The following is a 114,403-nucleotide window of genomic DNA, read 5'->3' as shown; positions in this document are numbered from 1 at the left end:
TCAAACTTGTTCACATAGGGGTAATAGAAGGCAAATAGGTTATGCCTGAAAGTATCTATTGCGAGGTTTGTGCCAAGTTTAACTTGTTGTTTATTAGAGTGTTTTCTGTGATATCTTAATTGTTGATGCCGCACTGGCAGCAATGAAGCAGGAAAGTTGCCGCTCTTGGCGCAATATGAGATGAGTTTTAAGACTGAGGTGCTGATTGAGCTGAATTGTTACTGGTTTTCAGGTTTTTGTTGATGCTATCCTTTTCAGGACTTGCGCAGTTTGCCTGTTTAACCGCCGAAACAAGTGGTTTTAAAACCTGTGGGGCGACTTCGCCTACTGTTAATTAATCATCCGTAACGATGGTTACGGGCATCAGCTTAAATCCAGAACAGCCTAACGAATAGGAATTGTGGGACTATAGATCCAGCAGTATGGAAGTTTTAATTTTTTTCAGGTTGCTCATGCCATAGCTGGGTATATCTTGGCCTTTGGGCAAGAATGCGGAGAAGAGATACAAACTTCAAGAAGCCGGAGGGAGTCTCTCGTGCAAGACTCGATCAGCCGGTCTCCTGAGCTGCAGCCTGCGGCTTTTCATGACGGTGCGCCTTTATACCCGATGGCTTTTGAAGATTCGTATAAGATTCTGGAAAACAGAATGCAAAAGCGCGCTGATTTATCTCGGAATGAGCCAAAAGTGCAAATGCGGGTAAAGGTCAAAATCCTTATGAGTTAATGGATTTTAAAAGGCATGGCGCATGCAGAACACAGAACCAAAAATGCGGTTTTAGGGGATGTCATATGGCGCGCCCGAGAGGATTCGAACCTCTGGCCTCAGCCTCCGGAGGGCTGCGCTCTATCCAGCTGAGCTACGGGCGCGTAAGCGCGTATTTTAACCGATTGCGCGCAAAATTACGATAGCATTGTTTTTAAATGTGCAAGACTGGCCTTGCCGCGCTCCTTGATGACTTCCGGCGTCAATTGTTTCTTGTTGGTCCATTCCAGGTCGTCGGGCGGCAGTTCGTTCAGGAAACGACTGGGTTCGCATTCGCTGATCTCGCCGTAGCGCTTCCTGTGTGTGCAATAGCTGAACGTCAGCGTCCGCTGGGCGCGCGTGATGCCGACATAGGCTAGCCGGCGCTCTTCTTCGATGTTATCGGTTTCGATGCTGTTTTGATGCGGCAGCAGGTTTTCTTCCATGCCGATCAGGAACACATGCGGAAACTCCAGGCCCTTGGCGGCATGCAGGGTCATCAGGCTGACCTGGTCGCTGGCTTCTTCTTCCTGATTGCGTTCCATGATGTCCATCAGCATGATTTTGGAAACGATCTCGGACAGCGATTTTCCCTCGCTATCTTTTTCATTGATGCGCTTGAGCCAGTCGATCAGCTCCTGAACGTTCTTCATTTTGCGCTCGGCCGATGCCGGCGTCTTGCTGTTTTCGCGTAGCCAGTGCTCGTAGCCGATCTGATCCAGCATGGCTTCGATGACGGCGAAGGTGTCGCCGCGTTCGATGCGGTCGGCCGTATCGATGACCCAATCGCGGAATTTGGTCAGCCGCTGCATGGCTTTTTCGGGCAGTTTCTGAGTCAGGCCCAATTCGGAACTGGCCGCGAACAGGCTGATATGGCGCTCGTTGGCATAGTCGCCGAGTTTTTCCAGTGTGGTCGGGCCGATTTCGCGACGCGGCGTGTTGATGATGCGCAGGAAGGCCGCATCGTCGTCCTGGTTGACGAACAGGCGCAGGTAGCTGAGCACGTCCTTGATTTCGGAATAGGCAAAAAACGATGTGCTGCCGCTGATGAAATACGGGATGTTGTTCTCGCGCAGGCTGCGCTCGAACAGCCGCGACTGGTGATTGCCGCGGTATAAAATCGCGTAATCCTGATAGCTGCTGCCGGTCCTGAATTTATGGTGGATGATTTCAGATACGATCTGCTGGGCTTCGATCACTTCGTCCTTGTGGCTCAGTACGCGCAACGGATCACCGTAGCCCAGCTCGCTCCAGAGCTTTTTTTCGAACGCGTGTGGATTGTTCGCAATCAGATGGTTGGCTACTTTCAGGATGCGACCGGTCGAGCGGTAATTCTGCTCCAGCTTGATGACTTTCAGGCGCGCATAGTCTTTTTGCAGTTGCGCCAGATTTTCGGGCTGGGCGCCGCGCCAGGCGTAGATGGACTGGTCATCGTCGCCGACCACGGTAAACCGGCCTAGATTGCCGGCAATCAGTTTGACGAGCTGGTACTGCGTGATATTCGTATCCTGATATTCATCGACAAGCAGATAGCGGATCTTGTTCTGCCATTTTTCCAGCACGGCCGGCTGCTCCTGAAACAGCAGCACGGGCAGCAGGATCAGGTCGTCGAAATCGACGGCGTTGTAGGCTTTCAGGCTGCGGATATAGTCGTTGTAAAGCACGGCCGCCGGGTATTGGTCGGCCGTTGCCGTTGATACGGCCAGCTCCGGCGTGACGAAGGCGTTTTTCCATTGCCCGATCTGCCAGGAATAATGGTCGACTTTGTCGATATCGCAGTTTTTGCTGTCATGGCTGATCAGGTTGCGCAGCAGGGTAAGCTTGTCCTGTTCGTCGAACAGCGTCAGGCCGGCCTTGTAGCCCAGCGTTTTATGCTCAGAGCGCAGGATTTCCAGGCCCAGCGAGTGAAACGTCGAAACCCTGAGGCCGCGCAATTGCTTGTCGTCCAGCAGCTTGGAAACGCGGCTTTTCATTTCGCGCGCGGCCTTGTTGGTGAAAGTCACGGCGGCGATATTGCGCGCCGGTATGCCGCCTTGGGTAATCAGATAGGCGATTTTTTCGGTAATCACGCGCGTCTTGCCGCTGCCGGCGCCGGCTAGCACTAATAAAGGATGATCGATGGTTTTAACAGCAGCTTGCTGCTGTGGATTCAGTTTGGCCATCACTACTATATAAACTTAGGCTGAAACCGGCCTATTATACAGCTTGTCGGGCATCAATCACGCGCCGAGATACGCATCTCGCCATTTTCCTGCTTCATGTTGAATTGCTGCAGGACATTCATGCCGAGCAAGGGCTGGCTTAAGTTCGGCACGACCCTGGCTGGCGCATTTTTGACTACGAAATGCCCGAATTTGAGTTCCGAAATGACGGCTGTGCAGGCGTCGGTTTGGCCGTTGGCGGTATCCACAATGACTTTATCCTTGCAAGCCATCCCGGCATTGGAAGCGAGTGAAACCGGCAAGGAGACGACCGATGCGCCGGTATCGATCACGAATGTCAAGGGCTTGCTGTTAATGGAGCCTTCCAGAAAATAATGCCCATTGGCGCCCTGTTTGATAACGAGCTCTCGGTGAAGCTTTTTCTCCGGTTCTTTTTCGGGCGGTTTTTCCTTGATGACGGATGTCCATGAAGACACGGTTTTAACACTCTCCGAGCAGGCCGATTTCTGGTAAATGATGTTGCCTTGCTGATTCCTACATTTGAAGATCGTGTCATTGCTCCAGGTGTTCATGCTGAACGATGCCAGCCCTATGGACAACAACAATAAACTATTTTTTTTCATGATTCCCCTCTGGTGACTATTGCCGCTTATCGCTGGTAGACCGGGTTTGTAAACCCAACATTTTGAAGCCGCTTATGCTGGATTTACCAACCCAGCCTGCAAACTATATTAAAGAATAGCACAGGCGTTTCGGGTCGAATGCCAAAAGCAGGCGCTCTAGGCGAATTCGACCTTACAGAGTGGGTTAAAAGCCATTAAATACTTCTATCCAGTTTGCGATAACTGATTGCTTCACTCAAATGCGCGATTGCTATCTGTTCCGAATGGGCCAGATCGGCAATGGTGCGGGCGAGCTTGAGGATGCGATGATAGGCACGATGCGACAGGCCGAATTTGTCCATGGCCTGCTCCAGCAACTGATGGCCCTGCTCGGATAACAGGCAGAACTGTTTGACTTCCTTGGCCGTCAACGCCGCGTTGGCCTTGCCGCTGCGCGCGATGGCGACATTGCGCGCCGCCTCGACTCGCGCCCGGATTGTCGCGCTGTTTTCCTCGCCGTCCGGCGAGCCCTTGCGCAAGACCTCATGCGGAACCCTCGGCACTTCCAGATGCATGTCGATGCGGTCGAGCAGCGGGCCCGACACCCTGGCCCGGTAACGCATGACCTGCTCCGAAGTGCAGTGGCAGCGGCCCGAGACATCGCCCAGATAGCCGCAAGGGCAGGGATTCATGGCTGCGATCAATTGAAATCGCGCCGGAAAATCGGCTTGCCGGCTGGCGCGTGAAATCGTGATATGGCCGGTCTCCAACGGTTCGCGCAGCACTTCGAGCACCTTCCGGTCAAATTCGGGCAGTTCATCAAGGAACAGGGCGCCGTTGTGCGCGAGTGAAATTTCGCCGGGCCGGGGATTGGAGCCGCCGCCGACCAGCGCCGCTGCCGATGCCGTATGGTGCGGGGCGCGATAGGGCGGCTTCAGCCAGTTGGCCACATAGAGCCCCTGGTCGCTGATCGAGGCGATGGCGGCGCTTTCCTGGGCCTGCTGCTCGGACAGCAGCGGCAGAATGGTCGGCAGGCGCGAAGCCAGCATCGACTTGCCGGTGCCCGGTGGGCCCAGCATCAATAGATTATGCGAGCCGGCCGCGGCGATTTCAAAGGCGCGTTTGACATGATATTGGCCGTGCACATCGGCAAAGTCGATGCCGTCGGTCTGCATATCTGGTACAGGTTGCGGGAATTCCGGCTGTATCAGGTTCTGGCCGCTCAGGTGCGCGCAGACTTCCAGCAGATGGCCGGCCGGCAGGATCTCTATGCCTTTGACCAAGGCGGCTTCGGCGATGTTTTCTCTGGGCAGCAGCAGTTTTCTGCCGTTGTTGCGGGCCTGTATCGCGATCGGCAGCACGCCGCTGATCGGTCGCAGTTCGCCGCCCAGGGACAACTCGCCGATGCATTCGTACTGGTCGAGGCCTGCGGTTGGAATCTGGCTGGATGCCGCCAGAATGCCCAGCGCGATGGCCAGGTCGAAACGGCCGCCTTCCTTGGGTAGATCGGCAGGGGCCAGATTGATCGTGATGCGCTGGGCCGGAAACTCAAAGCGCGAGTTTAGGATCGCGCCGCGAACGCGGTCCTTGCTCTCCTTGACGGCGGCCTCCGGCAAACCGACGATGGATAGTGCCGGCAGGCCGTTGGCCACGTGTACTTCGACCGTGACCAAGGGCGCATTGATGCCGGCGCGGCCCCGGCTGTAGATGACGGCTAAGGCCATGGGTTGAAGTTTATTTCAGGAGGGCGACTAAAGTCGCGCCCACAGCACTGTGATATTTTACAGGTCGGCTTTGTCAAGGATTTGTGCCTCCATGGCCGCGACGCGTTTTTCCAGGTCTTCAAGCTTGGAGCGGGTTTTGGCTAAAACCGCTTTCTGCACTTCAAACTCTTCACGCGTGACCAGGTCCAGTTTGCCTAAGGCACCCTGCAAAATGGCGTGAAAGCTTTTTTCCAGGTCTTCTTTCAGATTGCTCAGACCCGGAGGGAGGGCGCCGGCCAGGCGGTTGGCAAGATCATCAAGGGCTTTGGGATCAAACATAGGATATCTCTCTCTTTACTTAAAGGTAAAAGGCGGCTAACTATGCCGGCCTGTTGTGATTAATCGTTCTCTGTTTCCACCGGCCTGTCAGCGGCTGGCTTATGTTCCCGGCATATTTTTTCGGTGTCCAGACGGCTTAACGGCACCTGGGCCAGATCGCACTGGTAATGATTGTCGATCTCGTCGAAATGGCTGCAGGAGTTGCAGACGCCAAATGTCCGGACATTGTTGGTTATCTGTAACGTCCGCAGCATGGAATTCAATGCATCGCCGAGGGTCGTGTATTGTTTGATCGCCAGGGCGTTCTCGGCCTGCGCGAACACATCGAGCGCTTCCAGTTCGTCCAGCAGGCGCACGCCGGATTTGGACAGGGAAAGATGCACGACGCGCCCGTCTTCGGAGTCGTTGCTGCGCTCGATATAGCCTTTACGCTCAAGGACCTGTATCGTCTGCGAAACAGTGCCCTTGGTTAGGCCCAGATAGTCGGTCACGGCCGCGGGCGTGTCACTGCACCAGTTGCAGCGGGACAGATAGTCCAGCACCTGGATGTGGATCGGCTGCAATCCCACTGCGGCATACTTTTTTCGTTCTTCCGAACGCACCAGGATGCTGATGCGTTCGATCAATTTAAAGGTGTTTTTTAATTCCTGCATTCAACTGACTACTTCAAACCAAGGGCTTTCTTGAAAAACTCAGGCTGGGCCAGTGAAGCCTTATGGATGTCGACATTGTAGTAAGTCGTGTCAAAATTTTTGTTGGCGGAGTCCAGTTCCCTGAATTTTGCCAGGCTGGCTTTGCTGGCGATCGTGGCGCTCCACCAACCGGACGGATAGATGGCTTGCGGGAAGAACAGCGTCTGCAGGTGTTCGAAACCGGCCGAACTCATGGCATCGCGCATCTCGCCGATCAGCTTCATGTGATACAGCGGCGATTCGCTTTGCTGCACGACCATGCCGTGCTCGGACAGGCAGTTGAAGCAGTCGCGGTAGAATGCCTTGCTGAACAGGCCTTCGGCCGGGCCGGCCGGATCGGTGCTGTCGACGATGATGATGTCCACAGAATTAGGCTCGGCATCTTTGACCCACTTGATGCCGTCGATGAATTTCAGATCGGCGCGCGGATCGTTATTGGATTCGCACAATTCGGGGAAGTAGATTTCGGCCAGCCGCGTGACGCGCTCGTCGATGTCGATCTGTACGGCCTGTTCGACGGACGGGTGCTTCAAGATTTCCCTCAAGGTGCCGCAGTCGCCGCCGCCGATGATCCAGACGCGTTTCGGATCGGGGTGCGTGAATAAGACCGGATGACTCATCATCTCATGATAGAGGAAGTTATCGCGCGTTGATACCATCGTGCAGCCGTCGATGACCATCAAATTGCCGAAATCCTCGGTTTCATAAATTTCAATAAATTGATATTCCGATTGCTCCTCGTGCAACTTTTGTTTAAATTTTAACGAAAAGGCGGATTCTGCACCTGGAGCTTGCTCGGTAAACCACTGAGACGGATTCATTATCTGTGTTCCTAAAAACGAATAAACAAATCAATATTATATTAGAATTCTGTCGTATTTAGGCGGAATGGAGTGAAAAAGTTGTATTTAAGTGATTCAAAGACGTGGACTCTCGAGGATTCGGCGCAGACCTACGGCATACAAAACTGGGGCGACGGTTACTTTGCGATCAATGCCGAAGGGCACGTCTGCGTAAGGCCGAGCTCCGACAAAGCCGTCGAAATCGATCTGTATGAAATCGCCGGATCGCTCAAGGACAAGCACCTGTCCCTGCCGGTCCTGGTGCGCTTCACCGACATCCTCAAAGACCGAGTCCGGCGCCTGCAGGCTGCCTTCGAGAAAGCCTGCGTCAACAATGATTACCAGGGCCGCTACACGCCCGTCTACCCGATCAAGGTCAACCAGCAGCGCAAAGTCGTCGAGGGCATTCTGGCTTCCGATAATGTCGGGCTGGAAGCGGGCAGTAAGCCGGAGCTGCTGGCCATCATGGCGCTATCGACGCAATCTGTCGTGATCTGCAACGGCTACAAGGATCGGGCTTATATCCGCCTGGCGCTGATCGGCCTGAAAATGGGGCTGAACCTGTTTCTGGTCATTGAAAAGCCTTCCGAACTGGAACTGATCATCGAGGAAGCCGCGCGGTTGAACGTCAGGCCGCAACTGGGTGTGCGCATCCGGCTGGCCAGCATCAGCGCCGGCAAATGGCAGAACAGCGGCGGCGAGAAATCCAAATTCGGCTTTCATGCCAATGAAGTGCTGGGATTGATCGAGCGCCTCAAACAAGCGGAACTGCTCGATACCCTCAAGCTCATGCATTTTCACATGGGCTCGCAGATCGCCAACATCCACGACATCAAGGTCGCCCTGAAAGAAGCCGGGCAATTCTACGTCGAATTGCACCGCCAGGGGGCTCCCGTAAAAATCATCGATGCCGGCGGCGGCCTCGGCGTCGATTACGACGGCAGCCGGTCGCGGCGCGAGTCATCGATCAATTACAGCATGGATGAATATGCGCAGAACATCGTACGCAGCTTCGCCGAAATCTGCGCCGAGAAGCAGGTGCCGCAGCCCGACATCATCACCGAGTCGGGCCGCGCAATCACGGCCCATCATGCCGTCCTGATCACTAACGTGACCGATATCGAATCGGTCTATACCAATGACTCGGCCAAACAGCCTCTGGCCAACGGGCAGAACATCGTCGAGCGTTACCATGACGCGCAATTCGCGCTGTCGGAAGCCCGCGCGCAGTTCAATCAGGATAAGCTGAGCATCGTAGAATTGGCCCAGGCCGAGAACGACTATGCGGTCATCTGCCAGCAGATTAAAAACAGCCTGAATCCGAAAAGCCAGAGCGAAGCCACGATATTGCAGGAGCTGAGCGAGAAGCTGGCCGACAAGGTGTTCTGCAACTTCTCGCTGTTCCAGTCCATGCCCGACATCTGGGGCATCGAGCAGATCTTCCCGATCATGCCCATACACCGGCTGGACGAGCGCCCTGTACGGCGGGCGGTAATTCAGGATCTGACCTGCGATTCGGACGGCCGCATCGATCAGTACATCGATGGGCAGAACATCGAAACGACACTGGCGCTGCACGAAATCGACTGCAAGGAACCGTACCTGATCGGCTTCTTCATGTTGGGTGCCTACCAGGAAATCCTCGGCGATATGCACAACCTGTTCGGCGACACGCATTCGATCAATATCGAGCTCGACGACAGCGGGTATCATTTTTACGATCTGCTTGAAGGCGAGCATGTCGGCGATCTGCTGGATTACGTTCATATCTGTCCCGAGGAACTGAAAGCCGCCTATCGTGAAAAGCTGGCCAGGAGCCCTGTCAGCGAACAGGAGCGGCAGGACTACGAGAAAGAGCTGGTCGCGGGCCTGACGGCTTATACCTATCTGGAACGCTAACTGAACGTAGGGTACGCATTGCGTACCTTCCCTGGATTTGATGCACTAACAACGTTTTGAAAATGGTACGCGATGCGTACAACTGGAGCGGTAACATGAAAGCAGGCATGATCGGACTCGGCGCGATGGGCGCCGGCATGGCCGGAAATCTCGCCAAGGCGGGCTATCTGACGGCCGTTTACAATCGCACGGCGGCAACGGCGCAAAGTCTGGCCGAAGGTCTGGGCGTAACCGCTTATGCAACGCCCCAGGCACTGGCGGCTGATGTCGATGCCGTGCTGATCTGCGTTTCCGCCGATCAGGATGTGCTGGATGTCGTCAATGCCGTCGCTGCCGCCATCAAGCCCGGATCGATCGTCGTCGACATGTCCACGGTCAGCAGCGAGACGGCCAGGAAAGCCGCCGCGATACTGGCCGAAAAACAGGCTGCCTTCCTCGATGCGCCGGTATCGGGCGGCGTCGAAGGCGCCAACAAAGGCACGCTGGCCATGATGATAGGCGGCGACGCCGATGCCCTGGAAAAAGTCCGCCCAGTGCTGGCGGCCATGGCGAGCCGCATCATGCACATGGGCCCGACCGGCGCGGGCCAGAATACGAAAGCCGTCAATCAGATCATGGCCGCCGGCATCAATCAGGCCGTGACCGAGGCGCTGGCCTTCGGGCAGACGCAGGGCCTGCCGATGGACAAAGTCATCGAAGTCATCTCCGGCGGCGCGGCCGGCAATTGGTTTCTTCAGCATCGCGGTCCGACCATGACGCGCGGCACTTTCGCGCCGGGCTTCAAGCTGGCGCTGCATCACAAGGATCTGAAAATCTGCCAGGCCATGGCCCGGCAGATCGGCGCATCGACCACGATGATCGACATGACGCTGGCCGATTATGAGCAATTGATGGCGGCGGGGCTTGGGGATGAGGATATTTCGGCGCTGTACCGGCTGAAAAACAAGCTATGAGTAGGGTACGCATTGCGTACCATTTTCAACGCATTGTAAGTGCATCAAAGCCAGGGAAGGTACGCGGTGCGTACCCTACGAAATCGGCCGGATCAGTCAGCCCCGCAACAGCGCTTGAATTTCTTGCCGCTGCCGCAGGGGCATGGCGCATTCTTGCCCTGGTTGGTCTGTAGCCCGACCTTGCCTATCGATTTCACGATGCCGTTCAGGTAAAACCAGCGGCCGTTGTTCCGGACAAAGCGGCTGGCTTCGTTCATCACATGCTCCTCGCCGTCCTGCAGAAAATACGCTTTAAATTCCACGATCCCCTTGCTGTCCTTAAGGCCGCCTTTTTTAGTGCCGGTGATCTCCAGTCTTTGCCATTCGGCTTTTTCCCTGGAAAAGTCGACCGCCGCCGGCCGCGTGCTCGCATCCCAGGTTGCCAGCAAATAAGCTTCATCCTGGCGGGCATAAGCGGTAAAACGTGAACGCATCAGCGCTTCGGCGGTGGGCGCGGTTTTTTCTCCGCGGTGATACTGGCCGCAGCATTCGGCATAATCGAGGCCGGAGCCGCAAAGACAATGTTGTTGATCAGTCATTTCAAGTCAATCGATATAGAAAAGAATTATTTGCCCCAGCAATTTGCAGCCGTGTCTGAGCCCGACTCGGTTTTGACGTCTGCTTGATTAATTTGTAGGGTGCCACATTTTGCATCGGTGAATGTAGGTGTGGCCGTAGCGGTATAGCCATTGGCATCGGCAGCGGTAATGCTGATCGTATATTTGCCGTCGGGCGAAGAAGTGCCGAGGTTTAATCCGGCATTGGTCAAATCGGTCGTGTAAGCTGCATGATTGGCCCGCCATTTCTCTTCGGCCAATTGCACTTGCAACAATCCCGCCTTCCCGTCTGAGCGCTTGGCGCGTGTCACGTATTCGGTATAGGAAGGATAAGCAATTGCCGCAAGAATACCGATAATAGCCACCACTATCATCAATTCTATCAGAGTAAATCCGTCAAATCGTTTAAACGTCTTCATTGATTCTCCTTTTAAATTTTTATTTCATTAAGAATAGCATAACCGGCCATATTTGCCCGCGTCATGAAGGCCAGCCGATTAGCGTTCCAATTCAGCCGATAAGCGGCGTCCAGCGCTCCTGCCAAAAACCGATACCCATCTATACTTACCACAAACAAAAAAAGGGGATCAGATATGAAAAAATTAGGGAGTTCAGGCTTCTCGCTGATTGAACTGATGATAGTCATTGCCATCATGGGCATTATTGCGGCGCTGGCTGTGCCTTCTTACCGAGACATGCTGGCACGGAACCGGCTGAAACAAGTGGCTGAAGGGTTGAAATCCGACTTGCAATGGATGCGCGCCGAATCCATAAAACAAAGCTGCAATCTTCGGGCTTCTTTTACCGAAGGCGCCAATTGGTCTTACAAGATCTACATACCGCCTGCTGCTGCCGGCAGCGCATGCGCTCTTCAGCACGTCAGCCATGGGTGCCCCGCCGCAGCCACTGCCAATTGCAATTTAAAAACCGTAAGCAGCGCACAGTATGCCGGAACCAAAATGGATGATCCTGATTTCTTTAGCGCGCCTGAAACCGTAGCAGAATTCGATTTTCGACGCGGTGAAGCGAGAAGAAGCAATAACAGCTTAAGCCATGGAAGTGTGGAAATGATTTCATCCAATTATGAAGTAAAGGTGGTCGTAGCGCCCGTTGGACGCGTAAGAATCTGTAATGAACAAGGTTCGACCGGATACCCGAATTGCTGATCAGGAGAAAGCCGACATGAAAAAACAATCCGGTTTTACGCTCATCGAGATAATGATTGCCTTATTGCTGGGTTTGATCATTGTGGGGGCAACCATTGCCATTTACATCGCCACGGTCAGAAGCAGTACCGATACTGTCAGGTCGGTGCGTCTCAATCATGATCTGGAATCGGTCATGACAATCATGGTCAACGACATCAAGCGCGCGGGCTACTGGCGCGGCGCGGTAATCAACAACTGGCATATAGCGTATGTGGCCAATGGCGGCGCTCCCGTCAATGATCCCAACCCCTTTACCGCCGCTGCAACCCGATTAAACATAATCGGCGGCAATTGCATTTTATATAGTTACGATGCAAACAATAATGGCACGGTCGATGCCAGCGAATTTTATGGATTCAGATTTACCAACAATTCCATTCAAATGCGCTCGGGGGGCGCTAACACTACCAACTGCGCCAATCCCGATGACAATTGGGATGGATTTATAGAAGGCAATCAGCTGAACATCACCAATCTTCAATTCAGTTTCGTTGCCATGGCGGCGCAGGCGGCCGTCGCGAATGTTAACCCCGCTTTGCCCGCATTGGACGGCACTTCGCGCTGCCTGAACATTACCACAGGCGCTGCGCCCAATACCGGCGTAACCTGCACCGTAGCCAATGCAGGCGATTACATTTCCGTAAAACGCGTGGTTGATATTCACTTAACGGGCGCGCTGGATGCTGATCCGACTGTTACCAAGACCCTGAGCAGTACGGTTAAAGTCAGAAACGATCATATCTTCAGACAGCCATAGAGAATCAAGGGAACCTTCATGAAAACGATAACGCACAGATTCAAGAGCCAGCAGGGCGCCGCAAGTTTATTAACGGCCCTCGTGTTGTTGATCAGTATCACCCTTGTCATTTTGCTCACTTCCAAAGAAGTGCTCGTAGAAACAAAAGTCACCGCCGACAATTACCGTACCAGTCAGGCGACGGCGGCGGCCAGTGCGGCCATGAATCAGGCAGAGGCTTATTTTATGACCGGCGGGCTGGATCAAATAGATAACGATACAGGCGACGCCGGGGCTGATGGGTTAGTTGATTACACCAGCGCCTCGCCATTTTCTCTTGATCCTGATGATCTGACCGCCGGCACGCAAACCACCTCCGCACAGTTTTATTTCGACAACAGCGATGACAATGCCTGCGACTGCCAGGCCGATGCTTCCAAGACGATAGACAGTGATGGGGATGGCGACTGCTTTGGAACGTTAGGAAAAAACATGACTCGCGCCCTGGTGACCGCCAAAGGCTGGAGCGACGATGGCACCGCCGTTCGCACGGTAACCCAATGCATGGGCACTTTTGATATTTTTGATAACGGCGACGGCCCCAAACAGCCGTTCGTCAGCAAGGCTTCGGTGGGCGTATTCGGTAATGCGACAATCATTAACCGCTACACCAACAGCAGCATCTGGACAGGAGGACCCAATGACATCAGCGGCGCGGCTTTTGCCACTTATTTAAGGCCGTCAAACACGGAAACCAGCGATTACACCAAGGCCGAGTTAAACAGTGACTGTGAAGTGGGGCCGTGCGGCGACCCCGAAAACCCCGGCCCGAACACACAAATGGTATCCAATAACGCGGCCGGCGCGGGCATCGATATCATCACCGATGACGCGACCTTATCCAGTAAAACCGCAGATCAATTTTTTGATATGTTCTTTGCGCTGACCAGGACCCAGCTCATGAAGGCGGCTGAAAACGTTAATCAAAAACTACCCAATGCGGCGGGAGTAACAAACCCCAATGGCATGACCGGGATTATTTGGATAGACGGGAATCTTACGCTGAATGCCGGCGATATAGTCGGAACCCCCACCAATCCTTCGATCTTGGTTGTAGATGGCGATTTAACTTTAAACGGGGGCGCGGCTGTTTATGGCGTGATTTATATAACAGGGGGCATACAGATAGCCGGCGGCGCGCTTGTAAAAGGTTCCGTGATAGGCGAGAGCAACACAGCCAGCGGCGGTGGCGGTACTTTGAAGCTGGTGTATGTGCCTATAGGGGGAGACGATCAGGCGCCGCCGTTTATAGTGGGTACCGGCATGATTGTTCCGGGTTCATGGAAAGATTGGTAATCAATAAATTAAACAGGATACAGCAATGAAATCAATTAACCCGATAAAAAACAGCATCGGTATCGGCCTGATAGAAGTATTGATTACCACTGTGGTCGTTGCCGTGGGCCTGCTGGCGATCGCGTCCCTGCAAGGCGACCTGATGAATGGCAGCGGTTTGAATAAAACCCGCGCGGAAGCCAAAGCGCTCTGCGACACCAAGATCGAGGAACTCAGGGACAGGATCGAAAAAACAGGCGCATCAGGCTATGATGCGATTGCATCTTCAGCCGCAAACGAGACTATTACAGGCACGAACGAAACCTTCAGCCGAGGTTGGGTCGTGCAGGACCTGACCGGTCCCGCCCGGAAACAAATCAGCGCAACCTGCAGTTGGGCCAAAGGGCAGGTGGTCGTGCAAAGCGTCGTGGCGTTTGAAGATGTGTGGGCATCAGGGATTGGCGCTCAAGGGCAAAACAGCGGTGTTGATACTGACGACCCCAGCACGAATGCCAATTCCTCAGAGGAAATTGATCCGGAGATCATCGATCTTCCTCAAGCGCAAACACCAAACAGCATTTATGACTACAATGGCAAAAAATATCTGGTTGGCGCCAGCGGTACGAAAGCTGCCCGGGTATATAGCTGTGGTATTTTAACGCCTTTTGAACACGACTTATATACTCGCCGTGTCGATAGAGACGGCGCGGTCGGTGACGAAGCGATTGAACTGTTTGAGAAATCTACAGTGGCTACCAGTTACTGCATTCCGAAAATCCGTTTCAATGGCGGCGTTATCATTCCGATCAGAGGCATTGTTCATTCAGCGGCGACCGATGCTAATAACAGTGCGACACTGCTGGATGTCAATTTATTTACTTTTAATGCGACGGAAAGCGGCACCTATTGCGTTTTTGATCCGATAGACGGAGCTAAAAGCGCGCCTTATGTATGTTACGTTGGCGGCAACTGTAAATTTGGCCCAGCCGGCACCGCAGTAAGTGGCACAGTGCCTGTTACGGAATGTCCTAATCCCACTTTTAGTGCAGCCAAGGTCGGCCTCGGCGGCTGGCGCGGCAAAGTGGGGTTGCTGGGCGTTGCTCCTAATGGCAAAAATGTCTGCTTTGCAGAAGAGCTGGCAGGGACTGCTACAACGCTTGATACGGCAAGAAATTACTATACGCGCAATAATGGCCTTAATGAGGGCATAAACAAGCCGTACAGTTGTCATGACTTTTTAATCGTCAATGGCCAGCAAAACGCAAAAGGCATGCACAATGAGTGCACTGCACAAGCAACTGCTATTGGTGGATTTAAGCTGGCATCTAAAAATATTCAGCGCGATATTACGGATAACAATGTCTTTGATCCTGCTAATGATACCAGTTATTGCGTAGGCAGTACTGCCACGAGCTATACGGTGGCCGGCACGGTAGAGAATGCCAACAGCGCGCCGACTGTCACTGTGCTCGGTGGTAATTGCACGGCCACAACGACTGCCTACACCTGCTACGTTACCACGGCTGAGACATCGCTCACCGTCAGTGGCAGCTATAATGGCGAAACGCAGAATTGCAGCTTCTCGCTGGATACGGCAAGCGGCTGTACCTTATCGTTTACACCTTCGAACAACCCGACTTATACCGTTACGGGAATTATTATGGGTGCAGCGGCAGGTTCAGTTTCAATCTCGCTTGATCCGTCAGGCATTCAGTGCCCTACAACGCCTAATGGCGACGGCAATTACACTTATAACTGTACTGTGACTGCAGCAGATCCCACTACTGCCACGCTGACAGCGACGACCTCAGTAATAAGCGCAGCGGTAGAGCCTGCCACGCAAGCAGTGACCCTGACGGGGGCGTCAGGTACGACGATCACAGTTCCGGGGCCTTTTGTTGCGAATGACGTCCCGACCTATACCATCAGCGGATCTATAAGTATTGAGGATAAAGTTGATAATTTAACAACGGTCACGGTAGCTGTTGATACCAACATGGGAGCTTGCACACTGACCGGAGGACACAGTGCGGGCATGGCTCCAACCTATAGCTGCATTGTTCCCAGCGGCGATAACCATCTCACCGTTGCCATCAGCCCTACCTGTTCAGCGGGTAATGGCAACAAGAAGCACCAACTGTCCGATGGCGCAACTACATCGCTAAACGGAAGTTTGCTCATCGATCTGGGCAATGTGAGCGGAAATGCAACTAAGAACATTACAATCACAAAATCAAACACTAATTGTTAATCCCTCAGGCGGGACGGGATTTGCAATCCCGTCCTTTTCGTTTCTGTGATGTTTGAGTTAAGTGGAGCCGTTAATCAACGCCTGACGTTTCGGAAGGGTTAACTATTCTGTAAGGCTGGAGAGTGCTTCGGGTCGAATACCCTCAAGGGGCACAAGTGAATTCGACCCTGCAGGAATTTTTGAGACTTTTGGAAAACCGGAACACGCTATCCTTAACGTATTCCGGTAAGAAGGAAGGAAGACGCATCCTGGCATCTGGAGCTTGCCTAACGCGCCACGCTGAGCGAGTGTGTGGTGATCGTGGTGGATTTTGCGTTGGAAGCCTGGAGCATTGTTCTGGAAGTTCTGATTTTACCCCCTGGATTCGCCAAATAAATTCCGGGCGAAAGCGCAAGCATGTGATTGGCGGATAAGCTCGGACAGCATTTAATTGTTGGGCTTCAGGCCGGCGATCCGGGAGTCGATTCCACCAACGCCGCCGCTATTGCTGTCTGATGCCGGCGTTTTGACGTCGGTTTGCTCGGTGAAGCTGAAGGTCTCGGGTTTTGTGTCTTCTGGTGCGGTATGGGCGTCATGGATGCTTAACGCCACGATCAGGCTCAGTAGATAAGCGAAAAAATAATAGTAGCGCTGCATAAATACTCTCGTGACAGATGGAAAGTCGGCCAAAGCCGGATTGTTGGTGTCGTTGGCGGGCGTCGCAGTTAGTCCGAGATCGGGCAATTGCCGGCCTGCTGCTTCCAAACACAGTCACTGATAAACATGGCAATTAATATGCCAATACATAGCTATTTGAATTGCTTGATTTTTTGTTGCCGGTTCCGGGCTTAATCAATAAAACTGTGTTATATGGCGCAATCGATATGGCATATGACTCAATGCGTTAAGCTGGCTATATAACTGATGCTGCGCAATAACACTAAAACAGCACAGAGATCGATTTGTGCGTAATATCAATTAGACAGGACTCACTCGGCCTGTCAGCCGGGTAGACGGGGTTGATAAACCCTGCATTCGGAGCCGCTTATGCCGGGCTTCCGCTAAAGCTCCAACCCAGCCTACACAGATCCAAGGCGGCCTGCACAGCTTGAATCATGGCCTGATCTGCCCATCGACAATGCGGATCTTCCGGCGCGCCCTGTCTCCTATATGCTGGTCATGCGTGATGATCATCAGCGTCACGCCTTGCCGGTTCAGGCTTTCCAGCAGATCGATGATTTCGCTGCCGGATTTGCTGTCGAGGTTGCCGGTGGGTTCGTCGGCCAGCAGGATTTCAGGACGCATGATCATGGCGCGGGCGATGGCGATGCGCTGGAGCTGTCCGCCCGAGAGCTGGTCCGGCCGGTGGCTGGCTCTATCCTGAAGGTTGACATCGGCCAGCGCTTCGGCTACGCGCCGTTTGCGTTCTTTTGGCGGGACGCCGGCCAGGATCATCGGCATTTCGACATTCTCAGCGGCCGTCAGGCGCGGGATCAGGTGGAAAAACTGAAATACGAAGCCGATGTTCTCGCGCCGGACCTTGGCTAGTTCATCGTCGCTGAGCTGGGTCACGTCGCGGTCATTCAGGCGATAGCGGCCCGATGACGGTTGATCGAGCAGCGCGATGACGTTCAACAGTGTCGACTTGCCGGAGCCCGACGGACCCATGACCGACACGTATTCCCCCTTGTCGATGGTGAGATTGATGTCGTTGAGGGCATGGACGGTCTGCTCGCCGACCTGGAAGTAGCGGTGGATGTTTTTCAGCTCGATCATGGCTGTTCGCGCACATGCGCTCCGGCCTTGACGCCCTCCTGGCCTACCGATAGCACGACTTTGTCGCCGGCCTTGAGACCCGACAGCACTTCGACATAATTCCAGTTGGACAGGCCTGGCTCGAAGGTCCATTCCTCAAGCACGCCGTCATCTCTTAGGACCAGGACGCGGTTTCCGTCCAGCACCGCTTCGGCCGGCACCCGGAGCGCCTGGCGCTTGTCGGACAGCAGCACTTCGATGTCGGCGCTATAGCCGGGCAGCAGATCCTGAAGGTCTCGCGGATCGGTCAGCTTCACTTCGACTTCGACCGTGCGCGCCTGTTTTTCCTTCTCCTGTACATACGGCGCGATGCGGCTGACGGTGCCCGAGCAGCGTTTCTCGCTGCCGAAGGCATCAAGCGACACGCAGGCTTTCATGCCGGTTTTGATTTTCGGCGCATCGACTTCATCGATCGGCGCTGAGACATAAAGACAGCTGACGTCGAGCAGATCGATGGCCGGCAGGGTCGGAATGCCGGGCGGCGAGGGCGTGACGTATTCGCCCAGCTCGACATTGATTTCGGCGACGGTGCCGTCAAAAGGCGCCAGCACGAGCGTGCGGTCAATGGATGCGCGTGTGAAATCAAGATTGGCCCGGCTGACGGTAATGGCTTCATGGGCAGCGGCACAGGCGGCGTGCTTGGCTTTGGCTTCAGTGGACTTGATATCGACCTGCTCTTCGGACACAAACTGATTTTTTTGCTGCAGACGGATCAAACGATCGGCCTCGCGCTGGGCGCTGGCCGCCATCAGGCAGGTTTGCTTGGCCGTGGACTGGTTCTCCTTGATCTGGGCCTGCTGCAATTTCATTTGCTCTTTCAGATCCTTGTTCCAGACTTCCATCAGTAATTGACCTTGCTTGACTTTATCGCCTTCCTTGACATGCAGTTCCGCAACCTGACCGCCGGTCGCAGGCGCCAGATAAGCGCGCCGGCAGGCCTTGATCGTGCCGACGCGGGTATTGGAAACTGTGGCGCTGACTTCGCCCCGCTCGACTACCGCCGTTTTGACCGTAACGGGTTCGGTCTTCCGCAAGGCAAAATAAGCACCGCCAATGGCGATGGCGATCAGAATGAAAATGAGGGTTTTCTTATTCATTAACCAAATAATATGCAGTAAAAATGTAGGGGCGAATTCACTTGTGCCCTTTGGGTATTCGCCATGGGCGACCTGCCAAAAGTAGGCGCTCTAGGCGAAGTCGCCCTACAATGGTCTCCCATTCCGGCATAAAGGCGACTGCCAACAACAGGAGCTCATGGGCGAATGGATTCGCCCCTACAAGTTTCGCCCCACAAGAGTATAGCTGTATTCATTGTTTTAAGCCGCTCTCCAGATTGCGTCGCAAGGTGTCGAGAAAGTCCTCGGTGTTCAGATAATGCGATTCATTAAGCTGATCGCCATGAATGCACAGCGCCAAATCCTTGGTCATCTGTCCCGACTCGACCGTTTCCACGCAGACCTTTTCCAGTGTCCGGCAAAAATCGATCAGGGCCTGGTTGCTGTCAAGCTTGCCTCGGAAAGCCAGGCCGCGCGTCCAGGCGTAAATCGACGCGATGGGATTGGTCGAGGTCGGCAGCCCCTGCTGGTGCAGGCGATAATGGCGCGTGACGGTGCCGTGCGCAGCTTCGGCTTCCATGGTTTTGCCGTCCGGCGTGACCAGCGTCGAGGTCATCAGGCCCAGCGAGCCGAAGCCCTGGGCCACGGTGTCGGACTGCACGTCGCCGTCGTAATTCTTGCAGGCCCAGACGAAAGCGCCGCTCCACTTCAAGGCCGAGGCGACCATGTCGTCGATCAGTTTATGCTCGTAGGTGATGCCTTGCGCGGCGAAGCGGTCCCGGTATTCGGCCTTATAGATGGCCTCGAAAATGTCCTTGAAGCGGCCGTCGTATTTTTTCAGGATCGTGTTCTTGGTCGACAGGTAAAGCGGCCAGCCGCGGTCGAGCGCGACGTTGAAGCAGCTGCGCGCGAAGCCGGCGATCGACTCGTCGGTATTGAACATGGCCAGCGCCACACCGTCCCCTTCAAAATGGTAAACGTCATGCGCCTGCCCGGGGCTGCCGTTATCGGGCGTGAAGGTGATAGTCAATTTGCCGGGGCCGTGCGTGACGAAGTCGGTGGCGCGGTACTGGTCGCCGAAGGCATGGCGGCCGATGCAGATGGGCTGCGTCCAGTTCGGCACCAGGCGCGGCACGTTTTTGCAGATGATCGGCTCACGGAAAACGGTGCCGTCCAGGATGTTGCGGATCGTGCCGTTCGGCGATTTGTACATTTTCTTGAGGCTGAATTCCTTGACGCGCGCTTCGTCGGGCGTGATGGTCGCGCACTTGACGCCGACGCCGTGCTTTTTGATCGCCTGTGCGGCATCGACCGTGATCTGATCATCGGTCTTGTCGCGATTCTCGATGCTGAGATCGTAGTACTCGATCGGCACCTCCAGATAAGGCAAAATCAGCTGCTCTTTGATGAAATGCCAGATGATGCGTGTCATTTCATCGCCGTCCAGTTCTACTATCGCATGGTCTACGGTGATTTTTTTCATCGGACTGTCCTCGCGCAGGGAAGTAATGGCCTGATCAATATAATCCATCCTTGGGAATTTGTATCTATAAGGATGGTAGGGTAGAGCCTGCACATGCTTCACAAACGGGCAGGGCTGCAAACTCTATCCTGCTTGATGAATTTGTATCTATAAGATTATTGCCGTGCAAAAATGTTAAAATCTGAACTTTCCGCTTTCATTATCCTGTCTTTTACTGACCGATGACTTATACCGAAGAATTTTTTGCCAGGGCCAAAGAGCTGATCGACGCCGGACGCTTTATCGACAACAAGGGCTGGGTGCCGGCCACCAGCGGCAACTTTTCCGCGTGCCTGTCCGACGGCACGATCGCTGTGACGGTTTCCGGTAAGCACAAGGGCCATTTGCAGCTCGATGACATCATGCTGGTCGACGCCGAAGGCCAGGCGCTGGACGGCAAGAAACCGTCGGCCGAAACCCTGCTGCATACTTCCATATACCGGCGCTTCCCCGAAGTCCGGGCCGTGCTGCATCCGCATTCGGTCAACGCAACACTGGCATCGCGCATTTTCGGCCAGGAAATCGTGCTGGAAGATTATGAGCTGCTGAAAGCTTTCAGCGGCATCGATACGCATGAGACCCGGATTGTGATCCCGGTGTTCGCCAACGACCAGAATATCGCGCGCCTAGCCGGCAAAGTGGAGCAGTATCTCGATATGCACGGTGCCATCCAGGCCTATGTTATCGCCGGGCATGGCTTTTATACCTGGGGCGGCAGCGTCGCTGAGGCGCTGCGCCATCTCGAAGCCCTGGAATTTTTATTTGAGTGTGAACTACGCATGCAAGGAGTTAGAAAACCATGAGCGCATTAACTATCTATGCCGACAATGCCCCTGAGCAAGGCTGGCTCTATACCGATTTTACCGACATTAAAGACCAGCTCGATGCCATAGGCGTGCAGTTCGAGCGCTGGACCGCCAACGGCGAACTGCCGGCCGATGCCAGCAACGAAGCGATAATTGCCGCCTATCAGGACTCGATCGCGCGCCTGAAGCAGCAGTACGGTTTTCAGTCCGTCGACGTGATCAGCTTAAGGCCGGATCATCCCGAAAAAGGCATACTCCGGCAAAAGTTCCTTGCCGAACACACGCACAGCGATTTCGAAGTGCGCTTCTTTATCGAGGGCAGCGGGCTTTTTTATCTGCATGTCGGCGATAAAGTCTATGCCGTCCTGTGCGAGCAGGGCGATTTGATCAGCGTGCCGGCCAACACAACGCATTGGTTCGACATGGGCGAAAACCCGAATTTCAAATGCATCCGTCTGTTCACGACGCCGGAAGGCTGGGTAGCCGAATTTACCGGCAGCGATATCGCTAAAAACTTTCCAACCTACGACCAGTATGTGGCGGTGCTATGATTAAAGCTATTGTTACCGATATCGAGGGTACGACCTCATCGCTGTCCTTCGTCAAGGACGTGTTGTTTCCGTATGCGCGCGCCCATCTGGCCGAGTTTGTGCGTAGCCATGCCGATGAGACCGACGTTAAGGCGCTGCTGGATGATGCGCGCGCCGAGGCCGGCGCCGACCTCGATACCGAGCAGTTGATCAAGCAGTTTATCCAATGGATAGACGAGGACAGGAAAATCACGCCGTTGAAATCGCTGCAGGGCTTGATCTGGGAAGCCGGCTACCGGCAGGGCGATTTTACCGGCCATGTTTACAGCGATGCAGTCCAAAACCTGACGAAATGGCACGCCGGCGGTATTGCTTTGTATGTTTATTCATCCGGTTCGGTCTATGCGCAGAAGCTGCTGTTCGGCTATAGCGACTTCGGTGATATGACGCCGCTGTTCTCCGGTTATTTCGATACGCATATCGGCGGCAAGCGCGAACAGTCCTCTTACGAGAAGATTGCTGCGCAATTGGGCCTGCCGGCTGACGCTATCTTGTTTCTGTCCGATATCAAGGAAGAGCTCGATGCCGCGCTCGCGGCCGGTTTCAAAACGATTTGGCTGACGCGCGACAGCGCGCCCGATGCGCAGGCCGAGCACCGGCAGGTTGCCAACTTCGACCAGATCGGTTTCTGAGCGAGTCGGACTGATAAACCCGGCATTTCAAAGTTTCTGATGCCGGGTTCGCGCCAAGCTAAAGCTCATCTTATCTGTATGATTTTTATTAAAAAATATATATTTTTTACGGAATGATTGCCGTGCCGTTGTGTCTAATTTGGTATGTTAGCTCATCGTGGCATTTTTATAGACGGTGGGTTTTCTACCAACTGAAGCGAGAAGTGACTCTGACGCTTGTTTATTTTAAACCCAACTAAATCAGGAGGTGAAAAATGCACGCGCGAGATCTGAAGCTGGACAAATTTGCGTTGTATTACGGCATTCTTTTCGTTGTTGTCGGCATACTCGGTTTTATACCCGGCCTTGTGACGGCGCCGCCGATCAATGCGCCTAAGGTTGCCATCGATACCGGGTATGGCTGGCTAATGGGGTTGTTTGCCGTTAACGTGGCGCATAACCTCGTGCACTTGGCTATTGGCGCTTGGGGCATTATGAGTGCAAAGGATAGCCATCAATCACTGATATTTGCGCGCGGCGTGACCATTATTTATGGTCTGCTCACCATTCTCGGCATGATCCCGGCCACCAGCACCCTGTTTGGTCTGGCGCCGATTTTCGGCCATGACGTATGGCTGCACGCCTTATCAGCACTGGTGGCCGCCTATTTTGGCTATGGTCCGCCCGCTCACGTCTATCATCCAACACTTCAACACTGAGTGTAGTACGCAATGCGTACCCTACAACATTGATATAATTAGGCCGCTTCGTTGTCTTCAGCATCGGAGCGGCCTAGTTGCATTCAGGCGTCAGTGAACTGCGCCAGAATTGCCCTTCTTTATCGAACAGGCGACGGCTCTCCGGCGGCCCCCAGGAGCCGGCCGGGTAAGTGGCGATATAGTCACGCTCGATGGCCCAGGTTTGCAGGATCGGGTCGATGATGCGCCAGGCGTATTCGACTTCATCAAAACGCAGGAACAATGACCGGTCGCCGATTAGCACATCCAGCAACAGGTCTTCATAAGCGTCATGGTTTGTTTCATGTTCCTGCCGAAAGCCGGCATCAAGCGAGCTCATGCGCGTGCGCATTTCCAGCCCCGGTTCCTTGATCGCCATCTCGATGCGGATGCGTTCCTCCGGTTGTATCCCCAGCAATATCCAGTTCGGATTCTTGCAGCTTACTTCTGTGCCGCGAAAAAACTGTAATGGCGGATGGCGAAAGCAGATCGAAATGACCGATTGTGCCTTGGCCATGCGCTTGCCGGTGCGCAGATAAAACGGCACGCCGCGCCAGCGCCAGTTGTCGATGTACAGCTTCATTGCGGCATAGGTTTCGGTAACGCTGCTGGGCGGGATATGTTCTTCCTGCAGGTAAGCCGCGACCTTTTCGCCGTTGATGCTGCCCTTGGCGTATTGGGCGCGGAACGCATGCGCGTGCACGGCTTCTTTCGGTATCGGCCGGATCGACTTCAGCACTTTGACTTTCTCATCGCGCAGGGCTTCGGCTTCCATGGATGCGGGCGGCTCCATCGCGACCAGCGTCAGCAATTGCAGCAGATGGCTCTGGATCATGTCGCGCAGGGCGCCGGCCGTATTGTAGTAGTCGCCGCGGCCGTTGATGCCGATGTCTTCGGCGTGCGTGATCTGGACATGGTCGATATAGTTGCGGTTCCACAGCGGCTCCAGCAGCACATTGGCGAACCGGAACACGAGCACGTTCTGCACGGTGCCTTTGCCCAGATAGTGGTCGATGCGGTAAATCTGCTCTTCATGCAGATAATGGCTGATGCGTCTTTGCAGCGATTGGGCGCTGTCCAGGTCGTAACCGAACGGTTTTTCGATGATCGCGCGCCGCCAGCCGTCTTCCTCGTCGAACAGGCGGTGATGGCTCAGTTGTTCCATCACGATGCCGAAGTCGGCCGGGCTGACAGCCAGGTAAAACGCCACATTGCGCGGAAACTGGCCGGAGTCGAGCCGTTCAGCCAGTTCTGCATAACAGGCTTCCTGCCGGATATCGCCTTTATGAAAATAAAGGCGGGCGCTGAAGCGCTGAAAAACGGCTTCGTCGAGGCTCTCGCTAGTCTTGGCCTGAATCATCGCTCTAACTTCGGCTTGCCATCGGGATTGATCCCAATCCCGGCGCCCGATGCCCAGAATGCGCGTGCCTTCGGGCAGGCGTTTTTCGGCATCGAGATGATAGAGGGCCGGCATCAGCTTGATCCGCGACAGATTGCCGGTCGCTCCGAAAATGACGTAGGTGCAGGGTTCGGTGCTCATGATGCCTGTTAAACAGTATAGGTTGACGCCGAGGTCTTGCCGCCGCGCCCGGTCCAGTCGGTATGGAAGAACTGCCCGCGCGGGTGGTCTACGCGTTCATAGGTATGCGCGCCGAAATAATCGCGCTGCGCCTGCAGCAGGTTGGCCGGCAGCCGTTCCGTGCGATAGCCGTCGTAATAGGACAGCGCAGCCGAAAACGCCGGGGTCGGGATGCCCAGTTCGATGCCCAGCATGATGGCCTGGCGCCAGTCCTGGTCGGCTTGTTTGATGGCATCGATGAAGAAGTCATCCAGCAGCAGGCTGACCAGGTCAGGGTCGGTATCGAAGGCGTGCTTGATGTCATTCAGAAAGCGGCTGCGGATGATGCAGCCGCCGCGCCACATTAGGGCGATTTCACCATAGTTCAGCGCCATCTGGTATTCGTGCGAGGCTTCGCGCATCAGGCGAAAGCCTTGCGCGTAGGAAATGATCTTGGAGGCGTACAGCGCCTGGCGGATGGCATTGATCATGGCATGCCGGTCGCCGCTGAAGGTATGGGCGTGCTTGGGCAGCAGCCGTGCGGCCTGGACGCGTTCCTGCTTTTGCGCCGACAGCGAGCGCGCGAATACCGATTCGACGATCAGCGTCAACGGAATGCCGAGCTCCAAGGCATTGATGCCGGTCCATTTGCCGGTGCCTTTCTGGCCGGCCGCATCGAGAATGTTGTTGACCAGCGGCTGGCCGTCTTCGTCTTTGTAGGCAAAAATGTCGGCTGTGATCTCGATCAGATAGGAGCTGAGCTCGCCCTGATTCCATACGGAGAACAGCGTATGCAGTTCGTCGGCTGTCAGTCCCAGCCCTTCGGACAGTAGCTGGTAGGCTTCGCCGATCAACTGCATGTCGCCGTATTCAATGCCGTTATGCACCATTTTGACGTAGTGGCCGGCGCCGCTGTCGCCGACCCACTCGCAGCAGGGCTGGCCTTCCACCTGCGCGCTGATGGCCTGCAGGATCGGCTTGACTCTGGGCCAGGCCGCCTTGTTGCCGCCGGGCATGATGGACGGGCCGTGCCGCGCGCCTTCTTCGCCGCCCGATACACCGGTGCCGATATAGAGGATGCCTTTTTCTTTCAGGGCTTGCGTGCGGCGATGGGTGTCCGTGAACAGCGAATTGCCGCCGTCGATGATGATGTCGCCGTGAGACAATAGCGGCAGCAGGTCGTTGATGTACTGGTCGACTACGCTGCCGGCTTTGACCATCAGCATGATGATGCGCGGCGTCTCGAGGCTGTTGACCAGTTCTTCGAGCGAGCGTGTGCCGATAACGGCGGAATCTTTGGCAGGCCCCTCCAGAAACTCATCCACCTTACTGGTCGTGCGGTTGTACACAGCGACTTTGAAGCCGTGGTCGTTAATGTTGAGGACCAGGTTCTGGCCCATGACCGCCAGGCCGATTAAACCGATATTCGCTTTCATGTCACCTCCGTTAAGTGCCAGTACTTGAGGAGTCGCCTGCGAGCTTAACACTCCGCTTTGTCCTGTGACTTAAGACGGCGGCAAGGGTTCACGGGTTTTAATCGGGAAGGCGGGCGCTAGCCCGTCTGTTCGGAACCGCTCTGCTTGATGCGGGCCCGGGCGCGTATCATGGCCGTAATGACGACAAACAGCAGCGCCGCAAGGGATAATTCCAGCAGCACAAAGGCGCCGATCTTGAAATAGGCGAACAAAGGGTGGCCGAACCGGACCAGCCAGCCGCCGGCCTCATCGGCTATCGCCGATGCATAAACCAAGCCGCTGAGCCAGATTTTCAGCCGTACCGAAAAGTCGGTCATCAGCATCAGGTGCGTCAGCGTTACGGCCAGCATGCCCATCGAAAACAGGTGGAAATGCGACACTTCCAGCATGCCTTCATAGCTTCTCGGCTGGGTGAACTGCTCCTCCGAGCCCAGGTAATAGGCAATGACAGATTCGGGCGTGAGGCTCATGCGGTGAAAGTACATCAGCCCGTTGCTTACCCACAGCAGGGCGATATAGCCCAGAAACATCAGGACCAGCGCATTCAGCAAGGCTTTGCGCTGTTGTTCGCCGGTGACGAAGTATCGCATCAGTCTTTACTCTTGTCTTTGATCATGACCTCATAAACCGCCAGTACGCGGCGGACCTTGTCCAGTGCGGCTCTTGTGCTCAGTGTGGCGCCGGAAATGCCCTGCACGCCTTTATTGAAATCCTGGTCAGGCAGCAGGCGGTTTTTCAATTGCTCATACCAGCGTTCGGGCGGCTGATATTCGGGCGGTTCGTGAAAGGCCAGGGTCACAATATTGCTGACGGCGCCGTCCGGCGTCAGCACGATCATTAAAGTCTCAGGCTTGGTTCTGACCGTGCCCGTTTCAATCGCCGCATAGCCCAGTAGCTTGTCCTGCTCCTTGCCGACATAAAACGTATACAAACCCGATTCCAGTTTGCTGCGTGAAAGCTGCTCGATTTTGGCTACTTCCTGTTCATCAGGAAACAGCGATAACTGCTCCACTTGGGCGTTCTTGCCGAATGCCAGTTCCATGGCTTCGTTCTTGCTGTAGAAAATCTTGGCGAAACTTGGGGCGGCGGCTGCGACCAGCATGAGCAGGAGCATATACCGCACGCCTTTTCTGATTACTTTCATTGAGTTCTCCAGTACCGGGCCGAAAGTCGTTGAATACGTTAAAAGGACGGGTATCTTAACAAAATTCCGGCCGAACAGCATGGCGAGGCGGGCTCAATCGGCCCGCCATTGATCCTTCACTAGAAAATGAAGCCCAATCCCAAGTTGAAGTCATCAGGCAGATTGCCTTTTTTGGCCGTGAAATTGCGGTAATCGGCCTTGATCACGACGTTCGGAATCGGCTTGTAGTTCAGGCCGAACTGGTAGATCTGACGGTCTTTGGTCTCGTCGTCAGCGAAGCCGGTCGGCGTGCCGGCGATCGTATCGAATTGCTCATAACGGAAGAACGGAGCCAGATACTGGGTCGTATCCTTGACCAGCAGCGGCAGGATGTCATAGCCGACTTCGGTGTACCAGCCGTAATTCGATGAGCCGATCGTCTGGCCTTTGGCGGCGCTGAGTACGTCCGCGTCGTCGATATGACCCCATGAGCCGAGTGTGCGGAATTCGAGGCCGCGGTATTTCCATTGCACGTGCGCTTCATACAATTGCGTGAAGGCATCGACCTGTTGGCCGCCAAAATCCTGGTTCTGGCCGGAATTGCCGGCGTAGGCCGAGCCGCCGACTGACAGCCCCGGCAAGGCTTCGGGCGCATAGTCCACGCGTCCGACAAACGCCAGATCCTCGGCCTTGGCCTGGCTGCCTTTCTGCCGGCCGGAACGGATGCCGTCCGAAGTGAAATCAGCCGCATTCAGGCCGTTGACGACATAAGCTGTATAGGTCAGGTTAGGCAGTATTTCACCGAACAGGCCGACGCCGATTTCGCGCCAGGTGCTGGGAATGATCTGTCTTTCCACTTCAGGACGGTTGTTGCCGAAGTAAAAGGGAGGCTCATGTATCGTGTTGATGAAGCCCATCGGCAGGAGCACCATACCGGCGCGTATGTTGGCCATCGGATCGATAAAGAAATCCAGCGCTGCGAATTCAACCGAGACTGAACCGCCATCGTCTGTTGAGCCATGCTCAAACTCGATCTCACTGTTGAACAGGATGCTGTCGGTAAATTTGTAACCGGCATATAACACGAGACGTTCAAAATCGGCGTTGTCTTTCTTGCCTTTTTCATTGCCGACGATGGCCTGGTAATTGGCTTCGCCGTAACCGCCGATCGACAAGCCCTTGCCGACCTGATAGACCTTGGATGCCGCAGGGCCCAGGCCATAGGCGCTCTTATATTTCGGTTCCTCAGGAATCACCAGTTCGGTGCGCAGTTTCTCGACTTCTTTGCTCAGCACATCGGTTTTGCGCTCCAGGCTCTTGACATTGCCGTCCGCAGTCGCGGTCGCGGTCTTGGCCGGCTGCGGCGAGGCAGTCATCTGCGCTTTCATCGAATCGATCTGTTTCTGCTGTTCCTGAATGATCTTCCACATGTCTTCCATGGTTTGCGGTTTTTCCAGCGCGTTGGCCGATGCGCTAAATGCAATCAGCGTGGTTAGGGCGCCGCCTTTAAAAAACGATTTGTTATTCATTGTTATATCCATTCCGTCGCTAAATTATCGATGAGCAAAGTATAGGGTAAATATTTATGTTATTGCAAATCATTCTTATTTAGATAAATAGTTGCTTCTGCCTGGTTTTCTTTGTAAGTATTGAATGACTGCCGATTGGCAACCTTTCGGATTGATTTTGAGCGAGAGATGACAGTGACAATAGAGACGAAAATGCCGGAGACTGATCGAGACATACTGAATGAAGGCGGGGATCAGTGCCTTTAGTTATCAAGAATTTGTCAGGCAACCCTTACATAGCTGTGTTGTAACAAAACTGTAATAAAACCGTCATGAAGCTGTCACGTCGCTGCCCTATTCTTGCGCCTTCAATTTCCTATAACAATGAGAGCAATAATGAAATTCTCTAGACTTACCTTGGCAGTGACGGCCGTTCTGGGGGCGGGCATGTCATCTGCCGCTTTTGCTATTGATCTGTATGTCGATCAAGATACACAACAGATTTTCGCTCAACCTGGTCCTAACCGTGTCAAGTTAGGGACTTTCGAAAAAGTGGAAGAGGCTTCCAAGCAAAAGGCAGAGCTAGAAGAAATTCGCAATGATCTGGCATTAAAAAACAACGAACTCAAGGCTCTGGATGAGCATATGAAGGAAGCTGAGCAAGTTAAAGTCAAAATGGATAAAAAAGGCTTGCAAGTCGAATCGGCTGATAAAAATTTCAAATTTAAACTGGGCGGTCGTATTCACGCGGATGCCTCATTTCATAGCGGCGACGATTTCACCAAGCGAACTGTAGATAGCGACACAGGAGAAGTCACTTTCCCACACGTCGAAGCTAATGACGGCACAGAAATCCGCCGTGCCCGTATGGAATTTCAAGGTACTTTCTTTAAAGACTGGGAATTTAGAACTGTTGCGGATTTCGCTGATGACAACGTCAGAATGAAAGATGTATGGTTGCGATATGCCGGTTTTGACTGGGTACATATCACGGCCGGTCAGCAAAAGCAAAACTTCAGCCGTGAGCTGTATGAAAGCTCTAATGATCTGATGTTTACAGAACGTTCATTAATGAACATTCTGAACAATCCGACCGTTGATCGTGCTATCGGTCTTAATTTGAACTCCAAAGGCGAAAATTGGACAGCGGCATTAGGTGTTTTTGGCGACTCGATCACGCCTAATAGTAATAGCGATAAGGCCGATGAAGGCTGGGGCATTTCATCTCGTGTCACTTATGCACCGATTCAAGAGAAAACCAAACTGGTGCATTTAGGTCTGGCTGGTAACTATCGTGTGCCGGACGATGACGGCACGGTGGCAAAAAATAGAAAAATGCGGCTGGACTATGAAACAACGAATATGTCCAACCTCAACCTGATCGATACAAATATTGATAAGATAAAAAATATCAAAATGCTCGGCTTGGAGGCGGCCGGTATGTATGGGCCTTTCTCTGCCGGCGCGGAATACACGCGTTCCTGGATAGATCGTGAAGATGGGGCTGCTAACGGTAATCTGGAGTTGGATGGCTGGTATGCTGAGGCGGCCTGGACCATAACTGGAGAATCTCGTAAATACAAAGAAGGCGTATTTAAATACCTGGAGCCAAACAAACCATTTAGTTTGAAAAATGGCGGCTTGGGAGCTTGGGAACTGGCGACCCGTTATTCGACAGCTGATCTGAATGACGGTGGTTTCCACGGTGGTGAAATATCCAACGTAACGGTGGCCTTAAATTGGTATATCAACAGCAATTTCCGTATGATGGCTGATTACACTCGTGTACTGGATATAGAAAACTCTCCATTAACTACACCGGCTGGTCTGCCATTGACCGGAGACAATATCGGTCTGGATACCTATATGTTGCGTGGCCAGGTAGCATTTTAAATGATTGTAAAGTCAGTTCCCTTCTAAATTGTTGTAAAATTAGGCTCCTTACGAAGCTGCCCTTTTATGAGGGCAGCTTTTTTTTTATACAAAATTTCATCTGTTTAGGAACAAGTCTGGCTAGCGGTTAAAATACCCGCTATTTAGTCTGGTTTTCCCATGAGGTTGTCGTTGAAAATTTTTAGCATTATTACCCTGGTTTCCACTCTTTTATTGTTTGCTTGTGTATCGGCACCGGTTGTACCGGCCAAGTGGGATCTGGAATCCGTCTCACTTTATTACTCAGGCTACGAAAAAGGCACCGAGATTGTCAGTGTCCAACAGTCTACACTGCGCGCGGTGCTCAGCAATTTTGAGACCGGCGAAGTCGATGTACTCGATATCAGTAAGCCTGAGAAATTGCGCAGGATAGCCCGTTTTTCATTAGGGCTAGGCCAGGGCGAGGAGTTTACTTCCGTAGCTTTTCACCCGTCACTCGATCTGTTCGCGGCGGTCGTTGATGCGGGTATCAAGCGCGGCCGGCTGGAAATCCGTTCTGCTTCAACGGGTGAGTTGATTGATAAGGTTGAGACCGGCTTCGGTTCGGACGCGGTAGTTATGTCATCCGATGGCCGTTTGGTTATGGTCGCCAATGAGGGCGAGGATTTCTGGTTTGATCAGCAGAAGAAACAGTTTTTCAAAGCCCGAGGCAGCGTTTCTATCATCCACCTGGACCAGAACGGCCAGGTCGAAGCCAATAATAATCTGAAGTTGGCTGATGTAACCACTCGTGAAGGTTTTGTCATCGAAGAGCAAGGTCATTATCTGGAGGTGGAAGTCGACTGGAATGGCGATGGAAAAATCAGCAAACAGATGGATTTTGACGGCAATGGCGTGATCAAGGATAAAAAAGTCAGCCTGGGCCGCTTTGAAGAGTCTGAGGTTTTTGGCAACGAGGCCAAAGGCGAGCGCAAAATATTGATCCCGATAGTCGGCCATGCGCCTACTTTGCTGGAGCCCGAATATATCGCTATCTCACCCGATGCAAGCTGGGCTTTTGTAACACTACAGGAAACCAATGAGGTCGCTGTCGTCAATTTGATCAACGAAAAGGTCATGGGTTATTACAATATGGGCGTCACGGCACATAAGGCTGACTTAAAGAATGACGGCTGGGTGCAGTTCGACCAATCCATTATCGCCTTGCGGGAACCCGATGGCATTGCTTTAACTAAGGACGGGCGCTTTTTTGTGACAGCGGATGAAGGCGATACGGAAACATCAGCCAAAGCCGAAGGCCAGACATTGAGCGGCGGCCGGACCATCAGCGTCTTCAATACCAAGACGGGAAAGTTTGTCGGCGATACGGGCAATCAGCTAGACGAGATGGCTTTTGCGCACCATCTCTATCTCGACAGTCAAAGCGGCCGGAAAGGCGCCGAGCCGGAAATGCTGGTTTCCTTTGATATTGAGGGTACGTCCTGGGTTGCGGTCGGAATGGAGAGAGGGGGAGCGGTCATGCTGATTTCCTTAGCCGATCCCGAGCATCCGAAAGTCGAGGCATTAGGCAAGATTCCGGGCGAAGACATCAAGTCGCCCGAAGGCATCGCGCATTTCATGCTCGGTGAGGATCATTATTTACTTACAGCCAATGAAATGAACGGCACCGTTGCCGCTTTTAAAATAGTCAGGACAGCGCCAGACGCCCGCCCTTGATAATCGCGGCCGTTGTCCAGCCATCAGTGCAGGTTGAACAGCGGCTTAAACCGCCGCAGGCCTTGCCAGGCATGGCACTACTTGAAAATTAGCGTTAATGGATTACCACTTAGACCTGCACGTGAATAGTTTTCGCTCACTGGAATTGTTTGTACTGGCTCTGGCCAATTACGGCCTGATGTATCTGGCCAATATGTTGCTGGCGCGATGGCTCAGTGTCGGCGAGTTTGACGGTTACAACGTGGCTGTGTCGGTGGTAACGTTGCTGTCAACCCTGGCGACTTTGGGCTTAGAGAAATATGCCTTGCGCGCAGTCGCTCTGTTGCGTGACCGTGAGGACTGGCAGAGGTTCCACGGTTTCTGGTTGTTTGCTTTGCGCGGCATCAGCGCTTTCAGCCTGCTGTTGGCGGCGATGCTGGGCGTCAGCCTTGAAGCTTTCTGGGCGCTGAACCAGGACGCAACACGCGTCGTTATTGTCACCTTCGCGGCGTTTTTGCCGATCATCGCCGTGACGCTGTTTCTGGTTGAAGTCATTGCCGCGCATGGCGCGCAGCTGCTCAGCGTCGCGGTCTACAGGCTGTTTCTGCCGGCGATTTATCTTGTGCTGCTGATTGGCTTGTCAATCAGCCCTGTCAACGTATCCGCTTTAGCTGCCGTGCTTTGTTTCGGCGGTGCCTGGACGATGACATTGGCTGTTATGTGGACCATAGCCAAGCTGTTGATGCCGGCAGGCATTAAGAAAATAGTGCCGCTCATGCACGGCAGAAAATGGCTTAGGGGCTCTTTGCCGCTGGTTATGAGCAGTCTGATGCTGACCGTTATGACCAGCGGCGGCGTCATCATTCTGGAAATACTCTTTCCTTCCGGCCTGGAGGTTGGCATCTATGCCGTGGCCGCCCAGACCGGCGGTTTTATTTCCCTGATAGGGACTTCAACCAATCGTTACTATCTGCCCATGATGGTCGTGCTGATAGGCCGCGGCGACAAACGGGCGATACAGGCTCTCATGACGCAGAGAACTTTAGCGGTCGGCAGCCTGATTCTCGCCTTGCTGGCCATTTTGATCTTCGCGGGACGATCAATACTGGATTTGTTCGGCGAGCAGTTCAGTGCCGGTTATCATCCTATGCTGCTTATTGCTTCCGGTGCCTGCTTCAGCGCCCTGTTTGCCGATGTGCCTTATTATCTGCAGTTTATGGGCTTGCATCGTATTGTATTAAGCCTGACTCTGGTTGCAATGATAGTAATGGTGATATTGAGTTTCGTGTTGGGAGCTCACCTTGGCTCTCTCGGTGTGGCAGCGGCCTATATGGCTGCGGTCATGCTGTTATTCGCCAGTTTGCGCATCGTGGCAAAGCTGCATTTCCGCCGGCTGAACGGATAAGCTTCTTGCGGCCCGGACAGGTTTACATCATCGTGTGCCAGAAGATCAGGAAGCTGGCGGCGGCCAGGCCAATTGCCACTATTTCGATCTTTTTTAGCAGAGAGGATTCTTGCCAATAAAGCCAGGCATTGGCTTTTTGCTGCGACCAGGTGATCCTGAATGCGTTGTACCAACGTTGTGAGAGACGCCACAGCTTGTAAAGGCCATAACAGATCAGCGAAAACAGCAAATAAAATACGATGATCTGTGTTTCATGGGTGCTGGTATGAAAGATATGCTCGACCAGCAGATCGAACCCCTCTTCAAGCACTTCAAAGAAGGCATGGGAGGCTTCGAGCAGTAAGCCGAATACCGTGTCGGGAATCAGAACCACAAGGCCGAGCGCGATCGAGATCAAGATGATTTTTAGATTATGAGGTGAAATCATCTGTAATCCATGCGCTTGTCACATCAAGTTGCTGTTTTATAGAAAAATAAATGGCCTAATGAAAACTGCTTTAGTTTGGTCTCGATATTATACGTCAAGCCGACTGTTCTGACTTCATCGTTTTGGGTTCGTATTAAAGATTGCCAAATGAAACAGTAACGCGCGTACCCCCTGCGGCGCTGATAAGGCTAAGCTCGAGCCGGGCTTTGTGCAGATCGGCAATTTCCTTAACGATCGCTAGACCCAATCCGCAGCCGTTGCCTGAACTGCCCGGTATACGGTAAAAGCGTTCGAAAATTTTATCCCGCTCAAGGTCGGGAATACCGGGACCATCATCCTCGACAATCAGGCTGGGTGTGGGAAAGCGTTTCAGTTTGACGATAATATTGCCATGCTCTTTGCCATACACAATAGCATTATCGAGCAGATTGCCCAGCAATTCCCGCAGCAATACCTCATCGCCGCGCACGTATACGGGCTGTTTCGGGCCTTCGAAGCTGAGTTCTATCTCTCGCTGCAGCGCTTTGGGCGCCCAGTCCATGCAGGTGTCCTTGACCAGAGCATCCAGATTGACCGGTTTTAATTCATTCATGCCGTCGATGGGGCCCGATTTCGCCAGCACCAGCAATTGCGTAATCGTATGAGATGCGCGGTCGGCGGAATTTTGCATTTGCTGCAGCGCCGGCTTCATGGCCGGCAGATCCTGTTCGCGCAGTGCGCGCTCAGCCTGCAGCTTCAGGCCGGCCAGCGGCGTGCGCAATTGGTGGGCGGCATTGGCGACAAACCGCTGCTGGGCGGCGATAGCTGCCGACAAGCGGGCCAGCAAGTCATTGATGGTATCGGTCAGGGTGCGGACTTCGAGAAAAACGTGCGTTTCAGCGATAGGGCTCAGATCACGCGGCGAGCGTTGGGCGATTTCATCGGCCAGCGTATGCAAAGGCTTCAGGCCTCGCTTTAATCCTCTCAGCAGATAAATGCCGGTAAACAATGTCAGGATAAGCTGCGGAACCAGGTCGGCGAGCAAAATATCGATCATCATGTACCGTCGCTTATTCACCGTTTCGGCGACATGGACAAAAATTTTCTCCGGCGTCTCATCGCGAATGATCAGCATGGATACGACCCGCACCGGCTCTCCGCGAACTTCGTCCTCAAAAAAGACCGGATGCGACCAGTTCGCGCCCGGATCAAATGATTCCGGTACGAAACTGTCTCCGACGATCATGCCTTGCTCGGAGGATATGATCTTGAAAAAGGTTTTATCGAACTCGTCCCATTTGAAAATTTCCAGCGCGGCGGGCGGCAGTTCCACCCGTATCTTGCCGTCTTTGACCTTGATTTCCTGAGTCAATGACCGGGCCGAGTCCAGCAGCCAGCGGTCGTAGGTTTCATTGACATAGTGCAGCGTAACAAAGTAGGAAAGCACGCTCTCGATCGCGACAAAGCAAATGAGCGGGATGATCAGCCGGAATAGAATTTCAGTTTTGAGGCTTCTGACTTTAGTCATCGGCCGTCTCCAGCAAGTAGCCCAGCCCGCGCACTGTCCGGATCACGGCATCGTACGGCTCTATGCGTTTTCTGACGCGATGGACATAGACTTCGATGGCATTGTCGGCGAGCGCCTCCCCGTCAGCCGACAGGCGCTGAGCGATACGGTCTTTACTGACGACTTTGCCGGCCTGTATCAGCAATATTTCCAGGACGCCGTATTCACGAGCCGACAGTTGCATCGATTGGCCATCGGCCAGTACCTGGTGGTTTTGCGTGTCCAGCGCCAGCCTGCCGATAACAATATCGTTGCGAAAGCCGCCATAGCAGCGCCGTATCAGAGCGCGAACGCGCGCTTCAAATTCCCGCAGTTCAAACGGTTTGGTCATGTAGTCGTCAGCGCCCTGTTCGATGCCTTCGATTCTGTCATTGATGCCGTCTCGAGCGGTCAGGATCAAAATCGGTAAAGGTATCTTGCGCAATCTGAATCTGCGCAGCAATTGCAGTCCATCCACATCCGGCAGCCCCAGATCCAGTACGATTAAATCGAAGCCTTGCGACAATAACAGTTGCTCGGCGTAGCCACCTGTAGTGGCGCAGGTGACCGAATAGCCATTGGCGCTTAACGTATGCATTAACCCATCCGCCAAAACTGCATCGTCTTCAATCAATAAAATTTTCATACATTCAAATTCATGTGAAAGGTTCTTGAAAGGTTATGCGCATAAAATAATTTCGAATCGAAATTGTTAAGGCGCTAATCGCCTTTCCTATAAAGTTGAAAGCATAACATTAATTATTGATTACGCTCTCATGGTCAATATTTAAGGGAATCGCTATGAAATCATTTGAAAAATTATTAAGTGAAAATAAAGCCTGGGCCCGGGAAAAGAAAGCGCATGACCCGGAGTTCTTTGCCCAGTTGGCTAAAACGCAGAAACCGGAGTTTCTCTGGATCGGTTGTTCCGATAGTCGGGTGCCGGCGGAAATTATCGTCAATGCGCAGCCTGGCGAGATGTTTATTCATCGCAACATCGCCAACCAGATGATTTCAACCGATTTCAACTGCCTGAGCGTGCTGCAATATGCGGTCACCGTGCTGAAAATCAAACATATCATCGTTTGCGGGCATTATGGCTGCGGCGGCATCAAGGCCGCTTTGGGCAGACAAAGTTCTCAACTGGTCCTTACCAATAAATGGCTCATGCATATCAAGGATGTTTATCGCCTCAACAGGGCTGAAATCGATGCATTACCGACTGAAGAAGCGCGAGTGAACCGGTTGGTTGAGCTGAATATTCAGGAACAGGTGCAGACGCTGGCCCATACCTCGATCATCCAGCAAGCCTGGCATGAAGAAAACCGGCCCACCTTGCACGGATGGGTCTATGGCCTGGACGATGGCTTGCTGAAGCCGCTGGTTACGCTTTATCCCGATACCGAAATTGATCCGATTTTTAAATACGATTATCACGAGGCGGACATAGCGTTACCGGCAATGAAATTTGTTTCCAGCCGAAGATGATTGACGGCTTGGGCTTTGCAAGTCTGAACCTGGATATACTGCCAGCGACCCGCTTAAGCGGTAGCATTATTTGCGCTATGGAAAAATCGTTCTCCTCAATCATTGCCCCTCATGCTGCCAACGGCCGCTTACTCTGCACAAGCGGCCCAGGAATATTAGTCTGGCCGATATGCTGATGAATCATAAGGCGTTGGTAGCACTTTTTTTGCTTGTGGGCGAGTGATGCGAGAGAAAAAATTTATCTGCAGGCGCGGAACTGCTGAAGCCGATTTTTTAATTTTCCAACCATAGTTTTGGAGTTCATACATGAACAAAGGACTAAAAATTCTTGTCCCCATCGATTTTTCAGATTTTAGCCGTAAAGCGCTGCCCGTCGCTCAGGAATTGGCGCGTATCTATAAAGGCCGGATCTCACCATTTCATGCCTATGATCTGTATTCGAACATGGACGGTTTTCACTATGACGTCGACAGTTTTCACGCCGATGGCGATCCGGCTACTATCGAGCAGGCCATAAAGACCAAACTCCGGCAGTTCGCCCTGGAGTCGGTGGACAACGGCATTCTGGATGACAGTGTCGCCGCGCAGGACCGCAAACCGGCCCAGGCTATCGTCGAGGCATCCGGCCGGTTTGACATGATCGTCATGAGCAGCCACGGCAGAACCGGCTTCATGCGCATGTTAATGGGCTCGGTGGCCGAAAAAGTGCTCCGTTTCGGCAATCGACCCATTGTCATCGTAGAGGACGAATCCGGCTTTACGCCCTTCCGTAAAATTCTTGTCCCTACCGATTTTTCTTCGAATTCCCTGGCGGCGCTGCCTTATGCGCAGGATATCGCGCAGGCTTCCGGCGCCGAAGTGCATTTGTTCCATGCCTTGTGCGGCGACTTGCACAATCCTGAACAATTCGAGCAGCAGAAACAGGAGCGGTTGGAAAAATTGCATGAAATCGCCGAACGGCATCTGCCGGATCTTGCCGGCAATTCGAAATGCTTTGTCGCCCATGGCGCCGACTCGGCTCACAACGCGATTCGCGAACATATCATCGGGCAGCATTACAACCTCGTCATTATGGCGGCGATAGGGCGGACCGGTCTTGACCATCAGCCCATCGGCAGCACAACGGCAACCCTGATCCGGGCTGTCCACACGACCTTCATGGTGATAAAGCCTTGATGATTTATAAGATTGACAATTACAGCGGACGGCTGATTTGGATAAGTCCAGCGAGTTCAGACCAGGATTCAATATAAAGTGCAGACCAGGATTCGATATAAAACTAAATACAACTCCAGCATAGGAGCGGGCATATGATTCACAAGCATCTCAGTTACTATTTAAAGCATCTGCATCACGATATACCGGCCGGGCTGGTCGTGTTTCTGGTCGCCTTGCCGCTTTGTCTGGGCGTGGCGCTGGCATCCGGTGCGCCATTGTTTTCCGGGCTGATCGCGGGCATGGTTGGCGGACTGGTCATCGCCTGGGCGAGCGGTTCCCAACTCAGCGTTTCCGGTCCGGCCGCGGGCCTGACCGTGATCGTGCTCAATGCCATCGATCATTTGGGCAGTTTTCAAGGCTTTCTGGTCGCCGTCGTGCTGGCGGGCATGCTTCAGCTCATACTGGGCTTTCTCAGGGCCGGCGCGATCGGCGCTTATTTTCCCTCGGCAGTCATTGAAGGCATGCTGGCCGCAATCGGTTTGATTCTGATCATGAAGCAGATTCCCCACGCCATCGGTTATGACGCCAGTTTTGAAGTCGACGAAGTGTATATCGGCGAAACTGTCCGGGAGACTGTCCAGTCCATGATGGGCGCGTTAAAGGCGATTTCGCCGGGCGCTGCCGTCGTCAGTTTCGTATCGCTGCTGATCTTAGCGATATGGGAGAGCAGTTTTGTCAAGCGGGTGGCCTTATTCCGGCTGATCCCCGGTGCGCTGCTGGTCGTTGCTTGGGGCATCATTTACAATATGGTGGCCTTACGCATGGCGCCGGAATGGGCGATCTCCAGCAAGCATCTGGTCTCGCTACCTGTCACGGAAAAACCGGAAGATTTTCTCAATCTGTTCACCTTCCCCGATTTCAGTTTTTTGGCTAAGCCCGAAGTTTATACGGTGGCTTTGACGATTGCGATCATCGCCAGTCTTGAAACCCTGCTGAGCCTCGAAGCGGCCGATAAAATGGACCCGCTCAAACGCGTGGCGCCGACCAATCGCGAATTGAAGGCTCAGGGCATCGGCAATATGGTCAGCGGCTTGATTGGCGGTATACCTATCACGGCCGTCATCGTGCGCAGCGCCGCCAATATTAATGCCGGCGCCCAGTCCAAGGTGTCAAGTTTTGTGCATGGTTTGTTCCTGTTGCTCAGCGTGATGTTTTTCGCGCGCTTTCTCAACAATATTCCGTTGTCCTGTCTGGCGGCGATATTGCTGCAAACCGGTTATAAACTGGCCAAGCCGAAAATCTTCGTCGAGTTTTTCCATAAGGGCTGGAGCCAATTGGTGCCGTTCGTGGTAACGATTGTGGCGATTCTGGCGACGGACTTGTTAAAAGGCATCGGGGTCGGCATTGCAGTCGGTCTGTACTATGTGGTTCGGGCCAATTACCATGCCGCCATTTCGCTGACTAAAACCGATGATCGTTATGTTCTCAGCCTGAACAAAGACGTCACTTTTTTAAATCGTGCCCGGCTTAGACAATACTTCAATCAGATCGAGGAAAACAGTACGGTGCTGATTGACGGCTCGAAAACGCAGTTTATCGATCACGATATTCTCGAAACCATTCACGATTTTATGCTCAGCGCCCAGGACAATAATATTAAGGTCGAGGCCAGGGCACTGGAAGGCAAGGGGCAAATTCAGGCCGAGCCCGAATTGAATGCGGTCATGACTAAAGGTAAAGGAAAAAACCAAGCCAAGCTTGATTCAAAAACTACCGGTGCTTTGAATAAAGGACAAATGCAGGCAGTGATCGGCTCAAAAGCGACTGGCTGATCGAGTACGCGGCAGGCTTATTTTCAATCCTGTAGCCTATAGAAATTATCAATCGCTGCAAGATTAAATCCTGGCTCAGTTTCTGAAAGGTCTCTGAAAGGTTGCGCAAATACAATCGAACTCATGTTCGAGAGAATTATGCAGGCCTCCGATTAAGAGAGCGGTTCTGGTTGTAGAAGCGTGTGCTATTGCCTGGCTCGAACAGGATTTAATCAGGAACGCTTGTAAGGATAGCGGCGAAGCGACCGTCAATCTGTCTTTGGCCTTGTTTCGTCCTATGCGGCATCGATGCCGGCAGAGAGGGGATTTATCCCGATGTTTACGAAATTCTGAGAATGAGGCATGAAGTTAAGAGCTCATCAAAAAATTATCGTACAGGCGGCTTTGATCGGCATCCTGATAAGCACCTACGATGTATTGCTTCATTCACTGCTTACGTTCGCGCATATTGCATTTGAATGGCTCGAGCTTGGGCTTGAAGAGTTGATTGAACATGTTTTCCACACGACGCGCCATCAGAGCCAGATTATTGTGTTCTATCTGCTCTTGTCCGCTATTTTGTTCGGGCTTTATCGACTGTGGCGCGTGTTGCCTCGGTTCTATAACTATCTGCTGGCTACGAGAATGCATTATGCGACACATATGAGCAGTTACTGGAGGGAGAGTTCTTCCGTTCAGAAAGCAAAATTGATAACGACTTGCTCGGCCGGTGTTGTCGGTCTGTGCTTCTGGATGTTTTTTTGAGAATAAAAGAGAAGGCAATGGGCGTGATTATTTATCTTCGATTCGATAGAAATTATATCGACGCAGAAACTCATTAAGCTTTTGTAATGTAAAGATTTGCAATCACATCTTTATTTTTATTAGTAAGAAGTAAATGGCATCGTGTTTTTGGATATTAAACATATAATGGTCCATTTGCATAGGCATCATTCGAGTATCCGATACTCCAAACAGGATAAGTAAAAACATGGGGATTCTCAGCATACTGCTTTGGACACCGGCCATTGGCGCATTTTTGTTGGCATTAACTCCGGGCCAGAATACTCGGATCATCCGGGGCCTCGGCAATGTGTTCACAACTTTCGTTTTGTTGCTGAGCTGCTGGCTGGCTGCTCAGTATGACGGGCATGACGCCGGTCTACAATTTTACGAATATTTTCCTCTGAATCCCAAGCTGGGCAGCGCTTATGCATTAGGCCTGGACGGACTCTCCATGCCGATGCTGGTACTGGCGACTTTGCTGACGTCCATCGCCCTGCTAGCCTCTTTCAGTATTACAAGCCGAGTCAAAGGCTATTATATCTGCATGCTGCTGCTTGAGTTCGGCATGCTGGGCGTGTTTCTGGCTCAGGACTGGGCGGTTTTCTATATTTTCTGGGAAGTGACCCTGATTCCGCTGTTTTTCCTGATCGATCGCTGGGGCGGCAAGCGACGCCATGCGGCCAGCCTGAATTTTGTCCTGTATACCATGGGCGGTTCGATCTTCATGCTGATCAGCCTGATCGCGGTTTATGAGTATGTGCCGGAACACGCGTCTTTGATGAGCGCGATGGTGCATGTATCGGAAAACATGCCGAAAGATCAGCAGGTATGGGTCTTGCTCGGCTTTTTGATCGGTTTCGGCGTCAAGATGCCGATCTTTCCACTGCATGGCTGGTTGCCGCTGGCGCATGTCGAAGCGCCCAGCCCGGTCAGTATCCTGCTGTCCGGCATCCTGCTGAAAATGGGCGCCTACGGTTTGCTGCGGGCGGTTGTCATGCTGCCGACAGCCGCACAGACACTGCAATCGCTGCTGGTTTTCCTGGCCGTGTTCGGCATGCTGTACGGCGGATTGCTGGCCTGGCGGCAACGCGATCTGAAAGCGATGGTCGCTTATTCCTCGGTCAGTCATATGGGCGTCGTCTTACTGGGCATCGCCACCCTGAATGAAGCGGGATTTCTCGGCGCGATCATGCAAATGACCGCGCATGGCCTGATCGCCGGAGCCCTGTTTCTGCTGGTGGGATTGTTGTATGAGCGCACGCATACCCGCAACATTCAGGATTACAGCTCTCTGGTTCAGGTAATGCCGCGTTTTGCGCTGTTTGCGACCATAACCTTGCTGGCGGCGATGGGGCTGCCCGGTTCGGTCGGCTTTGTGGCCGAATTGCATACCTTGATCGGAGGCTTCCAGCAATGGGGCGCGTTAATGGTATTTTTCAGCCTGAGCATACTGATCAGCGCCGCCTATGCAACACGCACCATCGGCATGCTGTTCACCGGACCGGTAAAGCCGCAGATGCAGCATATCGAGGATTTGCGTCCTTCGGAGTTAGTCGCTGCCGGCATACTGGTAACGAGTATTGTCGTGTTCGGTTTGCTGCCTGAGCCTCTGATCGAACTGTCATCGGCAACCCTCTTTGAAATGAATAGCCAGATCATTCATAGCCACTAGGTTATAAAGCGAGTTTTTAATCATGCAAGCATCACCATTAAAGTCCCGTGATATAGACCAGTTGCGCGCGCAGATTACGACAGCCCTGGATCATTTGGACCATGTGCTGCCCGGACAGGCGCCCATCCTTGATTTCGTGCATCACAATACGTTGCACGGCTTCCAGCACCTGCCGTTTGAAGAGGCGCTGGCCGCCTTCGAGGCCCTGACCGGGACCAGCGGTTATCTGCCTGAAGCGCGCAGCCGGGATTATTACAGAGCAGGGCGCATAGACGACAGCGACATCATGGCGGTACTTGATGCCGATTACTGGCTGCAGTCCGAGCAAATCATCTGTCATACCGATGATAAAACCATCAAGCGCAAGGAGATCTATCGCATTGCGCTATTGTTTGATCTGCCATCCATCACGGTCAGCCAGTTGAACTGGCAGATCGAGGAAATGGCCGCTCTGGAGGCCGTGCAGGCCGATGTGCCCGAGCCGGTGCGCAGCCAATTGTCGGCGAGCGATGTCAGGCCATTGTGGGAAAGCATTCTGGCCAAGCTCGAGATGGAACAGGCCAGCCTGCATCCCGAGGACTTGCTCGAATTATCCATGGAACAGGCCGAGGACTGGCTGGCGCAAGTCCGCTACAGCAGAAAAGGCGGTAATCATGCGTCCTTGCATCAACAAATGCAGTTACTGGGGCGCCAGGCTCTGGATGATCTGCTGGCTCAGTTGGGCGATAGCATGAGCCTGCGCGGCTTCATCATGACATTGACCGGCAAAGACATTCTCGATTTCGTGCGCCCGCAACTGATCCGCATCTGCGCTTCCGGTCTGGATGAAGGTCTGGCGCCATGGCCCATTCCCGAACGCAGCCAGCTGGGCCTCTATGGCGCCTGGCGCGCAACGGCCGCCTATGACGCCAATCCGTTTTTGCACGAATTGCCTGACTGGCAGCAGATTATGGCCGAACTGCCGGAGGATGCCGTCGACGCAATCATTCTGCAGCTGGCGCATCTGGAAATCCCGCAAGCGAAATGGAACGGTTATCTGGGCCGGCTGGCGCTGGAAATACCCGGCTGGTCGGGATTGATCAACTGGCGCCAGCACCACCCGCATTATCAAACGGTGAATGACGCCAAGCCCAAACTTGCCGATTACCTGGCAATTCGGCTGACGCTGGACAGGCTGTGGCTGAATCAGATCTGCCGCGAAACGTGGCTGATCGAGGCCAAGCTGAGCAGTCTCAAGTCCTATTTCAGCAAAAACCTGTCGGAATTCATCGTGCGCAGCCAGGTATACCGGGGCGATTTGCCGGAATATCTGACTGATCAGGCTGAATCACTGATGTTCCTTGCCGGTTCGGAGCGCCATTCGCGCGCCGATTGGCAGCAGCTTGCCGATATGATCGGGATCTGGCGCAGCAGTCCGCTGGCGATGCAGCAGGCGGAGCGCAACCATACCATTTATTGCAGCGGTTGGCGCCTGTTCCGTTTATGCCAGCACCTAGGGCTTAAGGCGGCGCATATAGAAACCTTGAAAAAGAAAGATCTGCGCCTGATGCTGTCCGTGCTGGATGAGTTTAACGAGACGGAGCGAGGCAAGGTCTGGCTTCAGGCTTATGAGCGGCACTATCGGGAAAACTTTTTTCATGCCTTGAATGCGAACCATAACCGCGGCCGCTGGGCCCGGCGCAATAAGCGCCCCGATGCACAAGTGATCTTCTGCATGGACGATCGCGAGGAAGGCATCCGCAGACATCTGGAAGAATTTAATCCCGCCATTGAAACGCTGGGCGCCGCCGGATTTTTCGGCGTGCCGATGAACTATAAAGGCCTGGATGACAGCAAAGTTTCGCCGTTATGCCCGGTCGTGGTAACGCCTGCCCATGAAGTCCGGGAAGTGCCCAGAGCCGGCAGCGAGAAAGCGCTGTCGAAACATAATAAAGGCCGGCGCTGGGTTCAACGGGCAACCAACCTGCTGCATCAGGGGCTGCGCCGCAATCTGTTGGTATCGCAGCCGGTTATTGATGCCATGGCGCCGGTTACTTTTGCAGGCCTGATGGCTAAATCGCTGTTGCCGAAACAGCAGAGAGGTCTGGTGGCAGGAATCGGCCGGCTGTTTTCGCCCAGTGTTGAAACCGAGCTGTTGTTCACGTCAACAGATAATACGACGCCGGCAACGCCAGAACAGCCCAAGCTGGGCTTTACAGATAATGAACAGGCTGACCGGACTGCGGCTTTCTTGCGCAATACCGGCTTGACCTATGGTTTCTCGGAATTGGTCGTATTGATGGGGCACGGTTCCATCAGCCAGAACAACCCGCATTTGGCCGCTTATGATTGCGGCGCCTGCAGCGGCCGTCACGGCGGGCCCAATGCACGCGTGTTCGCGGCCATGGCCAATCGCCTGGAAGTGCGTAAGCTGCTGGCCGAACGCGGCATCAGCATTCCGGACGATACTTGGTTTATCGGCGCCGAGCACAACACCGGCAATGAAGATATTATTTGGTACGATCTCAAGGACGTGCCTGCGGAACGGCAACCGGCACTGAAAAAACTACAGCAGGCGCTCAGTCATGCGCAGCAGCTTTCGGCGCACGAACGCTGTCGTCGACTGGCTTCGGCGCCGCGCAATCCGACGCCGAAACAGGCGTTGGCGCATATGGTTGGGCGCTCGGCCGATTTTTCTCAGGCCAGACCCGAGCTGGGCCACGCCACCAATGCCGCGGCCGTGGTCGGGCGTAGATCACTGACCCAGGGTGCATTCTTCGACCGGCGCGTGTTCCTGATTTCCTACGATCCGACCCAGGATCCGGACGGGAAAGTGCTGGAAGGCATCCTGCTCGCCGTCGGCCCGGTCGGCGCCGGTATTAATCTGGAATACTATTTTTCCACCGTCAATAACGAGCGTTTTGGCTGCGGCTCCAAGGTGCCGCACAATGTCACCGGCTTTTTCGGCGTCATGGAAGGCGCATGCAGCGACTTGCGCACAGGACTGCCCCGGCAGATGATAGAAATTCACGAGCCGATGCGTCTGCAGCTTCTGGTTGAAGCCAAAACCGAGATTCTGGAGCAAATCTACGCCCGGCAGGACAGCCTGCGCGAGTTGATAGCCGGCGGCTGGGTGCATCTGAGCGCGAAAGATCCGGACAGCGGTGATATTTTCATCTTCGAGCGCGGCACCGGGTTTGTGCCGTGGCGGGCTGAAGCCAAAGAATTGCCGGTTTGCGCGAGCTCGCCGGATTGTTACCGGGATCAAACCGAGCCGGTGGCGCCCGTCTTGATCAAACAGCCTGAACTGTGGGGAGTTTAAGCGCGTGGATTTAATCGTTATTTTAATTCCTTTATTGCCGCTCGTTGCCGCGGCAGTGATTGGCATCGGTCATTTGTTCGGCTGGCTGGAAGGCGAAGCCGGCGAAAACACGACGGCCGATATCGCCAATTGGGCCATTATTCTGTCAGGTCTGCTGGCTTTGGCGCTGCTGACCGGCGACTTGATGGGCAAAAATACCGGCTCATTCAGCGTCGGCCAGTGGCTGGGCAGCGACACGCTGAATATCCGCGTGAATTTCATCACTACGGGCTTCAGCGTCGTGGTGGCGGCGCTGTTTAGCATGCTGCTGTTTATCGTCATGCGCTTTTCGGTCAATTACATGCACCGGGAGGCGGGCTTTCACCGGTTCTTCTTTATTCTGAGCCTGTTTTCTGCGGGCATGCTGTTGCTGGTGTTATCGGGCAATGCAGTCGGTACGTTTATCGGTTGGGAAATTGCCGGGCTCTGTTCCTATTTATTGATTGCCTATTTCTATGACCGGCCCGTTGCCGCCCAAAACGCGACGCGCGTCTTTGTGACTAACCGTATCGGCGATGTCGGATTCATATTGGGCATCAGCCTTTGCTATGCCTGGACCGACAGCGTTAACTGGGCCAAGCTGACGGCTTTGCCGACGCCATTATCCACCGGCCAGGCCGTTTCGATCGCTTTTTGTTTCGCCGTAGCGGCTTTTGCGAAATCGGCGCAGCTGCCGTTTGCGCCCTGGCTGGCGCGCGCGATGGAAGGGCCTACGCCGTCCAGCGCCGTGTTTTACGGGGCGGTGATGGTGCATGCCGGCGTCTATCTTATGATTCTGCTGCAGCCGGTTCTCGAACAGGCGCCGCTGATTATGGCGTTGCTCGCGGTTGTGGGCCTGTTGACGGCGGTTTATGGTTTTGTCGTCGGCCTGACGCAAACGGACGTCAAGAGTTCATTGATTTTTGCCACATCGGGTCAATTAGGCTTGATGTTCCTGGAATGCGGCCTGGGCTTTTGGCAGCTGGCCAGCTGGCATCTTTGCGCCCATGCCGTGGTTCGCGGTTATCAGTTCCTGACCTCGCCATCGCTCATGCACAACGTACAGGGCAATCCGATCAGGCCGGTCGCTCCGGCTATTGCCAGGTTACGCTGGGCCTATGTCGTCTCATTGCAACGCTTCTGGCTGGATCAGATTACCGACTGGACACTGGTAAAGCCGATACGGCGCCTGGCGCACGATCTGACTTATTTTGACGATCATATCGTCGACCGTACATTCGGCGTGTCCGCGCCGGCCATTCGGGCAATATCGACGCTGGCGCAAATGGAAGAGCAAAAAATCGGAGCCCGGCTCGATAATGACGGCGACACTTTCGCGCAAGGCAGCGGCCTGGCCGGCAAGATTACCGAGTGGGCTGCGGCCGTCACCCACTGGTTCGAAGACAGCTTCGTGTTGCGCGGCATCGGCAAAAACGCGATCAATTATGGTCGCCAATTGGGCTATATGGCCAATAAGGTTGAGCTGCTGTTATTCAGCCCGCGCTATCTGGTGTTGTTCATCTTTATTACTTTGCTGATTGCATTTTGAGGACCCGATGGATATCAATGTAACTTTCTGGTCGGAATCGGCAGCATTCCCGTTATTAAGCGTACTGACCTTGGCGCCGCTGGCAGCCATGTCCGCGGCCGCGCTTTCGCGTTCAACGGTTGTCGCATTGCGCTTTGGTTTTGCCGGTACAGCGCTGAATTTATTGCTGAGCATCTATCTGCTGATGCTCTATGATGCCGAGAGGGCAGGGATTCAACTGGCTGAGCAGGTGCAACTGTTCGGCCTTAGCTATAGCGTCGGCGTCGATGGCATGAACGTGCTGTTTATTCCGCTGACAGCCGTGTTAACGCTGCTGGCGCTGATCTATTCCATCATTAACCGGCACGTTATCGACCGGCAGTTCATCGCCTGCCTGCTGGGTTATGAAGCTATATTAATAGGCGCTTTTGCGGCACTGAATGCGATGCAGTTCTGGTTATGGAGCTTGCTGGAACTGCTGCCTGTGTCTTTGTTGACCCTGCATGCCGGTACCGGACACAAAAGGTCCTGGATCGTAGCCGGCTTGCTGCAGTATTGGGGCTGCGGTTTGCTGATGACGCTGGCCGGCTTTTTATTGCTGGGCTTTGGCTTGATCGATTCGGAGCATCCGCTGACTTTCGATTGGCTCACCATCAAGCAGAACAATGCCTATTTGCATGATGAGATCCTGATTTTCATTCTGCTGTTCTACGGTTTTGCCATTCGCATGCCGCTGTTTCCGTTTCACGGCTGGCTGCCGGCGCTGGCCGAACAGGGCACCGTGGCGAGCGTTGCCATTTTTGTAGTCGGGTTAAAGCTGGGGATTTATGCCGTCATTCGCTTTATTCTGCCTCTGATTCCAGGCGTCGCCGAAGAATGGGCCGATTTTGTCGTCACGCTGGGATTGATCAGTATATTTTACGGCGCGCTGCTGGCGCTCATGCAAATCAATATACGCAGGTTGCTGGCCTTTGCCGTTATCAGCCATACCGGCATGCTGGTGATCGGCATATTCTGTTTCAATACGCAGGGCCTGGAAGGCAGCATCCTGTTGTCGCTGGCTTACGGCTTGGCAACGGCCGGCATGTTTTTCAGCGTCGGCCTGATTTACGAGCGCACCCGCACCGCCTTTATTCCGCGATTGGGCGGCCTGTTCGACACCAACGCCACGATCGCGCTGCTGTATCTGATTGCCGCTTTGAGCACGATGGTCATGCCCGGCACGCCTGGCTTCGATGCGGCGCATTTGCTCATCGAAGGCACGATTCAGGATCGCGGTTGGCTGGTGGCCGTCGCCATTTTGAGCGGCAACGTGCTGGCTGCGGCTTTCCTGCTCTGGACGTTTCAGCGCATGTTCATGACCAGCACCAAACGTTCCGTACAACCCTATGGCAGCATCCATCACCCGGTCATCAAGGAACGCATTATTACGATCGCGATCAGTGCAATGCTGATCGGCACCGGTTTTGATACGACGCCTGTTCTGAATTTTATAGACGATGAAGTGGCCGTTTTGAGTCAATCTTACCCCATGCATAGTGAGCAACGTGCGACTGAAACGCTGACAGAACCGGCTGAAAGCGGCGCTGCCGATATAAAAAGAGTGAACAATCATGAGTGAAACCGGTTTCCCTATATTAAGTCTGGTGATGGCGCTGCCTTTGTTGGGCGCGCTTGCCACCGGTGCGGCCAGTGACAGCAATTTGGCCAAAAAAATCGCGCTGTCGGTTGCAGGGTTTGAGCTGGCTGCAACGTTGTTCATCGTCTATCTGTTTAATCCGGGCGACAGCGGTTTTCAGCTGATCGAGCGGCATATCTGGGTGCCAACTCTGAATATCGAGTATCTGGTCGGAATCGATGGCATTTCCGTATTGTTTTTGCCGATGTCGGCGCTGCTGACGCTGGTGGCGGTTGTCGCTTCATGGAATTCGGTGCAATATTTGCCGCGTTTCCACTTTGCCTTATTGCTGGCTTTGGAAGGCGTCACGATGGGGGTGTTTGTGGCGTTGGATATGGTGCTGTTCTTTTTGTTTTGGGAACTGACACTGCCGCCCATTTTCTTCCTGATCGGTCTGTGGGGCATAGGCCCTCAGCGCCGTGGCGCGGCGATGAAATACACGCTGTTCATGCTGTTCGGCGGCGTGCCATTACTGTTTGCCATCATCATGCTGGCCGTTAACCATGCGGCCCAAATGCACGGCAGCGTGCCGCAGAATTTAACTTTCAGCTTGCCTGTCCTGCTGGATACGCCGATCTCCGACAATTGGCAGACCATTATTTTTCTGTTGCTGCTGGCTGGTTTTGGCGTTAAAGCGCCGTTAGTGCCCTTTCATACCTGGCTGCCAACGACAGCCATGGAAGCGCCTGCGCACATGACCGCCTTACTGACCGGCCTGAAGCTGGGCGCGTTTGGCCTGTTGCGTTACACCATGCCGCTGACGCCTGCCGCTTCGGTCGAATATACCTGGGTACTGGGTATTCTGGGCGCAATCACACTGATTTATGGTGCCATGATCGCCTTGCAGCAGACCAATCTGCGTCGCTTGTTGGCTTATGCCAGCATCAGTCATGTCGGTCTTGTGATCATCGGTATCGCTACGCTCAACATGCAAGGCCTTCAAGGCGCGATTTTTCAATTGCTCAATTTTACCTTGATTGCCAGCTGTCTGATGCTGATAGCGGGCTTCATCCAGCATCGCCTGGGCAGTACCGAAGTCATTCATTTGGGCGGTCTGGCAAAAGTGATGCCCCGATTGAGCGCTTTTTTCTTTTTATTTGCCATAGCCAGCATCGGCGTGCCGGGCGCCAGCGGTTTTCCGGCGGAACTGCTGTTGATCATCGGCGCGCTGAATGCGCACCCCAGTCTTGGCATTGCCGCCTTGATGGGTGCTGTCCTGGGGGCGTCCTATATGTTGTCCTTTATGCGCCGCGCGTTTTACGGACCTGTTGTGCATGTCAGCGTCAGCCAGTTGCAGGATCTGCGAAAACGCGAACTGGGCTTGCTATGCGTGCCGGCCCTGCTGGTATTGTTGTTCGGATTCTTTCCTAACTTGATATTGAACACCAATAAACTGACGGCAGAAGCATGGTTGACCCGGCTGACCAACTCATCGGTCGTGATCAATGGCGACTATGTGCGGCAAAATCAGGAACTGCATGAAACAGCGCATTTATCTGAACCTATTAAATAGCAAGATCGGGTACAATCTTTAATTTGCCTTAAATGAGCCCATCATGAAGCCGAACAGTGCCGATATCAGAAAACGCTATGACCGGATTGCTCCATTTTTTGACGGCATGGAGGCAGTCATGGAAGGCCTGTTTTTCAAAAGCTGGCGCAAAAGGCTATGGGATAGGGTGGATGGACACCATATTCTGGAAGTCGGCGTCGGCACGGGCAAGAACTTTGATTACTATCCGAAGGACGCCCGCATAACCGGCATCGATTTCAGCGAAAAAATGCTGAACGAGGCTAAGCGTAAACGCGGCAGGAAGCAGGTCAGCGTCGAGCTGGACTTGATGGACGTCCAGTCCTTGTACTTTGCCGATAACAGTTTTGATACCGTTATCGCCTCCTTCGTTTTTTGCTCGGTGCCAGCGCCGATAAAGGGCTTGAAGGAACTTTACCGCGTCTGCAAGCCGGGCGGGCAGGTGTTGCTGCTGGAGCATGTATTGAGTTCAAACCCCGTGATTGCCGGCGCCATGAATCTGCTTAACCCGATCGTAGTGACTCTGGTCGGTGCCAATATCAACAGGCAGACTGTCAAAAACGTGCAAGCCTGCCCGTTTAGTTCTGTGCGTGTCGATGAGCACAGCAGCGATATTATCAAGTTGATTGAAGCGCGAAAGTGATGGCCGGGCCTAAGCCTTTCAGAAATGCCCCTGCCAGATGGACTTTTGCCCCTCCTCATCGACATCCCAGAACGATGTGCTGCCGATAAAGTCGTCGACAAAGGGCTGACCGAAAACCGCGCAGCCGCTCAGGCACAAGTTCAGATAATGGGCCTGAGCCTTTGATGCCGATAAATAGCGGTAAGGCTCGAAGTCGCGGGCTTTGAAATAATAAGCGTCAAAGATATCCGCCTCGTCATGATAATGGCAGGCTGTGATCCGGCAGAAATCATAGCCTTTTTCCCGCTCCAGCAAACGATCCAGCGATTGTTCATCCATTTCGAAGCACGTGCCGTTCATGACCTGCTCCGGCTCGGCATCTTCGGCATTCAGGACACAAACGGCGGCCTGATGTTGCTCATCATAGCGGTAAGTCGACGCCAGATTGAAAACCCGCTGCAAGCCGCGCGTCTTCACAGGAGTGATATTGCGTGCCTCAGGTACGGTTCGGGTCAATGACTGTTGGTTGATTAAACTGCCGTAGGCAAATATTTTATAAATTTTGGACATGTTTGTTGCGAAGCTGATCAGATCGATATTATTAAGGTTGGCAAAAGAAATAAGCTCAGGAAAAGGGTGTTGGCGTTGGTCGGATAAATTAAAAAATAAACTTTAGAGATTTATAATATTCTAATTGCTAAGGCAGGGCTGCAACCTTGGTTGTGCAGATGACGCCAGTTAGAGACGCTTTTTAAAGCGCTGAAAAACAGGGCAAGACATGATAGCCGGCAAAACTTTTTAGCTCAATCGCAGTTGAATTGGGTAAAATATAAATTGTTATCAAAATTAGCTATATACGTGAAATTAAAACTAGACAACTTGGTACAAACCCGTATTCCGACCCGACACGGCGAGTTTATCCTGCATTATTACAGCAATAATATCGATAAAAAAGAGCATGTCGCCTTCGTTAAAGGCAGTGTTGCCGACAAGGAAAACGTGCCCGTTCGCATTCATTCCGAGTGCTTTACCGGCGATGTTTTGGGCTCGCGCCGCTGCGATTGCGGCGAACAGCTCGATATGGCGCTGCAACTGATCGACGAAGCCGGTTTCGGCATCCTGATTTATCTTCGGCAGGAAGGCCGAGGCATCGGCCTGCTGAAAAAACTGCAAGCCTATAACCTGCAGGACCAGGGCATGGATACGGTCGATGCCAATATACACCTGGGGCATCTGGCCGATGAACGGGAATACAGCATTGCAGCACTCATGCTGAATGATCTGCAGGTAAAGTCGATCGAGCTGATCACCAATAATCCGAAAAAGATTAATGAGTTAAAGAAGCTCGGCATCAATGTCGCCGGCCGCATTCCGATTGAAGCCGCAGCGCATGATGACAATCTGGAGTATTTAAAAACCAAAGTAAAAAAAATGGCTCATATGCTGTCTATGTCGAAACAGGATGATCAGAAGTAACTGATCGATTGGATATTAATGTTATCTATATTAATTTTTATATAAGCCGTTTATCTAATCCGCATTAAAAGGGTTGATAAAAAATCCGATGGTGTTTTAATTAAAACATCAGTATAAGATTGGGCTTAATTAAAGAAATATATGGATGCCGATTTAGTCAAAAATTCCCGGATTTCTACGAAATGGTTTAACAGCGTCTTGGAGTCTTTAAACGCTGTTGAGAGTCCCAAGCAATTATTCGATATAGCCCTTGATATCAAAAAGCAATTCGGCTTTAAGCATATTGCTTATGGCATTGTTATAGCGAACGATTTCAGGAATGAAATTTACTACATCTATTCAGATGAATCTGAGGAATGGAAACAAACTTATATTCAGAATGAATATTGGAAAATTGATACGCGCATTATTATGGCGCGTAAGCAGATTGCTCCTTTTTACTGGAGCAGACTCCCTCAAAGATCCAGTTTTATTTCTGACGAAATGATGAAAGGCGTTTGGGACGGCATAACGATACCTGTACACGGGCCTAAGCATTTTTTTGGATTTCTCCATTTCACTTATCGCGCTGAGCAAAAAAAAATCAGCAGTTGGCTACAATATATTAAACCTTTTGTCGTTTATTTGGCTCAGCGCATTATCGAAGCTAATTTTGCTTTGATAGGAAAAGGATTGTTGTCACCGCTGCTCCATAATTTTATACAAAGCAATACTACCCCCTTTACCTTACAACAGCGTCGATGTCTGGCATGGGCCGCCGAAGGAAAAACAACTGAAGAAATCGCGCTGATTCTTGATATTTCTGTCTCCACTGTCAATAAGCATCTTGATTCAGCCGCTGAGGTGCTGAATGCCAATAACCGCACTCATGCCATTGCGAAAGCGGTTGATGGAAATTTGATCGCTTTAGCCTACAAGAAAAAATCGACTATTTTCTATTTTTAAATATTCGAATTCCGCCAATAAATCCACCTAAGTATTTCTGCTTATATTTCAATTAAGTAAAAATACTTATTCCCGTCAAATTTAAAGCCGCAGGCTATTATTGTGCCATTGTTGCTGCACAATAATGCCGTTAGAATTTAAGCGAAATTTAAAGGCTTTTAAGCACTTTTTAAGATTAAAAATTATTGATACGCGCTGTTCTTCTGGAGCTGCTTTTTCTGAAGACTCACATTTAACAAACATAAATGATTAAAAAATACTCATGAAAAACCGAGTAGCAGCGATTTTAATCGGCGTTTTTGGAATTATACCCTTTACTTACGCCGAGTCAGATGATGGCAATCTTGCTTCGATTGAACAGGTCGGGACTGCTTATCAAGGAACTATCAATCAATCCGGTGACAATAATATTGCGCGCATTCGGCAGGTGGCGGTCAATGCAGAGCTTGACGAGCAGTTAAGCGAAGGCAATGGTACGGCTGAGATTACTCAGACAGGAAGCCTGAATTACGCTGAGCTAAATGATTTTGGCAAAAGTAATGATATTGCTATTCATCAATGGCAAAGCGATAACAACGCTCTGGTTAGCTTAGATGGCAACAACAATCAAGTCAATCTTGATCAGAACGGCATAGCGCAGGATTTCATTGGCAGTATTTACGGTAATAACAACGAGCTAATGGCGACACAGTCGGGTAGTTATAACCGTGCTGTTGCAGATATTGATGGCAACAGTAACGAGGTTAGCATGACGCAACTAGGCGACAGCAATAGCGCAAATATTCAAATTGAAGGCGACCGTAATAGCGTAGCGGTATTACAGGACGGCAACGCATTGAATTACAGCTTGGGGGTTAATGGGAGCAATAGCAATATTACCATTACCCAGTATTAGGAATTGAGGCAGAAGGCTTCAGCAGGATGCAGAGCGGCAATGATCAGTTTATTTACGAGCTCAGACTGATCAGGTAATGAGACAGGATTTCCTGCCTTAGTTATTCATTTTTAAATAAGAGGATACCACATGAAACAACGTATATTAACTGCTGCGATTATGGCCGCTCTTTATGGGGTGACTGGCGCTGCACTTGCAGGTAACACTGCAACGACTTCACAAACGGGTTCCGCCAACGTTTTGGCAGTAGGTCAGACTGGTAGCGACAACTCTACCAATGCTACGCAAAATGGTACGAGCAATGGAGGTACTATTAATCAATCAGGCTCTCTTAATTCAACAACAACAGCTCAAAACAATGCCTCAAATACTTTGAACGTAACTCAAAGTAATACAGGCAATAATGCCGCCGTCAATCAAGGAGAGTTCGGCCAAGGCAGTAACGAAGCTACGGTAAACCAAACTGGAGCGAATAATAATTCCAGTATTACTCAAGCTTGGGATAATACTGCAACTGTTACTCAATCAGGTGATAATAATACTGCTACGGTTGAACAAGACGGCGATCAAGATTCCGCAACCATTAACCAGACTGGTAGTGTTAACACGGCGACTATTGATCAAAATAACTGGGATGCAGATAATGTTTGGGTTGCTAACAATGAAGCAACAGTTACTCAATATGGAAACAACAACCAAGCTGGTGTAACTCAGAGCGGCGATGAAAATACCGCTACTGTAACGCAATATCAGGATAACCAGGCGACCGTTGATCAGAGCGGCTTTACCAACACTGCCACAATCCAGCAGTTATATTATTCCGGCGAAGCGGCAGTCAACCAATCAGGCGACAATAACCAAGCTACTATCAAGCAGGATGGTTATGTCGGTCTTGGCGATAAAGGAACCATCGATCAATCCGGTAATAATAACGTTGCCACTATAGATCAGAGCCAATGGAACGGTGATAATGTCTGGATCGATGGCAATATCGCGGGCGTAAATCAAGCAGGTAACGATAATAACGCGACGGTAAACCAGTTTGGTGATGACAATAACGCTACGATTGGCCAAAACGGTGATAATAATGTTGCTACTGTAAACCAAGTTCAAACTAGCAATGTCAATGCAGCTTCTGTTGATCAGGCTGGCAACAACAACGTCGCTACAATCGATCAACCGCAAGATGGTAACTATGCAAGTGTGAATCAATCAGGCGATTACAATGATGCTGATGTCAAGCAAAACAGCAATGATAACGATGCAACAGTGAGTCAATCCGGCATTGGAACAGACCTTGCGTTAAACGATGTTGATGTGACTCAAAATGGCGTTGGTGATACCGCGTTTGCTACACAATTAGGTGGTGCCGGTAACACGCTCTATATTACTCAAGGCGGTGGTGGGCAGTTTGCAAATGTGACACAAGATGGCGCATCTAATACTGCTACGGTAACTCAAGCGCCGTAATTATTTGACGCTGAGTTTTATCGACTAAAGCAAAGACAGAGAGTAGTATAAAGCTACTCTCTGTTTCTCTATCTTGTAGTGTAATATCATGAATATTAGCAGTTGTTATTTGCGTTTATTGATAATAATAGTCGATGTATTGATTTCATTACATTTCAAATCATTACAAGCAGCCTGTCTTGAACCGACAAATCCATTGATAGGTAACGCTATGCAGAAAAATAACCGTCAAACCATCGAGCAGCATGGCTTGCGCAATGAAAAAAATATTAGCCAAAATGGTGAAAATAACGCTTTGGCACTAAAGCAAGCAGGTCAGGACAATAGTGCCGTTATTCAACAGAACGGCGACTGCAACGATAGTTCCGTATCGCAATCGGGCGCCAATAACCAGGCGATAGTTCGACAAAATAGCGGCAACAACCATACGGTGATACGCCAGGGTAATCGGTGAAACGTTACATTTTTGCTATTTTATTGCTGCCGCCGTCTCTAGCAGTAGCGGTCGAGCCGCAGTTTGAAGTGGGCGGGCTGGTAGTCGACCAGACCATGTCACGTATCGGCCATTTATTTTATGAAGAGTTGATCAATGGCTGGGAGGTGCCTGATGATATCGGCACGATTACTGTCTATGAGCGACCCGATATATTCGCGGGCAATATTATTTGGGTAGAAATTAACGACAACATCGTGTTTCAGGATCGGGTGGGTACCCGCCCCAACGGTATTGAAGAAAAAGCCCTGGCAGCGCGGGCTTTATTAGAATTGTATATTCAGCAACGTAAGGATGCGCTGCGTGGATTGGAGATATATTAGTATGCGATTATGGATTTATCTTGGGCTGCTGGCTGTTTTTATAAAGCCGCTATCGGCTACGGAACTCGTTTATCGTCCCGTCAGCCCTAGTTTTGGCGGCAATCCCCTGAACGGAAGCTTTCTGCTGAATCAAGCCGCCGAACAGAATAATTTCAAAGATCCTGCCGCTGTCAACAAAGCAACGGCTCCACAAAAATCCGAACTGGAGCGCTTTAAAGAAAATTTACAGCGAGCCATTCTCAACCAAGTGTCACGGACGACCACGCAAAATCTGTTTGACGAGGACGGCAATATTCAGCTGGGATCTGATCTGAATTTTGATCTGGATGGCGACGGCCAAAGCGATTTTGCGGTCATTGTCGATGAGGCTCCGATCAACGGCAGCGTCAGCATTAGCATTTCTGACGGTATTTCCGATACCGTATTGACTGTTCCTTATATTAATACCCTAAGCAATCCATGATTCCTGTTTTTCGCAGAGTGTTGTGCGGCGTATTGGCCGTGTCAACCTTAACGTCGTGCTCCAGTGTTTTTCAGCCAGTCAGCTCCAGCAAAGCAACCACTGATTACCGCTCGGGTCTTTCCGATATGCTACGCTCATTGCCGCCGCCGGCCGAACCCATCGTCGTCGCGGTGTATAAGTTCCGCGATCAGACCGGTCAGTACAAAAGCAGCGAAAATCTAGTGCAGTATTCCACGGCCGTGACGCAAGGCGCCACGTCCATGTTGATACGCGCCTTGATGGAGGCCGGCAACGGCAAATGGTTTACCGTGCTGGAAAGAGAAGGCCTGACCGATCTGATGAACGAGCGCAAAATCATCCATCAAACCCGGGAAATGTATTCCGGCGACAAGAATAAGACGGAATCGCGTAATCCCAGCCTGCCGCCGCTGCTATACGCGCCCATCCTGCTGGAAGGCGGTATTGTCGCCTACGAGACCAATCTGTTGACGGGTGGAGTCGGTGCACATTATTTCGGCCTGGGCGGCTCTACGGAATTCAGGCGGGATACGGTGACCAGCATGCTGAGAGCTGTTTCTGTCAAAAACGGCTCGGTACTAAACCATGTTGATGCTAGAAAAACCGTGTTCTCCATACAACTGGATTCCGGCTTGTTTCGTTATGTGTCTTTCAAGCGGCTGCTGGAAGTCGAAGCGGGCATTACCAGCAATGAACCGCCGCAAATGGCAGTTATGGAAACCATAGAAGCCTGTGTTTATGCAATGATCATGGAAGGGCTGATCAACAACTTATGGAGTTTTAAGGATCAGCATTTGGTCAAGCCCTTAATCGAGGATTATTTGAAGCAGCGCGATTCGGAAATGCTGGCGGAATTTGATGAGCAGGGCCGCTTGCTTAACATGACACCTAAAAATAAAGAACTGCCTGAAGCCATTTCCCAAAAAGACTGATCAGGCGAAGTCTAGCCCTGCCCGGTGATTTGAGCTCAAAAGCAAAAGTCTAAAACCTTAATAAAACTATAGAGGCAATACCGTCTCAACCAGCTTGACCCAATAAGCTGCACCAATCGGCAGGATCTCATCTTTAAAATCATAGTGCGGGTTATGGAGCAGACAGCCGTTTTCGGCGGGGCCGTTGCCCAGCCAGAGATAACAGCCCGGCTTTTCCTGCAGCATAAAGGCAAAGTCCTCAGAACCCATGCTGGGCGTCGGCTGAAGGTCGATGCCATCCTCTCCGACTACCGCAATGGCGGCGTTCAGCGCCATCTGTGTTTCTTCTGCCGTATTGAATGTGATCGGATAACCGGGATTTTCCGGATTGAATTCAATCTCTGCCGTTACATTGAAGCCCTGGCAGAGGGCGTGGGTTAGCTGACGGATCTTGTCGGCAATGGTTTTTTGCGCACGATCGCTGAAACAACGGAACGTGCCGCGCAACATGACCGATTCCGGCAAAGCGTTCCAGGTCTGGCCGGCATGGATCTGGGTAATGCTGACGACGGCCTGTTCAGCCGGATCGACGGTTCGGCTGATGATCGTCTGCAAGACGGTGATCAATTGGGCGGCCGCGACGATAGCGTCACTGCCCAAATGCGGCATCGCGGCATGGGTAGCCTGGCCCGTCAGGACAATCTCGAAACAATCGAACGAAGCCATCATCGGCCCCTGCTTGACGGCAAAATGGCCGAGCGGAACGTCGGGAAAATTATGCAGGCCGAATACGCGGTCGGCCGGAAATTTTTCAAACAGGCCATCCTGAATCATTTGTTTGGCGCCGGCCCGGCCTTCTTCAGCCGGTTGAAAAATAAAATACACGGTGCCGTTAAAATGGCGATTACGCGCCAAGTAGCTGGCCGCACCCAATAACATGGCGCAATGCCCATCATGGCCGCAGGCGTGCATTTTGCCTTCATGGCGGGATTTGTACTCAAACGTGTTCTGCTCCTGTATGAACAGCGCATCCATATCGGCGCGCAGGGCGATCTTCTTGTCGCTGTTTCCGGCCGACAAGGTGGCGACTACGCCGGTTCTGCCCAGTCCCTGATGCACGTCCAGACCGAAGCCGGACAGTTTATCAGCGATGAACTGGGCCGTTGCGGTTTCTTCAAACGCGGTTTCCGGAAACTGGTGCAGATGCCGGCGCCACTGGCGCATGTCGTCGTGGAGTTGTTGAATATCGCTGGGTATGGGCATGGCAGAATAGTTAAACGTGATTCATAGGCGGCTCGATGAAGCTATCATAGCCAGAAAGCCGCTTGGCAGCTAATAAATTCGATAACCTGCATGATCCGGCCTAATGCTCAGCAGGATCGTCAGGCTCGCCTTTATACTCGCGGATGATGCGCCGGACATTGCCCATTTCAAATCCGTAAGTCCTTTTCAGAATGCCGAGTCTCTGGTCTTTACTGATTGAATCCGGCAGATTCAGCGCCTTAAGAATATGCTCGGCCGGTACGCCGGTTTCCTGCTCCAGCTCTGCCAGCGTCATTGATCCCCTGATCTGGATGTCCTTGCCTCTGGTCAGGGCATCTTCGGATACTTCGACAGGCGTTATGATCGGCGCGAAAGCCAGCGCAATCAGCGCCAGCAGGCCAACCAGGCCGAGCCCGGCTCTAATCTAAGCCCTGATTTTTCGCTGGGCCGGCCCGTTATTGTGCAAACGATCCAGCGCCAGTGCAGCAGCAGGTGAACGGCAAGCACGCCAAGGAAAGCCGCCGATATCCAGAAATGTATCGTTCCCCATTCATGCCGGTTCAAGCCCCATAGGCTCGAAAAACGGCCACTGCCCGGCGGCAGGATATAGCGCATCAGCACGCCGGTCACAGTCAGAAAAAGAAACCCGATAAACGCGATGACATCAATTATAAAATTCAACGTGGCTTTCACTGAGACCTCCATGCAGAGTGGTTCATAATTTTTGCACATTCGCTGACAATAATACGGCAACAGCTTAACGGGTATCTTTGTGCATAAATCAATCCGGTTCAAACTCTTTCTGACATTTTTGCTGACGACGAGCCTTATCGTTTCGGGCATGTATGTGTTCATGCGCTGGTCGCTGGATCGCGGGTTTAACGCGTTCATCGAAAAACGCCAGCAGGAACGCATCGGCGCGCTGGTCGAGGGCCTGAGCGAATACTATGCCGGCGATCAGGATTGGCTCGCATTGACCGGCAACAAGCGGAAGTGGATGGAGCTGTTATGGCAGGCCAACGAGTATCGGCATTACCGGCCGGCGCAGTGGTTCAAGCAGGCATTGAGCGAGCCGCCCGACGTCTGGCCGCCGGCGTTGCCCGAACCGCAAGCCCGCTGGCGCTTCAAGCCGCTGGAACTGAGCGTGATGCTGTTGCGCGCCGACAAATCGATCATCTTCGGCCGCCGGGAATCGTTGCAGCAGTTGACTCTCTATCCCATACGCTATCAGCAGCAGACGGTCGGCTTTCTGGGCGTGCTGCCGGGCAAGCCAGTCAATCAACCGCTGGAGCTGCAGTTTATGGAGCGCCAGTCGCAGGCCTTTATCTGGATTGCCGTATTTATGGTGTTGCTGTCGGCAGGACTGGCCTTGCTGTTGGCTTACACACTGGGGCGTCCGCTCAAGCGCATTACGGCCGCGGCCAAGGCGCTGGCGGTAGGCAGTTATGATACGCGCCTGCCGGTCGAGTCTAGCGATGAGCTGGGCCAACTGGCGCGGGACTTTAACGAGATGGCGGCGGCGCTGGAGCAATCGGAGCAGACGCGGCGGCGCTGGGTGGCCGATATTTCGCACGAGTTGCGTACGCCGCTGGCTGTTTTGCGCGGCGAGCTGGAAGCGCTGCAGGACGGCATCAGGCCGTTGACGCGGAATGCCGTCGATTCGCTGATGAACGATGTCATGCGGCTGCATCGCCTGACTGACGATCTGTATCAACTGTCGTTGTCCGATCAGGGCGCATTGAGTTATCGTAAAACGCTGGTCGATCCGGTCGCGGTCTTGAAACAGGATCTTGCCGCGCTGGCGCCTGAATTCGACAGCAAGCAGCTCCGCGTGCATCTGGCGGACAAGCTGGCGGCTGCCGCCAAAATTCACGCCGACCCGGACCGCCTGTCGCAGCTCTACCGGAACCTGCTTAACAACAGTCTTAACTATACGGACCGCAGCGGCCAGCTCGCTATTACCGTTTCCCGGCAGGGGAACAGGCTGATCATGGTTTTTGCCGACAGCGGGCCGGGCGTGACGGAGCAGGAACTGCCGCGCCTGTTTGACCGCTTTTATCGCGTGGAAAGCTCGCGCAGCCGGCATCATGGCGGCGCAGGGTTGGGGCTGGCGATTTGCAGCAATATCGTGCAGGCCCATAACGGCACGATAAAGGCGCAAGCCTCGCAGTTGGGCGGCCTTGCCATTCATATTGAACTACCGATTGAGTCATGAACCGTATCCTGATTGTAGAAGACGAAGAAAAACTGGCGCGTCTGGAAGCCGACTATCTGCATAATGCCGGCTTTGAAACATTCTGCCTGGCCGATGGGCTGGCCGTCGTGCCGTGGCTGAAGGAAAACGCGGCAGACCTGATACTGCTGGATCTGATGCTGCCGGGCCGCGACGGCCTGGACCTGTGCCGGGATATCCGCCGGTTCAGCACCGTGCCGATCATCATGGTGACCGCGCGCATAGAGGAAGTCGACCGCCTTCTGGGACTGGAACTCGGGGCCGACGACTATATCTGCAAGCCGTTCAGTCCGCGTGAGATGACCGCGCGCGTCAAAGCCGTATTGCGAAGGATGCAACCTTTGGCAATGGAGCCGGTCTCTAATATGTTAAAGCTGGACCCGCAGAGTTTCAGAATATCGGTCGGCAAACTGGAAACGGAATTAACCGCGGTCGAATTCCAGTTGCTGCAAACGATGTACCAGCAGCCGGGGCGCATTTTTTCCCGCGCCAGGCTCATGGACCTGATGTATCAGGATCAGCGCATCGTATCCGACCGGACCATTGACAGCCATATTAAAAAATTGCGCAAAAAACTGGCCGATCTGTTGCCCGGCCAGGAATTGATCCATTCGGTTTACGGCGCCGGTTATCGCTATGAGATGCCAAGCAACAACGGCGATTAAAATTCCTTATTTTTTACACAATCGTTGCAAATTACTTGCCTTTTTTATCGATATAGTAAGACCCAAGAACGAAGATGTACCGTTCGAATACCATAACCTTACAGAAATGAGAGAATAACTATGAACAAGAAAATCATAACGATCGCAATAGCCCTGGCTCTTCCTTTCTCCGCATCGGCTGGGGCCGGCGCCGAAAAAGAGGGTTTTGAAGGCGGATATCGGCACGGCGAGAAAATGGAGCGTATGGCCAAGGAGCTGAATTTAAATGAAGAGCAAAAAACCAAAATGGATGCCTTATTCAAGGAACAGCATGAGAAATATAAAAGCCTTCATGAAGAAACCCGCACGCGCCTGAAAGAAATCCTGACGCCTGAACAAATGCAAAAGATGGATGAAATCAAAAAACGCCATCACGAACAATGGAAAAGCAAGAGAGGCATGGAAAAACAGAAGTAATGCCTGCAAGGACAATCTAACTCATTCTTGATCCAGGGAAGGATCAGTTTTCCCGATGTTAAATACTGCGCATGACCGGCATATTCTATTGCCAGGCATACAGGCAGCCTGTTTTATAGATTTGATCGGCAAACAGGTCTTGCTTCCACGGTGCGGCCGTCCGCGCTTAAGGTTGCCGGCGTTGAGCATGACAGCGGCATTCCTCGTCCGCGGGCGATCCGTCAAGATCAATTCCTCAGTAAAATTCAGCTATTTTGCGCGGGCATCATCGCTTACAATGCCGCGCATGAGCAGGCTTGTTTCTCAGCCTGAAGATTAAGCGGAGCGGCAGCTCCAACTACTACCTGAGGATATTTATAATGAAAACAATTCACCTTGCCTTTGTGGCGCTGTCGCTTTTCAGTTTTATCGGCAGAGTCGTGCTGTCAGAAGTCAATCCCGAAATGCTGAAACAGAAAGCCTTTAATATTGGCCCCCATGTCATCAATACAATATTGTTGCTCAGCGGTATCATTCTGGTTTTTCAAGGATCATGGCTGTCAATGGAGTACGGCTGGATTATCGGCAAGCTAATAGGCCTGTTAGGCTATATCGGTTTAGGCATAATGGTACTGCATAATCAGGGCACTACCCGTTGGCTGGCGTTTACCGGCGCGCTGGTCTGCTTTGCCTATATCGGCATGGTCGCAGTGACCAAGGATGCGTGGTTCTTTTTATAAGCCCATAAAAATCACGAAGGGCACGAAGTTTTATATTTTTCTTCCTGCCCTTGTTTATAAACAAAAATCTATTTTGCCGATCTGTTGATCCAGCCAGCGCAAAACATCCTTCCCGCGCTTTAGGTCGGTTCCGTCAAACGCCAGTTCTCGATGATCCGTCAATACATCCCAACGGCATAGCAGGTTTTTTAGCTGGACACGCTCGCTGGCGGTGAAGTGGTATTGTTGAACCAATTGGCTGAACAGGTGCGGTTCGGCTGATGTGATCAGCTTGGCCAGGGCGCTCATGTCGGTCAGCAAGGCTTCAACAGCCGGAATATGGGCCGCTATCAAGGCCGAAACCTGCTTAGGCTCAATGTTTTCCGCTGGCATTTGTTTGTTGTCCGAGACCACTTTCAGGCACTGAGTCAATTCCGCACAGGAAAAACGCGTTGCGGTCTCGTAAAATGCCGAGGCTTCCATGTCGTACAGGTGTGGAAGGTCGTACTGAAGTTGTGGCCTTGAAGCGGTTTGCAAGTTATCGGTGAGGCAATGCTGATTACACACTAACGGCGGGTAATAATGCTTTCCGCTGTCGAGATCGATGATTTTGTCAATTAGACGCAGCGTCCCTAAGGCATGGTCTCTATGTCCGGCGATGCCGATATTGAGCATAACCGGATTTTCTGCCGAGGCCAACAAGGCTTGCGTGTAGGCCACGCCGGCTGCCATGGCGCTTTTGCCGGGGCCGGTCACAGTCAGGCAGATGTCCTGGTTCAGATACACGGCAAACGGCTCAACAGCCGTATCTTTCTTCAGTTTAAAATGGGCGGTCAGCGGTTTCGCTTCGCAGGGCAGAGCGGTGTAGATAAAAGTTTTGTATTGGTTGGCTTGATTCATAAAGCGGAGTCTTGGGGCGGCTAAGGATAGATAGCCAGCAGTGGGGAAGGGCTTTAGCCGTAACTAAAGCCCTTCCAAAGCTGAGCGCCTGCTACGGCGCCGTGGTCGGCGCTCGTTCCGGCGGCTTGGCTGTACCGGTGCCGCCGACTTCGCTGGCTTCCTTATAGTAGAGATTTTTCAGGCGGCTGAAGGCGCCCCATAAGGTCGTATCCATGACGGTATGGTTGCCGATTGAAACGATAACGCGGGCCAATTCCGGAATTCTGTTTCGGGTAGACAACATATATACCGGTTCGACATACAGCACGGTATTGCCCATCGGCAGAATCACCATGCGGCCCAAGGCAATTTGTGAACCCCGCTGATCCCATAACGTGAACTGTGCGGCAATGTCCGGATTTTGGGAAATCAAGGCTTCAACCTGTGCAGGACCGTTAACCTGGATGTCTTTCAGGAACTTGAAGACGGTAATGTTAGGCTTATAGTCCAGGCCGCAGCCGGCTTTATCCAGTATGCTGGCAACCCCGATCATGCTCAGATTGGTTCTGTTGACAGGCGTCATCGGGTTGATCAGGACCAATTCTTCCTTATGGTTGCAGTAGCCGAAATCCATGGTCTGATAGTACGGCATGACCGGTTCTTCACGCACATTGGCAAATTGCCAGGTTTCGGCTTGCTCGTAGAACAGCTCCGGGCTGCGCTGGTGATATCGGGCAAAAATTTTCATCTGCGCGTAGTACAGATCGCGCGGATAACGCAAATGGGTGCGTAATTCAGCCGGCATCTCCTCGATATTCTTAAACACACTCGGATAAGCGTTGCTGTAGGCGCGAATGAGCGCATCCGATGGATCGGAAACGTAATAAGCCACTTCGCCGTCAAGGGCGTCGACGACGATCTTGACCGAGTTGCGGATATAGTTGAAGTCTTGTGGGTCGTTTAGAAAATCATCGGCCGCCGGTTTGGAAACCGGATACGACTTTGATAAGGTATAGGCGTCCTGTATCCAGAAAAAACGATCTTTGCCGATCACCAGATAAGGATCCTTGTCCAGATGCAGGAACGGCGTCAGCTTGCGGATACGCTCCACGATATTGCGGCGTATCAGAAGCTTGCTCTGGTCGGTAATATTGGTAGAGAAGAATATTTTTTCGTCTTTGAAATAAAAGGCGAATAATGCTTTTCTGAAAAGCGACGGGATCGGAATGCCGCCTTTGCCTTTATATTCAGCTTCCACTCCCGGATCAGTCAGCGAGCCGGAAATGCCGACAACGTTCAGTCTGTTAGGTATGACGGCATAAGTGTAGTCTTCCTGGCCATAGTAAATATCCGGGTATTTGACGCTTAAGCCGACCGGCGAATACATGTTCAAGTCGCGCAAATACCAGACCAGTGGCTTACCTGCATCCTGTGCGGCCGGCGAAACGACGGCGCCATAGCCGTGCGTATAGCGCAGGTGCATGTTTTCCCACGTTTGTGCAGATTCCGGTAGCTTGGAAAAGTTGAGCTCGCGGGCCGCCAGATTGACCTGGCGGGTATGGTCCAGGATGAAATAGCGGTCTTCATCGACATGCGGAAAGCTGTAATAAGGCCGGATGCCCTGCAACTGGCGGTAGCCGTCTATCAGCAGTTCTCGGTCCCAGACCGGAATATTCTCGAAGAATTTCTGCGTGCTCCAGGCATTAATGTCATCCGTGGCATCAAGCTTAATCGGCAGTTCAACGACATTGATACGTTTTAAATCATACGCGTCCAGCGTCGCTTCAATGTTGTTCTGCATGAACGTTTTTTCAGTCCTGACCGGATTCGGATTGACAATGAATTTTTGTATGGCGGCCGGGATCGAATCAATGGTTGGAATGAACATAACCAACAGAAACGCGCCGAGCGAGATCAGGAACGGCGTTTTAATGCGATGTTTTTCCGAGAAAATAAACAGGCTGGCCGTAATGGCTGTTGCCAGAAAAGTGATGATGCTGAGCCAGATGAAGGGCAACCGGTAACGGATTTCTACAAAGCCGGGACCATAGAACACAGGCTCGTGCGATGTATTGTAAAGCAGCGAAAACCGCTCCAGCATGAAGCCCCAAATGACGAACAACACGACGAAACCGATCAGAACGCCTAAGTGAATCTTCGCACCAAGCGGGAATTCCTTGCTCTGATCAGGCACAAACACATGCTCGAGCCAATACAGCGCTCCGACCGAGAAAAACAGTAAAATGGCCGTTAGCAGCAATTCCTTCTGGATCAGGATATAAATCGGATAGGACAGCATGTAAAAGCTGACATCGTTGCCGTAGACCGGCTCGGTTACGCCTGAATCACTACCGAAAAAATACAGTAATGCGGTTTCCCACTGCTGATAGAACGGTATCGCAATAAGAATGGCCAGCAACAGTGAGATCAATGTATAGATTCTCATCGAGCCGCTCATGAACATGTCGGCGAAGCGCTGAAAGCGGCGGCTTTTGTCTATATTATTAAAAACCTCGTCGGGCGGATTCAGGCCCAGGTAACGCGAGGCAATCCAGAAGTGAAAAAAGAAAATCGCAAAGAAAACCAGCGTAACGCCGCCGGACAGAAAGAATTTATAGAGCAGCCTTAACCAGAAGTAGGCCTCGAATTTTAATTCCCGAAACCACCAGAAATCGACGATCAGATCGAGAAAGATGAAATAAAAGGCGGCATACACAATGCCTGCGACGACCAGGATCACTCCTATCGAGGCGAGTAAAAGCTTCCAATTCCGCATAGTGTCCTCTTTTTTTTATAGATTATGCTTTTGACAATGCTTAATTTGCAGGCATCGGCCATTATTTGCTTAATGTCTGCATGAATGACTTTATTCTAGCACCCAATAGAGGTTCGTAGCGATTCAGACGCTTATTTATTGCTCCTCTTCGAGGCTTGGTAGCCTTTGGGCCTGATGGCAATGCGGGCCTTGACTTCCGTGCACAAAGTCCCGTCGCTTTGATAAAAAGCATAGGTAAACTCAGGCGTGCTGCGGCTTTTGCGTTCAAGCTCCTCGCGGATTTGCTGCTCCTGGTCGGCGGACAGGGTGAAGCGTAGTTCCAGGTCGGTGCGCCCTCCATGCCTGAAGTCCAGATGCAGGGAGCGGGCCCAGACAGAATAGCCGGGAAACACCTTGACGCAGCACATGGCGGCAATCGGATCGGCCAGGCAGGCTTGGAAACCGCCAAACAGGCTGCCGCCAGTATTGGTCGCGATCCAACTGTGCCGCAGCAGGATTCTTACCGTACGCCAATCCGGTGAAATTTCCAGCACTTTCAGGCGCATCAACCAGAAGGCCGGATACCATTTTATGCGTTGCTTGTCGGTCAGCCAGCGGCTGTTCCAGATAAGACGGCGCAGGTTCATTGGGGAATTTCAGAAAGAATTTTTTCGGCGGTGGAGAGCGCGAGCCTATGAGGTTCGCGCTCTTGGTCGTGGAGCTGGTTAAGCCAGGCTTTTGCTCGCTACTTCGTAAACATCCTTGGAGATGTTTACGGTGCCCATGATTCTTTCGAGCTGCGCTTTCATGAGCGCCTGCCGGCTTTCGTCATAGCGCCGCCATTGCGTTAAGGCGCTGAGCATGCGCGATGCGACCTGCGGGTTGATCGTGTTCAGCGCGATGATCTGATCGGCCAGGAATTGATAGCCCTGGCCGTTGGCGGCATGAAAATGCAGCTGATTGGCCTGGCTGAAGGCGCCGATCAGGGATCTGACGCGGTTCGGATTTTTCAGATCAAAAGCGTCATGGGCCATCAAAGCCTGGACCGTGGCAAACGTGCCGGGCATCGGACTGGATGCCTGCAGGGCGAACCATTTATCAATCACCAGCGCCTCATTCCGCCATTGTTGGTAAAAATCCGTCAGGCACTGCCGGGTGGCCGGGTGCGGGTTGTTGACGATGGCTGTTAAGGCGGCCATCTGGTCGGTCATGTTGCGGGCCGTCTTGAACTGCTGCTCGGCCCAGTTTTGAATGTCCGCATTTTCAAGCTTGCTCAAGTAGCTCAGGCAGGTGTTTTTGATGCGCCTGCGGCCTATGGCGCCGGCATCGAACTGGCCTGACTCGTCACGATGATTGGTCTGGTATAACACCTGGAACTGCGGCTGCAACTGCTGAGCCAGCGTCCGTTTAACGAATTCCCGCGCCTTGTGGATGGTTTCCACATCGACCACCTGCATCTGCTCGGCCAGATAAGTCTCCGACGGCAGGTCCAGCAACAGGGAGAAATAGGACAGATCATCCCAGGGCTGCTCCAGCACTTTTCTGAAAGCCTCGACGATAATCGGGTCAAGCTGCATGTTCCAGCCGTTTCGGCAGTCTTCGATGAGTCGCATGATAATGGCGCCGGCCAGTTGTTGCCCGGCTTCCCAACGATTGAAGGTGTCGCTGTCATGGCTCAATAAAAACGCCAGTTCTTCAAGACTGTAATCCATGGCCAGCTTGACCGGCGCCGAAAAGCCTCTCAGCAAGGAGACGACAGGTTGCTGCGTCAGGTCCTCGAATGTAAACGACTGTTCTGCTTCGGTGACAGATAAGGTCACTTCATCGCTGGCTTGATCGCTGTCTTTCAGTTTGCATGAAGCAACAGAGCCGTCGCGGTTGATCAGCCCGACTTTGACGGGAATATGCAGCGGTTCTTTGACGGGCTGGCCCGGCGTCGGCGGGCAGCTTTGGGCGATGGTCAAGGTCAGCGTTTGCCCGGTCGGCTCATAGTGCTGCCGGACCGTCAATACCGGCGTGCCGGCCTGGGAGTACCAGCGCCGGAACTGGGCCAGGTCGGCACCGTTGGCGTCTTCCATGGCCTTGACGAAATCGTCGCAAGTGACGGCCTGGCCGTCATGGCGTTGAAAATACAGATCGCTGCCTTTTCTGAAGCCTTCGGCGCCCAGCAAGATGTGAATCATGCGCACGACTTCGGCGCCTTTTTCGTACACGGTCAGGGTATAGAAATTGTTGATTTCCATATAGGAGTCAGGCCGGATCGGGTGCGCCAGCGGGCCTGCATCCTCGGCAAACTGGCGCGTGCGCAGCATGTTGACGTCTTCAATGCGCTTGACGGCCTTGGAGGTCCGGTCGCCGGTAAATTCCTGGTCGCGGAATACGGTGAAGCCTTCCTTCAGGCTGAGCTGGAACCAGTCGCGACAGGTGATGCGGTTGCCGGTCCAGTTGTGGAAATATTCATGGCCGATGACGCCTTCGATGTGCTCGTAATCGGAATCGGTGGCCGTGTCCGGGCGCGCCAGCACATATTTGGTGTTGAAGACGTTGAGCCCCTTGTTTTCCATCGCGCCCATGTTGAAGTGGCTGACCGCAACGATCATGTACAGATCCAGATCATACTCGCGGCCATAGACTTCCTCATCCCAGCGCATCGCGTTTTTCAGGGACTGCAGCGCGTGGTCGCATTTGTCCAGGTCATGCGGCTCGACGAAGACTTGCAGGCTGATGTTCCGGCCTGATTGCGTGGTGAAGTTGCCTTCGACGCAGTGCAGCTGGCCGGCGACCAGCGCGAATAAATAGCAGGGCTTGTCGAACGGGTCTTCCCAGGTGACCCAATGACGATTTTCGGACAGTTCGCCATGACCGACTTTATTGCCGTTCGACAGCAGTACCGGATAGCGGTTTTTGTCGGCGATGATGGTGGTCCTGAACCGCGCCATGACGTCGGGGCGGTCGAGATAGTAGGTGATTTTCCTGAAGCCTTCCGCTTCGCATTGCGTGCACAGCATGCCGTTGGAAAGATACAAGCCTTCTAAAGCGGTATTGGCTTTCGGATTGATCAGGTTTTCGATGGTCAGCACAAAGCGTTGATCTTGCGGTACTTCATGGATGACCAGGGAATCGGCCGTTTGCTGGTAGTCAACTGCGGTTAAATCATCGCCGTCATTCAGGTTGACGCGCAGAAGTTTCAGGTTTTCGCCGGATAAAGTCAGCGATTTGCCGGCGGATTGGCTGGCCGGATTGCGGCGCATGGTAAGCCGGGAGATGACTTGGGTGTTCTCGTCATCGAGCGTGAAATTCAATTCAACGCTGTCGATCAGGTAGTCAGGGACAGTGTAATCTTTTAAATAGATGGTTTGTGGATTGGCATCACGCATAGTATTTTCGGGAATGTTTATTGATTAAGGTCAGGATTGGGTTTTGACAGCAAAAATGGCGATAAGTAACCATGCGCTTAAAAAAGCAACGCCGCCTATCGGCGTAATCATGCCCAACCATTTCAGATTCAGGATCGTCAGCAGATACAGGCTGCCGGAAAACAGCAGTATGCCGGCGAACATGAGCCAGCCGGCCCAGTGCACCAGCGCCGACGCACTCGGTATGAAGGCGATGGCGACCAGGCCCAGCGCGTGCCACATCTGATAGCTGACCGCGGTTTTGTAGACTTCCAGCATCTCGGGGCTCAGGACGTTTTTTAAGGCGTGAGCGCCGAATGCGCCCATGCTGACGCCCAGAAAGGCGCTGAGCGCGCCAAGGCACAGAAACAGTGAGTTCATATTATTTTTCCAGCAGTCTGGGTATGAGTTGTACGAGATTGCACGGGCGGGTGCGGAAATCAAGCTGCTCCTTGATTAAATCATCCCAGGCCGTACGGCAGGCGCCCGATGAGCCGGGCAGGCAAAAGACATAGGTGGCATTGGCGACGCCGGCAATTGCTCTGGACTGGATCGTCGACGTTTTAATGTCCTGATACGACAGCATCCTGAAGATTTCGCCGAAACCGTCCAGAACCTTGTCCAGCAAAGGCTGTACCGCTTCCGGCGTGCCGTCCCGGCCCGTCACGCCGGTGCCGCCCGTGGTCAGGACGACATTAATGTCGTCATCGGCAATCCATGCCGAAACAGCGGCCCGGATTTGATAGATATTGTCAGGGACTATTTTCTTTTCAATAACCTGGTGCCCTGCTTCCTGGGCGCGTTCCACCAGCGTTTTGCCGGATAGGTCATTGCTGTCGGTGCGGGTGTCAGAGACCGTCAGTACGGCAATATTCAACGGTATAAAGTGTTTTTCAGCTGTCATAGTTTAAAAAAGGCAGAAGCGGCCGTTTAGCCGCTCAGGCAGCGCTTTTGCGCGTGGTAAAAAGGGCGGCCTGTCGGCCGCCCTCAATTAGACTTTGGTCTTATATTACTGCAATACCAGGAAGAATGCTTCCTGTCCGCGCTGAATATTAATCAGCAGCGGACCTCTCGGATCAATGACCTGGTTAAACTCGTCAAGATTATGAATGCGGTAGCGGTTCGCCGTCACAATCACATCGCCGGGACGCAAGCCTACGCGCCATGCTTTTGACGATGTGTCGATCTTTTCGATTAAAACCCCCTCGACCTGATCCTTTTGCGTGGCGCTTAATATCGTGCCCTGCAGGGCCGGATGCAGTTTATTGCCCGCCAATTGCGGTCTTTGCGGCTTGCCGATCGTGGCCGTCGTTTCCCTTTTCTCGCTGCCTCGGAAATATTGTATGTCTACATTGTCGCCAATTTGCATCAGGCCGATGATGTTGCGGATGTCATGGCTGTTTTTAACGGATCGGCCATTGACTGACACGATAATATCGCCCGGCTCGAGGCCCGCTCTGGCTGCTGGCGAATTGTTTTCGACCCGGCTGACCACGGCGCCGTTTTTGCTTTCAAGATTAAACGCCTTGACCAGGTCCCCGCTCAGATCCTGGGTCGTTACGCCCAGCAGGCCGCGTCTGACTTCGCCGTGTTTAACCAGCGAATCCTTGATCGTCATGACCATATTGGCCGGAATCGCAAAGCCGATGCCGACGTTGCCGCCGGAAGGCGCCAGAATGGCTGTGTTCATGCCGATAAATTCGCCGCGCAGATTGACCAGTGCGCCGCCAGAATTGCCGGGGTTGATAGAGGCGTCGGTCTGGATAAAGTCCTCATAGCCTTCTATGCCCAGGCCTGATCGGCCCAAGGCGCTGATAATGCCCGATGTGACGGTCTGTCCCAAGCCGAACGGGTTGCCGATAGCCACGACGAAATCGCCGACTTTGAGCTGGCTGGAATCGGCAATGGGCAGCTCCGTTAAATTGTCGGCCGGAATCTGGATGACGGCGACATCGGCTTCCGGGTCTGCGCCGACTAATTGCGCGTTGAGCTGGCGGCCGTCATTCAAAGTCACCACGATCTTGTCCGCTTTGTCGATGACATGGTTGTTGGTGAGGACATAACCGTGCTCGCTGTCAATGATAACGCCGGAACCCAGACTATTCTTTTGCTGCTGCCGCGGCGGTTGATTAGGCAATTCGAAGAAATAGCGGAAAAACGGATCCTGCATCAGCGGGTTTTCCCTGGTCTGGATGTTGGTGGTCGTAGAAATGTTGACTACGGCCGGCATGCTGCGCTCCAGCATCGGGGCCAATGACGGTAATGGTTGTCCTTCTGCGTAGCCCGGCAGTGCAGCGTGCGCGATCGATGGAGCTGTCAGGTAAACAGGCAAAAGAGTCATCAATAACAACTGTTTTACTAATTTATTATTCATCATGGATTTCCGGGTATGGGTTAATCGTGTGCCATAGACAATATAGGTCCAAAAATGTTTAATACAAGGTTGAGCGGTTCAATAATAATTAATCGATGGCTCTTTGGCGAAAAACAGGAGGTGCTTTTTCCGGTTTTTGAGGACCGGTTCATTTTTTGGAAATTGCTTGCCTGTTAAAATCAGGACTGACAAGTCAAGTTTGAAAAATGGACTATTCTTCATATGAATCCCACTTAAGGATATCCTGATGGCTATAGACGTCAATTCTGAAGATGGACTGATCATTCGCAAATTGATCCCGCTGGGAACATGGCCGGGCGCTCAATTCAATGCCTTATGCGAAAGCATAACCACCGAAGAAGTTCGAGGCGGGACATTATTTAAAAAAGGGGACATGGACCCGCGTCTCATTTATCTGTTAAGTGGCGAGGTTACGCTTCAGTCGGAAGGGCTCATTATTGAAGTGATAGCCGCCGAAAGCGAAGCCGCCAGATTCGCGTTGGCTCACCAGATACCGCGGAAAATTGACGCCGTCGCGAATGGCGCCGTGCGTTTTCTGCGGCTGGATGCCGATATCGTTAATAATCCGACGCCCTTGGTATGCAAAGAGGACAATAGTTATATGGTAATTGAAGAACCTGAAGACGATCCAAATGACTGGATGACAGCATTATTGAAGTCACCTGTTTTTCAGCGCCTGCCGCCTGCCAATTTACAGAAAATCCTGATAACGCTGGAAGAGGTCTGTTTTGAAAAAGGTGAAATCATTATCAGGCAGGGTGATATGGGTGATTACTATTACCTGATAAAAAGCGGTCATTGCCTGGTTTCGCGCAAGCCTTCGTCCCATGCGAAAGATATTAAACTGGCGCAGCTCGGCAAAGGCGAGGCTTTCGGAGAGGATGCATTGCTTTCCGGCGAGCCAAGAAACGTTACCATAACAGCGCTGACGGATATGGTCTTGCTGCGGCTGGATGAACAGCACTTTTTGTCCTTGATCAGAGAGCCTTCTCTGAAATTTATTGATCAGGAACGGATGCAGGACGTTCTGAGGCAAGGAGCCGTGCTGCTCGATGTTCGTTCCCAGGATGACTATAAAGCCGGGCACTTGCCAGGCAGCATCAACGCGCCTTTTTTCTCATTAAGGATGCAGCTTAAAACCTTTAATCGCGAACAGCCTGTCGTTGTGGTCTGCGACAACGGCAGGATCAGCGAGGCGGCTGCTTTTTTATTGCTCAGGCACAGATTTAATGCCCTGATCCTGAAGGGCGGCATGAATGGCCCTGCATCCAGGCCGGAAGCGAAAGCGTCGGAGCCGGAGCATGAAACAGCCCATTTCGCTATAGATGATGGTGTTGAAACATTGATTAATCTTGTTGATGAGCCTCATCCGCAAAATAAGCAGGAACAATCCGATCAGATCTCATCCTTTGCAGCCAGCGGTCCGCTGGAAGACCAGCTCAGACTGATGAAGTCGGAAAATGAGGCGCTCAGGAGAGTAAATCTTCAGCTCAATGATAAATGTCTGAAGCTGGAGGTTGAGAGGGAAGAGGCGTTAAGGCAATACCATATCCTGCAGAAGCAGACGGAAAAGCTGATGCAGATGCTGGATAAAGCCAAAGGCGATCAGGGCGTCGTCTGAGACGCCAGCAAAACCACAGCTGGGTCAGCTGTGGTCAGCCGGGCGACTTGAAAGAAGTTGTCAAACCAACGATTACTTGATTTTGGCTTCTTTATAGATAACGTGCTTGCGAACAACGGGATCAAATTTTTTGATCTCCATTTTTTCAGGCATTGTACGTTTGTTTTTGGTTGTGGTATAGAAATGACCAGTGCCTTCGGTAGAAACCAGTTTGATTTTATCGCGCATTTTCTAACTCCTTAAGCGTTTTCGCCGCGTTTACGCAAATCAGCCAGAACAGCGTCAATGCCTTTTTTATCGATGACACGCATGCCTTTAGCAGAAACTCTGAGACGAACCCAGCGGTTCTCGCTTTCTACCCAGAATCTGTGGTGTTGCAGGTTCGGGCTGAAGCGTCTTCTGGTTTTGTTGTTGGCGTGCGATACGTTATTTCCGGTAACGGGGCGTTTGCCTGTTACTTGACATACTCTGGACATGATTAACCTCTTAGTGTGCCTTTAAATTCAAAAGTTAGCCGAGCTTTATACCAAAAAATCTTTTCAAGGTAAACAACAATCGATAAAATGACTGACGTAAAACCATTCACCATTTGTTTTTCAAGTAATTACAACAGGACCCACATGCCTATCAAACTCGGCATGGTCATGGATTCCATCGGCCATATCAATATAAAGAAAGACACCAGTTTTGCCATGCTGCTTGAAGCCCAGTCCAGAGGCTGGGAACTGCACTACATGGAACTCAACGATCTGTACCTGAGAGACGGCAGGGCTTATGCCAGAACGCGAACGCTGAGCGTTCAGCGCGACGAAAAGCAGTGGTATCAATTCCTGGCGGAGCAGGATATTGCCCTGGATGCGCTGGACGTGATCCTGATGCGCAAGGATCCGCCTTTCGACCAGGAATACATCTATGCGACTTATCTATTGGAACGCGCGGAAAACATGGGGGTTTATGTCGTCAACAAGCCGCAGTCGCTGCGCGATGCCAACGAGAAGCTGTTTACGGCTTGGTTTCCGCAATGCTGCGCACCGACGCTGGTAGCGCGCGAGCCTGCCAGAATCCGGCATTTTCTGCAGGAACAGGGAGAAATCATTTTAAAGCCGCTGGACGGCATGGGCGGGACGTCCATTTTCCATTTGCGCCAGAACGATCCCAATCTCAGCGTGATCCTGGAAACCATGACGCACTATAACAGCCGCTATGTCATGGCTCAGAAGTATCTGCCGGAGATTAAAGACGGCGATAAGCGTATTCTACTGGTTAACGGCGAAGCTGTGCCTTATGCGCTGGCGCGTATTCCTGCCCAGGGCGAGACGCGCGGAAATCTGGCGGCCGGCGGCACTGCCGAAGGGCGCAAACTGACGGAAAGGGACTTGTGGATTGCCAATCAGGTCGGGCCGACGCTGCGGGAAAAAGGCCTTGTTTTTGCGGGCATTGATGTGATCGGCGATACGCTGACCGAGATCAATGTCACCAGCCCAACTTGCGTGCAGGAACTGGACCGGCAGTTTGGGCTTAATATTGCCGGTCTGTTGATGGATCATATTGAAGGTAAGATACAACGATGAATGCGGTAGCCATGTTCGATCCTCCACCCTCCCTGTCCAATAACGACTCACTATTGATAACGCTGTTTCTGGCGGCTGTCGTGCACATTGTCCTTATTTTAGGCATTAGTTTCGACATGCCTAAACCGGAAAAAGTGCACCGGTCCATTGATATCGTTCTGGTCAATGCGCCGGCGAAAAAGGCCCCAAAAGAGGCAAAATTTCTGGCGCAGGAAAATCAAATAGGCGCCGGCGAAGAAACCAAAAAGCCCGAGCCGCCCCAGCAGCAACTTCCCAGCCAGGGTGCGAGCGAAGCCAAGCCAGTCGCCAAAAAAGTGGCGGAGGTCGAAAGCAAGCCCAAGGCAGAGAAGAAAGTGGTCGTTCAAAAGGTCGCCGAGAAAAAAGTGGTTGCGGCCAGCAAGCCTGAGGAAGGTGAAAAGGAACAGCAGCCGCGCCCGCGTTTGTCGGCCGCAGACCTGCAGCAGCAAATCGCCCAATTAGGCACCGAAATAAGGCAAAAGCAGGAAAGCGCCGATAATGCAGGGATAAAGTTTGTCAATCAATTGAGCGCTCACAAAGCGATCGGCATGCAATACATGAAAGACTGGGAAAACAAAGTGGAGCGGACCGGCAATCTCAACTATCCGGAAGTGGCCGCCAAGAAAAATTTCTCGGCGACGTTGACGATGGATGTCGGCATCAGCGCCGACGGCAGCATCTACAGCATGCGCATCAACCGGTCCTCGGGCAATCCCGCGCTTGACGAGGCCGCCAAAAACATCGTCAAAATGAGTGCGCCTTTTCCGCCATTGCCGGCGGAAGTGCTCAAGGAAACCAAAGTACTGGTGATTCCTAGAGTCTGGAAATTCTCCGATGAATCCGGCATGACTTCACAATAAATATTTGCAGCGCCAACCATAACCCGGGATACTACGGCATATGAACGGAGCAACCTATCTAACCAATCAATTCATTATCGCCATGCCCAATCTGGCCGATCCCAACTTTTTTCATACGGTGACTTACTTGTGCCAGCATAATGAAGAAGGTGCTTTGGGGATCGTCATCAACCGGCCGGCGGATATGAAGCTGGGCGAGATTTTTAAGCAAATGCAAATCCATGTCTCATCCGGGACAGCGGCCGATGCGCCTGTTTTTATCGGTGGCCCGGTGCAGATCGAGCGCGGCTTCGTGATCCATAGCCCCGGCGGCAATTGGGATTCGAGCCTGGCGGTATCCGACACCATTGCACTGACGACTTCGCGCGATATTCTGGAGGCTATCGCCACTGATAAAGGCCCTGAACAGTATCTGATCGCTTTAGGCTATGCGGGTTGGGGCGAAGGCCAGCTGGAAAGCGAAATGATGGACAATGCCTGGCTGAACACGCCCTGCGGCAAAGAAGTCTTATTCGACACGCCGGTCGAGCAGCGCTGGAGCGCTGCAGCCAGCCAGATCGGCATCAACATCAATTTGCTGACGACGCCGGCCGGGCATGGCTAAACAAGACCCGCTGTTAGCGAAATCGGGGTCCGATACCTATCTGGGCTTCGACTTCGGCAATAAGAAGATCGGTGTCGCCGTCGGGCAAACGGCTACGGGAACGGCAAGCCCGCTGCAAACCATCCGCTCCATCAATCAAGCGCCCAATTGGGACGTCATCGGCAAGCTGATTCAGCAATGGCAGCCTGCCGGGCTCGTGGTCGGCATCTCCAGGCAGGCTGACGGTTCGGATAATCCGGTCACGCCGCGCATGCTAAAATTCTGCCGGCAGCTGGAGGGGCGTTATCTCCTGCCTGTTTACCAGCAGGATGAAAGCCTGTCGACATTCGAAGCCAAACAGATGCTGTTCGATGATGTCGGCGTCAATGCGACCAAACTCTGGGAAGTGCAGGATCAGCTGGCCGCCCAGCTGATCCTGCAAACCTGGCTCAATGACCCTATAAATAAAACATGACTACGCATAATCTGGAAATTCCCGCATTACTGAATAAACTGGAAGCCGAGCTGAAAAGCGTCATCATCGAACGCCGGCTTGAAAATCCCTTGATAATCGGTATCCGTACCGGCGGCGTTTGGGTGGCCGAACGCATGCATCAGTGCCTGGGGCTGAGTGAGCCGCTGGGGCTGCTGGACATCTCGTTTTACCGCGATGATTTCTCGCAAATCGGCGTCAATCCGAACGTCAAGCCGAGCCATCTGCCGCCCACTATCGAAGGCCGCGATATTATCCTGGTGGATGATGTGTTTTGTACCGGGCGCACGATCCGGGCCGCATTAAACGAAATTTTCGACTACGGCCGGCCTAACCAGGTAGTCCTGGCCGTGCTGATCCAGCGCGACGGCCGGCAGATTCCATTGAGCCCGGATTGTGCCGGCGCCGTTATCAAGCTCAATGCCAATGAGCGCATCAAACTGACCGGCCCCGAGCCCCTGGCGATTCATGTGCAAACGATTGAGGAAGCATTGGCATAATATCCATGGTTGATAATCTACAGTTAAATTCGGAAGGCAAGCTCAAACACTTCCTGACCATTGAAGGGCTAAACAAAAACCTGCTGACGGAAATTCTCGACACCGCCGAGTCTTTTGCCGGCATGTCCGAGCAACAGGTCAAAAAAGTGCCGCTGCTGCGCGGCAAGACCATCGTCAACCTGTTCTTTGAAAACAGCACGCGCACGCGCACGACCTTCGAACTGGCCGCGACGCGCCTGTCCGCCGATGTCCTGAGCATGAACATCGCCACCTCGGCAACCTCGAAAGGCGAAAGCCTGCTCGACACCATACGCAACCTGGAGTCGATGTTCGTGGACATGTTCGTCGTGCGCCACGCCATCAGCGGCGCGGCCCATTTCATCGCCCAGCACACGGCGCCGCATATCAGCGTCATCAACGCCGGCGACGGCCAGCACGCGCATCCTACACAGGCCATGCTGGACATGTTCACGATCCGCCAGATCAAACAGGACTTCTCGCGGCTGCGCGTGGCGATCATCGGCGATATTCTGCATTCACGGGTCGCACGCTCGCAGATTCTGGCATTGAATACCCTGGGCGCAGCCGAAGTCCGCGTCATCGCACCGAAAACGCTGCTGCCTGCGCATGTCGAGACGCTCGGCGTGACCGTATCGCACAACTTGAACGAAGGCCTGAAGGATATCGACGTCATCATCATGCTGCGCCTGCAGAAAGAACGTATGACCTCGGCACTGCTGCCCAGCGAGAGCGAGTATTTCAAATGCTTCGGGCTGACCGAAGACAAGCTGAAAATCGCCAAGCCGGACGCCATCGTCATGCATCCGGGACCGATCAACCGCGGCGTCGAGATCGATTCCAAAGTCGCCGACGGCCCGCAGTCCGTCATCCTGAAACAGGTCAGCAACGGCATCGCCGTGCGCATGGCGGTCATGTCCATGGCCATGCAAAGACAGGGAGCCTTATCATGAGCCGCATAAAAATCAGCCAGGGCCGCATCGTCGATCCCGCCAACAAAATCGACCATGTCGGTTCCGTCTATATTGCCGATGGCAAGATCGTTTCCGTGCTCAACGAACCGGACGGCTTCAGGCCCGACCGGATTATCGATGCATATGGTCAAATCATTTGCCCGGGCTTCATCGACCTGAGCACGCGCCTGCGCGAACCGGGGCAGAGCCGCAAGGCGACGTTCGCCAGCGAAACGGCGGCCGCCGCCAGCGCCGGCGTCACGACTCTATGCCTGCAGCCCGATACCGTGCCGGTCATCGATACGCCGGCGGTAGCGGAACTGGTCAAGGACCTCGCCGAGAAAGCCGGCTATGCCCAGATCTATCCGATCGCGGCGCTGAGCCAGAAACTGGAAGGCAACGAACTGAGCAACATGCTGTCGCTGAAACAGGCTGGCTGCATCGCGGTCGGCAATGCCAATCAGCCGGTCAAAAACCTGCTGATTCTGCGCCGCGCCATGGAATACGCCGCCAGCCACGACCTATTGCTGATGTTCCGGCCCAACGATTACTGGCTGGGCCACAAAGGCTGCGCGCATGAGGGCGCGTTCGCGACGCGCTATGGCCTGCCGAGCATCCCGGAAGCGGCCGAAACCATCGCCTTGGCGCAATGTCTGGAACTGGCCGAGCTGACCGGCTGCCGCGTGCATTTCGGCCAGCTCAGCGGCAAGCGCTCCGTCATCCGGATTCATCAGGCGAAGAAATACGGCCTCGATGTCAGCGCCGACGTGGCTATGCATCAGCTGCATCTGACCGAAAACGACATTGCGCCGTTCGACAGCGCCTATCATGTCCTGCCGCCGCTGCGCACCGAAGAGGACAAGGAGTACCTGCGGCAGGGGCTGGCCGGCGGCACGATCAACAGCATCTGCTCCGACCACCAGCCGCACGATCTCGACGCCAAGCTCGGCGCCTTCCCGGAAACCGAGCCGGGCATGTCGACGCTGGAAACGCTGCTGCCTTTGATGCTGACGCTCGTCGCGCAACGGGCCATCACGCTGACGCAGGGCATTGCGGCCCTGGCTGAGAAACCGGCGCAGATCCTGCGCCTGAGGAGCGGAGCGCTGACGCCGGGATTTTCCGCCGATGTCTGTGTGTTTGATCCGGAACTGAACTGGCAAGTCAATCAGGACAGCTGGAAAAGCCAGGGCGCCAATACGCCGTTTTGGGGCCAGACCCTGAAAGGCCGCGTGACGCATACCTTGCAGGGCGGCCGGATCATTCATGAGCTGGTGCAGGAAGCCAGTCATGAACAATAAGCTGGCCTTGATCGGTGCGGCCCTGCTGATAGCGGGCTGCACAAGAGACTATATGCCCGAGTCCGGCGCCAGCGGCGAGCTGATCTTCAAGGCCGCCTGCGCCGAATGTCACAACAAAGGGATAGACAGCGTGCCAGGCAAGCTGTTTACGCTGGACAGCGACAAGGCGACGCCGACTTATATCGCTCACAAGGTGCATGCCGGCTCGCTGATGATGCCGAAATTCCCCAATATCAAAGACCAGGACATGCGCGCGCTCAGCGCATATGTCCTGGACCACAGTCTGAGGGAGTGAAGCGATGGACTGCTGGAAGAACCATTATGATGCCTCGGGCATTATCGAGGATATGAAAGGCGACCAGTCCTGGCGCATCTTCAGAATCATCAGCGAATTTACCGAGGGCTTCGACAGGCTGTCCGGCCTGTGCGACGCCGTGTCGATTTTCGGCTCGGCGCGGCTTGGCCGCGATCATACCTATTATGAGAAAACGGTCGAAGTGGCCGAACTGCTGGCGCAAAACGGTTTTGCGATTATCAGCGGCGGCGGTCCCGGCATTATGGAGGCGGCCAACAAGGGTGCTTATCTGCAGGAGCGTTCCTCTATCGGCCTGAACATCAATCTGCCGATGGAGCAGCGGTCCAATCTTTATCAGAGCGTCACGCTGGATTTTCGTTATTTTTTCGTGCGTAAAGTCATGTTCGTGCGCTATTCGATGGGCTATATCTGCATGCCCGGCGGTTACGGCACGCTCGATGAGCTCTTTGAGGCGCTGACGCTGATGCAGACGCGCAAAATATATCCGATGCCTCTGGTGCTGTTCGGCACCGAGTTCTGGGGCGGCCTGATCGATTGGATTAAAACGACCCTGATCAAGTATGAAACCATCTCGCCGCAAGATCTGGATTTAATCAAGGTGACCGATGACCCGCAGGAAGTGCTGCAGGTCATGATCGAGCACCGGGAGTGGAAAAACAGGCAGCGCGCGCGGTCGATCAAGGAATCGAGGCGAGAGGCTGAAGCGTTCAGCTAATGCTTCGCGGCCTGTGAGGGCGATTTTAGCCGCCTTTATAAGTTTTCAAATGTGGCATCCTGACCGGCTTCATCGCTTTCCAACCCAGCCTGCTCGGTAATGCTTTTAGGAAAAGTCTTCTTGACTTTAACGCCCAGGTCGACAAAGCTGCTGGCCTGGCGGATCAGGTTGCCGTTGCCGCGCGTCAGTTTATTCATGACGCTGTCGTAGGTCGCGTTGACCGTGCTCAGCTGCCTGCCCAGCCTGTCGAGATCATCGACAAACCCGCGGATTTTGTCATAAAGAATGCCGGCTTTGTCGGCTATGGCCCGGGCATTCTCGTTTTGGCGCTCATAACGCCAGATATTCTCGATCGTGCGCAAGGTCGCCAGCAATGTGGTCGGCGTGATGATCACGATCTTGTGCTCGAGGGCATCGGTGAACAGGCGCTCATCGCCCTGGACGGCGGCGATGAAGGCCGGCTCGATCGGCATGAACAGCAGGACAAAATCCAGCGACCGCAGGCCCTTCAGGCTGGCGTAGTCTTTCTGGCTCAGGCTCTTGATATGCTCGCGCACGGCGTCCGTGTGCTGCTTCAAGGCCAGCGCCTTTTCCTGGTCGTCTTCGCTGGCACAGTAGCGCTCATAGGCCAGCAGCGACACCTTGGAATCAATGATGATGTCCTTGCCCTCGGGCAGGCGGATGATGATATCGGGTTTGAACAGCCGGTTGTCCTCATCCCTGAACGCGCCTTGCGTCTCATACTCGATGCCCTTGCGCAGACCCGACTGTTCCAGCACTTTTTCCAGAACCATCTCGCCCCAATTGCCCTGGGCTTTCTTGTCGCCTTTCAGGGCGCGCGTCAGGTTCAGCGCTTCCTGGTTCATCTGCGCCGTATCGCGCCGCAATGAAATGATCTCCTCGCGCAGGGAAATGCGGTCTTTGTTTTCGTTGTCGTAAACCGTTTCGATGCGCTGCTTGAACTCGCCCAGCTGCTCGCGCAGCGGCGTCACGATGTGGTCGAGGCTGGCTTTGTTGTGTTCGGTAAACTGCCGGCTGCGCTCATCGAAGATTTTGCCCGCCAGATTCTCAAACTGGGTTTTCAGCCGGACTTCGGCATCCTGCAGCAGTGCCAGCTTTTCAGCCGCATGCTTGGCCTGCTCGTCCATGCGCGCCTGCAAGTGGGCATTTTGGGCCTGGGCCTGCATCAGGAGCTGCTGATACTGTTTTAATTCGGCTTCACGGCCTTGCAGTTGCTTTAATTTTTCTTCGGCGACAGCCAGATCGGTCGACAGTCGCGCGATAAGCGTTTTATTGCGGCCATTGGCCAGGCCCATCACGACTGCGCCTATTAAAGTACCGATTAAGGCAAATACCCAGGCGGGTATGCTATTGAGCAAATCCATATTACATCTCGGATTTCAGAGCGGGGCGATAGATAGCGCCGGGTTCGTACTCAGATCTGGGCACGAACCGCGAGCGGTTATCATTCTATTATAAACGTTTGAAGATGGCCTCAGCGGTATCAAGCGTCTGATTCAGGTCCTCGCCCGTATGCGCAATGGATACAAACCCGGCTTCAAAAGCCGACGGCGCCAGATAAACGCCTTGCTCCAGCATGGCATGGAAGAAGCGCTTGAACAGGTTCTGGTCGCATTGCATGGCCTGGGCAAAGCTCGTTACCCGCTCGGCTTCGGTGAAAAACAGCCCGAACATGCCGCCGACGGCATTGGTGGTCAGCGCGATGCCGGCCTGTTGGGCGCGCTGCTTCATGCCCGTCGTCAGTTTTTCGGTTTTTGCCGTCAGTTCTTCGAAAAAGCCAGGGCGAGAGATCAGTTCCAGCGTCTTCAAGCCGGCGGCCATCGCGACCGGATTGCCCGACAGCGTGCCGGCCTGATAGACCGGGCCCAGCGGCGCCAGGCATTCCATGATTTTCCGTTTGCCGCCGAAGGCGCCGACCGGCATGCCGCCGCCTATGATCTTGCCCAATGTGGTCAGATCGGGAGTAATGTCATACAAACCTTGGGCACCGTGCAGGCCGACCCGGAAGCCGGTCATGACCTCATCGAAGATCAACACGCTGCCGTATTGGTCGCAGACCTGGCGCAGGGTTTCCAGAAAGCCCGGCACCGGAGGAATGCAGTTCATGTTGCCGGCGACAGGCTCGACGATAATGCAGGCGATCTGCTCGCCGATCCCGGCAAACAACGTTTTGACCGCTTCACTATCGTTATAGGCCAGGGTAATGGTGTTTTCGGCGAAGGCGGCAGGTACGCCCGGCGAGCTCGGTACGCCCAGCGTGAGCGCGCCGGAGCCGGCCTTGACCAGCAGGGAGTCGGAATGGCCGTGATAGCAGCCTTCGAATTTGACGATCTTGTCGCGGCCGGTATAGCCGCGCGCCAGCCGGATCGCACTCATGGTCGCTTCGGTGCCGGAGCTGACCATTCTGACCAGATCGATGGACGGCACCAGCTCGGTCACGCGTTCGGCCATGCGCGTCTCGATTTCGGTCGGCGCGCCAAAGCTCAGGCCCTTCTCGGCAGCCGCCTTGACTGCTGCAATGACTTCGGGATGGGCATGGCCTAACACCATAGGACCCCACGAGCCGACGTAATCGATATACCGATTGTCCTGGCTGTCGTATAGATAAGGACCGCTGGCCCGGTCGATAAAAACAGGCGTGCCGCCCACGCCGCTGAAAGAACGCACGGGCGAGTTCACGCCGCCCGGAATGACGCGTTTGGCATCGGAAAATAAAACAGCTGCTTCAGTCATAATTTTTCAGTTAAAGTTAATTTTGAATGGCGTAAAGGATAGGGGAACTTGGCCGGGATTGGAAGGGGTTATCACGATCAAGATGCGTATGCTGCCGCACAGACCCGCTTTTTTGCCTGGATTAGGCTGGTAGCGGCTGCCGATAGACAGGCTCGGCTTTAAAACCGATGAAGACTGGCTTCAACAATTGAAAAGGGAGAATCATGCGCAGGCTTTTGCTGTCACGTATTCCAAGAACGATCTGCCGGCGGGGTTTACTGCCGATAACCGTCATGTTTATGACGATGGGATCGGCTCAGGCGCATGGGCTGATTGAAGAAACAGGCCGCGCACGATTACCGGTCATAGTCAGCGGGCTGTTGCTGGCTGCGCTCTGGTTGGCCTATTGCATCGGAGCCCGGCGCGTGCGGCCCGCAACAGGCCGATGGCTGACGTTTCAAGGCGCCAGCCTGATCGCGGCCTTGACCACGTTCGGATCATCGCAGCTCTGGCTCGGAAGCGGCTCGGCCGCGCACATGATTCAGCATCTGTTGATCATGGCCGTGATCGCGCCGCTCTATGCGCTGGCGCGGCCATTGCCGCAATGGCTGGCGGCAACGGGGCGGACAGGCCGCTGGTTCTTCAGGCCGCTTTTGCATTTAAGCCGTTACCCGATCTGGGCAGGCGGCTTGCAGGGCGCCGCGATCTGGTTCTGGCATGCGCCAAAGTTTTATAACCTGGCCTTGGCTGATCCCAAATGGCATTTCCTCGAACATGCAGGCTTCGCGCTGGGCGCCGGCCTTTTCTGGTGGTCGGTATTGGGTCGGCACAGCGCAACGGCCTTGCCGGCTCTGCTGTTTACGTTTATGCATATGGGCATGCTCGGCGCTCTGCTGACTTTCGCGCAGACGCCCTTATACGACGATAGGCTCGATCTTCAGGATCAGCAACTCGCCGGCCTGATCATGTGGGTTCCGGGCGGGCTGCCGTATCTGATCGCCGGCGCCTGGTGCGGCTTGCGTTGGTTCCGGCAGTTGACGCTGAGGTCTGAATGATCACTGCCGCAACGTCTCGCGCAGCAACGAAACATCGCGTGTTGTAACCGGCGATGCGGCATTGCCCCAGCTGTTGCGGATAAAGCTCAGGACTTCGGCGATCTGGCGATCAGACAGTTTTTTGGCAAAGCCGGGCATCTTTTCTGATTTCGAGCCGCTTTGAGTCTGCGCAATCTCGCCGCCTTCCAGCGTCAGGTGGATCAGCGACGTAGGGTTGTGGGCGAGCACGGACGGATTGCCGGCCAGCTTCGGAAATTTGCCCGTTTCGCCCTCGCCGCCCGCTTTGTGGCACTTGGCGCAGAATGACTGATAAATGCCGACGCCCGGCCGCTCGATTTCGCCGGTCACGATCGCCGACAGCTCTACAGCGACGGCCGGCGCATCGGGCTCGTAGGAAGCTTTTTCGCTCCGGGCCGGCAAAGACTTCAGATAGTGGGCAATAGCCTTGAGATCCTGGTTGCGCAAATACTTCGTGCTGTTCTCAATCACCTCCACCATGTTGCCGAAAACCACGCCCACATCGCTGTGGCCGGTTCCCAGAAAGGCCGCGATGGCTTCTTCCGAGAACCGGCCCAGGCCCGAGGCCGGCGCTCCGGTCAGATTGGCGGCAAACCAGTTGTCGACGACCGCGCCGGTCAGGTAGTAAGGCGAGGCTTCCGTATAGCCTTTTTCCTGGAAGGCCAGCCCGCGCGGCGTGTGACAGGCGCCGCAGTGGCCCAGGGACTGCACCAGATACGCGCCCCGGTTCCATTCTGTATCGCGGTCCGGGCTCGGTTCAAAGCGCTCATGGTTGACGAAGAGCATATCCCAGAATAACAGCGTCCAGCGCTGGTTGAACGGGAAGGGCAGCCGGGTTTCGGGCGGCCGATGCTTGACCGGATTCACTTCCTTCATGAAATAGTCGTACAGGGCGCGGATATCGTCGTCCGTTATGGCCGCGAACGAGGCATAGGGCATGGCCGGATACAGGCGCTTGCCGCCCCTGGCGACGCCATCCCTGAGCGCGCGGCTGAAATCTTCCAGCGTGTAGCGGCCGATGCCGGTTTCAGGGTCCGGCGTGATGTTGGTCGAATAGATGATGCCGAAAGGCGAGTTAATCGGCAGGCCACCGGCAAAAAGCGCGCCTTCCGTTCCGGCCGTATGGCAGGCCACGCAATCGCCCGCCCGGGCCAGGTAAGCGCCGCGGCTGATGGCCGCATCGGCCTGGGCTATGGCAAGGCCCGGCAGCAGCATCGCATAAAAGCAGATTAACAGCCTTGCCATGCGATTCAATGCCAAGGGCTGCATGGTGACACCAGGAAGACTGCACAAGCCGTAAACAGCACCGCCATAGTGAAGATGAAGCTCGACATGACGCTCAATTTGGCTAGAAACTGGTCTCGGTCGTCCCGCTCTTCCAACAATGGCGCATGCGTCTGCCGGCACAAAGTCCAGGCCATGAAGTCCGACAGCAGGGTCATTGCCAAGCAGGCGCCGCTGATCATGACCAGCGTGGCCGGCAGCCCCTGCCAGACCGGTTCGGGCAGCGGCATCTGATAGGGATAGCAAGCCTGGGCGGCCAGCGGCTCGCTTAACGACAGCTGCGCCACCCAGGCGACCGGCGCGCCGAGCAGCGCTACCAGCAGGCGCAGGGCGCTTACCCGGCCGGGTCGTTTAAATGAAGCAGGGGCATTGGCGTACACGGCATCTCCTAAAAGAGGTAGGGCGTCAGATACAGCGTGGTGAAGACGAACAGCCAGACCACGTCGACGAAATGCCAGTAGACGCCGCCGATCGTGACGGCGGCATAACGCCGATCATCAAAATAGCCGAGCGCGGTCCAGAGCAGCAACAGCAGCAGGATCACCAGTCCGACGGCGACATGCAGCAGATGAAAGCCCGTGATCGTGAAGTACAGCGAATCATACAGATTCGCCGTCATGTCATAGTGCTTGTGCCCCCACTCACCGAGCTGAACCATGACAAAGCCGGCGCCCAGCAGGATGGCCACGGCCATTGATGCCAAGCTCCACTGTAATTGCCGGCGCCGGAGGCTGCGCTCGCCGGCCCAGACAAAAACGCTGCTGGCCAGCAACATCGCTGTGTTCAGGCTGGCTATGCCCAGTTGCGGCAGGCCTTCCGGCGGCCAGTGCTGCTGCGTTTGCGAGGCCAGATAGAAGTAGGAAAACAGCAGATACCCGAACAGCGCGCCTTCGGTCACGATCAGGGCTAACAATCCCCACCAGCCGCCTGCGCGCTTGCCTTCACTGCCGATCGGCAGCGGCCTGTCCAGTTGAATGATTTCAGACATGGGCGACTCCTTTATCAGGATTGACGGCCGGCACGCGCTGGGCCAGGGCCTTGCTCGGCCACAGCCAGGCAATCAGCGACAGACCAGATGCCATGATCATCAAGCCGGCAAAATCCCAGGCATGCAGCAACAGGCCGGCGAAGATCAGGCTGCTGAACAGCCCGAGAAAGAACGGCGCATAAGAGTCTTCCGGCATTTTCAGAATGACGTCCGGCCTGGCATCGAGCGGCGTCGTGCCCAGCGTTTCGCGCCCTTCCATGAGCAGATAGCCGGTCTCGAGACTGGAGCGGCCTGCGCCCTCGTCCAGCCAGTCTTCCCATAAAGGATGGCGGCTGGCGACAACAGGGATGACGGCAAAATTGTAAGCCGGCGGCGGCGAAGGCATGGCCCATTCCAGCGTCGGCGCCTGCCAGGGATTTTCCGCCGCCGGCGCGCCGCGTCTCAGACTGACTAAGACATTGATCAGAAACAGCAGCACGCCGAGGGCAAACACGAACGAACCTGCCGTTGTGATCAGATTGACCGTATTCCAGCCCATATTGGGCGCATAGGTATAGATCCGGCGCGGCATGCCCAACAGGCCGGCGATGTGCATCGGGAAGAAGCCTGCATTGAAACCGATGAACATGACCCAGAAGCTCCATTTTCCTAATGTTTCGTTCATCATGCGGCCGAAGAACTTGGGGAACCAGTAATAGATGCCGCCCACGACCGGGAACACATTGATGCCGAGCAGGACATAATGCAGATGCGCGACGATGAAGTAGGTCTCGTTGAGCTGGAAATCCAGCGGCACGGCCGCGGTCATGACGCCTGACAGCCCGCCGATCACAAACAGCAGCACGAAGCCGGCGAAAAACAGGAACGGCGTATTGAAGACCGGGCGGCCCAGCCAGATCGTCGCGATCCACGCAAACACGGCGACGGCGCTGGGGATCGAGATGACCATGCTGGTGGCGCCGAAAAACGACAGCGCCAGCGTCGGCAGGCCGGTGGCGAACATGTGATGAACCCAGACTCCGAAGCCGAGCAGCATGGTCGCCATCGTGGACAGCGCGACAGGGGCGTAGCCGACCAGCGGTCGGCGGCAGAACGTCGGCAGCGCGTCCGAGACGATGCCCATGGCCGGCAGCACGACCACATAAACCCAGGGGTGCCCGAACATCCAGAACAGGTGCTGCCACAGCATCGGCTTGCCGCCATTCACGACATCGAAGAAGTGCGTGCCGAACTGCCGGTCCAGCCAGAGCATGAAGAAGGCCAGGCTGACGACCGGGACGGCGAAGACATTGGCGACCGACGCCGTCAGCGTGCCCCAGACCAGGATCGGCACGCGGTCGATCGACATGCCGGGCGCGCGCAACCGGAACAGCGTGACGATGAAATTGATCGAGCCGACGGTGGTCGAGATGCCCAGCAGCACCATGCCCAGTGCATAGACATCGATGTTGGGGCCGGTGTCGTACAGGCGGCCGGTCAGCGGCACGTAATTGAACCAGCCGCCATTCGGCGCCTCGCCTATCGGAAAGCTGGCGTACAGGAACAGGCCTGCGAACAGGAACAGCCAGTACGACAAGGCGTTGAGGCGCGGGAACGCCATGTCCCGCGAACCGAGCATGAGCGGCCACAGATAGTTGGAAAAGCCCGACAGCACCGGCAGTGCGTATAGGAAAATCATCGTCACGCCGTGCATCGTGAACAGCTGGTTGTACTGCTCCGGCGTCAGCAAAGTCTGGTCCGGCTGCGCCAGTTGCAGGCGCATGATCAGCGCCTCAATGCCGCCCAGTAGCAAAAACAGGAAAGCCGTGACCAGATAGCGCAAACCGATGGTTTTGTGGTCCACCGTCGACAGCCAGCCGCGCCAGCCGGGCTCCGTTTCCCACAGGCCGGCCAGGCGTATTTCGGCGTCCGAACCGAGCGGGGCGCAGCCCATTTCGGGTACGCGGATTAAAGGGCTGTCGGCGCTGTCTGTCATAGCAGGCTTCCTTAATCAAGAGTCGATAAAAACGCCGACAGCGCAGTCAGCTCGGCCGGCGGCAAGACCATGCTGGGCATGCGTGCGCCCGGTTTGATTTCCTGGGCGTGGGTGATCCAGCGCTCCCGGTGCTCGGGCGTATTGGTCAGTGTGCCGGCGGCGATCAGGCTGCGCGATTTCAGGTGCGTCAGATCGGGCGCATGGGCGCCTATGGCTTCGGTGCCGCGAATCGAATGGCAGCCCGAGCAATGCTCCATAAACACTTTCCAGCCGGCATCGCTTGCAGGCGACAGGGCTACCCGTCTATGTTGAGCGGTTTGCCATCGCTGGAATTCGGCGGGATTTTGCGCAACCACTTCCAATGCCATGTGCGCATGCTGAAGCCCGCAGTACTGCGTGCATTCGCCGCGATAGACGCCGGAAGCATCGGCCTGTAGCCACTGCCGGTTGATCAGGCCCGGAATCATCTGCGTCTTGCCGGCCAGCACGGGCACCCAGAAGGCGTGTATGACATCAGCGCTTTTCAGCTTCACCAGAACGGGCACGCCGACCGGGATATGTATTTCGTTGGCCGTTACAAAATTGAGCCTCGGATCATCGTATTCATACTCGACTTTCCACCACCAGTCGTAGCCGGTAACGGTCAGCGTCAAGGCCGGCGCCTGCGGCGGCCTGGCGACCGTGTTCAGCGTGATCAGCGCGTAAACAGCCATGGCGAGCAATAGACAGGTCGAGATGCTGGTGCCGATATAAACCCACCGCAGCCCTTTGTCGGCATCGTCAATTTTTCCGCTGTTCTGCGGACGTTTATGAAGCAGAGCGCCTGCCAGGAGCCCGGCAACGATAAGAAAAACCACGACCACGATGGATGCAAAGATCCAACCCAGATGCAGCGTCGGCATTGAGGCAGGGCCGTAGCTGTGCAGGAAATAGTTAAGCGGCGCTATTTCCTTTTCTGACAGGGCGATGCTCATGACTGGCGCGGTTTATATTAGGAGCTTCAGTCGTCTTTGAGCAAGGCGGAGCAGGGGAGCTGCAAGATTGTTCATGTCTATCACTCCGTTGTTAAAGCCATCAATCTGTGTTCTATGACCATAACGCGGTTCTCGCGTTCCGAGATGGACACAGGCCTCTATGAGAGCAGTTTTACTTGGCCGAGGTCGCTTATGTTCGACATCGAACTGACAACAGCTGATTTCGGATCTAGAGTTAATTAAATCATGTATTAAACCCAGTCTTTAGGCGGGCCGGTTTGCTTTTCTGTCGGAATAACTGATTCTTTTGGAGATGGCTTGCTCTTAAATCTGAACAGAATGGGCCGTTATATCGCTAATTGATAGCTCAGATTGATGCACGGCCTCTGCCAGGCAATACATTGCCGTTTCATTCCAAAAGCCTGTGCCGCCTAAGATTCGGGTATAAACCATGATCAACTCTCATCATTAATCGTTTCATCTGGAGGATTAGTTATGAAATCAATCAAATCTTGTTCAGCATTTGCTCTAGCTGTGATATTGACATCAATAGCCGGTTATGGGGCGGCAATGGCGGCTGAAAGAATGGATATGGCAGCCGGAGGAGGGGAAACTGCCGGCGAATATGTGGATGACGCCATGATTACCTCTAAGGTGAAAGCGGCTATAGTCGGCGACTCCAGACTGAGTGCTTTTGACGTCAATGTCGAAACACATCAGGGCGTAGTGCAATTAAACGGCTTTGTAGACTCTCAGGAGGCTATCAATGCGGCAGCAGAGGTTGCGCAACGCGTTGAGGGCGTCAAATCAGTAGACAATAACCTACAACTTAAAAACCCACTGTCTAAATAGGTTTCGCTAGGAAGATGGGCGCATGAATTCTGGGGATGAAGCCAGGATACCCGAAAGCCAAGCGACAGATAACAAAGCAGCCGCCGCGGCGCGCAGCACAAGCGGATTTCTGACCAGACGGACTTTAATCATTGCCGCTGTCGGCGCGGCGGTTGTTGCGTTGCTGCTGATGCTCTGGCAAGTGGCCCAGATTCTGCTGCTGGTTTTCGCGAGCCTGTTGCTGGCGCTGTTTCTGCGCACTCTGGCTGACTTCATCAGCCGCCGCACGCCTTTGTCCGAGGGTTGGTCGCTGACGTTGGTGGTCGCGGTGCTGCTGGGGCTTTTTGCGCTGATTCTGGCGCTGTACGGCCCCAAGCTCGCCGATGGCTTCTACCGGTTGTTCAAAGAATTGCCGTCGGCGCCGGAGCGGCTGCGCCGTGCGCTCGAACAGTACGAATGGGGGCCGGCGTTCATGGACACCCTGTCCCGGGCGGGCAGTTCCATGACCGATTCCAAGCAACTGGCAAAAATCGCCGGGATTTTCTCGACCGCATTCGGGGCGCTCGGCAGCGCCGTGGTGGTGATCGTGCTGGGCCTTTATTTTGCGGCTGATCCGAAAACCTACATCGACGGCACGGCGCATCTGTTTCCGCAGGCGCGCAGGGAGCGCGTCTACGAGGCTTTTGACCGGCTCGGGCATACGCTGCGCTGGTGGCTGCTCGGCCGGATCGCGGCCATGCTCATCGTCGGTGTAATGATCGGCATTGGGCTGGCGGTGCTGGGCGTGCCTTTTGCCTTCATCCTGGGCCTGGTTGCCGCTATCCTGGATTTCGTGCCTAACATCGGGCCGCTGATTGCCGCCATCCCGGCGCTGATGGTCGGGCTGTCCCAGGACGGAACGACCGTGCTCTATATTGCCCTTCTCTATTTCGTGGTGCAGTCTCTGGAAGGCTATCTGATCACGCCTTTTATCGAGCAACGGGTCGTCGATCTGCCGCCGGCCCTGCTGCTGATTGCCCAGCTCGTGCTGGGGGCCGGCTTCGGCATTCTGGGGTTGCTGCTTGCCTCGCCCTTGGCGGTCGTGATCATGGTGCTGGTGCAGATGCTGTATATGCGGGACGTGCTGGGCGAGCCGGTGAAATTGCCCTGAGGAAAAAAGCGCATGGCAGAAAAGCAAGCCGGGCCCTTTAACCGATCATACAATCGACTCACACGCCGGCAATAATAAGGCCGCGCTGCCGGCCCACAACACGCCGAAAACCGACAACAGCGCCATGAGCCGCATGACGCCGGTCAGAAACGACTGGCTGATTTTCTGTGCCGTCTCATATCTGACCAGGCGCTGTATGATCTCGGGCTTGAAGACGACCAGCAGTAACGCTATCAAGGCTACAAGGGTGGCCGCAATGATAGCCGACTGCGCCCAAAAGGCCGCGCTGTTGCCTGTCAGCAGGCAAATGAAGTGATGGAGGGCGTAGACCATGCCGAAATGCACCCCCCAGATAAGAGGGCCGACCAGCGTGATCAGCAATACGCCGACCGATTCTCCGGAAAAAGGATGCTTCGATGCCGTCATAAAATCATCCTCGGGAAACCATGAATCAGCAGATGGCCGACCAGCGCCTGCCCTGCCGTGTAATAGAGCAGCAAACTGGTGTTTTCCAGCGTGGCTGCGCGCACCCGGTCGAGCTTGCCGGTAAAGTGCCTGGCGATCACAAACAGCGACATAACCAGCACGGCAAACACCAACTGCCCGTCTAAAATGCCGCCCATGTAGACCATGGCGCCATAGCTCGATGTCGTGGGCCTTAAGCCTGCCTGCCACTGGCACCAGAATTCCAGATACACGGCCAGCACGCTCAACAGCGCGCCGGACAAAATCAGCAGCGGCGTCCACAGCGGCTTATGGCCCGGCGCCGCCAAGGTCCTGTTCGCGATGGCAAACACGGCCGCGCTGGCTATGAACAGCGCGGCGCTCAAGGCTGGCCACTGTAAATCGGGCATAGCCTGCACGCTGTCAGGCCAGACCTTGGGCGATGCGCTCCAGATATACAGATAGGAAAACACATAAGCGAAATAAAGCGAGGCTGCGACCAGCATCAGAATCACCATGGCCCACCAGCCGTGGCCGATGGGGCCGGTGACGTAGATGGGCAGTTCAATTCCGCCGCCGATAGGCACCGGCCCCTTGCCCGGTCCTTTGTCCAGCTCCCACACCCAAGCCAGGCAGCACAGGATGGCCAAAGCTCCGCAAATGAGCGCCGGCACCACCACTTTGATAGTCAGCAGCAGAAAACAGGCCGCGGTAAAGACGGCGGTAAAGAAATGCATCCAGCCGTTGCCGGGCATTTGAATGATATATTGCGGCTTGCCATCAATGGTCGAAGTGATAATGGTTTCGCGGAAGCCAGTCGGGGCATCGGGCAGGTAATGCTCACCCGCCTCGACCTGCTCGGACAGGTTGGGCTGCGTCCATAAGGGCTCGCGGCTGGTCACGTGCGGAATGGTGCGCGTGGAATACAGGTCGGTCGGCAGCCACTCCAGCGTGCCGGCCTGCCAGGGATTGGTTTCCTCGCTCTGTCCGACCCGGAAGTTACGAATCAGATCGATGATGAAGACCAGCACGCCCAGGCCGATCAGGTAAGCGCCCAGTGTGGATACCATATTATAAGAACCCCAGCCTGATGCCTCGGAATAGGTCCAGACGCGGCGGGGCATGCCCAGCAGGCCGGAAATATGCATGGGCATGAAGGCGACGTTGAATCCGATAAAGAACAGCCAGAAGGACCATTTCCCCAGCCGCTCAGACAGCCTGCGCTTGCTGACCATGGGCGCCCAGTAATAAAAGGTCGCGAACAGCGGGAACACCATGCCGCCGACCAGGACATAATGCAGATGCGCGACGATGAAATAGGTGTCATGCGCCTGCCAGTCGAACGGCACCATGGCCACCATGACACCGGTCAGCCCGCCGACCGTGAAAATGAACAGCATGCCCAGCACATAAAGCGACGGCGTGGTCAGCCGGAACCTGCCTTTGGACGAGGCGATCGTGGCGATCCAGGAAAACACCTGGATGCCGGACGGCACGGCTACGGCCATGCTGGCCGCCGAAAAAAAGGCCAGACTCAGCGAAGGGATGCCGGTGGCGAACATATGATGCACCCACAGGCCGAAACTGAAAAAGGCCGTCGCGATCAGCGCCACGACGATCAGCCGGTAGCCGACCAGCGGCGTGCGCGCCATGGTCGGCACGATCATCGAAACCAGTCCGGCCGCCGGCAGGAAAATGATGTACACCTCCGGATGGCCGAAAAACCAGAACAGATGTTGCCACAGCAGCGGATCGCCGCCCTGTGCGGCAGTAAAAAAAGGCCAGCCGAACGAACGCTCGATTTCCAGAAACATAGTCGCGAGAATTACGGACGGGAACGCCAGCACGATCATGCCGGCAAACACCAGCATGGACCAGCCGAAAATGGGCAGCTTGTCGAGCGACATGCCGGGCGGCCGCGTCCGTAACGTGCCGACAATGATCTCGATAGCGCCCGCAATGGCCGAGATTTCGATGAACCCGATGCCTAACAGCCAGAAATCGGCATTGTCGCCGGGCGAAAAAGCCGTCAGCGTCAAGGGCGGATACATGAACCAGCCGCCTTTGGGCGCCAGGCCGTAAAAAACTGTGGAGAAAAACACCGAGCCGCCGATGATGTAGGCCCAGATGGCAAACGCGCTCAGGCGCGGAAACGGCAGGTCCCTTGCGGCCAGCATCTGTGGCAGCAATAGCACGCCTAAGGCCTCCATGGCCGGCACCGCGAACAGGAACATCATCGTCGTGCCGTGCACGGTGAACATCTGATTGTAGAGATCCTGGCTGACCAGCTCATTCTCGGGCACGGCCAGCTGCGTGCGCATGACCAGCGCCAAAAGTCCTGCCAGCACGAAAAAGGCAAAGGCGGCGCCCAGATAAAGCAGTCCCACGACGGTATTATTGACCGCCGTAATCCAGCGCCAGCCGGGCGGGGTTTCCCAAATGCGCAGCAGTTCTTCCTTTTCGCCCGGCGGCCGCGGCGAGCGGTTGGGCAGTGCAATTTCTTCGTCACTGATATTTGCCACTAACTCCCCCTCATGGAATAGAGCAAAAACATGCCGCCGGAATAAGCGACGAGAATGGCTGCCGAATCTATGCCCATACGCAAAAACGTGCGGTTGGCCCGCTCGACCAGCCCTACCAAAAACATGCCCGTGACCGCCAGCCCCAGCAAAGTTCCGATCGCGGTAAAATGCCCGACGCGCGACAGCACCGGCCCGCCATCCGAAAGCGCGTCAACGCCTAACAGCAGCGCCACATTGAAAGCGGTGGTGCCCAGAATATCGGAGATAGCCATTGTGTAGAGGCCGCGGCGCACGCTGGCAAATACCGTGCTCGCTTCCGGCAGCGACGTTGCGATAGACACCAGGGCAAAACCGACGAACGAGACTCCCAGTCCGGTCTGCCCGGCAATCACGTCCCCGACGGTTGCCACGATGAAGCCTGCAAACAGGATAGTCAGCGCGCTGATGAGAATTTTAACGATGAGCCAGGCCAGACTGTCGTCTATGAGAGGACGCTCGCTCTTCCCTCCATCAGGGCTGTGTTTCCTGCCGGAAATAATGTTGTCAGGATCATTGATCACCCAGGGGTGGTGTTTGTCGGCTTCATGGACTTTAATAAAACTGTAAATGGCCACTGTGAAAATCAACCACGACCCGACGCCGGCGCCGAGAAACGGCACATCGCCGACGAGAACGGTGATTGCGACGAAAGTCAGCAGACAGACATTAAACGCGCCCTGTAGCATCACCATGGGATTGGGGACGACCGATGTCAGCGCATCTTTACCGATAATAAAGTCGGCGACAGCCAGCAGCGCTACCTGCATGGCGATGCCGCCGAGCAGATTGTTGACGGCCAGCTCGGGATAGCCGCTGTAGGCGGCGGTAAAGCCGGTGGCAATCTCAGGTAGCGAGGTCACGCCGGCAAGCAGCAGCAGGCCCAGCATTGCCCGGCTAAGGCTGAAGCGCTCGGCCAGTTCATCGGCATAAACGGCGATTTTTGTCCCGGCGATCCAGACCGCGCCGGCGGCCGCTGCGAAGATCCACAGGTTGGTCGTCAGGTCGTAGCTACTGAAATTAAACATGGCGCTTACTCCAGACCGTTCAGATAAGCCGCCAAGGAACGAAGCTCATCTTCGGAAAAAAAGCCGAACGGCGGCATCAGGTTTTCCGGCTTAAGCTGCTGGTGCCAGCCGATCCAGCGGGCAAAATTTTCCGGCTTTTTCGGCAGAATGCCGGCGCCGAGCGACAGCCGGCCGCCGACATGCGTCAGGTCCGGCCCTACCGTGCCATTGGCTTGAGTACCGCGAACGGTATGGCAGCCGCCGCAGCCGCTGGCCAGGAACAGCCGTTCGCCTGCCTTGTCGGGTGCCGGCCTCGCATCGGCCTTTTCCTTGGCGAGCCAGGCATCATAGTCAGCCGGCGTCATCGCCATGGCGTAAAAAGCCATCAGCGCATGGGCACCGCCGCAGTATTCCGCGCACTGGCCGCGCACGACGCCAGGCTTGTCGGCGATGAAATGCAGGCGGTTGGTGTGGCCGGGGATCATATCGACCTTGCCTGCATAGGCCGGCAGCCAGAAACTGTGGATCACGTCCGCTGTCGTCAATTCGATTTCAACAGGACGGCCTGTAGGGATGCGGATTTCATTGGCGCTTTCCGTCGTGCGGCCATCGTCGTGCCGATAAATCACACGCCACCACCATTGCTCTCCGACCACGGCGATGCGCACCGGATTTTCGGCCTGAACCAGATCCTCCCCGACGCGCAATACCGAGAAGCCGTAAATCAGCAGCGCGCTCAAAGTCACGACCGGGAAGGCGATGCCGCCCAGCACCACGGTTTTTTCCCGGGTCAGCGTTTGGCGCCAACTGCCGGAGCCGGTGATGGCAACGAAGACCAGCGCGCACATGAGCACCGTGATCAGTGCGGCGGCAATGAACATGATCCACATCAGCAGTGAAATGCGCGATGCGACCGGCCCGAGGCCGACGAAGGCCGACTGCTCGCCCGCGCAGCCTGCCAGCGCCATCAGCACTACAATCACAAACGATTTTACGATGATCATGGCCGCGCCGCCTCTTCTGCGCTGCCTGAAAGGGCGTGCCCGCTCTGCGGCGGTTGGTTCGCGAAGAACGCCGCCGCAGCTTCAATCTGCTGATCTGTCAGCCGTCTGGCCACGACGGACATCATGGCGCCGTGCGGCGTCTGGTTGCGGCCGCCCCGGCGCCAGATCTGCAATTGCTGCCTGATATAAGGCTCGGACTGGCCGGCCAGGCGCGGATAATCTTCCCGCCCCTTGTCGCCGTGGCACGAGAGACAGGCCGGAATCCTGCGCTCCCGGTCGCCTTGCTCGGCCAGCCGGCGGCCCAGTTCGCGCAGTTCCGGAGAAGATGCTGCTGTCCGCTTGTGAGGAAAAGGCTTTAAGGCGGCGTAGTAGGCGGCCAGACGATCAATCTGCTCATCATCGAGATCGTCCGCCACCGGTTCCATGAAGCCGCTCTGCCGGAAATCGTCCCGATATTCCTGCAGCGCCCTTTTCAGATAAGCTTCATCCTGGCCGCCGAGGCGCGGTATGTGCAGGCTGGTAGGTGATGCGTCAGCGGTATCGTGGCAGCGGTTGCATGCAGTGAGATCGAGCCTGGGCCGGCCCTTGTGCACAAACTCCTGAGCGGAAGCGCTTGGTGTCTTGCTGTGGCCGCTGGCGTAGCGGTGGTAATCCGCTTTGGTCATTGACGGCATGGCTTCCAGGAAGGCTACCACTGCCCAGACTTCATCATCGCGGTCTCCGCCGCTCCAGGCCGGCATGCCGGTGAACTGAAGGCCGTGGCGCGCGATCCAGAACAGTTGTTCGCGGTTCCAGTAGCGCACATGCTTTTGCAGATCGGGAGGCGACGGCAACATATGATCGAAAACCGGGTTGACCGGCTGCCCCGGCGCGCCATGGCAGATGGCGCAGGTGCCTTGAAAGTGCGCGGCGCCCAGCGGCACCAGTTCGGCAAAGTCAAGCTCTGGTGGCACAATAGGTCTGCTGTTGACTTTGACCGAACGCTCCTTGCCAAACTGCAGAAACCATTCCATCCAGGCGGGATGGCCTGCGCTCGCCGCGATGTTGAAAATTCCGGAATAAGCGATAATGAAGGCAAGCGCAACGCCCGCGGCAAAAAGTCCGAGCCCCCAAAGCAGAAGAGAACGCCAATGTCGGGTTATCCAGGCCATCATGACATCCTTTCCGAAGCTGATGCCAAGGTCGTCAGCACCGCCGTTGGCACGACAGGGCTGGCCATGCGGCGCGAAAAAATTCCGTCATGGCAAAGTGCCAGAAATGCCGGCAGCGACAAGACCGCGAGTTCTACAAACGTAAACAACTTTGTGGGCTTGGCATGCATTCGTTGTTCCCCTTGTATCCAGGATTTTTCGCCGCCAAGAGAATACTGTTGTCTTTTCAAGGCCGGATTTTGCCGGCTCAATCAGTCCTTAGGCAGTTGGCAGCAGAGCATCAGGGCAATTGCATTGTTTTTTATATGACAATGGAAACGAGCCAAAGTGCGCCAGTTTGATCATCAGCTCGATATAGCCGGCTTGGGATTTACTGAACGCTTTAGCATCTGCTGGTCAATACAGCTAGGTAGATACCGTCTTGTTGCCCATTATGCAAGCGCAAAATTGGGGTCGAAAGGTTTATTCGATTTCAGGATGGCAAAGGCGATATGGACGAGTTTGCGCATTGAAGCACAGGCGATGGCCATGCCATTCTTGCCGCGTGCAGCCAAGCGTTCGCGGAAAAGGCGGATGACGGGATTGTGTCTTCCCGCGACCACGGCGGGCATGTATAGCTTCGCGCGCAACATCGGATCACCCATCTTGGAAATGCGGGTTTTGCCTTTCCACTTGCCGGATTCGTTCAAGGCGGGATTGAGTCCAGCAAAGGCGACAGCTTGCTTGGCGGTGGTGAAGCCGTAGTGATCGCTCAAAGCGACCATGAGGTGGGCAGAGGAGGCTTCGCCGATGCCAGGAATCGTTTCCAGCAAAGCGCGCCGGTGCCTGAGATCAGGGTCTTGATCGATAAGACGTTGAACGCGTTCGCGTGTGGTTTTAAGCGCCTGCTCCAGATGTGCCAAGACGGCTCTGATGGATTCGGCAATCGTGGGGTCAGCCGTATCCAGTCTGTTTTTCTCCATTTGCTGCATTTCCAGCAGGTCTTCGATCCGGCGTAATAAGGCTTGCAGTTCGCGGATATTGGCAGGTGGCGGCGTCCACAAAGGCGGTTTCTTTTCCTGGGCATACCGGGCGATCAGCTTGGCGTCAGCCTTGTCGGTCTTGATTCGGCTCAATTCGCTCTTGGCGAATCCCTTGATTCTGGCAGGATTGACGACAGCCACCGGATAGCCTGATTGGGCCAGGCATTCGGCCAGAGGGATGCTGTAGGCGCCAGTCGCTTCCATGCAAACCGAGGGCTTGACGCCGCCGAACGTCGTCAGCCAGACGATCAAAGCGGCAAAACCTTCCGGCGTGTTGTCGAATTTTTTATGCTTGTATTTGCCGTTCTCCAGGCGGGCAACATCGAATTTATGCTTGGCAATATCCACACCAACCGTCACTTGGGACATCTTTAAACACTCCAAAAAACTATATAAAATCAATAAGATCAATTTTAAGGCATACGCCTGGTTCAGCCTTAGATCATACAGGCTCTCCCGGCGAAACGGGAGCCTACGCATACCGTACGAACTTATGAGGCGGATGAGGGAAACGGAGAGCGAAATCTACGCAGCAGGCTCGAAGCCTCAGGGTACGCCCGGCTTCTCCGCTTCCCGCCCGGTGATCAGCCGGGGATTTTATCCCTAATTGGGTAAAATCGAGATATAAGGGTACGCACCGCGTACCTTTTTAAAAATTGAAAATTGTTGGTATTGAGTAAGGTACGCGATGCGTACCCTACAGAGCCGCTTTTAAAAAATTTGTTTCATGGAGGACTTGATAATGTCAACCGAATCCGGGTCGCCCTTCAGGATAGCCGAGGCATAGGCTTTGGCTTGCTTGAAAGTGATGTGCGGCGGCAGAGGCGGCACGTCGGGGTCGGCATAGGCTTCCAGCACGACCGGACGGTCGGCGCTGAGCGCGCGCTCCCAGGCATCGGCCAGCTGTTCAGGCTGATCGACGCGTATGCCCATGAGGCCGATCAGTTCAGCCAGACGCGCATAAGGGAAATCGGGCACGTCCTGCGAGGCTTCGAATTTCGGATCGCCTTCCATCGCACGCTGCTCCCAGGTTACCTGGTTCAGGTCGCGGTTGTTCAGGACCATCACGATCAGGCGCGGGTCGCGCCAGCGCTGCCAGTATTTGCCGATCGTGACCAGTTCGTTCATGCCCAGCATCTGCATGGCGCCGTCGCCGACCAGCGCAATGACTACCCGATCGGGATGAGCAAATTTGGCCGCCATCGCATAAGGCACCGCGCAGCCCATGGTCGCAAGGCCGCCGGACACCGAAGCCATCATGCCTTGGCGGATTTTCAGGTTGCGCGCGTACCAGTTGGTGACGGAACCGGAATCGCTGGTGAGTATGCAATAGTCGGGCAGGCGCGGCGACAGCTCCGAAAAGACGCGCTGCGGATTGATCGGGTCCGCTTCCTCCATGGCCCGCTCCTCCAGCGTTTCCCACCATTTAGCCACATTTTTCTCGATCCGCTCGCGCCAGTCGCGGTCTTCTTTGCGATGCAGCAATGGAATCAGCAACCGGAGCGTCTCGGCGCTGTCGCCGACCAGATTCACTTCCATCGGGTAGCGGATGCTGAGCATGCGGCCGTTGATGTCGATCTGCACGCCGCGCGCCTGGCCTTCCTCGGGCAGGAATTCGGAATAGGGAAAGCTCGAGCCGACCATCAGCAGCGTGTCGCAGTCGGCCATCATCTCATAGCTGGGCCGGGTGCCCAGCAGGCCGATGGAGCCGGTCACATAGGGCAGATCGTCGGGTACGGCGGCTTTGCCCAGCAATGCCTTGGCAATGCCGGCTCCGAGCAGATCGGCCACCTCGACGATCTCGGCCGTGGCATCCAGCGCGCCGGCGCCGACCAGCATCGCGACCTTTTCACCAGTGTTCAGAATGTCGGCGGCGCGCTGCAATTCATCGGCTTGCGGCACGGTGCGCGGGGCCTGATAGCCGAGTCCCGAATAGACGGTGCCATGCGCGCGCGGCGGTTTTTCGGCATCCATTTCCTGTATATCGTTAGGGATAATGAGACAGCAGACGCTGCGTTCCGATTGGGCGATGCGCATGGCGCGGTCGACCATGTGGCGTATCTGCGCCGGTGTCGACACCATATGCACGTACTCATGCGCGACATCCTTGAACAACGATACGAGGTCGACTTCCTGCTGGTAATTGGCGCCCAGGGCGGTGCGCTTCTGCTGACCGACGATCGCGACCACGGGCTGATGATCGAGCTTGGCGTCGTACAGACCGTTCAGCAGATGAATGGCGCCAGGGCCCGAGGTGGCGACGCAGACGCCGACTTCGCCGGTGAATTTGGCGTGTGCGCAGGCCATGAAGGCGGCTGTCTCCTCATGGCGCACCTGGACAAAATCCATCCAGTCCGAAGCCCGGTTCAGGGCGCCGAACACGCCGTTAATGCCGTCGCCCGGATAGCCGAAAATGCGTTTGACGCCCCATTCGGACAAGCGGCGCAATAAAAAATCGCTGACGTTTTCTTTCATGTTCCCGCCTCTGCATGGGGATGGGGTTTGCAGTCGGTATGTCCGCAGCCGCAGACATCGGAGCCGACGATGTTTTCGCAAAACTCGCTGCAATATTGTTCGCCCGGCCGCGCCGGACAATTACAGCCGGGATGGGCGCATTTGCGGGGCGTATTTTTATCGGGCTGGTCTTTCTTGGTCGTGGTCATGTCATTCTCCTGATCGCTTTTGTTTTTTAATAGCTTACGTATCGACTTTGCGCAGTTATGTGCGCTAGCGAGCTTATGCCAATATTTTTTTATCTGGCATGCGGCCGGCCGGCTGATTAAAATGCTTCGGATTAGGTTTGAACGATAAAAAAACTGCCGCTTACAAGAAAGGTGAATGCCATGAAAAAATCAGTCCTGCAGTTGTTTATTCCCACATCGTGCGTTCTTGCGCCGGTTTCTGCCTGGGCGCATATGGGCGTCCATGAAATGATGGGGCGGGCTTCCGGCTTCATTCATCCTATAACTGGCGCCGATCACGTGCTTGCCATGGTTGCGGTGGGATTGTGGGCCGTGCAGCAGGGCGGGCGGGCGCTATGGGCCGTGCCCGTCGCGTTTGTAGCCATGATGATGGCCGGCGGCATGCTCGGCCTTGCAGGCGTAGCCCTGCCTTATGCTGAGCAGGGTATCCTGATGTCGGTGCTGGTTCTGGGCGCGGTGGTTGCTGGTGCTTTTGAGATGTCTCTGGCGTTCAGCGCGAGCATGGTCGGTGTTTTTGCGCTGTGCCACGGTTATATGCATGGCGTTGAAATGCCATCGGCAGCCAATGCGGTTCCCTATAGTCTGGGTTTTGTGTTAGCGACGGTATTGCTGCATGTTGCCGGCATGTCCATGGGCGTTATCCTGAGAAAACTCAGTACAGAAAAAGCGATGCGTTTGGCCGGCGGTGCAATAACGCTTGGCGGCATTTACCTGAGCATTGGCTGAATCGCACTCTTTAACCGATGATCAGTAGAACGAGGCTGCATAAAATGATAAAGTTCAAGATTTATCGTGGCCAGCCTTAAGGTTTTTCCGGTTGCCTGAATAGCCGATTAGAAATTTAACTATTACGACTCAAATTTATGAAAACGTTTATCTTCACAAGAAATCTCTTTTTTGCGGCCCTGACCGGCACTGTTCTGGCATTGTCTATGGCGGGCTGTTCGGATGATAAGGAAGAACAAAAGCCGGCCAGCGCCGAAGTGCATAATCCTTTTGACCATTCGCATGATGTGGTCGTGACCGATGTTCAGAAACATACTTTCGAGCATCAGTTTGCGGACCAATGCGTAGAGAGAGAGCTGAAAAATTCAATCAATAAAGAGTCCGACAAAGGGCGGCTCGAAGATGCCTGCATGTGTATCGCGACTTTCTTAATGAAAGACTTGACGGCCGATGAAGCCAAGAAATTTATCACCGAGCATAAAAATACCCAGTCTTTGGTGATCAAGTATGAAAGCGCAGCTTACCACTGTCTGCAGGAGAAAGCCCAGCCTAAAGGACCGCAGTTGTTTAATAGAAAACAGTAAAAGGCTGAGATTGATGGGGCGGATTGATCCGCCCCTTTAATGCTATGTTTTAGGCGATTATCGTAATAATCGTTTTTTCGGCCCATTCTTTCAGGATTGTCAGGCCGCCTTCCATGATCAGGGCCGGATCGGGATGATTGGCTTCCTGAACCACTTGTTTTAAGTAATCTTCAGCATTCAGCCCTTCATTTTCCTGAATCAGTTGCAGCAGTCTGTAAGTGATGCCCGTGATCTGGGAGAAATGCACCTCATCGTCGATATTGCGGTAAACGATCAGAAATGTTGGTTGATCCGGCGGCACCGTCGGCAGGAAATCGGGCGATATCTGATGGACCGGGTATTGATAAGCCAGTGGCCAAGCCAGCGGAGACAAGGCGATGCGCTTGTAGAGCAGCGCGTCGATGTCATCGCGGCTATTGGCGACCACCTCCACTTTGGCTATCGCCAAGGCGGTTTCCACCCATTCGTAATGCGCCAGTTCGAGCAGAAATGGCAAATCTTCAGGATTGTCGCGTTCGTTCTGCAAGTAATCGAGAAATTCTTCCGGGATTTCGGAAAAATAGGGTGACTGGCAGCGGTGACTGGCGAAAAAATCCTGCGCCAGGGCGAACCATTGCTTGTCATCAAGAATCTCGCGCAGAACCGGAAAACTGCTGGACAGAAAGCTCTCGACATTGTTGAAGAACAGCTCGCGGTACATGGTCATGCGCTGAGCCTTGACATCGGCCGGCGCGGGATTGTTTTCGGGGTCCCTGATATAAGCCGCAAATTCCAGTTGCTTGGCTTTGAAGTCGACGCGGCCGGCAGTTTCAGGCTGACTGTTTTTCATGCTGACTTTTCCAGGCGTTTTGTATCAACCGGATGGTGCGGACTTCCTTTACCAGTTCTTTTAAAGGCGGAATGTTGAAATCCCGCTCCAGCAGCGTTGGGAATACGCCGTAAAGCTCGTAGGCTTTGCCCAGCAGCTTCCAGACCGGATCGATGATGTCGGCGCCATGCGTGTCGACCAGAAAATCCTCGGCTTCGACATAGTGCCCGGCAATATGCGCATAAGCGATGCGGTCGGCCGGAATCGCTTTCAGGAACGATTCGGCGTCATAGCCGTGATTGACGCTGTTCACATAAATATTGTTGATGTCGATCAGCACGTCGCAGTCCGCTTCAGCAACGACGGCATTGAAAAAGTCTATTTCAGACATTTCCTGGCCCGGCGCGGCGTAATAGGAGATATTTTCGATGGCGATTCTTTGCTCCAGAATGTCCTGAACGCGCCGGATGCGCGACGCGACGTGCGAGACGGCTTCCGAGGTGAACGGCATGGGCATCAGGTCGTACAGATGACCTTCGTTGCTGCAGTAGCTCAAGTGTTCGCTGTAGAATTTGATCTGGTGCTCGGCCATGAAGTTTTTGACTTCACGCACGAATTTCTCGTCGAGCGGATCGGTGCTGCCTATCGATAAGGACAAACCGTGGCAGACAAAGTCAAAGCGTTCGGTCATGGCCCGAAACTGCTTGCCCAGCTTGCCGCCTATCGTGATCCAGTTTTCCGGCGCGACTTCATAAAAGTCGACGGCTTTGGGCGGATTTTCGACGATTTCAGTTAAAAAGGATCGGCGCAGGCCCATGCCAGCGCCATGCACGAGATTTAGCGTTGTGTCCATAAGAACACCTGTGTATTGGATTAAAGCGGGAGGGCATGACGGTTGGTCATGCCCTCTTTTGGCAGTCAGGGCAGGGTTGTGCCTGCCTCAAGGCTTATTCGCCGGCTGCGTCTTTAGGGCTGACTTTTTGCTGGCCTGTGCCTTTAGCGTCAGTGCCTTTTTGCATGGCGCCGCAAGCGCCCTCTTTGCCTTTCATCATAGCGCCGCACATGCCTTCCATGCCTTTTTTCATTTTGCCGCCTTCCATCATGCCGCCGCACATGCCTTCGCCGCATTTGCCTTCTGCCGCCTTATTGGCTGGCTTTGCAGCGGGTTTGTTGCCGGCGCAAGCACCTTCCACAGTTTTAGGCGCTGCTTTCATGGCGCCGCCGCATTTGCCTTCGCCGCATGAGCCTTCTTTCATGCCGGACTTGGCAGTGTCGGCTGCAGCCAATTGCATGTAGCCGCTGTTCATGTCGTTCATGGCGAAAGGGCTGGCTTCTGCATGAGCCGCTGTTACAGCCAGAGTGGACAGGACTGCGGTCCCCATAGCCGCGGCGAAAGGTGATTTATTAATTTTTTTCATATTGACTCCCGTGTATTATAAAAAATGAATCATAAGCATCGAGTGCAGCTTATGATATCAAGCACAAATGAACAAATGATGAATATCGGCTTGTCCAAATTTTGAACATCTAGAGACTATACAGCCTTATCTAAGTTCCTGCCACTGAGTTTTTAGCTAATAAGTCGTTTTATGCGGATATTCGCACAAGTCCTGAATGACACAGTTGGGGCAGAGCGGTTTTCTGGCGATGCAGGTATAACGGCCGTGCAGTATCAATAAATGATGGGCATCTTTTTTATGTTGCTTGGGTACCCATTTTTCGAGCTTTTGCTCCACTTCCCGCACATTCTTGCCAGGCGCGATGCCGGTGCGGTTGGCGACGCGGAAGATGTGCGTGTCGACCGCAATGACGTGCTGTCCGAAAGCGGTGTTCAGCATGACATTGGCTGTTTTTCTGCCGACGCCGGCCAACGCTTCCAGTTCCTCGCGCGTTTGCGGCACCTGACCTTCATGCCTCTCGAGCAGTTGCTGGCAGAGCGTGATGATATTGGCGGCTTTGGTTCGGTATAAGTTGATGGTCTTGATGTAGTCCTTCAGTTCCTCCACGCCCAGCGCCAGGATCGCTTCCGGCGTATTGGCGACAGGAAACAGCTTGGCCGTGGCTTTGTTGACGCCTTTGTCGGTCGCTTGGGCCGACAGTACGACCGCGATCAGCAACTCGAAAGGCGTCGTATACTGGAGTTCGGTCTTGGGCTCGGGGATGGCTTCAGCCAAACGATCAAAAATGGCGCGGCGTTTTTCAGCGTTCATAGCTTGGCCGGTTTCAGTTTGAGTAAAGCTTCTTTTTTCTTGCGCGCGCGTTCGGCTTTTTCTGCTTCGTCCTGGACCAGGCGCTGACTGCGCACTTCATAGCGCCGCATGGCTTTTTGCGCCTGCGCGGATTTCTGCTCCAGCGTCGGCTGCGGCTCTACAGGCTTCATGACGATGCAGTCGACCGGGCAGGGCGCGATGCAAAGTTCGCAGCCCGTACATTCCGAAGCGATGACCGTATGCATGAATTTTGCCGCACCCAAAATCGCATCGACCGGGCAGGCCGCGATGCATTTGGTGCAGCCGATGCAGTCTTCTTCGATAATGAAGGCGACCTGTTTGGGCTTATGGCGGCCAAATTGCGTATTGAGCGGCTTGGCCGGCACGCCCAGCAGACGCGCGATCTCGACGATGCCTTCGTCACCGCCGGGCGGGCATTGGTTGATGTCGGCCTGGCCGCTGGCGATAGCTTCGGCGTAAGGCTTACAGCCTTTGAAACCGCATTGGCCGCATTGGGTTTGCGGCAGTAAAGCGTTTATTTGGTCAATCACGGTTTTGTTTAATTACCCTCCAACATCGCTGCGACATCGTTTTCGACCTTATCTATGCCTTTCAGCGCAAATTGCTCGACCAGCCAGTCCTTGATTTTGGCTGAGAAAAACGGCGGCAGAGTCGGGCCCAGACGTACGTTTTTAACATTCAGCGCCAGCAGACCCAGCGTCATCAGGATGGTTTTTTGTTCATACCAGGCGATATTGAAAGACACCGGCAGCGCGTTGAGGTCGGCAAAGCCCAAAGCCTGCTGCAGATCCTTCAGGAATACGACCAATGAATAAAAGTCATTGCTCTGGCCGGCGTCCAGCAGGCGCGGAATGCCGTTGATATCGCCGAAAACCAGCGTGTTGAAGCGGTATTTGGTATCGCCCGCGGTCAGGATCAACGTATCCTGAGGCAGCAACTCGGCAATCTGCGCGTAATAGCGGCGCTCCTTGTGGCGGCCATCGGCGCCGGCCAGCACGACCAGGCGCCGGATGGAACCGTCCTTGATGCCGGCGGCGATCGAGTCCAGATAGCTGTGCAGCGATTGATGTGCATAACCGAGCGTGGTCGTGTTGTCGCTGAGCTGGCTGGGCGGCTCGCACTGCCGGGCCTGTTCGATCAGCGCGCTGAAATCCTTGCGCTGGCCGGGCTTGCGGTCGGCGATATGCGGTATATCGGGCCAGCCGACCATGCCGGTTGTGTAAATCTTGTCTTTGTACTTGTCTTTCTGCTGCTGGATGCTGTTGGTCGTGATCAGGATCGGGCCGTTGAATTTCTGGAAATCGGTCCGCTGTTCCTGCCAGGCATCGCCGAAGTTGCCGGCCAGATTGAAGTATTTTTTCAGCGCCGGGTAAGCGTGCGCGGCAATGGCCTCGCCGTGCGTATAAACGTCGACGTCGGTGCCGGCGGTCTGTTCCAGCAAGTCTTCGATATCGCGCAGATCGTGGCCTGAAACCAGGATGCCCGGTTTGTCCCAGCTGTCGAAATAGACCTTGGTCGGAACCGGATCGCCGAAGCGCGCGGTATTGGCCTTGTCGAGCAGGGCAAAAGCGGCCATGCCGAGTTCGCCGCATTTCAGGTTCATGGCCATGAGGTCGTCGAAAGAACTATCGGCTTTCAGGCTGAATGCCAGCGCCTCGTGCATGAAGGCATACAATTGGTCATCGGAAAAATCCAGTGCTTCGGCGTGTTCGATCAATGAGGCCAGGCCCTTCAGGCCGTATACCAGCAATTCTCGCAGGGCATGGCAGTCGGTATCCAGCGCGGGAATCTGCGTGACGCCGACGGCTTCACCTTGCGCCACAAAAGCCGCTTCCGAAACGTCCGTATACTGCCAGGCCGCCTCTTCAGGCACGGGCTCGCTGAAAGGCGCGCCGTTCTTTTCTTCAAACGCAGCGTTAAACTGATGGCGCAGATGGTTACGGCGCTGCACGGTCTCCTGTATCAGGGATACGAAAACGGCCGGATCGAAATTGACATTGGTTACAGTCGAATACAGCGCCCGGGCCGTGAACCGGTCGTTTCTGGCATCGCGTATGCCCAGTTGCCCTGCGTGATGCGCATAAAACGACAAGCCTTTCAGCACATACACCAGTAAGTCCTGGAGACTGGCCACATCCTCTTTCTTGCCGCAGATGCCGGCCGAATCGCAGGCAACGTTTTTTTTGGCTTCCTGACAGTGGTAACAAAACATTATCTAACTCTCTTACTCAATTACTTAACGCGCATGCCCGGCTGCGCGCCTTCGTCAGGGTGCAGCACCCATATGTCTTTGCCGCCGGGGCCTGCCGCCAACACCATGCCTTCCGAGACGCCGAAACGCATTTTGCGCGGGGCCAGGTTGGCGACCACGACCGTCAATTTGCCTTCCAGGTCTTCCGGCGCATAGGCCGACTTGATGCCGGCGAAGATATTGCGCGTCTCATCGCCGATATCGACGGTCAATTGCAGCAGTTTTTCGGCCCCTTCGACAGGGGCGGCTTTGACAATGCGCGCAATGCGAAGATCCAGCTTGGCGAAATCGTCGAACTCGATCGTGTCGGCGATCGGCTCGCAGGTACGGGCTTTGGGCGCTTCGGCGGTTTTCTCCAGGCTTTCCTTGGAAGCCTCGATGATGGCCGCGATTTTATCTGGCTCAACACGCGTCATGAGCGGTTTGAAGTCGTTGATGGCATGGTCTGTCAACGGTTGCACATCGGCTGGCCAGGCTTGCGAGGCGATGTTCAGGAACTGCTCGGCTTCGGACGCCAGCGCCGGGATGACCGGTTTCAGATAGGCGGCCAGCATACGGAACAGGTTGATGCCCATCGAGCAGACCTCATGCAGCTCGGCGTCTTTGCCTTCTTCTTTGGCGATCAGCCAGGGTTTTTTCTCATCGATGTACTGGTTGGCTTTATCGGCCAGCGCCATGATTTCGCGCATGGCCTTGGCGAATTCACGCGCTTCGTAAAACTCGGCGATTTGCGCATGGGCTTTGGCGAATTCGGCGAACAGGGCCGGTTCCGAACAGTGTGCCGACAGTTTGTTGTCAAAGCGTTTCTTGATGAAACCGCTGCAGCGGCTGGCGATATTGACGACCTTGCCGACCAGGTCGGAATTCACGCGCTGGCTGAAGTCGTCGAAGTTCAGGTCGATATCGTCGACGCCGGCGCTCAGCTTGGCGGCGAAATAATAGCGCAGGTATTCGGGATTCAAATGGTCCAGATAGGTCCGGGCTTTGATGAACGTACCGCGCGATTTGGACATTTTCTCGCCATTCACAGTCAGGAAGCCGTGCGCGAAAATGGCGCTGGGCGTCCTGAAGCCGGCGCCGCTCAGCATGGCCGGCCAGAACAGGGCATGGAAGTAAATGATGTCCTTGCCGATGAAATGGTACAGCTCGGCGTCGCTGTCCTTGCTCCAGAAGGCGTCGAAATCGATACCCTGCTTTTCGCACAGGTTTTTGAAGCTGGCCATGTAACCGATGGGCGCATCGAGCCAGACGTAAAAATATTTGCCCGGCGCGTCCGGAATCTCGAAGCCGAAATAGGGCGCGTCGCGCGAGATATCCCATTGCTGCAGGCCGGCTTCCAGCCACTCATCGAGCTTGTTGGCGACTTCCGGCTGCAAATGTCCGGATTTGGTCCAGTGCCGAAGCAGCCCGACAAAATCGCCGAGTTTGAAGAAATAATGGACAGAGTCTTTTTCCACCGGCTTTGCGCCTGAAATGGCGGAAATGGCGTTTTTCAATTCGGTTGGTGAATAGGTGGCACCGCAGGCCTCGCAGCTGTCGCCGTATTGATCGGGCACGCCGCATTTGGGGCACTCGCCTTTGATGAAACGGTCCGGCAGGAACATGTTCTTGACCGGGTCGTAGGCCTGCGTAATCGTGCGCGAGGTGATGTGTCCGGCATCACGCAGGCGTGCGTAAATCAGCGATGAAAAAGTCTTGTTCTCGTCGGAATGGGTGCTGTGATAATTGTCGAAAGCGACGCCGAATTCAGTGAAGTCGGCCAGGTGTTCCTTGCCGATCCGGGCGATCAGCTCTTCCGGCGTAATGCCTTCGCGGTCGGCTCTCAGCATGATCGGCGTGCCGTGCGTGTCGTCCGCGCAGACGTAATAACATTGATTGCCGCGTTGTTTCTGAAAACGTACCCAAATATCCGTTTGAATGTATTCAACCAGATGCCCAAGATGAATAGGGCCGTTGGCGTAGGGTAAAGCGCTGGTGACGAGAATTTTTCTATCCGACATAAAATTAAATACCAAGCAGTACGAAGACAAAACGAACCGTGTATTATGGCATAAAATAGCGCCGCTACCGAATAACGCTGCGCTAAAATGTGCATTATATGAGAAAAGCGGTAAAATGGCTTCTATTCCAGAGTAAATTACTTGGTTATTTGCTCGTATCCTTACTTTCCTAACATGGAGCATAGTATGTCAAGCATCGAAAGGGCTGATGTAGAAAATCTTCTGAGTACGTTTATCGATCCGAACAATGGCACCGATCTGGTTTCCGCAAAAACGGTGAAGGCGATCGCAATCGATGGAGCCAATGTCAGCGTTAAACTGGAACTGGGCTATCCTGCCAAAAGTTATATCGACGAGCTGAAGACGGGCGTCGAGCGGCACCTGAAAGCACTGGACGGCGTAGGCAATGTGACCGTCGATGTTTCGGTAAAAATCATTGCGCATGCCGTACAGCAGGCGTTGAAGCCGTTGCCCAATGTCAAAAACATCATTGCCATCGCCTCGGGTAAAGGCGGGGTCGGCAAATCCACGACCTCGGTCAATCTGGCGCTGGCATTGACGGCTGAAGGCGCTCAGGTCGGCATTCTCGATGCCGACATCTACGGCCCCAGCATTCCGACCATGCTGGGACTGTCCGGCTATCCGGCCAGCGAGGACGGCAAGACCATGATGCCGAAAGTCTCTTACGGCGTGCAGACCAATTCCATCGGTTACCTGGTCGATGCCGACCAGCCGATGATCTGGCGCGGCCCGATGGTGACCAATGCCTTGCAGCAACTGCTGAAGGACACCAACTGGAACAACCTTGACTATCTGATCATCGATCTGCCGCCCGGCACCGGCGATATTCAGCTGACTCTGGCGCAGCAGATTCCGGTCAGCGGCGCGATCATCGTCACGACGCCGCAGGATATCGCCCTGATCGACGCCCAGCGCGGTCTCGGCATGTTCGAGAAAGTCAACGTGCCGGTGCTGGGGATCGTGGAAAACATGAGCATACACATTTGCAGCAACTGCGGCCATGAAGAAGCCATTTTCGGCGAGGGCGGCGGCGCGGCCATGGCCGAGAGAAACCGGGTCGACTTTTTGGGCTCGCTGCCGCTGGATATCACTATCCGCCAGTTCGCCGATTGCGGCCGGCCGACGGTCGCGGCCGATCCCGACGGACGCCCGGCGCAGATCTACAGGGAAATTGCCCGCAAGGCCGCTGCCAAACTGGCGCTGAAAGCCAAGGATTTCAGCAGTAAGTTCCCTAATATTGTCGTGCAAAATACTTGATTAGGCAGTGCAAGGCTGAACACTGGCTTGGCGTTGGCAGTTCTGCAGGGTACGCACCGCATACCTTTCGGATTTTCTCGACTCATCGCGGCTCTGAAAAGGTACGCAGTGCGTACCCTGCGGCTGAATGCTGGCTTGGCGTTGGCCGTTGGCTGGCTGTTTCCGCCTTGCGCCCGACTATCTGTCTGTGTGAAAATTAGTCTTTTTAAATCAATTAGGTATTTGGTAGTTCATGAGCATTAAGTCGGACAAGTGGATACGCCGCATGGCGGAAGAGCATGGCATGATCGAGCCGTTTGAACGCGGTCAGGTCAGAAATGCGGAGCAAGGGCGCGTCATTTCCTACGGCACATCCAGTTATGGCTATGATGTCCGGTGTTCTGATGAATTCAAGATTTTCACCAATATCAATTCGGCCATCGTCGATCCGAAAAACTTCGATTCGAACAGTTTCGTCGATGTGAAGTCCGATGTCTGCATCATCCCTCCGAACTCGTTTGCGCTGGCGCGCACGGTCGAGTATTTCCGTATTCCGCGCGACGTCTTGACAATCTGCCTGGGCAAGTCGACTTATGCCCGTTGCGGCATTATCGTCAACGTCACGCCGCTGGAACCGGAATGGGAAGGTCATGTGACGCTGGAGTTTTCCAATACCACGCCGCTGCCAGCCAAAATCTATGCCAATGAAGGCGTCGCGCAAATGCTGTTCATCGGCAGCGACGAAGTGTGCGAAACCTCTTACAAGGACAGGGGCGGCAAGTATCAGGGGCAGACTGGCGTTACCTTGCCGAAAACTTAAGATTGCGGTTGGTTTTGGGCGTAATCCTATCCCCATCAGCTTAAGCAGATTGATTATTCACCAAGAAGGGCGCGGGTACGTGTTCTCCGTGTTCTTCGTGGTTTTATACGCTTACTGGACTTTTAACGGTGCCTCTACCCTGGTCGGCGGCATTTGCACGAAGAAACCTTTTTCCTTAAGGCTGGCTATGACTTTACCGGCATCTTCCCGGGCCAGCTTGCGTTCCGGCGTCAGTTCGAGCTCCATGACGAAAGCCATTCTTCCGAAGCTGTTGAACAGCATTTCCGGCACTTTCGAGAAATCGTCTTTTTTATCGATGTACAGATAAAGGTCTTCTTTTTTGAGGCTTTTATAAATGAAACACTGCATGGCATTAAACGAAAATGAATCAAGACAGCTATTTTAACTATTTTTGGTTAGAATGGCTTATCCTTAATTCATAATCGTACCGATGGCTAAAACCTCTTTCAATCCCGATACTTTCTACAAACAGGCCTGTTACTTTGAAGCGTCGCTGATCATAGTCGCGGTCATTCTGGGCTGGATTGCCGGTATCGATCCTTTTGAAAACCTGCGCTTTTCGGAAAGCGCGATCGCTTACGGCATATTGGGAACGCTGCCGTTATTTATTATGTTCGCGGCGCTGGAACAGTTGCAGATAGACTCTCTGGCGCACATCAGACGATTGTTGGTTGAAACGTTGGGGCCCGGGCTGCACCGTTATCACTGGGCCGATGTGTTTATGCTGGCGGCGATTGCCGGCGTATCCGAAGAGATTTTGTTCCGCGGCGTGAT

The 114,403-nt window shown here is 54.1% G+C and carries 110 protein-coding genes and 1 tRNA gene (1 of these 111 cut by a window edge); 54 read left to right on the top strand and 57 right to left on the bottom strand.

What is annotated here, in order from left to right; genetic code table 11:
• Positions 1-790 precede the first annotated feature (790 nt).
• The 7 genes from ACTNE6_RS18725 to speE all read right to left on the bottom strand — a co-directional run bounded on the left by ACTNE6_RS18725 (position 791) and on the right by speE (position 7,064).
• Positions 791-867 (bottom strand) — tRNA-Arg (locus tag ACTNE6_RS18725).
• Positions 868-900: 33 nt separating this feature from the next.
• A complete protein-coding gene (gene rep, locus ACTNE6_RS18720) occupies positions 901-2,904 on the bottom strand; it encodes a DNA helicase Rep (RefSeq protein ID WP_442497840.1) in 2,004 nt (667 codons plus the stop codon).
• Between the two features lie 53 nt (positions 2,905-2,957).
• Positions 2,958-3,527 carry a retropepsin-like aspartic protease family protein gene (locus tag ACTNE6_RS18715; protein WP_442497839.1) on the bottom strand — a complete coding sequence of 190 codons (570 nt, stop codon included), beginning with the start codon at positions 3,525-3,527 and terminating at the stop codon, positions 2,958-2,960.
• Positions 3,528-3,721: 194 nt separating this feature from the next.
• The gene (locus ACTNE6_RS18710; protein WP_442497838.1) at positions 3,722-5,230 is read right to left on the bottom strand and encodes a YifB family Mg chelatase-like AAA ATPase; all 1,509 of its coding nucleotides are present in this window, start codon (positions 5,228-5,230) and stop codon (positions 3,722-3,724) included.
• 57 nt (positions 5,231-5,287) lie between these two features.
• Positions 5,288-5,548, bottom strand: coding sequence for a ubiquinone biosynthesis accessory factor UbiK (ubiK, locus tag ACTNE6_RS18705; RefSeq protein WP_194969928.1), 261 nt, complete (start codon positions 5,546-5,548; stop codon positions 5,288-5,290).
• Between the two features lie 59 nt (positions 5,549-5,607).
• Positions 5,608-6,201 carry a MarR family winged helix-turn-helix transcriptional regulator gene (locus ACTNE6_RS18700; protein WP_434482529.1) on the bottom strand — a complete coding sequence of 198 codons (594 nt, stop codon included), beginning with the start codon at positions 6,199-6,201 and terminating at the stop codon, positions 5,608-5,610.
• A gap of 8 nt (positions 6,202-6,209) precedes the next feature.
• Positions 6,210-7,064 carry a polyamine aminopropyltransferase gene (gene speE / locus ACTNE6_RS18695; protein WP_442499719.1) on the bottom strand — a complete coding sequence of 285 codons (855 nt, stop codon included), beginning with the start codon at positions 7,062-7,064 and terminating at the stop codon, positions 6,210-6,212.
• Between the two features lie 78 nt (positions 7,065-7,142).
• Between speE and speA the strand changes: the two genes are divergently transcribed.
• Together speA and ACTNE6_RS18685 are read left to right on the top strand one after the other, a co-directional pair.
• Positions 7,143-8,981 (top strand): biosynthetic arginine decarboxylase, encoded by a 1,839-nt coding sequence (gene speA, locus ACTNE6_RS18690; protein WP_442499718.1) that lies wholly within the window; start codon positions 7,143-7,145, stop codon positions 8,979-8,981.
• A 95-nt stretch (positions 8,982-9,076) separates the two neighbouring features.
• Positions 9,077-9,934: an NAD(P)-dependent oxidoreductase gene (locus tag ACTNE6_RS18685; protein WP_442497837.1), complete on the top strand. Its 858-nt coding sequence runs from the start codon at positions 9,077-9,079 to the stop codon at positions 9,932-9,934.
• A gap of 92 nt (positions 9,935-10,026) precedes the next feature.
• On the opposite strand, the gene ACTNE6_RS18680 is transcribed toward ACTNE6_RS18685, so the two are convergent.
• Entirely contained in the window at positions 10,027-10,512 is a 486-nt protein-coding gene (locus tag ACTNE6_RS18680; protein WP_442497836.1) for a YchJ family protein, read from the bottom strand.
• A 26-nt stretch (positions 10,513-10,538) separates the two neighbouring features.
• Positions 10,539-10,949 (bottom strand): type IV pilin protein, encoded by a 411-nt coding sequence (locus tag ACTNE6_RS18675; RefSeq protein ID WP_442497835.1) that lies wholly within the window; start codon positions 10,947-10,949, stop codon positions 10,539-10,541.
• A gap of 174 nt (positions 10,950-11,123) precedes the next feature.
• Here ACTNE6_RS18675 and ACTNE6_RS18670 point away from each other — a divergent pair, with 174 nt between their 5' ends.
• The 4 genes from ACTNE6_RS18670 to ACTNE6_RS18655 are packed head-to-tail and all read left to right on the top strand — an operon-like array spanning position 11,124 to position 16,060.
• Positions 11,124-11,696: a pilus assembly FimT family protein gene (locus ACTNE6_RS18670; protein WP_442497834.1), complete on the top strand. Its 573-nt coding sequence runs from the start codon at positions 11,124-11,126 to the stop codon at positions 11,694-11,696.
• Positions 11,697-11,712: 16 nt separating this feature from the next.
• Complete coding sequence (locus ACTNE6_RS18665) at positions 11,713-12,495, top strand: prepilin-type N-terminal cleavage/methylation domain-containing protein (protein ID WP_442497833.1); 783 nt, start codon at positions 11,713-11,715, stop codon at positions 12,493-12,495.
• Between the two features lie 18 nt (positions 12,496-12,513).
• Positions 12,514-13,830 (top strand): hypothetical protein, encoded by a 1,317-nt coding sequence (locus tag ACTNE6_RS18660; RefSeq protein ID WP_442497832.1) that lies wholly within the window; start codon positions 12,514-12,516, stop codon positions 13,828-13,830.
• A 25-nt stretch (positions 13,831-13,855) separates the two neighbouring features.
• A complete protein-coding gene (locus tag ACTNE6_RS18655) occupies positions 13,856-16,060 on the top strand; it encodes a hypothetical protein (protein ID WP_442497831.1) in 2,205 nt (734 codons plus the stop codon).
• Between the two features lie 426 nt (positions 16,061-16,486).
• On the opposite strand, the gene ACTNE6_RS18650 is transcribed toward ACTNE6_RS18655, so the two are convergent.
• From ACTNE6_RS18650 to ACTNE6_RS18635, 4 genes are all read right to left on the bottom strand, one after another.
• Positions 16,487-16,804, bottom strand: a complete 318-nt coding sequence (locus ACTNE6_RS18650; protein WP_442497830.1) for a hypothetical protein — start codon at positions 16,802-16,804, stop codon at positions 16,487-16,489.
• A 348-nt stretch (positions 16,805-17,152) separates the two neighbouring features.
• Complete coding sequence (locus ACTNE6_RS18645; RefSeq protein WP_442497829.1) at positions 17,153-17,815, bottom strand: ABC transporter ATP-binding protein; 663 nt, start codon at positions 17,813-17,815, stop codon at positions 17,153-17,155.
• Complete coding sequence (locus ACTNE6_RS18640) at positions 17,812-18,951, bottom strand: efflux RND transporter periplasmic adaptor subunit (protein ID WP_442497828.1); 1,140 nt, start codon at positions 18,949-18,951, stop codon at positions 17,812-17,814. The genes ACTNE6_RS18645 and ACTNE6_RS18640 overlap by 4 nt, the downstream gene beginning before the upstream one ends.
• Positions 18,952-19,162: 211 nt before the next feature.
• Complete coding sequence (locus ACTNE6_RS18635; RefSeq protein ID WP_442497827.1) at positions 19,163-20,392, bottom strand: NADP-dependent isocitrate dehydrogenase; 1,230 nt, start codon at positions 20,390-20,392, stop codon at positions 19,163-19,165.
• Between the two features lie 221 nt (positions 20,393-20,613).
• Here ACTNE6_RS18635 and ACTNE6_RS18630 point away from each other — a divergent pair, with 221 nt between their 5' ends.
• From ACTNE6_RS18630 to ACTNE6_RS18615, 4 genes are all read left to right on the top strand, one after another.
• Positions 20,614-21,234 (top strand): methylthioribulose 1-phosphate dehydratase, encoded by a 621-nt coding sequence (locus ACTNE6_RS18630; protein ID WP_442497826.1) that lies wholly within the window; start codon positions 20,614-20,616, stop codon positions 21,232-21,234.
• Positions 21,231-21,788, top strand: coding sequence for a 1,2-dihydroxy-3-keto-5-methylthiopentene dioxygenase (locus tag ACTNE6_RS18625; protein ID WP_442497825.1), 558 nt, complete (start codon positions 21,231-21,233; stop codon positions 21,786-21,788). The genes ACTNE6_RS18630 and ACTNE6_RS18625 overlap by 4 nt, the downstream gene beginning before the upstream one ends.
• On the top strand, positions 21,785-22,459 hold the full coding sequence (mtnC, locus tag ACTNE6_RS18620; RefSeq protein WP_442497824.1) for an acireductone synthase: 675 nt from the start codon (positions 21,785-21,787) through the stop codon (positions 22,457-22,459). The genes ACTNE6_RS18625 and mtnC overlap by 4 nt, the downstream gene beginning before the upstream one ends.
• Positions 22,460-22,713: 254 nt before the next feature.
• Positions 22,714-23,157 carry a DUF4383 domain-containing protein gene (locus tag ACTNE6_RS18615; protein WP_442497823.1) on the top strand — a complete coding sequence of 148 codons (444 nt, stop codon included), beginning with the start codon at positions 22,714-22,716 and terminating at the stop codon, positions 23,155-23,157.
• A gap of 73 nt (positions 23,158-23,230) precedes the next feature.
• On the opposite strand, the gene zwf is transcribed toward ACTNE6_RS18615, so the two are convergent.
• From zwf to ACTNE6_RS18590, 5 genes are all read right to left on the bottom strand, one after another.
• Positions 23,231-24,715, bottom strand: coding sequence for a glucose-6-phosphate dehydrogenase (gene zwf, locus ACTNE6_RS18610; protein WP_442497822.1), 1,485 nt, complete (start codon positions 24,713-24,715; stop codon positions 23,231-23,233).
• Positions 24,716-24,723: 8 nt separating this feature from the next.
• The gene (gene gnd, locus ACTNE6_RS18605; RefSeq protein ID WP_442497821.1) at positions 24,724-26,169 is read right to left on the bottom strand and encodes a decarboxylating NADP(+)-dependent phosphogluconate dehydrogenase; all 1,446 of its coding nucleotides are present in this window, start codon (positions 26,167-26,169) and stop codon (positions 24,724-24,726) included.
• A 116-nt stretch (positions 26,170-26,285) separates the two neighbouring features.
• A complete protein-coding gene (locus tag ACTNE6_RS18600; RefSeq protein WP_442497820.1) occupies positions 26,286-26,798 on the bottom strand; it encodes a hypothetical protein in 513 nt (170 codons plus the stop codon).
• Positions 26,798-27,352 (bottom strand): FMN-binding protein, encoded by a 555-nt coding sequence (locus ACTNE6_RS18595; protein ID WP_442497819.1) that lies wholly within the window; start codon positions 27,350-27,352, stop codon positions 26,798-26,800. The genes ACTNE6_RS18600 and ACTNE6_RS18595 overlap by 1 nt, the downstream gene beginning before the upstream one ends.
• A gap of 119 nt (positions 27,353-27,471) precedes the next feature.
• Positions 27,472-28,860: a hypothetical protein gene (locus ACTNE6_RS18590; protein WP_442497818.1), complete on the bottom strand. Its 1,389-nt coding sequence runs from the start codon at positions 28,858-28,860 to the stop codon at positions 27,472-27,474.
• Between the two features lie 375 nt (positions 28,861-29,235).
• On the opposite strand from ACTNE6_RS18590, the gene ACTNE6_RS18585 reads away from it, so the two are divergent.
• From ACTNE6_RS18585 to ACTNE6_RS18575, 3 genes are all read left to right on the top strand, one after another.
• Complete coding sequence (locus ACTNE6_RS18585; protein WP_442497817.1) at positions 29,236-30,732, top strand: OprO/OprP family phosphate-selective porin; 1,497 nt, start codon at positions 29,236-29,238, stop codon at positions 30,730-30,732.
• A gap of 171 nt (positions 30,733-30,903) precedes the next feature.
• Positions 30,904-32,427, top strand: coding sequence for a hypothetical protein (locus tag ACTNE6_RS18580; RefSeq protein ID WP_442497816.1), 1,524 nt, complete (start codon positions 30,904-30,906; stop codon positions 32,425-32,427).
• Between the two features lie 97 nt (positions 32,428-32,524).
• On the top strand, positions 32,525-33,811 hold the full coding sequence (locus ACTNE6_RS18575; RefSeq protein ID WP_442497815.1) for an oligosaccharide flippase family protein: 1,287 nt from the start codon (positions 32,525-32,527) through the stop codon (positions 33,809-33,811).
• A 22-nt stretch (positions 33,812-33,833) separates the two neighbouring features.
• Here the strand turns inward: ACTNE6_RS18575 and ACTNE6_RS18570 are convergent, their stop codons facing one another.
• From ACTNE6_RS18570 to ACTNE6_RS18560, 3 genes are all read right to left on the bottom strand, one after another.
• Entirely contained in the window at positions 33,834-34,238 is a 405-nt protein-coding gene (locus ACTNE6_RS18570; protein WP_442497814.1) for a hypothetical protein, read from the bottom strand.
• A 133-nt stretch (positions 34,239-34,371) separates the two neighbouring features.
• Positions 34,372-35,745: a sensor histidine kinase N-terminal domain-containing protein gene (locus tag ACTNE6_RS18565; protein ID WP_442497813.1), complete on the bottom strand. Its 1,374-nt coding sequence runs from the start codon at positions 35,743-35,745 to the stop codon at positions 34,372-34,374.
• Positions 35,738-36,409, bottom strand: a complete 672-nt coding sequence (locus ACTNE6_RS18560; protein WP_194969901.1) for a response regulator — start codon at positions 36,407-36,409, stop codon at positions 35,738-35,740. The genes ACTNE6_RS18565 and ACTNE6_RS18560 overlap by 8 nt, the downstream gene beginning before the upstream one ends.
• 155 nt (positions 36,410-36,564) lie before the next feature.
• Between ACTNE6_RS18560 and can the strand changes: the two genes are divergently transcribed.
• The 10 genes from can (at position 36,565) to ACTNE6_RS18510 (ending at position 51,377) form a co-directional block, all read left to right on the top strand.
• Positions 36,565-37,251 (top strand): carbonate dehydratase, encoded by a 687-nt coding sequence (gene can, locus ACTNE6_RS18555; RefSeq protein ID WP_442497812.1) that lies wholly within the window; start codon positions 36,565-36,567, stop codon positions 37,249-37,251.
• A 306-nt stretch (positions 37,252-37,557) separates the two neighbouring features.
• On the top strand, positions 37,558-38,427 hold the full coding sequence (locus ACTNE6_RS18550; protein WP_442497811.1) for a universal stress protein: 870 nt from the start codon (positions 37,558-37,560) through the stop codon (positions 38,425-38,427).
• A 134-nt stretch (positions 38,428-38,561) separates the two neighbouring features.
• Positions 38,562-40,241, top strand: coding sequence for a SulP family inorganic anion transporter (locus tag ACTNE6_RS18545; RefSeq protein ID WP_442497810.1), 1,680 nt, complete (start codon positions 38,562-38,564; stop codon positions 40,239-40,241).
• Positions 40,242-40,583: 342 nt separating this feature from the next.
• Complete coding sequence (locus ACTNE6_RS18540; RefSeq protein ID WP_434482556.1) at positions 40,584-40,985, top strand: hypothetical protein; 402 nt, start codon at positions 40,584-40,586, stop codon at positions 40,983-40,985.
• A 226-nt stretch (positions 40,986-41,211) separates the two neighbouring features.
• The gene (locus tag ACTNE6_RS18535) at positions 41,212-42,678 is read left to right on the top strand and encodes a complex I subunit 4 family protein (RefSeq protein ID WP_442497809.1); all 1,467 of its coding nucleotides are present in this window, start codon (positions 41,212-41,214) and stop codon (positions 42,676-42,678) included.
• A 22-nt stretch (positions 42,679-42,700) separates the two neighbouring features.
• On the top strand, positions 42,701-45,979 hold the full coding sequence (locus tag ACTNE6_RS18530) for a DUF2309 domain-containing protein (RefSeq protein WP_442497808.1): 3,279 nt from the start codon (positions 42,701-42,703) through the stop codon (positions 45,977-45,979).
• A gap of 4 nt (positions 45,980-45,983) precedes the next feature.
• A complete protein-coding gene (locus ACTNE6_RS18525) occupies positions 45,984-47,546 on the top strand; it encodes a proton-conducting transporter transmembrane domain-containing protein (RefSeq protein ID WP_442497807.1) in 1,563 nt (520 codons plus the stop codon).
• 7 nt (positions 47,547-47,553) lie between these two features.
• Complete coding sequence (locus ACTNE6_RS18520) at positions 47,554-49,146, top strand: complex I subunit 4 family protein (RefSeq protein ID WP_442497806.1); 1,593 nt, start codon at positions 47,554-47,556, stop codon at positions 49,144-49,146.
• Positions 49,139-50,716 (top strand): complex I subunit 4 family protein, encoded by a 1,578-nt coding sequence (locus ACTNE6_RS18515; RefSeq protein WP_442497805.1) that lies wholly within the window; start codon positions 49,139-49,141, stop codon positions 50,714-50,716. Before ACTNE6_RS18520 ends, ACTNE6_RS18515 begins: the two co-directional genes overlap by 8 nt.
• Before the next feature lie 43 nt (positions 50,717-50,759).
• Positions 50,760-51,377, top strand: coding sequence for a class I SAM-dependent methyltransferase (locus tag ACTNE6_RS18510; protein ID WP_194969891.1), 618 nt, complete (start codon positions 50,760-50,762; stop codon positions 51,375-51,377).
• Between the two features lie 18 nt (positions 51,378-51,395).
• Here the strand turns inward: ACTNE6_RS18510 and ACTNE6_RS18505 are convergent, their stop codons facing one another.
• The gene (locus ACTNE6_RS18505; RefSeq protein WP_442497804.1) at positions 51,396-51,926 is read right to left on the bottom strand and encodes a gamma-glutamylcyclotransferase family protein; all 531 of its coding nucleotides are present in this window, start codon (positions 51,924-51,926) and stop codon (positions 51,396-51,398) included.
• Positions 51,927-52,214: 288 nt separating this feature from the next.
• Here ACTNE6_RS18505 and ribA point away from each other — a divergent pair, with 288 nt between their 5' ends.
• The 8 genes from ribA (at position 52,215) to ACTNE6_RS18465 (ending at position 58,371) form a co-directional block, all read left to right on the top strand.
• Positions 52,215-52,832, top strand: coding sequence for a GTP cyclohydrolase II (ribA, locus tag ACTNE6_RS18500; RefSeq protein ID WP_442497803.1), 618 nt, complete (start codon positions 52,215-52,217; stop codon positions 52,830-52,832).
• Between the two features lie 141 nt (positions 52,833-52,973).
• Positions 52,974-53,777 carry a helix-turn-helix transcriptional regulator gene (locus tag ACTNE6_RS18495; RefSeq protein WP_442497802.1) on the top strand — a complete coding sequence of 268 codons (804 nt, stop codon included), beginning with the start codon at positions 52,974-52,976 and terminating at the stop codon, positions 53,775-53,777.
• A 262-nt stretch (positions 53,778-54,039) separates the two neighbouring features.
• Positions 54,040-54,672, top strand: a complete 633-nt coding sequence (locus ACTNE6_RS18490) for a hypothetical protein (protein ID WP_442497801.1) — start codon at positions 54,040-54,042, stop codon at positions 54,670-54,672.
• Positions 54,673-54,801: 129 nt separating this feature from the next.
• Complete coding sequence (locus ACTNE6_RS18485) at positions 54,802-56,142, top strand: beta strand repeat-containing protein (RefSeq protein ID WP_442497800.1); 1,341 nt, start codon at positions 54,802-54,804, stop codon at positions 56,140-56,142.
• Positions 56,143-56,230: 88 nt separating this feature from the next.
• Positions 56,231-56,596 (top strand): hypothetical protein, encoded by a 366-nt coding sequence (locus tag ACTNE6_RS18480; RefSeq protein ID WP_442497799.1) that lies wholly within the window; start codon positions 56,231-56,233, stop codon positions 56,594-56,596.
• Positions 56,593-56,958 (top strand): CsgE family curli-type amyloid fiber assembly protein, encoded by a 366-nt coding sequence (locus ACTNE6_RS18475; RefSeq protein ID WP_442497798.1) that lies wholly within the window; start codon positions 56,593-56,595, stop codon positions 56,956-56,958. The genes ACTNE6_RS18480 and ACTNE6_RS18475 overlap by 4 nt, the downstream gene beginning before the upstream one ends.
• 1 nt (position 56,959) lies before the next feature.
• Positions 56,960-57,421 (top strand): curli assembly protein CsgF, encoded by a 462-nt coding sequence (locus ACTNE6_RS18470; RefSeq protein ID WP_442497797.1) that lies wholly within the window; start codon positions 56,960-56,962, stop codon positions 57,419-57,421.
• A 38-nt stretch (positions 57,422-57,459) separates the two neighbouring features.
• Positions 57,460-58,371 carry a CsgG/HfaB family protein gene (locus ACTNE6_RS18465; RefSeq protein ID WP_442497796.1) on the top strand — a complete coding sequence of 304 codons (912 nt, stop codon included), beginning with the start codon at positions 57,460-57,462 and terminating at the stop codon, positions 58,369-58,371.
• Between the two features lie 66 nt (positions 58,372-58,437).
• Here ACTNE6_RS18465 and ACTNE6_RS18460 read toward each other — a convergent pair whose 3' ends face one another.
• From ACTNE6_RS18460 to ACTNE6_RS18450, 3 genes are all read right to left on the bottom strand, one after another.
• Entirely contained in the window at positions 58,438-59,613 is a 1,176-nt protein-coding gene (locus tag ACTNE6_RS18460) for a M20 aminoacylase family protein (protein WP_442497795.1), read from the bottom strand.
• Between the two features lie 100 nt (positions 59,614-59,713).
• Positions 59,714-59,908 (bottom strand): hypothetical protein, encoded by a 195-nt coding sequence (locus ACTNE6_RS18455; RefSeq protein WP_442497794.1) that lies wholly within the window; start codon positions 59,906-59,908, stop codon positions 59,714-59,716.
• 89 nt (positions 59,909-59,997) lie between these two features.
• Positions 59,998-60,306, bottom strand: coding sequence for a DUF4405 domain-containing protein (locus tag ACTNE6_RS18450; RefSeq protein ID WP_442497793.1), 309 nt, complete (start codon positions 60,304-60,306; stop codon positions 59,998-60,000).
• Positions 60,307-60,385: 79 nt separating this feature from the next.
• Here ACTNE6_RS18450 and ACTNE6_RS18445 point away from each other — a divergent pair, with 79 nt between their 5' ends.
• The 4 genes from ACTNE6_RS18445 to ACTNE6_RS18430 all read left to right on the top strand — a co-directional run bounded on the left by ACTNE6_RS18445 (position 60,386) and on the right by ACTNE6_RS18430 (position 63,686).
• Positions 60,386-61,828, top strand: a complete 1,443-nt coding sequence (locus ACTNE6_RS18445) for an ATP-binding protein (RefSeq protein WP_442497792.1) — start codon at positions 60,386-60,388, stop codon at positions 61,826-61,828.
• Positions 61,825-62,511 carry a response regulator gene (locus ACTNE6_RS18440; RefSeq protein ID WP_442497791.1) on the top strand — a complete coding sequence of 229 codons (687 nt, stop codon included), beginning with the start codon at positions 61,825-61,827 and terminating at the stop codon, positions 62,509-62,511. The genes ACTNE6_RS18445 and ACTNE6_RS18440 overlap by 4 nt, the downstream gene beginning before the upstream one ends.
• A 120-nt stretch (positions 62,512-62,631) precedes the next feature.
• Entirely contained in the window at positions 62,632-62,967 is a 336-nt protein-coding gene (locus ACTNE6_RS18435) for a Spy/CpxP family protein refolding chaperone (protein WP_442497790.1), read from the top strand.
• A 359-nt stretch (positions 62,968-63,326) separates the two neighbouring features.
• A complete protein-coding gene (locus ACTNE6_RS18430; protein ID WP_442497789.1) occupies positions 63,327-63,686 on the top strand; it encodes a SirB2 family protein in 360 nt (119 codons plus the stop codon).
• A 54-nt stretch (positions 63,687-63,740) separates the two neighbouring features.
• Here ACTNE6_RS18430 and ACTNE6_RS18425 read toward each other — a convergent pair whose 3' ends face one another.
• The 7 genes from ACTNE6_RS18425 to ACTNE6_RS18395 form a co-directional block, all read right to left on the bottom strand.
• A complete protein-coding gene (locus ACTNE6_RS18425) occupies positions 63,741-64,565 on the bottom strand; it encodes a hypothetical protein (protein WP_442497788.1) in 825 nt (274 codons plus the stop codon).
• Between the two features lie 91 nt (positions 64,566-64,656).
• Positions 64,657-67,320: a UPF0182 family protein gene (locus ACTNE6_RS18420; RefSeq protein WP_442497787.1), complete on the bottom strand. Its 2,664-nt coding sequence runs from the start codon at positions 67,318-67,320 to the stop codon at positions 64,657-64,659.
• Between the two features lie 131 nt (positions 67,321-67,451).
• Entirely contained in the window at positions 67,452-67,946 is a 495-nt protein-coding gene (locus tag ACTNE6_RS18415) for a PaaI family thioesterase (protein WP_442497786.1), read from the bottom strand.
• Positions 67,947-68,024: 78 nt separating this feature from the next.
• Positions 68,025-70,676, bottom strand: a complete 2,652-nt coding sequence (gene pepN / locus ACTNE6_RS18410; protein ID WP_442497785.1) for an aminopeptidase N — start codon at positions 70,674-70,676, stop codon at positions 68,025-68,027.
• Positions 70,677-70,706: 30 nt separating this feature from the next.
• On the bottom strand, positions 70,707-71,075 hold the full coding sequence (locus ACTNE6_RS18405; RefSeq protein WP_194968089.1) for a DUF423 domain-containing protein: 369 nt from the start codon (positions 71,073-71,075) through the stop codon (positions 70,707-70,709).
• Position 71,076: 1 nt separating this feature from the next.
• Positions 71,077-71,598, bottom strand: a complete 522-nt coding sequence (gene moaB, locus ACTNE6_RS18400) for a molybdenum cofactor biosynthesis protein B (protein WP_442497784.1) — start codon at positions 71,596-71,598, stop codon at positions 71,077-71,079.
• Between the two features lie 105 nt (positions 71,599-71,703).
• Positions 71,704-73,068: a DegQ family serine endoprotease gene (locus tag ACTNE6_RS18395; RefSeq protein WP_442499717.1), complete on the bottom strand. Its 1,365-nt coding sequence runs from the start codon at positions 73,066-73,068 to the stop codon at positions 71,704-71,706.
• A 247-nt stretch (positions 73,069-73,315) separates the two neighbouring features.
• Here ACTNE6_RS18395 and ACTNE6_RS18390 point away from each other — a divergent pair, with 247 nt between their 5' ends.
• Complete coding sequence (locus ACTNE6_RS18390) at positions 73,316-74,710, top strand: cyclic nucleotide-binding domain-containing protein (protein WP_442497783.1); 1,395 nt, start codon at positions 73,316-73,318, stop codon at positions 74,708-74,710.
• Between the two features lie 72 nt (positions 74,711-74,782).
• Here ACTNE6_RS18390 and rpmG read toward each other — a convergent pair whose 3' ends face one another.
• Both rpmG and rpmB read right to left on the bottom strand, forming a co-directional pair.
• Positions 74,783-74,938, bottom strand: coding sequence for a 50S ribosomal protein L33 (rpmG, locus tag ACTNE6_RS18385; RefSeq protein WP_005370539.1), 156 nt, complete (start codon positions 74,936-74,938; stop codon positions 74,783-74,785).
• Between the two features lie 11 nt (positions 74,939-74,949).
• A complete protein-coding gene (gene rpmB / locus ACTNE6_RS18380; protein ID WP_194968092.1) occupies positions 74,950-75,186 on the bottom strand; it encodes a 50S ribosomal protein L28 in 237 nt (78 codons plus the stop codon).
• Between the two features lie 144 nt (positions 75,187-75,330).
• On the opposite strand from rpmB, the gene gshB reads away from it, so the two are divergent.
• From gshB to ACTNE6_RS18335, 9 genes are read left to right on the top strand one after another with little or no spacing between them, the layout of a single operon-like run.
• The gene (gene gshB, locus ACTNE6_RS18375) at positions 75,331-76,281 is read left to right on the top strand and encodes a glutathione synthase (protein WP_442497782.1); all 951 of its coding nucleotides are present in this window, start codon (positions 75,331-75,333) and stop codon (positions 76,279-76,281) included.
• Complete coding sequence (locus ACTNE6_RS18370) at positions 76,278-77,159, top strand: TonB family protein (RefSeq protein WP_442497781.1); 882 nt, start codon at positions 76,278-76,280, stop codon at positions 77,157-77,159. Before gshB ends, ACTNE6_RS18370 begins: the two co-directional genes overlap by 4 nt.
• A 40-nt stretch (positions 77,160-77,199) precedes the next feature.
• The gene (locus ACTNE6_RS18365; RefSeq protein WP_442497780.1) at positions 77,200-77,763 is read left to right on the top strand and encodes a YqgE/AlgH family protein; all 564 of its coding nucleotides are present in this window, start codon (positions 77,200-77,202) and stop codon (positions 77,761-77,763) included.
• Entirely contained in the window at positions 77,756-78,217 is a 462-nt protein-coding gene (gene ruvX / locus ACTNE6_RS18360) for a Holliday junction resolvase RuvX (protein ID WP_442497779.1), read from the top strand. Before ACTNE6_RS18365 ends, ruvX begins: the two co-directional genes overlap by 8 nt.
• Positions 78,214-78,735: a bifunctional pyr operon transcriptional regulator/uracil phosphoribosyltransferase PyrR gene (pyrR, locus tag ACTNE6_RS18355; protein ID WP_194968097.1), complete on the top strand. Its 522-nt coding sequence runs from the start codon at positions 78,214-78,216 to the stop codon at positions 78,733-78,735. The genes ruvX and pyrR overlap by 4 nt, the downstream gene beginning before the upstream one ends.
• Before the next feature lie 5 nt (positions 78,736-78,740).
• Positions 78,741-79,706: an aspartate carbamoyltransferase catalytic subunit gene (locus ACTNE6_RS18350; protein ID WP_194968098.1), complete on the top strand. Its 966-nt coding sequence runs from the start codon at positions 78,741-78,743 to the stop codon at positions 79,704-79,706.
• Positions 79,703-81,004: a dihydroorotase gene (locus tag ACTNE6_RS18345; RefSeq protein ID WP_442497778.1), complete on the top strand. Its 1,302-nt coding sequence runs from the start codon at positions 79,703-79,705 to the stop codon at positions 81,002-81,004. The genes ACTNE6_RS18350 and ACTNE6_RS18345 overlap by 4 nt, the downstream gene beginning before the upstream one ends.
• Entirely contained in the window at positions 80,994-81,299 is a 306-nt protein-coding gene (locus ACTNE6_RS18340; protein WP_442497777.1) for a c-type cytochrome, read from the top strand. Before ACTNE6_RS18345 ends, ACTNE6_RS18340 begins: the two co-directional genes overlap by 11 nt.
• A gap of 4 nt (positions 81,300-81,303) precedes the next feature.
• Complete coding sequence (locus tag ACTNE6_RS18335) at positions 81,304-82,035, top strand: TIGR00730 family Rossman fold protein (protein WP_442497776.1); 732 nt, start codon at positions 81,304-81,306, stop codon at positions 82,033-82,035.
• Positions 82,036-82,070: 35 nt separating this feature from the next.
• On the opposite strand, the gene ACTNE6_RS18330 is transcribed toward ACTNE6_RS18335, so the two are convergent.
• On the bottom strand, positions 82,071-83,420 hold the full coding sequence (locus tag ACTNE6_RS18330) for a DNA recombination protein RmuC (protein WP_442497775.1): 1,350 nt from the start codon (positions 83,418-83,420) through the stop codon (positions 82,071-82,073).
• An 88-nt stretch (positions 83,421-83,508) separates the two neighbouring features.
• Complete coding sequence (gene hemL / locus ACTNE6_RS18325; protein WP_442497774.1) at positions 83,509-84,789, bottom strand: glutamate-1-semialdehyde 2,1-aminomutase; 1,281 nt, start codon at positions 84,787-84,789, stop codon at positions 83,509-83,511.
• 203 nt (positions 84,790-84,992) lie between these two features.
• Here hemL and ACTNE6_RS18320 point away from each other — a divergent pair, with 203 nt between their 5' ends.
• Positions 84,993-85,823 (top strand): cytochrome c oxidase assembly protein, encoded by an 831-nt coding sequence (locus ACTNE6_RS18320; protein ID WP_442497773.1) that lies wholly within the window; start codon positions 84,993-84,995, stop codon positions 85,821-85,823.
• Here ACTNE6_RS18320 and ACTNE6_RS18315 read toward each other — a convergent pair whose 3' ends face one another.
• The 5 genes from ACTNE6_RS18315 to coxB (ACTNE6_RS18295) are packed head-to-tail and all read right to left on the bottom strand — an operon-like array spanning position 85,824 to position 91,062.
• Positions 85,824-87,086: a cytochrome c gene (locus tag ACTNE6_RS18315; protein WP_442497772.1), complete on the bottom strand. Its 1,263-nt coding sequence runs from the start codon at positions 87,084-87,086 to the stop codon at positions 85,824-85,826.
• A 5-nt stretch (positions 87,087-87,091) separates the two neighbouring features.
• Positions 87,092-87,505, bottom strand: coding sequence for a hypothetical protein (locus ACTNE6_RS18310; protein ID WP_442497771.1), 414 nt, complete (start codon positions 87,503-87,505; stop codon positions 87,092-87,094).
• A gap of 8 nt (positions 87,506-87,513) precedes the next feature.
• Complete coding sequence (locus ACTNE6_RS18305; protein WP_442497770.1) at positions 87,514-88,113, bottom strand: cytochrome c oxidase subunit 3; 600 nt, start codon at positions 88,111-88,113, stop codon at positions 87,514-87,516.
• The gene (ctaD, locus tag ACTNE6_RS18300; RefSeq protein ID WP_442497769.1) at positions 88,106-90,088 is read right to left on the bottom strand and encodes a cytochrome c oxidase subunit I; all 1,983 of its coding nucleotides are present in this window, start codon (positions 90,086-90,088) and stop codon (positions 88,106-88,108) included. Before ctaD (ACTNE6_RS18300) ends, ACTNE6_RS18305 begins: the two co-directional genes overlap by 8 nt.
• 11 nt (positions 90,089-90,099) lie before the next feature.
• Positions 90,100-91,062, bottom strand: coding sequence for a cytochrome c oxidase subunit II (gene coxB / locus ACTNE6_RS18295; RefSeq protein WP_442497768.1), 963 nt, complete (start codon positions 91,060-91,062; stop codon positions 90,100-90,102).
• Between the two features lie 495 nt (positions 91,063-91,557).
• Between coxB (ACTNE6_RS18295) and ACTNE6_RS18290 the strand changes: the two genes are divergently transcribed.
• The gene (locus ACTNE6_RS18290) at positions 91,558-91,914 is read left to right on the top strand and encodes a BON domain-containing protein (RefSeq protein ID WP_442497767.1); all 357 of its coding nucleotides are present in this window, start codon (positions 91,558-91,560) and stop codon (positions 91,912-91,914) included.
• A gap of 22 nt (positions 91,915-91,936) precedes the next feature.
• The gene (locus tag ACTNE6_RS18285) at positions 91,937-93,043 is read left to right on the top strand and encodes an AI-2E family transporter (RefSeq protein ID WP_442497766.1); all 1,107 of its coding nucleotides are present in this window, start codon (positions 91,937-91,939) and stop codon (positions 93,041-93,043) included.
• Positions 93,044-93,088: 45 nt separating this feature from the next.
• On the opposite strand, the gene ACTNE6_RS18280 is transcribed toward ACTNE6_RS18285, so the two are convergent.
• Genes ACTNE6_RS18280 through ACTNE6_RS18260 form a run of 5 tightly spaced genes read right to left on the bottom strand, consistent with a single transcriptional unit; the run spans position 93,089 to position 99,210 of the window.
• Complete coding sequence (locus tag ACTNE6_RS18280) at positions 93,089-93,469, bottom strand: hypothetical protein (RefSeq protein WP_442497765.1); 381 nt, start codon at positions 93,467-93,469, stop codon at positions 93,089-93,091.
• The gene (gene ctaD / locus ACTNE6_RS18275; RefSeq protein ID WP_442497764.1) at positions 93,466-96,009 is read right to left on the bottom strand and encodes a cytochrome c oxidase subunit I; all 2,544 of its coding nucleotides are present in this window, start codon (positions 96,007-96,009) and stop codon (positions 93,466-93,468) included. The genes ACTNE6_RS18280 and ctaD (ACTNE6_RS18275) overlap by 4 nt, the downstream gene beginning before the upstream one ends.
• On the bottom strand, positions 96,009-97,073 hold the full coding sequence (locus tag ACTNE6_RS18270) for a sodium:calcium antiporter (protein ID WP_442497763.1): 1,065 nt from the start codon (positions 97,071-97,073) through the stop codon (positions 96,009-96,011). The genes ctaD (ACTNE6_RS18275) and ACTNE6_RS18270 overlap by 1 nt, the downstream gene beginning before the upstream one ends.
• A 5-nt stretch (positions 97,074-97,078) precedes the next feature.
• Positions 97,079-98,056: a cytochrome c oxidase subunit II gene (gene coxB / locus ACTNE6_RS18265; RefSeq protein WP_442497762.1), complete on the bottom strand. Its 978-nt coding sequence runs from the start codon at positions 98,054-98,056 to the stop codon at positions 97,079-97,081.
• On the bottom strand, positions 98,053-99,210 hold the full coding sequence (locus tag ACTNE6_RS18260; protein WP_442497761.1) for a c-type cytochrome: 1,158 nt from the start codon (positions 99,208-99,210) through the stop codon (positions 98,053-98,055). The genes coxB (ACTNE6_RS18265) and ACTNE6_RS18260 overlap by 4 nt, the downstream gene beginning before the upstream one ends.
• Between ACTNE6_RS18260 and ACTNE6_RS18255 the strand changes: the two genes are divergently transcribed.
• The gene (locus ACTNE6_RS18255) at positions 99,187-99,516 is read left to right on the top strand and encodes a hypothetical protein (protein ID WP_442497760.1); all 330 of its coding nucleotides are present in this window, start codon (positions 99,187-99,189) and stop codon (positions 99,514-99,516) included. The genes ACTNE6_RS18260 and ACTNE6_RS18255 overlap by 24 nt on opposite strands.
• Before the next feature lie 122 nt (positions 99,517-99,638).
• Here ACTNE6_RS18255 and ACTNE6_RS18250 read toward each other — a convergent pair whose 3' ends face one another.
• From ACTNE6_RS18250 to ACTNE6_RS18240, 3 genes are all read right to left on the bottom strand, one after another.
• Positions 99,639-100,598: an IS110 family transposase gene (locus ACTNE6_RS18250; RefSeq protein WP_194971213.1), complete on the bottom strand. Its 960-nt coding sequence runs from the start codon at positions 100,596-100,598 to the stop codon at positions 99,639-99,641.
• Between the two features lie 342 nt (positions 100,599-100,940).
• Positions 100,941-102,704 (bottom strand): thiamine pyrophosphate-requiring protein, encoded by a 1,764-nt coding sequence (locus ACTNE6_RS18245; RefSeq protein ID WP_442497759.1) that lies wholly within the window; start codon positions 102,702-102,704, stop codon positions 100,941-100,943.
• Entirely contained in the window at positions 102,701-102,892 is a 192-nt protein-coding gene (locus ACTNE6_RS18240) for a hypothetical protein (protein ID WP_442497758.1), read from the bottom strand. Before ACTNE6_RS18240 ends, ACTNE6_RS18245 begins: the two co-directional genes overlap by 4 nt.
• A 180-nt stretch (positions 102,893-103,072) precedes the next feature.
• Between ACTNE6_RS18240 and ACTNE6_RS18235 the strand changes: the two genes are divergently transcribed.
• Both ACTNE6_RS18235 and ACTNE6_RS18230 read left to right on the top strand, forming a co-directional pair.
• On the top strand, positions 103,073-103,657 hold the full coding sequence (locus tag ACTNE6_RS18235; protein ID WP_442497757.1) for a HupE/UreJ family protein: 585 nt from the start codon (positions 103,073-103,075) through the stop codon (positions 103,655-103,657).
• Between the two features lie 137 nt (positions 103,658-103,794).
• Positions 103,795-104,241 (top strand): hypothetical protein, encoded by a 447-nt coding sequence (locus tag ACTNE6_RS18230; protein ID WP_442497756.1) that lies wholly within the window; start codon positions 103,795-103,797, stop codon positions 104,239-104,241.
• A 49-nt stretch (positions 104,242-104,290) separates the two neighbouring features.
• Here the strand turns inward: ACTNE6_RS18230 and ACTNE6_RS18225 are convergent, their stop codons facing one another.
• The 7 genes from ACTNE6_RS18225 to metG all read right to left on the bottom strand — a co-directional run bounded on the left by ACTNE6_RS18225 (position 104,291) and on the right by metG (position 111,531).
• A complete protein-coding gene (locus tag ACTNE6_RS18225) occupies positions 104,291-105,070 on the bottom strand; it encodes an HvfC family RiPP maturation protein (protein WP_442497755.1) in 780 nt (259 codons plus the stop codon).
• Positions 105,051-105,902 (bottom strand): HvfB family MNIO-type RiPP peptide maturase, encoded by an 852-nt coding sequence (locus ACTNE6_RS18220; RefSeq protein WP_442497754.1) that lies wholly within the window; start codon positions 105,900-105,902, stop codon positions 105,051-105,053. The genes ACTNE6_RS18225 and ACTNE6_RS18220 overlap by 20 nt, the downstream gene beginning before the upstream one ends.
• A 94-nt stretch (positions 105,903-105,996) precedes the next feature.
• Positions 105,997-106,467: a hypothetical protein gene (locus ACTNE6_RS18215; protein ID WP_442497753.1), complete on the bottom strand. Its 471-nt coding sequence runs from the start codon at positions 106,465-106,467 to the stop codon at positions 105,997-105,999.
• A gap of 156 nt (positions 106,468-106,623) precedes the next feature.
• Positions 106,624-107,259, bottom strand: a complete 636-nt coding sequence (gene nth / locus ACTNE6_RS18210; protein WP_434484647.1) for an endonuclease III — start codon at positions 107,257-107,259, stop codon at positions 106,624-106,626.
• Positions 107,256-107,810 carry an electron transport complex subunit RsxB gene (gene rsxB, locus ACTNE6_RS18205; RefSeq protein ID WP_442497752.1) on the bottom strand — a complete coding sequence of 185 codons (555 nt, stop codon included), beginning with the start codon at positions 107,808-107,810 and terminating at the stop codon, positions 107,256-107,258. The genes nth and rsxB overlap by 4 nt, the downstream gene beginning before the upstream one ends.
• A gap of 8 nt (positions 107,811-107,818) precedes the next feature.
• Positions 107,819-109,492: a hydroxylamine reductase gene (gene hcp / locus ACTNE6_RS18200; RefSeq protein WP_442497751.1), complete on the bottom strand. Its 1,674-nt coding sequence runs from the start codon at positions 109,490-109,492 to the stop codon at positions 107,819-107,821.
• A gap of 20 nt (positions 109,493-109,512) precedes the next feature.
• Positions 109,513-111,531 carry a methionine--tRNA ligase gene (metG, locus tag ACTNE6_RS18195; protein ID WP_442497750.1) on the bottom strand — a complete coding sequence of 673 codons (2,019 nt, stop codon included), beginning with the start codon at positions 111,529-111,531 and terminating at the stop codon, positions 109,513-109,515.
• Between the two features lie 186 nt (positions 111,532-111,717).
• Between metG and apbC the strand changes: the two genes are divergently transcribed.
• Both apbC and dcd read left to right on the top strand, forming a co-directional pair.
• A complete protein-coding gene (gene apbC, locus ACTNE6_RS18190) occupies positions 111,718-112,809 on the top strand; it encodes an iron-sulfur cluster carrier protein ApbC (protein WP_442497749.1) in 1,092 nt (363 codons plus the stop codon).
• 232 nt (positions 112,810-113,041) lie between these two features.
• Entirely contained in the window at positions 113,042-113,608 is a 567-nt protein-coding gene (gene dcd / locus ACTNE6_RS18185) for a dCTP deaminase (protein WP_194968129.1), read from the top strand.
• 111 nt (positions 113,609-113,719) lie between these two features.
• On the opposite strand, the gene ACTNE6_RS18180 is transcribed toward dcd, so the two are convergent.
• Positions 113,720-113,977, bottom strand: coding sequence for a YcgL domain-containing protein (locus ACTNE6_RS18180; RefSeq protein WP_442497748.1), 258 nt, complete (start codon positions 113,975-113,977; stop codon positions 113,720-113,722).
• 82 nt (positions 113,978-114,059) lie between these two features.
• On the opposite strand from ACTNE6_RS18180, the gene ACTNE6_RS18175 reads away from it, so the two are divergent.
• Positions 114,060-114,403, top strand: partial view of a CPBP family intramembrane glutamic endopeptidase gene (locus tag ACTNE6_RS18175; RefSeq protein WP_331821019.1) — the 5' portion only. The gene runs 244 nt beyond the window's last position; 344 of the gene's 588 nt are visible here — the first part of the coding sequence; the start codon lies at positions 114,060-114,062; the stop codon falls past the right edge of the window.

Origin of the sequence: Methylobacter sp. sgz302048 (assembly GCF_052162025.1) — a bacterium.
Taxonomy (GTDB): Bacteria; Pseudomonadota; Gammaproteobacteria; order Methylococcales; family Methylomonadaceae; genus Methylobacter.
Note: the sequence above shows the minus strand (reverse complement) of the source record. Positions and strands in the feature narration are given on the sequence as shown.

Excerpts from the sequence above, each read along its gene's own strand:
- rep (WP_442497840.1), bottom strand. The coding sequence starts at position 2,904 with ATGGCCAAACTGAATCCACAGCAGCAAGCTGCTGTTAAAACCATCGAT.
- ACTNE6_RS18715 (WP_442497839.1), bottom strand. The coding sequence starts at position 3,527 with ATGAAAAAAAATAGTTTATTGTTGTTGTCCATAGGGCTGGCATCGTTC.
- ACTNE6_RS18710 (WP_442497838.1), bottom strand. The coding sequence starts at position 5,230 with ATGGCCTTAGCCGTCATCTACAGCCGGGGCCGCGCCGGCATCAATGCG.
- ubiK (WP_194969928.1), bottom strand. The coding sequence starts at position 5,548 with ATGTTTGATCCCAAAGCCCTTGATGATCTTGCCAACCGCCTGGCCGGC.
- ACTNE6_RS18700 (WP_434482529.1), bottom strand. The coding sequence starts at position 6,201 with ATGCAGGAATTAAAAAACACCTTTAAATTGATCGAACGCATCAGCATC.
- ACTNE6_RS18685 (WP_442497837.1), top strand. The coding sequence starts at position 9,077 with ATGAAAGCAGGCATGATCGGACTCGGCGCGATGGGCGCCGGCATGGCC.
- ACTNE6_RS18680 (WP_442497836.1), bottom strand. The coding sequence starts at position 10,512 with ATGACTGATCAACAACATTGTCTTTGCGGCTCCGGCCTCGATTATGCC.
- ACTNE6_RS18675 (WP_442497835.1), bottom strand. The coding sequence starts at position 10,949 with ATGAAGACGTTTAAACGATTTGACGGATTTACTCTGATAGAATTGATG.
- ACTNE6_RS18670 (WP_442497834.1), top strand. The coding sequence starts at position 11,124 with ATGAAAAAATTAGGGAGTTCAGGCTTCTCGCTGATTGAACTGATGATA.
- ACTNE6_RS18665 (WP_442497833.1), top strand. The coding sequence starts at position 11,713 with ATGAAAAAACAATCCGGTTTTACGCTCATCGAGATAATGATTGCCTTA.
- ACTNE6_RS18660 (WP_442497832.1), top strand. The coding sequence starts at position 12,514 with ATGAAAACGATAACGCACAGATTCAAGAGCCAGCAGGGCGCCGCAAGT.
- ACTNE6_RS18655 (WP_442497831.1), top strand. The coding sequence starts at position 13,856 with ATGAAATCAATTAACCCGATAAAAAACAGCATCGGTATCGGCCTGATA.
- ACTNE6_RS18645 (WP_442497829.1), bottom strand. The coding sequence starts at position 17,815 with ATGATCGAGCTGAAAAACATCCACCGCTACTTCCAGGTCGGCGAGCAG.
- ACTNE6_RS18640 (WP_442497828.1), bottom strand. The coding sequence starts at position 18,951 with ATGAATAAGAAAACCCTCATTTTCATTCTGATCGCCATCGCCATTGGC.
- ACTNE6_RS18635 (WP_442497827.1), bottom strand. The coding sequence starts at position 20,392 with ATGAAAAAAATCACCGTAGACCATGCGATAGTAGAACTGGACGGCGAT.
- ACTNE6_RS18630 (WP_442497826.1), top strand. The coding sequence starts at position 20,614 with ATGACTTATACCGAAGAATTTTTTGCCAGGGCCAAAGAGCTGATCGAC.
- ACTNE6_RS18625 (WP_442497825.1), top strand. The coding sequence starts at position 21,231 with ATGAGCGCATTAACTATCTATGCCGACAATGCCCCTGAGCAAGGCTGG.
- mtnC (WP_442497824.1), top strand. The coding sequence starts at position 21,785 with ATGATTAAAGCTATTGTTACCGATATCGAGGGTACGACCTCATCGCTG.
- ACTNE6_RS18615 (WP_442497823.1), top strand. The coding sequence starts at position 22,714 with ATGCACGCGCGAGATCTGAAGCTGGACAAATTTGCGTTGTATTACGGC.
- zwf (WP_442497822.1), bottom strand. The coding sequence starts at position 24,715 with ATGAGCACCGAACCCTGCACCTACGTCATTTTCGGAGCGACCGGCAAT.
- gnd (WP_442497821.1), bottom strand. The coding sequence starts at position 26,169 with ATGAAAGCGAATATCGGTTTAATCGGCCTGGCGGTCATGGGCCAGAAC.
- ACTNE6_RS18600 (WP_442497820.1), bottom strand. The coding sequence starts at position 26,798 with ATGCGATACTTCGTCACCGGCGAACAACAGCGCAAAGCCTTGCTGAAT.
- ACTNE6_RS18595 (WP_442497819.1), bottom strand. The coding sequence starts at position 27,352 with ATGAAAGTAATCAGAAAAGGCGTGCGGTATATGCTCCTGCTCATGCTG.
- ACTNE6_RS18590 (WP_442497818.1), bottom strand. The coding sequence starts at position 28,860 with ATGAATAACAAATCGTTTTTTAAAGGCGGCGCCCTAACCACGCTGATT.
- ACTNE6_RS18585 (WP_442497817.1), top strand. The coding sequence starts at position 29,236 with ATGAAATTCTCTAGACTTACCTTGGCAGTGACGGCCGTTCTGGGGGCG.
- ACTNE6_RS18575 (WP_442497815.1), top strand. The coding sequence starts at position 32,525 with ATGGATTACCACTTAGACCTGCACGTGAATAGTTTTCGCTCACTGGAA.
- ACTNE6_RS18570 (WP_442497814.1), bottom strand. The coding sequence starts at position 34,238 with ATGATTTCACCTCATAATCTAAAAATCATCTTGATCTCGATCGCGCTC.
- ACTNE6_RS18565 (WP_442497813.1), bottom strand. The coding sequence starts at position 35,745 with ATGACTAAAGTCAGAAGCCTCAAAACTGAAATTCTATTCCGGCTGATC.
- ACTNE6_RS18560 (WP_194969901.1), bottom strand. The coding sequence starts at position 36,409 with ATGAAAATTTTATTGATTGAAGACGATGCAGTTTTGGCGGATGGGTTA.
- can (WP_442497812.1), top strand. The coding sequence starts at position 36,565 with ATGAAATCATTTGAAAAATTATTAAGTGAAAATAAAGCCTGGGCCCGG.
- ACTNE6_RS18550 (WP_442497811.1), top strand. The coding sequence starts at position 37,558 with ATGAACAAAGGACTAAAAATTCTTGTCCCCATCGATTTTTCAGATTTT.
- ACTNE6_RS18545 (WP_442497810.1), top strand. The coding sequence starts at position 38,562 with ATGATTCACAAGCATCTCAGTTACTATTTAAAGCATCTGCATCACGAT.
- ACTNE6_RS18540 (WP_434482556.1), top strand. The coding sequence starts at position 40,584 with ATGAAGTTAAGAGCTCATCAAAAAATTATCGTACAGGCGGCTTTGATC.
- ACTNE6_RS18535 (WP_442497809.1), top strand. The coding sequence starts at position 41,212 with ATGGGGATTCTCAGCATACTGCTTTGGACACCGGCCATTGGCGCATTT.
- ACTNE6_RS18530 (WP_442497808.1), top strand. The coding sequence starts at position 42,701 with ATGCAAGCATCACCATTAAAGTCCCGTGATATAGACCAGTTGCGCGCG.
- ACTNE6_RS18520 (WP_442497806.1), top strand. The coding sequence starts at position 47,554 with ATGGATATCAATGTAACTTTCTGGTCGGAATCGGCAGCATTCCCGTTA.
- ACTNE6_RS18515 (WP_442497805.1), top strand. The coding sequence starts at position 49,139 with ATGAGTGAAACCGGTTTCCCTATATTAAGTCTGGTGATGGCGCTGCCT.
- ACTNE6_RS18510 (WP_194969891.1), top strand. The coding sequence starts at position 50,760 with ATGAAGCCGAACAGTGCCGATATCAGAAAACGCTATGACCGGATTGCT.
- ACTNE6_RS18505 (WP_442497804.1), bottom strand. The coding sequence starts at position 51,926 with ATGTCCAAAATTTATAAAATATTTGCCTACGGCAGTTTAATCAACCAA.
- ACTNE6_RS18495 (WP_442497802.1), top strand. The coding sequence starts at position 52,974 with ATGGATGCCGATTTAGTCAAAAATTCCCGGATTTCTACGAAATGGTTT.
- ACTNE6_RS18490 (WP_442497801.1), top strand. The coding sequence starts at position 54,040 with ATGAAAAACCGAGTAGCAGCGATTTTAATCGGCGTTTTTGGAATTATA.
- ACTNE6_RS18485 (WP_442497800.1), top strand. The coding sequence starts at position 54,802 with ATGAAACAACGTATATTAACTGCTGCGATTATGGCCGCTCTTTATGGG.
- ACTNE6_RS18480 (WP_442497799.1), top strand. The coding sequence starts at position 56,231 with ATGAATATTAGCAGTTGTTATTTGCGTTTATTGATAATAATAGTCGAT.
- ACTNE6_RS18470 (WP_442497797.1), top strand. The coding sequence starts at position 56,960 with ATGCGATTATGGATTTATCTTGGGCTGCTGGCTGTTTTTATAAAGCCG.
- ACTNE6_RS18460 (WP_442497795.1), bottom strand. The coding sequence starts at position 59,613 with ATGCCCATACCCAGCGATATTCAACAACTCCACGACGACATGCGCCAG.
- ACTNE6_RS18455 (WP_442497794.1), bottom strand. The coding sequence starts at position 59,908 with ATGACGCTGGCAGAGCTGGAGCAGGAAACCGGCGTACCGGCCGAGCAT.
- ACTNE6_RS18440 (WP_442497791.1), top strand. The coding sequence starts at position 61,825 with ATGAACCGTATCCTGATTGTAGAAGACGAAGAAAAACTGGCGCGTCTG.
- ACTNE6_RS18435 (WP_442497790.1), top strand. The coding sequence starts at position 62,632 with ATGAACAAGAAAATCATAACGATCGCAATAGCCCTGGCTCTTCCTTTC.
- ACTNE6_RS18430 (WP_442497789.1), top strand. The coding sequence starts at position 63,327 with ATGAAAACAATTCACCTTGCCTTTGTGGCGCTGTCGCTTTTCAGTTTT.
- ACTNE6_RS18425 (WP_442497788.1), bottom strand. The coding sequence starts at position 64,565 with ATGAATCAAGCCAACCAATACAAAACTTTTATCTACACCGCTCTGCCC.
- ACTNE6_RS18420 (WP_442497787.1), bottom strand. The coding sequence starts at position 67,320 with ATGCGGAATTGGAAGCTTTTACTCGCCTCGATAGGAGTGATCCTGGTC.
- ACTNE6_RS18415 (WP_442497786.1), bottom strand. The coding sequence starts at position 67,946 with ATGAACCTGCGCCGTCTTATCTGGAACAGCCGCTGGCTGACCGACAAG.
- pepN (WP_442497785.1), bottom strand. The coding sequence starts at position 70,676 with ATGCGTGATGCCAATCCACAAACCATCTATTTAAAAGATTACACTGTC.
- ACTNE6_RS18405 (WP_194968089.1), bottom strand. The coding sequence starts at position 71,075 with ATGAACTCACTGTTTCTGTGCCTTGGCGCGCTCAGCGCCTTTCTGGGC.
- moaB (WP_442497784.1), bottom strand. The coding sequence starts at position 71,598 with ATGACAGCTGAAAAACACTTTATACCGTTGAATATTGCCGTACTGACG.
- ACTNE6_RS18395 (WP_442499717.1), bottom strand. The coding sequence starts at position 73,068 with ATGAATAATAAATTAGTAAAACAGTTGTTATTGATGACTCTTTTGCCT.
- ACTNE6_RS18390 (WP_442497783.1), top strand. The coding sequence starts at position 73,316 with ATGGCTATAGACGTCAATTCTGAAGATGGACTGATCATTCGCAAATTG.
- rpmG (WP_005370539.1), bottom strand. The coding sequence starts at position 74,938 with ATGCGCGATAAAATCAAACTGGTTTCTACCGAAGGCACTGGTCATTTC.
- rpmB (WP_194968092.1), bottom strand. The coding sequence starts at position 75,186 with ATGTCCAGAGTATGTCAAGTAACAGGCAAACGCCCCGTTACCGGAAAT.
- gshB (WP_442497782.1), top strand. The coding sequence starts at position 75,331 with ATGCCTATCAAACTCGGCATGGTCATGGATTCCATCGGCCATATCAAT.
- ACTNE6_RS18370 (WP_442497781.1), top strand. The coding sequence starts at position 76,278 with ATGAATGCGGTAGCCATGTTCGATCCTCCACCCTCCCTGTCCAATAAC.
- ACTNE6_RS18365 (WP_442497780.1), top strand. The coding sequence starts at position 77,200 with ATGAACGGAGCAACCTATCTAACCAATCAATTCATTATCGCCATGCCC.
- ruvX (WP_442497779.1), top strand. The coding sequence starts at position 77,756 with ATGGCTAAACAAGACCCGCTGTTAGCGAAATCGGGGTCCGATACCTAT.
- pyrR (WP_194968097.1), top strand. The coding sequence starts at position 78,214 with ATGACTACGCATAATCTGGAAATTCCCGCATTACTGAATAAACTGGAA.
- ACTNE6_RS18350 (WP_194968098.1), top strand. The coding sequence starts at position 78,741 with ATGGTTGATAATCTACAGTTAAATTCGGAAGGCAAGCTCAAACACTTC.
- ACTNE6_RS18345 (WP_442497778.1), top strand. The coding sequence starts at position 79,703 with ATGAGCCGCATAAAAATCAGCCAGGGCCGCATCGTCGATCCCGCCAAC.
- ACTNE6_RS18340 (WP_442497777.1), top strand. The coding sequence starts at position 80,994 with ATGAACAATAAGCTGGCCTTGATCGGTGCGGCCCTGCTGATAGCGGGC.
- ACTNE6_RS18335 (WP_442497776.1), top strand. The coding sequence starts at position 81,304 with ATGGACTGCTGGAAGAACCATTATGATGCCTCGGGCATTATCGAGGAT.
- ACTNE6_RS18330 (WP_442497775.1), bottom strand. The coding sequence starts at position 83,420 with ATGGATTTGCTCAATAGCATACCCGCCTGGGTATTTGCCTTAATCGGT.
- hemL (WP_442497774.1), bottom strand. The coding sequence starts at position 84,789 with ATGACTGAAGCAGCTGTTTTATTTTCCGATGCCAAACGCGTCATTCCG.
- ACTNE6_RS18320 (WP_442497773.1), top strand. The coding sequence starts at position 84,993 with ATGCGCAGGCTTTTGCTGTCACGTATTCCAAGAACGATCTGCCGGCGG.
- ACTNE6_RS18315 (WP_442497772.1), bottom strand. The coding sequence starts at position 87,086 with ATGGCAAGGCTGTTAATCTGCTTTTATGCGATGCTGCTGCCGGGCCTT.
- ACTNE6_RS18305 (WP_442497770.1), bottom strand. The coding sequence starts at position 88,113 with ATGTCTGAAATCATTCAACTGGACAGGCCGCTGCCGATCGGCAGTGAA.
- ctaD (WP_442497769.1), bottom strand. The coding sequence starts at position 90,088 with ATGACAGACAGCGCCGACAGCCCTTTAATCCGCGTACCCGAAATGGGC.
- coxB (WP_442497768.1), bottom strand. The coding sequence starts at position 91,062 with ATGAGCATCGCCCTGTCAGAAAAGGAAATAGCGCCGCTTAACTATTTC.
- ACTNE6_RS18290 (WP_442497767.1), top strand. The coding sequence starts at position 91,558 with ATGAAATCAATCAAATCTTGTTCAGCATTTGCTCTAGCTGTGATATTG.
- ACTNE6_RS18285 (WP_442497766.1), top strand. The coding sequence starts at position 91,937 with ATGAATTCTGGGGATGAAGCCAGGATACCCGAAAGCCAAGCGACAGAT.
- ACTNE6_RS18280 (WP_442497765.1), bottom strand. The coding sequence starts at position 93,469 with ATGACGGCATCGAAGCATCCTTTTTCCGGAGAATCGGTCGGCGTATTG.
- ACTNE6_RS18270 (WP_442497763.1), bottom strand. The coding sequence starts at position 97,073 with ATGTTTAATTTCAGTAGCTACGACCTGACGACCAACCTGTGGATCTTC.
- coxB (WP_442497762.1), bottom strand. The coding sequence starts at position 98,056 with ATGATCATCGTAAAATCGTTTGTGATTGTAGTGCTGATGGCGCTGGCA.
- ACTNE6_RS18255 (WP_442497760.1), top strand. The coding sequence starts at position 99,187 with ATGTCGGGTTATCCAGGCCATCATGACATCCTTTCCGAAGCTGATGCC.
- ACTNE6_RS18260 (WP_442497761.1), bottom strand. The coding sequence starts at position 99,210 with ATGATGGCCTGGATAACCCGACATTGGCGTTCTCTTCTGCTTTGGGGG.
- ACTNE6_RS18250 (WP_194971213.1), bottom strand. The coding sequence starts at position 100,598 with ATGTCCCAAGTGACGGTTGGTGTGGATATTGCCAAGCATAAATTCGAT.
- ACTNE6_RS18245 (WP_442497759.1), bottom strand. The coding sequence starts at position 102,704 with ATGAAAGAAAACGTCAGCGATTTTTTATTGCGCCGCTTGTCCGAATGG.
- ACTNE6_RS18240 (WP_442497758.1), bottom strand. The coding sequence starts at position 102,892 with ATGACCACGACCAAGAAAGACCAGCCCGATAAAAATACGCCCCGCAAA.
- ACTNE6_RS18235 (WP_442497757.1), top strand. The coding sequence starts at position 103,073 with ATGAAAAAATCAGTCCTGCAGTTGTTTATTCCCACATCGTGCGTTCTT.
- ACTNE6_RS18230 (WP_442497756.1), top strand. The coding sequence starts at position 103,795 with ATGAAAACGTTTATCTTCACAAGAAATCTCTTTTTTGCGGCCCTGACC.
- ACTNE6_RS18225 (WP_442497755.1), bottom strand. The coding sequence starts at position 105,070 with ATGAAAAACAGTCAGCCTGAAACTGCCGGCCGCGTCGACTTCAAAGCC.
- ACTNE6_RS18220 (WP_442497754.1), bottom strand. The coding sequence starts at position 105,902 with ATGGACACAACGCTAAATCTCGTGCATGGCGCTGGCATGGGCCTGCGC.
- ACTNE6_RS18215 (WP_442497753.1), bottom strand. The coding sequence starts at position 106,467 with ATGAAAAAAATTAATAAATCACCTTTCGCCGCGGCTATGGGGACCGCA.
- nth (WP_434484647.1), bottom strand. The coding sequence starts at position 107,259 with ATGAACGCTGAAAAACGCCGCGCCATTTTTGATCGTTTGGCTGAAGCC.
- hcp (WP_442497751.1), bottom strand. The coding sequence starts at position 109,492 with ATGTTTTGTTACCACTGTCAGGAAGCCAAAAAAAACGTTGCCTGCGAT.
- metG (WP_442497750.1), bottom strand. The coding sequence starts at position 111,531 with ATGTCGGATAGAAAAATTCTCGTCACCAGCGCTTTACCCTACGCCAAC.
- apbC (WP_442497749.1), top strand. The coding sequence starts at position 111,718 with ATGTCAAGCATCGAAAGGGCTGATGTAGAAAATCTTCTGAGTACGTTT.
- dcd (WP_194968129.1), top strand. The coding sequence starts at position 113,042 with ATGAGCATTAAGTCGGACAAGTGGATACGCCGCATGGCGGAAGAGCAT.
- ACTNE6_RS18180 (WP_442497748.1), bottom strand. The coding sequence starts at position 113,977 with ATGCAGTGTTTCATTTATAAAAGCCTCAAAAAAGAAGACCTTTATCTG.